The following is a 115343-nucleotide window of genomic DNA, read 5'->3' on the forward strand; positions in this document are numbered from 1 at the left end:
CACAATCAGCCCAACTTTTCCCGCTGTGGGGTGGACAAATTGTCCAGCGAAATCGATGCTCTCGATGCAAGGCTCATCTCCCTGCTGTACTCCGAGCCCCGCATCGGCGTCCTGGAGTCCTCCCGCCGCCTGGGCGTGGCGAGGGGCACCGTCCAGGCCCGCCTGGACCGCCTGGCCGCCCGCGGCGTCATCCGAGGCCACGGCCCCGACGTCGACCCGGCCGCCCTGGGCTACACGGTGACCGCCTTCGTCACCCTGGAGATCCGCCAGCGCTTCGGCCACGACCCGGTCTCGACCCACCTGAAGGCCATCCCCGAGGTCCTGGAGGTCCACACGATCACGGGCTCCGGCGACCTGATGTGCCGCATCGTGGCCCGCTCCAACGCCGACCTGCAACGCGTGATCGACCGCGTCATGAGCTTCGAGGGCATCGTCCGCTCCTCGACAATCATCGCCCTGGAGTCCCAGATCCCGTACCGGGTCCTACCCCTTGTGGCGGCCGCGGCAGCCGGCCCCGGAGACCGCTGACGGCCGCGGCAATTCGACTGGATGAGCACCGTACAAATGCCGTACAGTCGAGCCGGGAGGCGATAGACGTGAACCCCACCCCACCGCGGACGACCAAGTCGGAACGGATCGAGCTGCGCGCCACACCGGACGAAGCGACCAGGATCGCTCTCGCCGCGCAGCTGCAGCACCTGTCGATCTCGGCGTTCGTGCTGCAGGCGGCGGCGGCCGAGGCGGACCGAGTCACCGCCCGGTCCGAGTTCACCCTGATGCCGGCCGACCAGTTCGACGAACTGATGGCCTCGCTGGATCAACCCCCAGAGATTCCGGCCCTGGCCCGGGCGGCGGCGCGGCGGAGGGCGAAAGAGAGATGACCGCCGAGTGGCACCCCGAACCCCTGAGCGACGACCATGAGATCGGCTTGTTCGACTGCGGAGTGCCGGCGTTGAATCTGTGGCTCGCCACTCAGGCCCGGCGGGCTCAGGCGGCCGACACCGCCCGAACCTATGTCTGGGCCGACGACGAGCGCGATGTCGTCGCCTACTACTCGATCTGTCCCACGCAACTCATGCGCAACGAGCTGCCGAGCCGGAGCGTGAGCGGCGGATTCACCGTCGTGCCGGCGTATCTCCTGGCCCGGCTGGCCCTCGACACGCGACTCCGGGGCAGAGGTCACGGCGGAGACCTCCTCGTCGACGCCCTCACGACCATCGTCAACGCGTCCGAGACGGGCGCCGGCCGGGTGATCGTCGTCGACGCAATCGACGGCGCGGCCGTCGGGTTCTACGAGCACTACGGCTTCATCCGGGTCCGCGACCAGGACGCCGACCATCAGCGTCTTGTCATGACCGTCGCGACGGCCAGGCGGAATCTGGGCATCGGTTCGCTCCGCTTCACGGCCAATGCCGGAATTCGGCTCGGCTCGATCGTCCTGCGGGCGCCGGACGGGACGGAAATCCCGGCCGTCGTGACCATGACGGAGCTCGAAGCGGTCATGAGTCGTATCAACGAACTGGCGGTGAGCCAGAACATGCAGCCTGACCTGCAGATCAACCTGAGCGAGGTTTTCATCGAGGTGCTTGGCCGCGACCCGATCGGCAACATCGAGCCAGGCTGACGTCGTACCGCTTGCAATGGCGTGTGTTGAACGCGCGACGTGGTCTGGCATCGCCTGATTCGGCCGGAGCCGGCGAAGCATGCCGCCGACCGTGATCAACGGCGATCAAGAGCTCGGCACGCCGCCGCCGCCCGTGCTCCCAGCAGCCGGTTCGCGGCCAAGCTGGCCGAGGTGCGCTGCCGCCGAGCGGGCACTGCTGGTCACGGGGCCTGGGAGGTGGTCGTGTTGATGTCGTGGGCCAGGCCGAACAGCCCGGCGAAGCAGTTGAGCAGGCACAGCCCCAGCAGCACGATCGGCGCCACGGTCAGCCCGATCCACACCCACAGCGCCACCTTCCCCGCCCGGAACAGCCCCGCCCTCTCCCGCTCCACCGCACTGAGCGGCGGTGGCGGCGGTGGTGACCACGCGTACGGCGTGACAACCCGAGGCGGCGGCTGCGGGCCGTTCCACCGCGGTGGCCGTGGATGCGGCGTGTCGTTCGCACGGTCTACGCGAGCCATGCACCAAGCCTCAGCGACCCCGATCCGCGCCGGAAGACCCAACCCCGACCTGTGGATAACTCCCGGCAAGAACCACAAAGCGGACACCGCGGCCGCCGGAATTGCCACGGACGAGTGAATCCGGTCGACACGGGCAAAAGCGGTCATCCGGCGGATTATCATGCGGCGGCGTTACGCTCCGGCGCGTGGCTAGGGGAGCGGTCCGCAAGTTCGAGACGGCGCTCGGCGCGATCGGCGTGCTGGCGCTCATCATCACGGGCATCATCATCACCGGCTGGAATCCGCTGCCCAACGTCACCGACTGGTGGAACAAGGTCGCCGACAACGCCGGCAAGCTGTCCACCCCCGAGACCGGCTGGACCGACCGGGTCGGCGGGCAGCCGTCCTCCGCGGTCATCGCCGGCACCGCCACCGTCGTCTCCATGCGCGGCACCGTCGAGGCCCGCGCCCTCAGCGACGGGGCCGTCCTGTGGACGAAGGAGGCCGACTGGGCGGGCGTGGCCGGTGACGGCGGCAACGTCGTGGCGGTCGTCGGGCGCCGCGGTGTCGGGCTCCAGGCCCTGGACCCCGCGACCGGCACCGCCAAGTGGAAGGACAGCGAGGTCGTCGGCGCGTGGACGTACCGTGAAAGCGTCCTCACCCTCACCTGCGGCGCCCTCTCCGACTGCACCCTCGCCGCCCGGGCGCCCAAGGACGGTGCGCAGATCTGGAAGCTCACCCTGCCGGGCGTGGGCCGGGTGCTCAACGGCATCAACAGCGATCTTCTGGGTACCGAGGTCAAGGCCGACGCCTACCACGACGCCATCAACGCCATGCCCCGGGCCGTCCCCGCCATGCTCGGGTTCCCGATCGACCAGCGGGTGAAGGTCGTCGACACCGCGCGCGGCAAGCTGCTCCGCGAGGAGAACCCGTCGAGCACCACGAGGATCGTCGTCGCGGGCGGGCGCATCCTGGTGTCGACGGCGGCGCCGAAGGACGGCAACTGCCGCTACAGCCTCGAGGCGCGCGACGCGACGACCGGCAAGACGGTGTGGAAGAAGGACGGGTACGACCTGCACACGGCCTCCGGCGCCGGCTGCGAGCAGCGCCACGACCCGGCCGGCTCGGACACGGTCCTGATCGCGACCCGCGGCGACAACCGCGAGGTCTTCCTCTCCCCGCGCGACGGCCGGGAAATGTGGGCCGGTGCCGAGGGCGACCAGATCGTGGCGGCCGACAGCCAGTACGGCCTGGTCCGCTCCAACGGCGGCAAGACGCTTTCCGTCGTCGGCTTCGACAAGGGCGGCCGGCTCTGGCAGAAAGACGTCCCCGCCAAGTCCGACGTCGCCATTTCCCGCTACGCCGTGCTGGTCCGCGACGGCGCCGGCGGCACCCTTACCGCATACGCCCCCGACAACGGCCACACGCTCATCGAGGCGAAGTCGACATCGGACGTGCTCGGCATCGGCGAACAGGGCCTGATGCTCGGCCGGGGCCGAACGATCGGCTATCTCAAATACTCTTGAACGTGGTGGTGAGCCGGCCGCCGGCGTAGTTGTGGAATGCCAGGGCCGGGGGCGCGTCCAGATCGACGTCGCCGTCCGGGTCCTCCCACGGGAAAATCAGCGTCGACGTCACACCGGGCGCGATCACCAGCGGCACCCCGGCGAACGTCGTGACGGTCGGGGTGTGGAAGTGCCCGCACAGCACCGCCACCACGTTGGGGTGCCGGCGGATGACCGCCTCCAGCCGCTCCTCGCCGAACTGCCGCACACCGTCGGCGAACCGCTGGCCGACGGTCACCGGCGGCTGGTGGAAACAGACGAACGCGGGCGTGTCACCGTCGAGTGTCGCATCCAGCCACGCCAATACCGAGTCCTCGATGAACCCCTCGTCCTTGCCCGGAATCGTCGAGTCCACGAGCGCGAACAGCGCATCGCCGACGAGCTCGGCGCGGTTCAGTGGCCCGAGCCCGGCCGCGACGAACTCCTCGCGCCGGTCGTGATTTCCGGGCAGGTGCAGCAGTTGTACGTCCAGTCGCCCGAAAATCCCGCGAAGCCGCTCGTATTCGTCGGCGGTGCCGTGATCGGCGAGGTCACCGGTGAGCAGGACGGCGTCCACCCGGGTGTGCAGGCCGGCCAGGTAGTCGACGACCCGGGTCACGCGCTCGGCGCTGCGCGGTCCGTCGTCGAGGTGCGTATCGCTGACATGGGCGATGAGCGTCATGGTGCGACGCTAGGTAGCCGCCGCCGGCCGGACAACAGCCAATACCCGGTCCGCGGTCAGCGGTGCTCCATGACGAGCGCGAACGACGTGTGCGGGGTCAGGGCCTCGTACATGTGCGCGACGTCGCCGGCGAACGAGGCGTAGTCGTGCACGTCGAGGTCGACCGGGGTGTCCTCGGGCCCGACGCGGAGGCGTCCGCTGATCATCACCACGTGTTCGATGGTGCCGGGCAGGTGCGCGTCGGCTTTCCTCGCGCCTTCGGGTTCGACGCGCATCAGATAGATGTCGCGGCGAACTCCCGGTGGGCAGGTCGCCAGCAGCGTACCCACGAAATCGGCCTGTTCTGATTTGAGGGTGGGGCCGTCGCCGGCCCGAATCACGCGGGGCGCGGTGGGGGGCGGCTCCACCAGGCGGCTGAACGGCACGTTGAGCGCGACGGCCAGGGCCCAGAGCGTCTCGATGTTGGGGTTGCCGGCGCCGGACTCGAGCTGGCTCAGCGTCGACTTGGCGATCCCGGCGCGCTTCGCGACCTCGCTCAGTGACGCCTTTTCCCGCTCGCGCTCGCGGCGGAGCGCGGCGGCGATGAGGCCGATCGGGGGCTTGTTCGGGTCCATACAGGGTCCGTTCGGTACGTCGAACGATCTATTCGGCTTGACGAACAGTCGGGTCGAGGTCCAGCATACCGAACTATGCGTTCGATACTCCGAACAGATCCCATCGCCCGGGACGTGGCGGCGCTGTGCGCGGCGACAGCTGTGGTGGGGGCGTCGTTCGGCGCTATCGCCTCGGCCGCCGGAGTGCCGTTCGTGCAGGTCGTGGCCATGAACCTGGTCGTCTTTGCCGGCGGCTCGCAGTTCCTCGCCGTGGGCCTGGCCGGCGCCGGGGCCACCGCGGCCGCGATCATCGTGGCCGGGCTGCTGCTCAACGCCCGCCACCTACCGTTCGGTCTGGCGATCGGCAGCGAAACCCTCGGCCGGCACCGGTTCATCGGCAGTCACCTGATGACCGACGAGTCGGTCGCGTTCGCCATTGCCCAGGACGATCCGCAGCGCCGGCGCCGCGCCTATTGGCTCACCGGCATCAGCCTGTACATCACCTGGAATGTCGCATCCGCGGCCGGTGCGATAGCCGGATCCGTGCTCGGCGACCCGAGCGTGTACGGCATCGACGCCGCATTCCCGGCCGCGCTGCTCGCACTGACATTGCCGTCATTGAAAGACGCGGCATCGGTACGGGTAAGCCTCGCCGGAGCCGCGCTGGCCCTCATCGCCACGCCGTTCCTTCCCGCCGGCCTGCCGGTGCTCGTGGCGTTGCTCGGTCTCGTCCTGGCGGGGAAGCGCTCATGAGCTGGATCGCGATCATCGTGCTCGCCGTCGGCACCTACGCGTTCCGTCTCGCCGGCCCCGTGCTGCGCGATCGGATCACGGTCTCCGACTCGGTCAGACGGCTGCTCGGACTCGCCGCCATCGCCCTGCTCGCCGCCCTCATCGCCACGGCGGCACTGCTGGACGGCGGGCGGTTCGTCGGCATCGCCCGACCGGCCGGCGTCGTCGTCGGCGCGGTCCTGGCCTGGCGGAAGGCGCCGTTCGTCGTGGTCGTGGTCGCCGCCGCTCTGACCGCCGCCCTGCTCAGGGTCGCCGGCGTCGAGTAATACAGTCGAGGGCATGCCCGAATTCGCGTTCTCGCCGCTGCTGCCGCTCGGACCCGACACCACCGAATACCGCCTGGTCACCAGCGACGGCATCGGCCGCGACGGGCGGTTTCTGACGGTCGCGCCGGAGGCGCTCACCCGCCTCACCGACGAGGCCATGCACGACATCGCCCACTTCCTGCGCCCCGCCCACCTCGCCCAGCTACGGAAGATCATCGACGATCCGGAGGCGTCCCCGAACGACCGCTTCGTCGCCCTCGACCTGCTCCGCAACGCCAACATCGCCGCCGGCGGCGTCCTGCCCATGTGCCAGGACACCGGCACCGCCATCGTCATGGGCAAACGCGGCCGCTTCGTGCTCACCGACGGCAACGACGAGGAGGCCATCGCCCGCGGCGTGTTCGACGCCTACACCCGGCTCAACCTGCGCTACTCCCAGCTGGCCCCGCTGACCATGTGGGACGAGAAGAACACGGGCTCGAACCTGCCCGCCCAGATCGAGCTGTACGCCGAGGGCGACGACGCGTACAAATTCCTCTTCATGGCCAAGGGCGGCGGCTCGGCCAACAAGAGCTACCTCTACCAGGAGACGAAGGCGCTGCTGAACCCGTCCAGGATGATGCAGTTCCTGGAGGAGAAGCTCCGGCTCATCGGCACCGCAGCCTGCCCGCCGTACCACCTGGCGGTCGTCATCGGCGGCACGTCGGGCGAGCACGCCCTGAAGACCGCCAAGCTGGCCTCGGCCAAGTATCTGGACACGCTCCCGGTCGCGGGCACCCCGGTCGGCCACGGCTTCCGGGACCTCGAGCTCGAAGCGGAGGTCCTGCAGCTGACCCGCGAGTTCGGCATCGGCGCCCAGTTCGGCGGCCGCTACTTCTGCCACGACGTCCGCGTCGTGCGCCTGCCCCGCCACGGCGCCTCCTGCCCCGTGGCGATCGCCGTCTCCTGCTCGGCCGACCGCCAGGCCGTCGGCAAAATCAACGACCAGGGCATCTGGCTGGAGCAGCTCGAACGCGACCCGGCCCGCTTCCTCCCCGACGTCACCGACGAGCACCTGGACGACGACGTGGTGGCCGTCGACCTCAACCGCCCGATGTCCGAGATCCGCGCCCAGCTCTCCCAACTGCCGGTGAAGACCCGCCTCTCGCTCACCGGCCCCCTGGTCGTGGCCCGCGACATCGCCCACGCCAAGATCGCCGAACGCCTGGACGCCGGCGAGCCGATGCCGCAATACCTCCGCGACCACGCCGTCTACTACGCCGGCCCGGCCAAGACTCCCGACGGCTACGCATCGGGCTCCTTCGGCCCCACGACCGCCGGCCGCATGGACGCGTACGTGGAGAAGTTCCAGGCCGCCGGCGGCTCCCTCGTCATGCTGGCCAAGGGCAACCGCTCGAAGCAGGTGACCACCGCCTGCAACACCCACGGCGGCTTCTACCTGGGCTCGATCGGCGGCCCCGCGGCCCGCCTGGCCCAGGACTGCATCAAGCACGTCGAGGTGATCGAATACCCGGAGCTCGGCATGGAAGCAGTCTGGAAAATCGACGTCGTCGACTTCCCCGCCTTCATCGTCGTAGACGACAAGGGCAACGACTTCTTCGCCGAGGTCACCAAGCCAAAGATCTACCTTCAGGTCGGATCGAGGTAGATCGTCGGGCAGTCCTCCCGGTGCCACAGATCGGCCCCTAGCCAGCGCTCGAATCGCTGGCGGGGGCCTAGACCGGGAGGCACCCCGACCATGACGATCATTGTCCCCACTCCCGCCGAGGCGCGCGACCTCCGCACCGCCTTCACGCACAACGGCGTCGTCGACCGCGCCGAGCAGGCGCTCCGCACGGTCCGGTTCGTGACCGACGTCGCCACCGCCGCCGAGCTGCTGCCCACGTGGGCCTACGCCGATACCCTGACCGAGCGCGAGCGCCGCGCCGTCCTCGCCCGGTTCATGTGCCCCGAGCTCGTCGGCGACGGTGACGAGCAGCGCGTCTGCGGCGAGCAGGTCACCACGCGGGTGTCCCACGCCGCCACCGACACCCCGTGGCGTGACAGCTACGCGGCGTGCGACAGCTGCGCAGACCGCCTCACCGGCCCGGAGTTCGCGCTCCTCGGCCCCGAGCGCACGTCGCTGATTCTGTGGGGCGGGAAGTGACCGCCCGCCGCGCCCGGCTGTACCGCGGCGCGTTCGTCGTGGTCGAGCTGACGCGCTGGGCGTGCTTCGTCGCCGCCCTCGCCTGCACCGCCGCAGAGGTGAGCCGATGAGGGCGGCCCTGCGCGCCGTGGCCGAAGCGCGCCTCGCCGCCGCCCTCGCGGGCGTGCCGCTCGACGAGCCCGGACGCCGCTTCGTCGCGTGGGTCGAGCGCGGCGACGCCGATGCACTCGATGGGCTCGCCTCCCTCATCGAGGCCACGCGTGCGGCTCACCAGCCGCGGGGTGCACGATGAAGGCGCCCGAGGTGATCTTTCGGGAGCCGGGCGAGGACGGTCCACGTGGACGTGGACCGTCGACCGACGACGTCGAGCCGATCGTCGGTCAGACCGAGATCGACAGCATCGATCAGGCCGAGGCGGGCGGCGTCGAGCCTGGTGACGACGTTGAGCCACGTACTGCGGCGGCCACCGCTGCCCGCAGGCGCAAGCATGCCGAGAAGCTGGCCACCAGCCTCGGCCCGCGCATCGGCGACCTGCCCGACGCTCATCTGCGGGCGCTGACAGGCGTTCTGTTCGCCGCCTGTGCCGAACGCGGCTTGACGGTTCCCGACCTGCGATGACACGTCACACGATCGTCAGAGTCGCCGCCCGCTACGTCAGCGGGCGGCCGCTCGACGGGCGCTCCGTCCGGGAGTACCCGTATCTCTCCCGCGGCGCGGGGCGCTGGCCCGGCTGGCAGCGTCAGGCGGCGCGCCTCGGTGTCCCCGCGACCGCAGCCACCACGGCCTATGCCGCAACCGCCTACACGGACTACACGCGGGCTGCGGGCGTGACCCTCGCCGTCGTCGCCGCCCGAGCCGCTCGCCGGAGGTGGGCGCGGCGCCGTTTCCGCCGGGCCTACCTCTCCCCGACCCTCGCCGCCCTGTCCGTGCCGCTCGGTGGGGCGCGGGTGCGGCTGCACGTCGACCCCGGGCTCGGCACGCTCATGCCCCGGCTGGCCAAGCCGCTCTCGCCCGCCGAGGTCGCCGTCCGGCGCTGGTACGGGCAGCGGGTCGAGCCGGTGCTGCGCTGGCCCGTCGACCGCGCGATGCGGGCCTGGTGGACGCTGCAGCGAGCCTGCCGGCCCGCGACACAACGGCTCGCGGTGTTCCGCCGGCCGGGCGCCGAGGACACCGGTCCGCGCATCGACCTCACGATCGACACCCCGTATCTGACGGACGAGCAGCGCAAGCTCGTGTCCTCGATCGTCCGCAGCAAGATTCCCGCCGGTGAGCTGGTCGAATCATGGGACCAGGTGGGCGCGAGCGTGTCGGCCCGCTGGACCGTCCGGAGGCGGCCACCCTCCCGCGTGGGCCTGGCCGAACTGCTCGCCGCACTGCCGAAGCTGGCTGAGTGGGAGTTCTACCTCGGCGCCTCGGTCGGCGAGGTGCCGGTGATCCTGAGCCTGAAGGACGACTCGCCGCACATCGCCGTGTCGGCCGGCTCGGGCGCGGGCAAGAGCGTGCTCGCGCAGCTCGTCGCCGTGCAGGTGCTCGCCCGCGGCGGCCGGGTGGTCATCCTCGGCCGCAAGGGCTCCCACAGGTGGGCGCTCGGGCTGGCCGGCGTCGACTACTGCCATCGCCCGGAACAGATGCACCAGGCGCTGATCCGGGCCGCGAGGGTGGCCGACGAGCGCAACACCCTCGCCATGCACGAGGCCGACGACTGGGATCCCGGCCCGCGCACCCTCGTGATCTGCGAGGAGCTCAACGCCACGATCGGCCAGCTCACCACCTACTGGGCCGACACCCGGGGCAAGAGCGACCCGAAGCGCTCGCCCGCGGTCACCGCGCTCGGGGAGCTGCTGTTCATGGGCCGCTCAGCGAAGATCAACGTGCTCGCGATTGCCCAAATGCTGACCGCTCGGGCGATCGGCGGGCCCGAGGCCCGGGAAAACTTCGGCGTGCGCTGCCTCGCCCGCTACACGGCGAACGCGTGGAAGATGCTCGTCCCCGAGGCGGCGATGCCGCGGGCGTCGCGCACGCTCGGCCGCTGGCAAATCGTCATCGGCGGCGTGGCCACCGAGTGCCAGGTCGCATACCTCACCAGGACCGAGGCACGGGCCGTCGCCGCCCCTGTCCACATGTCCGCGAAAGACCCTGATGGCCCGCTGACCAGCGATGTCCACGTGGACGTGGACACGATCACCCTTCGCGAGGCAGCCGACCGGGGCGTCATCCCCTGGTCGGTCGGCGCCGCGCAGAAGCGCCTGCAGCGCGACCGCGAGCACGCCCCGACCCCCTGCGGCACCCGCGGCCGGGCCGACCTGTACCGCGTCACCGACCTGATCGAGTGGGTGTCGGGCACGCTGGCCCCGTATGCGGGAGATGCGTCATGAGCGCCGTCCTCGCGGCCGCGGCCCTGGGCGCGCTGGCCGGTCTCGTCGCCGGGGCGACGCTCGGCTACCGGGTGGCCGTCGCCTCGCGGACGTACCGCGACGCCCGGACGACCACACGTAATGCTCGCGGGCTGTGGCGGCAACTGCCGCGCGACTGGTCGAGGGTGGCCGGTGTGCTGGGCTGGCTGGCCGTCGTCGCGTTCCTCGTCGTGGCCTACCTGCCGGGCAGCCGGTGATGAGGCGGGTCTACCGGCACCCGGAATGGTGCGCCCGCGGCCATGCCTGCGGGCTCGGCGAGCACCGGTCGGCGCCGCACGTCATCGATGTGCCCGGCGCCGGCCGCATCGTCATGGTCAGGGTGCTGGCCGAGGACGGCTCGGAGCACGCCGAGGTGCGCGGTTCGGTTCGCCTCCCGCCGAACGAGGCTCACGCTCGGCGGCGGCTGTGGCGGCTGCTGCACGACGCTATTTCGGTGCTCGGCTAACCCTTGATCGCTTCCAAGTTCGAAGTAGCTTCCAGGGGTTCTTGCTATAAGCGTGAACTGCAATTAGCGGCAGAATTGCTGGGTATAGCAGCGCAAAGGCAATGCCTTCGAGGTCGACGGAGCCGGAATCACTGAGTTTACCGCTTAACATAATTGCGGCGAAGGAAACGACGAGCAGCGCAGCAAAGGTTTTGATGAAGATAGAGCCACTCCACACGAGTCGAGTGCCAGCAGCATAGACGTTGGAGAATCGACTAAGCCAGAAACGTGCGGCGGACACGGCGCCTCCGCCGAGAAAGCTCAGCGCCATCGCGAGCTTGAGAAGCTTGCCGGGCCGCTGGTGAATCACCGCGGACCAGTCCTCCGCCAGCACCTCTCGCCGGTCGGGATCACGCGTCCAGAGCCGCGCTGCGACCGGGATGATCCGGCTCGCGAGCCACGGCGACACGTCGCACATCTCGTTGACCGCCAGGCCGAGCACGACGCCGGTGATCACTTCGCCCGCGCTCACGCGTGAGCCTCCCCGCCCGGGAGCCAGCCCCATCGCGAGGCCGTCTGCGGGCGGCGCTCGGCGAGCAGCTGCCGCGCATGCGCAACGCCGGTCGGGGTGAGCTTGTAGAAGCGCCGACGGGGCACGCCGGGCTTGCGCTCGACCTCTTCCCAGCGCTCGGTGAGCATCCCTCCACCCGAGAGGCGCTCAAGAATCTTGTAGACGGTCGGGCCCGCCCGCTTCGTGGTCTTGATGATGTCCCACCCGTGCGTCTCGAAGCCCTCGGCGGCGAGCAGCGCCTCAAGGACGTCGAGCGTCGGTTGGGTCACGCGCTCGGTCATGGGCTAACTGTAGCAGGTGAAATATGGCTAGGTGAAATAAGAATTTTCGCAGGTAAACGTGAGTGATTGTACTCATAGCCATTCGGGTGATCGTCCGAACGGACCGGCCACGGGTGACCGATCGGCGGACATGGCACAGCCAGTTGGCGCGGCGTCACCCAAAGGAGACATTCGTGACGCCGCTCTCACCCGTGCGGGGCATGACTCCCCGAGGCGGCCGAAGCGAAAAAAGTTACACGAAGAGTAATCTTCAGTCACACCGCGTGTAGCAGACCTCTCATCCCTCCGGCCCGAATGCACATTGCTCAGTGCCGGAGCGGGACGCGCCTATGGTTGCATGGATTCCAAGCGCGGAGCCCGCATGCGTGATGACGCATCCCGAAGTACCAGGGGATAAGTCAAGCGGGCCGCCGGGGTGAAGACCCGACGACCCGCGTGCGCAAGTGCCCCCTGCAAGCCGCTAAAACCAACGAGGAGCGCCAACGCAATGCCCACAGTACAAGGGGACCGGGGTCCCCAGCGCAAGCCTGCGCCGAAACCCCCGGCCAGTGACCCGCTGACGTCCGCACTGATCGCCGTGATCGTCCTGTGCGTGCTGGCCGTCGTCGTCGTGATCGTCGTCGAGCTGGCGGCCGGCGGGTCGCCAAGGCTGACCGTCGGCGCTCTCGGGGCGTTCGCCGGGGTGCTCGCGGCGACGACGAAGCTCGTCCGGCACGTGCGGAGATAGCGCGTCGGCGGGCCGCAGGCATAGCGCACCGGCGGCCCGCCGTGCCAGGGTTCCGCGAACCCTAGACCGTTCGTACACCTGTACGATTATGATCACGGCCATGACCAGCGAAGATGTGTTCACCTGCAGCGCCACGAAGACCACAACCACCGCGACCGGCGACGTCGAGGTGCGCTGCACCAAGATCGCGAAGCACGTCGAGCAGGGCGAGCCGGTACACGAGGCGAAGCTCGGCGCCTTCCCGATTCGCTGGCGGTAGAGCTCGCCTCTCAGTGCAGCTCGGTGAGCTTCGGGATCGTCACGCCGTGGTTGCCACAGGCTCCCGCGAGGGTGGCCCACTTCTGCACGAGCTGTCCGGCGGCGACGAAGGCGAGCCCGGCGTCCCCATCGCTCGTGCTGTCCTTGCCGGAGTCCGAGAGCTGGAAGATCAGATCGAGTACCTCAGTGCCGGCTGTGCGCAGGTCGTCGTAGCGGGAGTCGGCGAACTGCTTGCGGAACGCCTGGTACGCCTTGAGCGACTCGGCGGCGGACTTCGTGGCTTTCGGTGACGGCTCGGGCGACGCCTTCGACGCCGCGGCCGAGTCGCGGATCTGCTCGCAGGCAGCCACGCCGGAGTCCTTGAAGACCGAGGCGGCCGGGCCCTTGCCCGTCACGCCACCGGCAACCACGGCGCCCCCGGCCAGGACCAGCAGGACGGCCACGCCGACGCCTATCCAGAGCCCGGCGCCCCGCCGCCGTTTCCGCCGGCTCGGGCCGACCTGGGGCGGCGGCATGACCGGCGGCGGCCACGGTGCGTTGCCCGGCGGGTGGGCGTAGGGCTGCTGGCCGAATTGTCCGGACTGGGGATCGCTCATGGCCCCGGATTCTGGCATCGACGGCGGGAAGATCACGCTCCGTCGTCCCGGTCGTTACCGCCGCCTGTCTGGATCGGCGAAACGATCCGATCGACGCCGGTTTCCGGCTACGGCTCCCCGGCTATCCGGGCTCGACGCCCGCGGCGCGCAGGATGCGGCGCACCTGCTCCCGCGAGTAGCCGGTCTGACGCGCGATCTCGGCCTGCGAGGTTCCCTCGTGCCAGGCGGTGACGATGCCCTCTGCCAGGGCCAGACGGGCAGCGGTGCGCGCCTCACGGGCGGCTCTGACCTTCGCTTCAGCGGCACGCTCGGCGACCGGGACGGCGTTCTCGGCGCGCCGGAACGCCCTGATCAGCTCGTCGAGGGTGGCCACATCTCGGGAGCCTAGGTATCCGCACGGTGCTGCCACGTCGTTGGGATCTTGTGCAACCACATTGCACCAAAGGCATGCATCCACATGACTACTTGCTCATGTGGCAGTCCTGGCCTACGTTGGGGTACTGACGGGCGGCGTCCGCCCTGGCTGCGGGCCGCGGGCGCTACCCGTCCCCACATCGGCAGAGAGGACACGGGCGTGAGCGACACCGAGATCGAGGCCGACGAGGCTCTGACCCTGTCTGCGCAGAATCTGCAGGCCGCGCCGGTGCTGATCGAGGGGGTCTGGCTGTTGCATCTGTCGGACGGTGAGCAGAGCGTCGAGATCACGCCGGAGATCGGCGACCCGAGCGCGGCCGCGATGGCGCTCGACGATCTCGCCATGGCGGCGGGCCAGGCGGCCGAGCAGATCCGCCGCGCCGCCGGGCGATGACCATGCGCCCCATGACCGCGCTCGCCCTCGCGTGGACCGCGCTAGTGCTGGCCGACCCGACGCCGCTGATGGTGGCCCTGGGCGCGGTCAGCGTCGTGGGTGGGTGGTCCGTGGCGTCGTGGCGGGAGTCGGCCAGCGGGCGGCTACACCGTGCCGACCCACCGCACCGAGAACGAGCTCTGGAAGCCCGTGGTGTCGGTGTTCAATGCGCCGCCGCTGTCCTGAAAGGCTTGGATCGTGAAGTAGTCGGTCGAGCCGTTGGCCGTCTCGGTGATGGTCTTCGCCGGGTAGGCCGTCGTCAGCGCGTTGCCGGAGTTGAACAGTGTCAGCGCGCCGGTGATCGCGCCGCCGTTGCGACACACGAACGCACCGCGGCGGCCGGTCGCGTTGCCGGTGAACCCCACGCCGCCTGAGATCTGGAAGCGGCCGGCCGTTTGCGGCGTGTAGCGGTCAGTGTTCGTCGATGTCGAGTGGCCGTTGTCGTTGTCGACGTCCTCGGTGTCGAAGGTGACGTTGGTGTTGGTGTTGTTCGGAATCGACTGGACAGCGGTCTGCCGACCCTCGAAGACCGGCACGCTGAGGAAGAAATTTCCGGCATCGCGCACATTCGTGTTCATGAATGCCGCCGTGACGATCTCCCCCGCGGTCCAAGTCCGGTATGCCGGGATGATCACGGTCAGGCTCCGATCGCGGTGAAGTTGGGCATGGGGCGGTAGCGGCGCTGCCAGTCCAGCGGCAGCCAGCCGGCGGCGCCGCGTAGGCGCGCCTCGCGGGACAGCACGGGGCCGAGGTGCTCGACCTTCAGGCGCAGCAGTGGCCACGGGTCGAGGCGCTGCTGCAGCACCGGCCGGCCGTCGAGCGTCAGCGGCTGGCCGAGAGGGTCGCGCTGCACGGTCCATAGGTTCGGGTCGTCGAGATCGTCGAACGGCTGCAGCCACAGCACCTCGGCCGGGACGACCAGGCCCCAATCGTGGTGGCGGTACAGCACCTCATCGCCGACCGCGGGCAGCTTCGTACGGTGCTGCGCGGGCCGCTGACGGGCCCACTCGACCTCGTGCGGCTCGTGCGGGACGAGCCGCGTGTGTTCCTCGCGCATCGCGCTTCCCTCCCCTCAGAAGCCGAGCACCGACGTGGTGCCGAGCGCCCCATATGTCGCGTCCTGCAAGATCCAGGGCTGCGCGCCGCTGGCGGGCGAGAGCAGCAGCGTGACCAGCCACGTGCCCCGCTCGAAGTTGATGTCGTGGTGCGTGACCTGCTCCACGAAGAAATCGCCGGACATCGTGATCCCGGCGCCGCCGTTGGCGGCCTTCGGCCGGCGCTTGACCGTCACCCGCGTGCCGATCTCGATCGTGAGCACCATCGGCCACAGGGTCCCGTCGCCGAACGGCACGCGGGTGGCCGCGGCGTCGAAGGTGATCGAGGCGAGCCGCTGGCGTGCCGTCGCACCGTTGAGCACCACCCACGTCGCGGCGTCAACGGTCTCGTTGTCCGAGGCGATGTTGATCGTGCGCGTGAACGGCTTCGGCCCGAAGCGCTTCCGGGACAGCCCACCGTCCGCCGGCTCGGCGTGCGCGATGATCCCGCCCGAGCGCGTGATGTCGGCCATGTTGAAGACCCTCGACGGGTCGAAGTCGTACGCGACGTCACCCTGGTATGGGTATTCACCCGCGGCGGTGTTCTCGCCGAAGGTGTACACCGCCGTCGTCTTCAGCGACCGGTCGAAGCGTGAGGCGAACGCGATGCCGTCCGCGCTCTCGAAGAGGTTGCCGAACTCGCTGTCGGCGACGCTCTGACACGCGGTCAGAGCAGCGGTGCCTTTGGTCAGGGTGCTCGCGGCCATGGCCGATGCGCCCGGCTGGATCGAGGTGGGCCCGGTGTACCCGGCGTAGCTCAGGTACCGCGTGATCCGAGCGCCGCTCAGCTCATTGGCGTACGCCGTGAGCCCGGCGGTAGCAAGGTCGGCAACCTCGCCGGCCGAGAGTGCGCGGTACCAGATGGCGGCGTGCGCGACTACGCCTGTCCACGCCTCGGTGAGGTAGTGGCCCATGTAGGCGATCGCGCCGCCGATGAAGAACTGATCAGCCGGGAGACCACTCGCCAGTCCGACCGTGGACGTGGCTGTCGTGGTCGCCTGCGCAAGCACGCCGTCGATGTAGAGCGCGAGGTTCGTGTTCGTCGCATCCTGGCTGGCGACGCACGCAAGGTGATGCCATACGCCCGCGGCCGGTGCGCTGGCGCTCGTCGCGAATGCCGCGCTGCCCGTGCTGCCCTGCAGCTTGAGCTCCAAGCGGCCCGTCCCGGCCAGCTGCGTGAGCACCATAGGGTTCCACAGGTTGTACTTCGCGTTGCTCCACATGATGATCATGTAGTCGGACGGGGTGGCGGGCCAGTACGCCCAGCACGCCCACGTCGCCGCCCACGCGGCCGGCGGCGACGGCGGCAGCGGCGAGAGCGACAGCGCCCCGGTCTGGCCGATCGCGAGCACCGTGGACGTCTGCAGCGCCGAGAACGCACCGTGAGCGCCGTCCGCGGTGAACTGCACGCCGGTGCCGCCCGAGTCGCCGAGGATGGCCGAATTCACCCCCGCGGTGATGCCCGCCCCCGCCCCAGTCTTCGGAGCGTAGGGCAGCAGGGCCGGGCCGTTGTTGCCGCTCGCCTCGGCGTAGCGCGTCGCACCCTTCGGCTCCTGCAGCGGCCAGTAGTACGTCGGCGCCTTGACCAGGATGGCGTTGCGAGCTTCGGTCCAGAGATCGGCATTGCTGAGGATGAAGAACGGGCCGACCGCGGGCGTGGAGCTGACGCCCCGGAAGCCGTTGTCCTCCCACGCGGTCGGCCAGCGCTCGACGTAGCCGCGCGTCCACACGTTGCGGATCAGGGGGCCGGTCGTCGTGAAGGCGCTCGCCGAGCCGCCGGGCTCGTGCTGCAGCGCGTCGACGTTGACCGTCGAATTGATCGACGTCGTGAACGAGGCGACCCAGAGTTGATGCGTGGGCTGCGTCGCGGTCCACGTCACGGTGAGCCGCACGTATGCGCCCGTCGTCGTAGTGCTCGTGCCGCCGGCGCCGCCGTTGATGAAGATCTGCGTCGTGTTGGCCCCGGTCTGGCGCACGTACAGGGTCGACGTGTACTGCCGGCCGGGGATGCACGGAACGGTGACGCCGACGCCCGAGATACCGCCGCCGTTGACGACGTTGTACGTCAGTGACTTCGTGCCCTGCTGCGGGTTGGTCGTCGTGATCGCCGCGCTCGCCTGCACGCCGGTGCCGCTGTACAGCACCCATGCCGGAGGGGCGCCGGCCGAGTAGCTCTCGAAGCTCGGGTCGGTGCCCACGCCGTTCTGGATGTTGTACGCGGCGTTGATCAGATTGCCGGTGCCGCCGTTCGGCCACATCACGCGGGGCATGATCTGCCGATACGGCTGCACGTTCGGCGAGTACGGCGAGCCGCCGTTGCCAGGGTTCAGCGCCTCGTCGATGTTGAGCCAGTCGACCGACATCGCACCGGTCTGGTTCTGATCAAGCTCGTATTGCCGCCCCCGGCTCGCGCTGCCGATCGAGATGGCGCGAGCGGCAAGGTCGGTCCAGGTCGGCGTGGCGGCCGAGTCGAAGGGCTCGGCATTCCACGCCACGCCGACGAAGACGTCCGGCAGATGCAGATCGGGCACGGCGGCTTACCTCCCGGCCCGGCCCTGCTTGAAGATCATGTCGGTGGGCTGCGCGCCGGTCGCCTTGCCGGCCGGACGGGCGCCCGTCCGGGTGCGGGCCGGAGCGACGGCGGGCCGTGGCCTCGCGTTCTCAGCGGCGATGCGCACTCGGGCGCGCTCGAAGTACTCCTCGGGCACGGTCGGGTTGTCGCGCTCCAATGCCGCCGCAGCGCCGTTCGCGCTGGTGCGCATCGTCGTGGCCGGCATAGCCAGGGCGGTCTTGCGCAGCTCGCTCACTCGGCGGGCGACCTCGGCCCGCGGCGGGGCGGCCAGCACGCGGGAGGCGAGCTCGCTGTACCCGCGGAACGTGGATGCGTCGGTGAGCGTGGCGGCGGTCTTCTCCAGGTGCTCGACGTAGAGCAGGCGGGCCAGCAGCTCGACCGGGCCGAGCCCGTCAAGGTGCTGCCGGGTGGCCGGTGCGAGCCGGCTCACCTTGCCCACGAACTCTGCGGGAAGGTTCGTCATGCCACACACTCCCCGAGCGCGGCGCCGAACGCCTCGGCGATGGCCGCCGCCGGCTGGCCGCTGGTGATCGCGCCGACGAGGCGGTGCAGCGCCGTCACGGGCGCGTTCGGCGTCGAGACACCAAGGCCCGGCATGATCACGGCGACCTGCGCGGCCTGGGGCGGATCGGCGACGAAGCGGCCACCGATCCAGGCGCCGCCGGTTGCGCTGGCGGTTGCCTCGGCGATCCCGAGCGCGTACCGCTGATTCTGGATCGACGCCGGGGCGTGCGTGACGCGCTCGGCGACAGCGGCGGCCTCGGCGCGGACGCCCATGATCTCGGTGAACGCTGCCTGCGCGATCTCCAGCGCCTCACCGATCTTGTCGCCGAGCAGCTGCGCGAGGTTTTCGGCGCGGCGCCGGTCGGCGGCGAGAGCGGCGACGGCGCGGTCGAGCTCGGCGAGCTGGCGGTCCCGCTCGATCTGCGCGACAGCCTCGCCGTGCCACTCGGCGAGCTGCTCGGCAGCCGAGTGGATGTCGGCGAGCGCGTTCTCCAGCTCGCGGCGGCGCTGCGCCTGCGCCTCGCCTGCCTGGCCGGCGTCGAGCGCGGCCCGCCACAGGGTGTTCGTCTCGACGAGCTCGGCCGCTAGGGCGGCGCGGCGGTCGGCGAGAGTGGCGAGCTGGGCGGCGAGCTGGTCGCGGCGCTCGGCCGCCGTTGGGGCCTGCGTCGTCTTCGTGTTCGTCATGACTCAGCCCGCCGAGGTGACGTTGGCGCCGACGTTCAGGACAGCGGCGACAGCGGTCGCGAGGGTGGCGGCCTGACCGGGCGCCACCGGCAGCACGCACTTGGTGCGGCTGATCGACAGAGCCAGACCGCCGGGAAGCGTGTTCGCGATGATGTCGGCGTTGCCCGCGCTCAGACCGGCCACGTACGACGCGGCAGCGGCCACCATCGCCACCAGCCCGGCGCGTGTGAGCGCCCCGGCGATGCCCTGGCTGGTCTGGATGATGAGCACCGACGGAACGACGCCGTCGAGCGCGCCGGCTACGGCACCGGCGCCCTGCGGCTGGTCCTGATAGATCGTCATGGCGTTCCCGCCCGGCGACTCGGGGCGGACGATGAGCGGCACTGTGACTCCTCGGGTCACGCGGCCCGCTGTGCGGCCCGCTGCTGGGCGAGAACGGCGACGCTGGCCGAGTCGATGGCCCACGTGCCTGCAGGCGTCCGGCGGGCGCTCAGCCTGCCGTCTTCGGCCATCCGGCGGACGGTGGAGACCGTGCAGCCGAGGTGCGCCGCGGCGTCCTGCGCGGTCAACTCTGCGGGCGGGGCGGCATCGGCTGCGCTCGCCTGCGCGCCGGTGGATCCCGAGCTGCGCAAATGCTGTGCGCGCCAATCGGCCGCAGCACGCAGAACGGCGGCGGCGACCTGCTCGACGCCAGCTGAGCCGCCGCCGTTGCGGGCCGCGAGCTGAGTCAGCCCGAGCCGCAACGCCCGGTCGATCAGCGCGCAATCCTGGGCAGTCAGCAGGATGGCTGCGCCAGGCACATCGATTGCCATAACTCATCGACCCCCGTCGAACTTGACATAATAGCTATTTATCAGCACCGATTTCCGGGGCATAACGGACATTGACTGAGCCTCGGTGACGGTGCATGGCGATCTCACGGAGCGTCATGACGCTTCGCCCCTTTTGTCTACTTCTTCGAGGTAGGTGCCTATGTCGGCGGCATGGCGCCCAACCTCGGCGCCGATGCCGCCGACGCCGCCCACACGGGGCATCCGCCCGAGCCAGCGATGGACCACGCTCACCGACCGCCCTACCGCGTCGGCGATCTGCCGATAGGTCGCGCCCGCCAAGCGCAGCTCAACGGCATACGCGGCGAGCCTGGCGCGATCGGCGTGGGCGCCGCCGTTTGCGCTGGCCCGGTTGCCGCGCCCTCCGGCCGAGCTGCGCCGGCCGAGCAGCGGCGGCCCGAGCGGCGGGCGCCGCCACGGTGCGTCGAGCCCTACGCCTGCCTCCTCGTAGGCAACGACCCTGCCGGCGGCGTCGTAGACCGCCCGGGAGATCCGGCGCCAATAGTCAGGCGTATACCCCCTTGGGGTATCTGTTCGCCGTTGAGTGTCGAGTCGCCTGCTCACGACGCCGCGGCCTTCGGCTCAGCGCCGCCGCGCCGCTTCCAGATGCGGAAGACGCCGCCCCACGTGCCCTCCTCGCCTTGGCCGGCCTCGTCGCACGCCGCGCGGACCGAGCAGCGCACGCAGAAGGCTCGCGCCTCGGCGAGGCGGCGACGGTCAAAGAACAGCTCGACGTCGGCGCCGCGGCAGGCGGCCAGCAGGCGCCAGTCTCCTGCGGCGAGCCGGTTGCCGAGCTCGCCGGTGATCGGTCTGAAGATCTTCACTGCGGCTCAACCCCCGTAACCTCGACCCACCGTTGGTTCTCGCCGGAGCCAATGCGGATCTTGTCGCCAACCTGGATTTCGGCGACACGAACCTCATCGATGTGACCGGCTCGGTTTCGCCAGCCAATGCCGCCGAACTCGTATGGGGCGCGATTGCCGCTCGGCTCGACTACGTGCACCCGAACGCGGGCGCCGACCTTAGGCCGTTCCGTCCGGCGTTTGTAGGCGTCGAGGCAGCCGTCTGCGTGGCACGCGTAGTGACGGACGGCGTTGCCATGCTTCATGAAGTCCTTGCCGCCGCACTGTCCGCAACGCTTCCGGCACATCGCGCAGAGATCTGGGCGGCGCTTGTCGGTGGTCTTGTACTTGCCGCTGCACCCGTCGTTGCCGCAGCGGAACCAGCCATCCGGCCCGGGTGCAGGGGCGGCGGCTGTACGACGCTCAGCGGCCTTCCTGACGGGCTGCGGCGCACTCTGCGTCTTCACCGCCGCCGCAGCGGTCTTCGCGCCTTCCTCTTCCAGCCGGTCAAGGCTCTTGCGCAGGTAAGCCTTCGGGTTCTTGACGTCGCGGCCGGCCAACCGTGCATCGATCCATCGCTGCGCCTGGTCGGTGGGCATCCCTCCCAGCCGCCGTGCGACCTCTTCGACGATCGTCTCGGTGTGTTCATGGGGGGAGGAAGGCGCACTTGCACTCGTCCCGGACGCGGGCGACCGCCCCGCAGCGTCAGCGGAGGGGTCGGGAGCGTGAGCGTCCGATCCATCGTCGTCAGAGGCTCCCTTATGGTCGCTCTGACTCTGATTTGAGTTATCGGCACGTGGTGCCGCTTCCTTATCGGCACCACGTGCCGCTTCCTTATCGGCACGTGGTGCCGGGGTGTCGTCCTTATCGGCACGTGGTGCCGCTTGCTTATCGGCATCTGGTGCCGTTAAGGGGTCGTCGCCCCACAGCAAGGTCAGCCCCCACCTGACGGTGCCGCGCTTGGTGGCGTGCCCACCGACGATGCCGAGCCGTTTGATCAATCCGGCGCTCTCCAGCTCGGTGAGCGCGTTGCGGACGGACCGCGGGCTGAGCTTCGCCCGACGGGCGATCGACTCCTGCTCCTTGAAGCACACCGGCTCGGCGTCGATGGCGCTGGCCCAGGTCGCCATGACCGTGAGCACGGTCATGGCGTTGTGGCTGACCTTGCGGGACTCGCACCGGATGATCGCCCGGGAGGCGTGCCGGTACCGCGCCGCCGGCAAGGGTGGCCTGCTGTCGCTCACGGCGCGCCCCCGGCCTTGAATGGGCTGCGGTAGGTGCCGATCAAGCCCCACGGCGCACGCTCGCCACCCAGTACGCAGTGATCGGAATGCGCGACGGTCGTCGCGCCGCCGCCCTGCCGGCGCTGCCTGCGGTTGGCGTGGATGAGCACCGGCTCGCATCCCGGCGTCGGGCAGCGAGGGGTGCGCCCCGAGCTCGGTGGCGTCATCGGTTGCCGGCCGAGCACAGGAGCGCGAGCAGGTCGGCCCGCTGCCCGGGGGTGAGCTCGGCACCACGAGCCAGCAGCACGCGCACTGCCTCATCGCGGCGCGCCTGCGGTGTCCAACGGGACGCCGCTGCCCGCAGCACGACCTCTCGCGGCCGAGCATTGGCGGGGATGCTGCGGCGCGGCTTGTGCTGCTCGACGGCGCGGCCGGTCGGCTGCGCAATGGCGGCGGTACGGCACGCCTCGGCGCCCGGGCAGGCGAGCTCGACAAGGCCGCACACGGCGGCGGAGGTCGCGCAGGGCGGCCGCTCGGCGGTACCCTGATCAGCGGCTGCAGTGATGATTCGGGGGGCCCCGCTCGCAACGGGGCCTTTTTCGTTGCTCATGGTCTACGCGCCCACCTTCGCGGCGGGGCGGGCGAGGACGGCGCGCAACTGCTCGCGCTGCTCGACGGTCAGTGGTGGCGCCTGCTCGACGAGCACGCGGATCGCCTCGCGGGTGCGGCTGTCGAGACTCCAGCGTTTGCGGGCGACGTCAGCGCGGACGGCAGACAGCCCAGGCTTGCTCGTGGACATGAAGATCCCTCGATCTCGATGTTCACGGGCTTCGCCAGCTGGTCGGCGGTACCGTTGCCCCAATCACTACCCGGTGGGCAGGCGGGACCGGCGACAAGCGCCGGCGCTGCGAGCTGCTGATTGCCGGGCCTTCCAGCCACCCGGCGCGCGCATCAGACTCTAGCTAAGCAAATCTAGCTGTTCAAGCGCTGCCCTCCTTACGCAGCAACGGTTATCACAACGTTGGGATACTTTGAATATCCACTATGGACGCTGCTGCCCAATGTTCGCCCCATGTCATCGGGTCGCCGACCCAGCGCGAGTCTGCGAGCCGCGCAATGTCGAAAACCGGCCCCCGGCGAGCTGCGCGAGTGACGACGAGCTCGGCGAGTACTCGCACAACGACACGCTTGCGCTGCGGCGAATAGCCCGGCCAGCCCTTCACGATGTCGGCCGGTTCTTCGCCCTCAAGCTCTGACGGCACAGCGAGGACCCGAGCGCGCCTCTCGGCCGCCTCGATCTGTGGCAGCAGGCGACCCTCCACCGCCGACAGGCCGCGGGCGGACAGGTCGCCCGCGGCGGCCTCGGCGTAGTGAGCGTCGAGGCGCTCACGCAGCACGCGCACCTCTTCGTCTGCCGTGCGCAGTTCTTCGCCGTCGCCTTGTGAGCGGAGCGCGTCAAGCGCATCGTCCTGCTGGAGGCGGCCGAGCAGAGCCTCTTCAATGACCGCTTCCAGCGTGCCAGCGGCGACGACCATGCCGCACTTCTCGCACTGGTAGGTGGCCCTGGGGCGCTTCGTGCCGCCCGTCCGGGCCCGGAGACGCTCCGTACGGCAGGTCCCGCAGGCGACTGCGCCGGTCAGCCAGTGCGTCAGCGTCGGCCCGCGGGAGGTCACCCGGCGTTCGGGCCGGGTGAGGAGGGCGCGAACGGCACGCCATTTCGCGACGTCCACGATCGGTTTCCAGCTCGCCGGGCCCACCTCCTCGCCTCGATCCACGCGGATACCCGCATAAGCCGGCCTTAGTACGGTCTGTCGGATGAACCGGCCGTGCCAGGGCGCGCCGCCGGGCATGGTCACCCCACGCCTGTTGAGGTCGCGGGCGATCGTGGCTAGCTGCTCGCCGGCGTGCAGGCGATCGACCATCTCGGCGACGATCGGCCCCTGCTCCGGGTGGGCGCGCTGCTCGACGAACTTGCCCTTCTCGTCGTAGACACGCGTGAAGCCGTACTGCAGGCGCCCGGCCGGCGTGCCGTTGCGGGCTGCGTCGCGCTTGCCAACGAGCACGCGGTCCGAGAGCTGGCGGGACTCGGCCTCTGCGTCCACACCGAGGTTGGCCAGCTCGCGCCAGTCGGCAGTGCGCCAGGGTCGATAGACACGGTCGTTGGCCTGGATCCAGATCGACACTCGATGCTTCGCGCACAGCTTGAGGAATGCAGCCCATTCTTCGAGCTCGCGGGAGCCTCGCGAGCCCTCCCAGAGCCCGAGCATCTCGCAGCCACCGGAGCGGATGTACTCGATGAGCGCCGCGTAGTCCGGACGATCTTTGGTCGCGAACGGCGACGCCGAAAGATCGGGATCAACGAACGTGCGCCCGACCGCGTACCCCTCTTCGGCCGCGCTCTCGGTGAGGTCCCGTTGCTGCCGGGTGACCGACCGGCGCTCGTCCTTCGATGACTTGCGCAGGTACAGGTCGACCGTTACCGTCATGGACGACAAGATAGCACCGGTAAAAACTTTTGACCGAGGTCACCAAACCAGTGCTGACGGTCGGCCGCCGCTGAGCACCCGAAGCTCAACGGCCCCTGCGCTCTGCGGAGCCGGGGGCCGTTGTGCGCGGCGATGTTGGGGCAGAGCCGGCCGGAGTCGAACCGGCGTTCCCCGCCCTGCAAAGGCGGTGCGTCTACCTCTGCGCTACAGCCCTGCCCGGTACCAGTTTATGAGCGACGCCTGCGGGTGCCAGGGCGGGATGGCCTGGCGGGTGAGGCCGTACTCGTGGTTCGGCCTGGCCCTGGCCTCCGGGTCGGCGCCGGCGCGGACCAGGGCGCGGATCAGCTCCGGCGAGCCGTGGTCGACGGCCACGTGCAGGGGTGTCCGGCCGTCGAGGTCGTACGCCTGCAGGTCCAGCCCCAGCGCCACGAGCCGGGGGAGCAGGTCCAGGTCCGGCAGCCAGGGCAGCAGGTGCAGCAGCGTGCGGCCCCGGGCGTCGCGGAAGCTCGGGTCCAGGCCGCGGTCCAGGGCGGCCTCCACGGCGGCGGTGTCGCCGTCGGTGAAGTAGCGGACGAAGGCGGCGCGGAGGGCGCGGATCGAGCCCGGCCGGCGCATCGACGGGTCGCGCCAGGCCTCGACCGCGGCCACGCACCCGTGGAGCCGGCCACCCAGCGCGGCCAGGGTCCGTTCCCGCTGGATCTCGTCGCCGGAGTGGGGGAGGACGAAGCCGTCGCGGACCTGGATCGCGTGGGTGGTGTAGCTGCAGCTGACCTCGATCGACTCGCGCAGCGGCACCGACGCCGACGGGGCCGGCGGGTGGGGGGCGGCGGCCGGGAACAGCGCGGCGTAGGCAAGTGGGTGCAGCTCGGCGGGGAGTACGTCACCGCGCAGGAGCGCGGCCAGCTCCGGTGGGCGGTTCGCCACGGCCACGGGCAGGCTCGGGATGCGGTGCAGGTCGTGCTCGTCGCCCGGCGTGACCAGGTGCGCCTCGCGGGCCGAGAGGATCAGTGTGCGGCCCCGGAGTTCGATGCGGGCCCGGCCGCAGCGCACGTCCACACTGGACAGCGGGTCGGGGACGCTGCGCGGCGCGCGGCCGGTGGCGATGGCGCGGCGTTCGCGGCGGTTCGGGGGCTGCGGCGGGGCGGCGTTGTCGCGGCGGGACGCTATGTATGCCAGGGCGCGGTCGACGGAGTCGTCGAGTGTCGCGTGGATCGGGCGGAAAGCCTTGAAGAAGCGGGACTTCGGCGCGCTCAGTGCATACCCGGCCGCGGCCCAGGCGGCGCTGTGGCGGCCGGCGTCGTCCAGCTGGACGGCCCGCTCGACGGCGCCCTCCGGACCGTGCGCGCCGAGCGCGTCCTCCGGCAGCCGGTCGCCGGCCGCGGTGAAGAACGGCAGGCGCGTCCGGCCTCCGGAGCGAGCCAGCTTTTCGGACGTACACCTGACATCCCAATGATCCCGGAGGAGCAGCATGACGTCGTCGCGGCGGCGCAGGTAGATCCGGTCCAGGCGGGCGAACTGCAGGAGCATGCGCTGCGGGAGATCGGGGCCGTCGGGCGTGCGGACGAGCAGGGCGTGGCCGCCGGGGTAGAGGGCCAGCGGGAAGCCCAGGCCGGGCCGCATCCGGCCCTCGGGGCCCCGGCGGACCAGGTGCCAGCGCAGCAGGTCCGGGGCGAGGTGGAGCAGGTCCTCCTCGACCCGGCCGGCGATGTCGGGGCCATGCACGCGCCCGATGGTCTTCAGGTCGACCTCGGCGCTGCCGCCGGCGGCGGTCCACGCGGCCGGCCAGTCACCGGCCTCGCGGCCCGCGGTGGCGCGCTCCACCATGCGCGGCGGCAGCGGACGCCACCGCATCAGAGCAGCCCGCGAATGTCGTGCAGCTCGGGGCGGCCGGTGAAGCCGGCCATGCTGGTGTACCCGCCGCGTTTCGTCTGCGCCTTCGGGTCCGCGCCCGCCTTGAGCAGGATGCGCACCATCTGCTCCGGGCCTTCGGCCACCGCCTCGTGCAGCGGCGTGCGCCCGGCGTCGTCGCGCGCGTTCGGGTCCAGGCCGGCCGCGAGCAGCCGCGGCAGCAGCAGCCGCTCGGAGCCGGGCAGCTGCGGCAGGAGGTGCAGCAGGGTGCGGCCCCACATGTCGCGCACGTGCGGGTCGAGACCCCGGTCGAGCGCCCGCACGATCGCGGCCGTGTCACCGTGCAGGACCAGCCGCATGAGGTCGAACTGGAGGCGGCGCATCGGGCGCGGCATCCGTACGTCCGGGTCGCGCCAGCCCTCCCGCGCGGCTACGCATCCCTGCACCTGGCCGCCGAGCGCGGCAAGTGCCAGTTCGCGGTCGATCTCGGCCTGGGTGTGCGGAACGACGAACGCGCCGTTGCGCATGGCGACCTCGTGGGTGGCGCTGTCGCAACGGACGCGAATTGTCGTGCGGAGTTCCGCGGCCTTCGGGGGTACCGGCGGTGCCGTCGACAGCACCCGATGTACAAGAGGATGCAGTTGTTCTGCCTGAAGCTCTTCCGGCCGGCGAGCCAACACCATCGGGATCCGCGCAATGCGCTCCAGCGTCGCCCCGAACTCGTCGATTTCCAGCAGGCGGCGCGCCTGATCGGTCTCGTTGTACGGCACGCGGCTCACCAGGCGGGCGCGGCTGCCGTCGAGCACGATACTGCGGCCCTTGACATCGATGCGGGTGAGCCCCAAATGGTCGTCGACATCGGGCCGCGGATTCGACGGAGCGTGTCCGGGGCGCGGCCAGGTTTCGGTATCGCGCAGTTCCCGGGCGTGCGCGAGCGTGTGCCGGGCCGCCGCGGCGAGCGCCGTGTGAATCGGGCGCAGCCACGCCAGGGACCGCTCGACGGCGACCCCGCGCGCGTGATTACGCACATCGGGGTCGATGGAGAATGCCGCCGGATCAATGCGCTCGCGGCCGAATCGGCGATCGAAGAGGAGCACGTGCATGTCGTACCCGGCCGCGGCCCACGCGGCGGCGTGCCGGCCCTCCTCCTCCAGCTTGAGGAGCCGGTCGGTGCGCGGGTCGTCGATGCCGCACAGGGCGCGGATATCGCCGGTACGGCGGTCGTCCCAGCGATACCGCAGGTGCAGAAACGACTCGTCGGCAAGGCCCGGCTGCTCGATGATGCGCTCGAACCGGATGTCGATTCGCTGCGCCCACCGCGCCGGATGCACGCCCAGCGCGTGGCCGTCGGGAAAGAGGGCGAGCGGATACCAGACGTTTTTCAACGGCAGCCCGTTGCGATCGCGGCGGATGTACCACCGCAGCAGATCCGGCACCAGGTGCCGCATTGTGTCCATGACGTGGTCGAGGACCTCGGTGCCGTACTGCCGCCGGATGTATTCGGTTTGGATATCGACGGTGATGCCCGCGGCCCGGCAGGCGCCGCCCCAGTCCCCGGCCAGCCGCCGCTCGTTCGCCTGCTCAATCATGCTCATCGGTACCGCGGAGGGGTGCAGCGGCCGCACAACGTCACCTCCCCCGGGTCGAGGGCAGGGCTGACCGGAATCGAACCGGCGTTCTTCGGATCCGAAGTCCGATGCGTCGACCTCTGCGCTACAGCCCTGCCGCCGCCAAGTCTAGGGATTGCCGCAATCGGCTCTCCTCAACGCGTCGGCGGCGCGCTCATCGCTGCCGCGAGGAATGTGACAGCCCAGCGGCGACCCTCGTCCCCCGTGGGCTCGATGCGGTCCACCACCGTCACGGCCAGCATGCCGCGGACCCGAAACCACAGCTCCTGCTCGGCGAGCCCGGGGAGCGCGCGCTGGAGCGCGGCCAGGTAACGGTCGCGGAACATGGCCTCGACCGGCCCCACCCAGCTGCGCATCTCCTCGGCCGGGTCGCCGAGGATCGTCATGAGCAGCCGGGACGTCCGGGCGCTGCGCACGTCGAACAGCGGCCCCACGAACGCCTCGACCAGATCCGCGACGGCCGGCTCCCCACCTGCGGCGAGCAGCCGATCGAGGTTCTCGCCCTGCGCGGCGTTGATCGGCTCGATCACCCGCCGGGCGACCGCCGCCGCAAGATCCGCTTTCGAGCCGAAGTAGTACCCGACCGCCGCGAGGTTCGCACCCGCCTCGTTCGTGATGGCCCGGATCGAGGTCCCGCTGTACCCCCGCTCGGCGAAGAGCCGCTCGGCCGCGTCGAGGAGTTGCGTGCGGGTGTCCACGGGTGCGTACTATACGTACGTTCGAGTCAAACGAACGTATGAATGAGGCACGCCTGTGAAGATCTTGGTGGTGGGGGCCGGGGTGCTCGGCAGCCTGCACGCCGTCCGCCTGCACGACGCCGGTCACGACGTGTCGCTGCTGGCCCGCGGCGCGCGCCTGGCCGCCCTGCGCCGCGACGGCGTACAACTGGCGGTGGGGGACAGCGCGACCGTGCGGCGGGTGCCGGTGCCGGTGGTCGACCGGCCCGCCGACGCGTACGACCTGGTCATCGTCTTCGTGCGCACGCACCAGGTGGACGATGTGCTCACGACACTCGCCGACGTGGGCGGCGACGTGCTGTTCGTGCTCAACTGGGCCGCCGGCCCGGCCCCGCTGGCCGCCGCACTCGGCGCGGACCGGGTGCTGCTCGGCACCGCGTCCAACGGCGGCGTGATGGACGGCGACGTGCTCCGGTACCGCCCACCCAGCCGCCTGACCCGCCTGGTCCCGATGTCGATAGGCGACGTACCGGGCCCGCGCGCCGACCGAATCCTGCAAGCCCTCACCGACGCGGGGATGCGCGCGAAGCTGGAGCCGCAGATAGACGCCTGGCTCAAGACCCACGCCGCGTTCGAGGTACCGCTGGGTCAGGCGGTGGACGCGGCCGGCGGCCGGGAAGCACTGGCGAGCGACTCAGCCGCACTGCGGGACATGATCCGTCAGATGCGTGAGCGCCTGGCTGCACTGCGAACACCAGTGGTACCCCGCGGCTTGAGGGCACTGCAAGTCATACCGGAGGGCCTGCTGGTGCCCGTGTTCCGGCGCTTCTTGCGAAGCCGGACGGTCGCCTACAGTGGCCTGGACAGCACCTCGCCGGCCACAGTGGGCGAGTACGCAAGGCTGGCCGAGCAGTTGGACGCTGCGTAGTCAAGAACTACGCAAGGTAGTCGGCAAACTCGTGAATTAGTTTCAGGTATTAAGCTTAGGTTGAAAAGACCGGGACCGCCCACGAGCCGCCGTCAGGATTACGCACGTCTGTGATCTCCACCCGCTTCCGTGACATCAAGGGCAGCCCGACCAGGTCATTTGATCTACGGCAGGCTGGCCAGATCGGAGGTCGGTACGGCGATCCACCCCTCAATCCTGGCCAGCGGCAGCTCGTCCGCATCCGGCCGCACAGTGAGCCCGAGCGCGGTGGCGCGCGCAGTCAACGCCGCCACCAGCGCGTCAAAGGCGTCACGGTTCGTAGCGATAAGCGGCGCGAACGCCCCGAGCTCCAGCCACCCCGAGGTGGTATCGGCCAACGCGGCCGCCAGCCCCTCATGGCGCCCCTTGTACCGCCGGGTAACCCCCCACCGGTGCAGCGACGCCGCCGGATGGGTCTCGACGATCGCGCCCGCGCCACTGCGATCGACGTCCTGCCCGGCCCGGGCCAGCATGGCCTGCAGCGCCGCGCACCGCAGCGCGGCGTGGCCCTGGCGGTCGGCGGAGACGCTGGGTGGGACGACGCCGGGTACGGTGGCGCGCACGGCCTCGTCGGTCGCGCGGTACATCATCGCCCGGCGCCAGTTCGCGCCGTTCTCCTTGCTCGGCAGCGACGCGGTGTGGCCGTCACGGTGCGCGTTGATGAGCGCGGCGAACGGCTCCGGCCAGCCGAGCGCGCAGTTGAGTCCGGTCTTGTCGGCGTTGCGGACGGCCGTGACAATGCGCGCGTCAGGGACCCCGACGGCCAGCTCGCGCAGCACGGCGCGGCCGCGCGACCACGCGATGGTGGCCAGGGCGGTCCGCTCGTCGGTGGGGGCGAGATCGACACCTGCTGTGAGCACGAGATAAAAGAGCGGCGCCGGGCCGTCAGGTGTTACACCCCGAGCATTACTGCTGGTCCTCGCCCTGATCGTCGCCGTCCTGGTCGCCCTGCCCGGCCGCGGGCGGCGGGCCCTGGCCGTTGCCCGCACCGCCGGAGGCGCCCTGACCATCCTGTCCGGGGCTGCGGTTCTTGGTGGCCGACGGGCGGGGCGAGCGTGACGACGGGGGCGCCGAGGATGGGGCGGCGGCGCCCAGGAGGCGGTCGCAGTAGGTGTCGATGGCCGGCTCGCCGCCTGCCAGGCTTTTGAGCTGGTCTTTCTCGGGGCCGGTGATCGGGCGGGCGCCTGTGGGGTCGGTGCGGTGGGCCACCCACGCGCGGCACGAATCGGTGGCCGGCGCGCTCGTGGCGGGAGTTGGCGGTGGAGACGCGTTGGGCTGGCCGGCGGATATGGTAGAAATGGGCGTTTTGTCAGGCTTTGCGCCGATATGCGAGTCGTACCAGGTTTGCGCGGGTGCGGGCAGGCGGCCGGTGTTCGCTGCGAACGCGGTCCCGCCGATACCGGCCGCGACAAGTGCCGTGGCCACCACCGCGAGCAGGCGGCGCTTGCGGCGGGGGGCTTTCACGGCGCGCGGCCGGTACTCCTGGCGGAAACCCGCGACCGCGTCCTCTTCGCCGCGCAGCTCCTTGCGCCGGCCCGGCGCGCTCGCGGCGGAAAGCAGCTCGCCCAGCCGGCTGTCGGGCAGTTTGTCACGCTTCATCGCGCCCGCCCTCCTCGCCGTGCCGAACCTGCATGCCGTCCTGCTGACCCCGGACGCTGTTGTGCCGAGCCTGGACGTCGTCGTGCCAAGCCTGCATACCGTCGTGTCGAGCCTGGACGTCGTCGCGCCGAGCCCCAACGCCGTCGTGCTGAGCCTGCATGCCGTCGTGCCGGGCCCGAACCCCGTCGAGCTCGGTCGGAACCCCGTCTTGCCGGGCCCGAACCGCGTCGTGCTGGGCCGGAACCCCGTGGTGCTGAGCAGGAACGCCGTCGTGCCGAGCCTCAAGACCGTCGGGCTGAGGCTGAGGCTGAGGCTGGGCCTGAGCTTGGGCCTGAGCTTGGGCCTGAGCTTGGGCCTGGGCTTCGCTGTGCTCAGCGCGAACGCCCTCGTGCTGCGCCTGCACCTCGGGATGCTCGGCCAGTTTCCGTAAGCCGCGCATCGTGGCAATCCGGACAGCGCCCGAGCGTTTGCCCAGCACTCGCGCGGTACCGGCCACGTCCAGCCCCGCCACCACGCGCAGCATGACGGCCTCGGCCTGGTCGCGGGGTAGTCCGGCGATCAGCCGAAGCGCCCGGTCGGTGTCGTCGAGCTCGACCACCTCAGTGGCCACGTCCGGAGCCGCGGCCGCCGATCGGAGCTGGTCGATGGCCTCGTGTGGCTCCTCGTGGCGCCGCCAGGCCCGCCGGTTCTCGTCGATCCCGCGATGGCGGGCAATGCGAAAAAGCCAAACCCGAAATGCTGCGGTCGTACCGTCAAATCCCGACAAATCGCGCGACGCCTGTAACCACGTCTCCGAAGCCACGTCCTCGGACGCGTCACCGCAGACCACGCGCAGGTACCGCAGCAGCGGCGGATGCAGCGTCCGCCACAGCACGGCGAACCCGGCCGCATCGCCGTCGATCGCGGCGGCGAGCGCGGACGCGAGGTCCTCGTCCCGGACCCGCTGCATCGACGCCGTCACCAGCACACGGTAGGCCAGGTCGGCTGGGATTTCTCGTCTCGGCCAACAGCAAAGAGCCGGTTTGGTACGGTCGCCCGTATTGCCGCTTTTGCGGTTTTATCCTTCGGGGGGATTGACCAATGCGCGCACGAGTGCTGATAGGCCTGACTCTGGCCGCGGCCGCGGTGCCCGGATTCGCCTTCGCGGCACCGAACGCGGACCCGACAGCCGACCCATCGGCGTCAGCGGCGGCCGTGTCGATATCAGCCGGCGCCTCGGACAGCCCCTCGGACAGCCCGAGCGCCTCGGACAGCCCGTCGGAGAGCCCCTCCGAAAGCCCGAGCCCGTCAGAGAGCCCGTCGGAGAGCCCCTCCGAGAGCCCGTCGGAGAGCCCTTCGACCGACGACGACTGGCCCGCCGGCGCCTGGCCGTACTGCACGGACCCGGCCCAGCAGTACTGCATCGACTCCTCGAGGGTCATCCCGAGCAACGGTGACCCGGAGCAAGAGGCCAACGGCCAGGTGTCCACCCTCGGCGGCTACGTGAAGTCGTTCAACTGGACGGTGACCGGCTACAGCGGCGACGGCCTCCTGCGGCTCACCGTCCGGACCGGCAAGTTCATGCCCCGCTACACCATGGCCCTGGCCGAAGCCCTGCACATCACGCGCCAGACAAGCACCGACACCGGCAACACCACGCTCGTCATCGAGGGCCGCAACACCCAGATCAACTGGGTGACGAGCCCAACCGACCTGTTCGCGGCCTGTGTCGCCGGCCAGAACTGCGGCGACGACACGACGAGGGCCGACGCGACGGGCACCGGGCTGCGGTTCATGGGCAACACGCAGGACCTGGCCACCTGGGACGCCGGCGGGCAGCAGGCCCTGGACGGCTTCTACCTGGCCTCCGACGCCCAGGCCCGCCCGACCACGATCGGGTACGGCACCTACCCCGAGCCCTACTGGTCGCTGCCCTACCTCGGCAATCCCCACCTGGACATGGACGGCGCACCCGTTCGCGGCTCCTTCAACGCCTTCCTGCCCGCCGCCTACTTCACCGCCACCGGCACAACCGCCCACGACGCGGCAAAGACGGGCTTCGACGTGCAGAGCACGAACCCGGACACCCAGGAGAAGACCAGCATCCCGGTCACCGTGACGGAACAGGACGGCGGCGTCATGCTCACCGTCCCGGACCTGGGCTACTCGATCCAGCAGATCACCGTCTACAACCACAAGAGCACCGCCGTCACGCCGAGCGAGTCGCCCACGCCGACCACGTCGCCGACCCCTGACACGTCCCCGACCCCTGACACGTCGCCGACACCCGGCACGTCCCCGACGCCCGGCACGTCGCCGACGCCGAGCCCGACGCTCACCCTGTCGCCGATCCCGACGAAGTCGACCCAGCTGACCGCCCCGACCGGAGTCTCGGCCAAGGGCGGCCCCGGCAAAATCTCGGTCTCCTGGCAGGGCGCAGGCACCGCCGCCACCGGCTACACGGCCACCGCAAACCCGGGCAACCACCAGTGCACCGCCACCGCCGACCAGTCCGCCTGCGACATCACCGGCCTGACCGACGGCACCGCGTACACGGTCACCGTCACCGCGGCCGGCCCCGGCGACACCACCGCCACCAGCACCGAGACCACCGCCACTCCCGCGACACCCCAGCTCCCGGCGACGGTCCCGACCGGCGACGGCACCCTGGACCGCGGCCCGGCCACCGGCCAGTCCCGCACCATCACCGTCAGCGGCGACGGCTTCGCGCCCAACTCCCCGGTCACCATCGCGATCTACTCAACCCCGGTCGCCCTGGCCACGGGCACAGCCGACGCGACCGGCCACGCCGAGCTGACGGTCGTGGTCCCCGCCGGCTACTCCGGCAACCACACCCTGGCCCTGGCCGGCATCGCCCCGGGCGGCGGCCCTCGCGTCCTGACCCTGGCCGTCAAGGTGGCCGCGGTGGGCGCAGCCCTCCCGGTCACCGGCACGCCGACAGTTCCCCTGATCACCTACGGCGTAGCACTGGTACTGCTGGGCCTGCTCCTGTCCGCCGCCGCTCCCTACATCCCACTCACCGCCGCCCGCCACCGCCGCCCCTGACCACACGAGGCCCGGTAACGGCGTGGGTTGGACGGGCGGGTGGTCGGGCTGGTCCCATAGGGGTGTGTTGACGGCCCTCGTCCGATCGGTGCTCGCCGTGCTGCTGTCCGCCGCTGTCGTGGTGGCCGTTGCGGCCGGGGCGGTCGGCTCCGGGGACGGGCGGCTGCAGCAGGTCGGGAAGTGGCCGTTCCTGGGTGCGTACACGGGTGCGGGGCAGGTGGGCGTCGATCGTCTGCCGGGGTGGGAGGCGTGGGCGGGAGTGCCAAGCCGGTTCGGGGCCGACTTCGCGCCCGCCGACTCCTGGAGCCTCATCGAGGGCGGCGACTGGCAGCTCCGGCCGTGGGCGGACAGCGGGCGCCGGCTGATCTTCTCCGTGCCGCTGTTTCCGAAGGGTCAGGGCAGTCTGGCCGGCTGCGCGGCCGGTGACTACGACGGGCACTGGAGCAGGCTCGGGCGCAATCTCGTCGAGTACCGCCTCGCGCACACGATCGTGCGGCCCGGCTGGGAGTTCAACGGGGACTGGTACCCGTGGGCGTCGGCCGGGCGCGAAGCGCAGTTCGCCGCCTGCTTCCGGCACGTCGTCGACGCCATGCGGGCGGTTGCGGGGCAGCGGTTCGAGTTCGTGTGGAATCCGGTGCTCGGGTCGGCGTACGCCGCGGCGGAGCCGGCGTACCCGGGGGATGCGTACGTCGACTACGTCGGCGTGGACGTGTACGACATGTCGTGGACGCCCGGTACGTATCCGCAGGCGGCGCACGAGGCCGTCTGGGGAACCACGCTCGAGGGCGGGCAGGGGCTGCGGCACTGGCTGGAGTTCGCGACCGCGCACGGCAAGCGGTTCGCCGTGCCCGAGTGGGGGCTGTCCCGGCGGGCGGACGGGCACGGCGGGGGCGACAACCCGTACTTCGTCGAGCGGATGCTGTCGTTCCTGGCCGGCCCCGGCGTCCGTCCGGCGTTCGCGATGTACTTCGACGTCGCCGTGCCGCTCGACGACGGCAGCGTGAACCAGCACCGGATCTCGGCCCAGCCGCCGGTGTTTCCGCAGGCCGCGGCCAGTTTCCGGGCGATCGTCGGCTGATTTAAGGTATCGATAAGAATTGACATATATGTCATCGGACTGTTAATAAAGCTGGCAGAGAGCGCTCTCACCATGGGTCCGCCGCGGTGGGCAAGCGCGAGAGAGGTCAGCTATGCGCAGGAAGCTTCAGGTGGCCCTGCTGGCCGCCATCGTCGCGGTACCGGCGTACTACGCCATCACCACCGTCACCGCCAACGCCACGGTCAACCCGCCCCCGGCCGGCTTCACGCTGACCTGGAGCGACGACTTCAACGGGGCCAACGGCACAGGCGTCGACACCAACGTCTGGAAGTACGACACGGGGCCCGGCTCGACCTTCGGGACCGGCGAGATCGAGACCATGACCAGCAGTACCGCCAACGTGCACTATGACGGCCAGGGCAATCTGCTGCTCACCGCGCTGCACAGCGGCTCGGACCCCCGCGCCGGCTGGACGTCGGGCCGGATCGAGACGCAGTCGGCCGGCTTCGGCGCGGCCCCGGGTGGCGTCATGCGCGTGGAGTCGCGCCTGCAGCAGCCGAACGTGAACACCGCCAACGGGGCCGGGTACTGGCCCGCGTTCTGGATGCTCGGCGCCCCGCTGCGGGCCGGCGTCTCGTGGCCGGGCTCCGGCGAGATCGACGTCATGGAGGACATCAACGGCCGCAGCTCGCTGTTCAGCACGCTGCACTGCGGTGTCAACCCGGGCGGGCCCTGCAACGAGAGCACCGGACTGGGCAGCGGCGAGCGCGCCTGCGGCGGCTGCCAGACCGGCTTCCACAACTACGCGGTCGAGGTCGACCGGTCGGTGTCGCCGGAGCAGATCCGCTTCTACTTCGACGGCGGCAACTTCTTCACCCTCAACGCCAACCAGGTCGACGCGACAACCTGGTCCAACGCCGTCGACCACCCGTTCTTCATCATCTACGACCTCGCCATCGGCGGCGGCTTCCCCGACGCGTTCGGCGGCGGCCCCTTCGCGTCGACGGTCTCCGGCGCCTCGATGGTCATCGACTCTGTCGCCGTCTACAACAAGGGCCCGGGCAGCACCGGCGGCGGCTCCATCGTGGGCAACACCATTCTCGGCCCGGGCGGCAAGTGCATCGACGTTTCCGGCGACGACACGGGTGGCAACGGTACCCCCGTGCAGCTCTGGGATTGTCAGACCGCGGCCCGGGATCAGCACTGGGTCCTGAAGAACAACGGCTCGATCCAGACGCTGGGCCGCTGCCTCGACGTCACCGGTGGCTCCACCGCCGGCGGCGCGCAGCTGGAGTTGTGGGACTGCAACGGCACCGGCGCGCAGCAGTGGCGCACCACGACGAGCGGCACGCTTGTGAATCCGGCCTCCGGCAAGTGCCTGGACTCCCCGTCCGGCGCCACCGGCAACGGCACGCGCCTGCAGATCTGGGACTGCAACGGCTCCGGGGCCCAGTCGTTCGTCTACAACGGCGGCGCCTCGAACATCGTCGGCCCCGGCAGCAAGTGCATCGACGTGGCCGGTGACGACAACGGCACCGACGGCGCGGTCGTCCAGCTCTGGGACTGCCAGGACACCTCGCGCGACCAGAACTGGAAGTGGTCGGGCTCGTCCCTGCAGTCGCTCGGCCGCTGCCTCGACATTGCCGGCGCGGGAACGGCCAACGGTACCGTGCTGCAGCTGCACGACTGCACGGGTAACGCGGCCCAGGTCTGGGTCGACGGCGGCAACGGCACCCTGCGCAACCCCCAGTCCGGTCGCTGCCTCGACTCCCCGAACGGCAGCACCGCCAACGGCACCCGCCTGCAGATCTGGGACTGCAACGGATCCGGCGCGCAGACCTTCCGCAAGTCCTGAGCCGCAAACCCAACAGAGAATTCGCCGCGGAACGGGGTGGAACGCAGGTCCTGGTGAACTTTGATCAGGACCTGGAGGACGAATGACACGCATTACCGCACGCCGGCGGCTCGCTGCCGCCGGCGTGCTGGGGACGGCCCTCGCGGCGACGCTCACCTTCGCCGCACCGGCCCGGGCCGACTCGACAGTCGACATGATTCTGTGGCAGAACTGCCAGCAGCAGTCGTCGGCCTCGCTGAGCTTCGATGCCACCCAGCTGAACTGGCTCGACGGCACGACGCTGCGCTGGAACGCCGGCATCGGCAAGGACTGCGGCACCAACGTGCAGGTGCAGATCAGGGAGAACACCCGGCAGTCCAACGACAACCCGCAGACCATCGGCCTGGGCTGGGGCGGCAACCGGACGATCGCCAGCAGCGCCGGCGTCATCCCGGTGCGCAGCCTCAGCTGGAGCGTCTGGCTGCTGCACCCGCTGGGCAGCAAGGCCATCGGCACCGCCGCGGTGAACATCCAGTATCCGCAGGGGCCGCTGCCCAACGGCCAGACCAGCTTCACCGCGAGCGACGGCGGGGTCGCCACCCGGCGGGCGTTCGTCCAGGCGGTCGAGACCCCCGGGGCCACCGTCAAGGTCGCCGCGAACGTGACGCTCAACCTGAGCGGCCTGGAGGACGTGCGGCTGGCGCCGAACGTGCAGATCATCGGTGACCGCACGGCCGCGAACCCGCTCGGGCCGCTGGTGTTCACCGACACCATCCCGAAGCAGCTGTTCCACGTCCCGGCCTACACGGACCCGTCGCAGGAGCGGATCACCGGCCTGCGGCTGCGCGGCGGGGCGAGCAGTGACCCGTTCGACAACATGGGCGACGAGGACTCCAACGGTGTCCTGATCGAGAAGCCGAACGTCGAGATCGGCTTCAACGAGATGTACCTGTGGCGCGGCACGGCCGTGCAGGTGCTGGACTGCGACGACTGCGACTCCAAGCGCAACCTCATCACCCGGGACAACGGCAACACGATCCGGGTCCACGACAACTACATCCACCACGACCAGCATCCGACGGGCGAGATCGGCGGCGGGCACGGCGCCGGTTACGGGGTGGCCGTCGACCACGGCGCCTACGTGCTCGTCGACCGCAACGTCTTCGACTACAACCGGCACTCGATGACCGCGGGCGGCCAGGACGGCACCGGATACCGGTTCTACCGCAACCTGATCCTGCCCAACGGCGGCGTCAACAGCCGCGTGTCGAGCACCCACGCCATCGACGTGCACGGCTCGAACAAGGACGACTCGTACCAGAGCGGCCAGGCCGGCGAGTACTTCGACGTCGAGTACAACACGGTGTGGAACATCCACGACAACGCCATCAAGCTCCGCGGCACGCCGACCGACAAGATGGAGGTGCACAACAACGTCTACGCCCACTGCGGACTGTTCACGACCTCGGCCGGGTGCTCCACGATCGCGGCCATCCACGTCAACGAGACGGGCATGAGCGAGTCCAACGACGTGCTCACCACATTCGGCGCGGACCCGGACGACGCCCGCACCACGTGCGACTTCGACGGCGACGGCGTGAACGACACGTTCCACGCCACCCGCATCACGTGGTGGTTCCAGTCCAGCCGTCTCGGCGGCCGCTACATCTACCTGAACCAGTCCACGGCGGCCGGCTCCGCGGTGACGCTCGGCGACAAGAACGGCGACGGCCTCTGCGACGTCACCGCGAACGGCCAGGTGTTCGCCAGTGACCCGAACGTGACGATCGGTCCGGGCCAGTGGACGTCGGTACCGTTCCTGGTCACCAACAGCGACGCGATCGCCCGCACCGCGCTGCAGCAGGCGGGCCTGAACCTCGGCACCGTCACGATCGTGCCGAGCACCGTGACGAAGGGCACCGTGCTCGATCAGAGCCAGCACTTCAACTACATCCGGCCCAAGGGCACGGCCGTGAACCTCACCGAATCCGGCGGCGGCGTCCTCGTCCCGGATGTCGTCGGCTCCTGGAAGGCCGACGCCCTGGCCGCCATCTCCGGCGCGGGCCTGACGAATGACACCCCGAGCGAGCAGAACACCTGCGTCGACCCGGGCCAGGTCTTCCAGCAGAGCCCGAAGGCCGGCACCCTGGTCCAGCCGGGCGCCACCGTGCACATCTCGGTCGCCACGTGCATCAAGCCGGGCGGCGGCGGAGGCACACCGAAGTGACGAACGCGGGTGGGTGGCGCGGCGTGCGCCACCCACCCGCGCATCCGGCTCTACTTCGGGTTGCCGTCCGGGCAGGTGGAGACGGTCAGGTTGACCGCCGTCCCGCCCGGCACGCCGACCCCGCCCTTCGGGTTCTGAATCTCGACGTCACCGGGGCTCGCGCAGTCCTTGTTCAGCGAGACCTTGCCCACCGTCAGCCCCGCCGCGGTGATGGCGGCGGCCGCGGCCGACTGCGAATACCCGAGCACGTTCGGCACCGTGAACACCACTGTCCACACCACTGTCCGAGTCGCGCGCGCACCGTTCGCATCGGTGACGGTGAACGTGACGGTGTTGCTCGTCGGGCTCGGCCGCACCGTCCCCGAGACCCGCCCCGAGGCGTCGGCACTGAGCCCGGCCGGCAGCCCCGTAACAGTCCACCTGTACGGCGTCGTGCCGCCCGTCGCGCCCGGAACCAGGCTGAAGGCGGACCCCACGCTCAAAGTGGAGTTGCCGATGGTACCGGCGAGAATCATCGGCACGTCACGAACGGTCCAGGAGAACGAGACGGCCGCCGTCTGCGCCTGGCTGTCCGTCACCCGAGCGGTGGCGCTCCACGTCCCGACCTGGCTCAAGGTGCCGCTGATCAGGCCCGCGGAGGTCCCGGTGAGCCCGGTCGGAAGACCATTGAACTTCCAGGTGTACGGCGGGGAGCCCCCGGAAGCGGCCAGCTGCAGGTTGACGCCCTGGCCGAAGAACCCCACCTGGTTGCCGGGCGAGCCGATGACCGGATCGGGCAGCAGCCCGTCGAGCGCCCCGACCGACACCGGATAGCTGGTCCGCGCCGCGGCCTGCGTGATGCCCGCCGAGTAGTCGATGTTCGACGGCAGCGGCTGCCCCACCCCGACGAAGATGGTCCCGGCGTCGCCCTGATCCCCGTTGTACGCGGTGCACACCAGCGCCACTTCCTGACGCCCGTTCACGACCTCACCGCCGACCCCGTGACAGTACGGCAGCAGCTGCACCAGGTTGCTCTGGTTCGCCTGCACCAGGGTCGTGCGCAATGCGGTGGTGCTGGCATCCTGCGCCCCGTACGCCTTGGACCGCGCCGCGAGCGCGATCGGCCCGACGATGTTGAGCGCAAACCCGATCTCGTCGATGGCCGGCTTGTCGTGCGCCTGCGGAATCTTCGCCCAGGCCTGCGACACGCAGTCGCTGCTGTCCGCCGCATACTGCTGCAGCCGATCCGGGTTCATCAGATTGATGTTGTTGAACTCGATGACCGCGGTGTTGGCGCACGCCTTGATGTCCGCCGCCGCCATCCCGTCGATCTCGGCGACAATCTTGTTCTGCGAGTCGGTGATCGCCGCCTTGATCTTGGTGATCGCGTCGTCGAGTGTGGTCTCGTTGCCGAACAGGGACTGGTAGACCGAGTAGGCCGTCTTGGCGTATCCGGCAATGTCACCGACCCCGACGGCCGAGGCCGCGAGCGGATCGACCGCCACGCCCCCGGCCGCCGCAAGGAACGCGGTGAGCATTGCCGTACTCCTGCGCAGTTTCATGACCTTTGCGCGTTCCACCACGTTCCACTGGGAGGGGTCACCGGTCGTCGGCGACGAACTTGCCGAGATTGAAGTACACCACTGTGCCGGGCTTCACGACGGTCCCGGCCGCCGGCGACTGCTTGAGCACCAGGTCGGCCTTCGTGGCGTCCGATGTGACCACCGGTGCTCCCTGGCTGAACGACAGGCCCGCACCCGTCGTGGCCCCGATGGCGGCGTTCAGCGTCATGTACAGCAGATTCGGCACCGCCGAGCCGCCCAGCGACACCACGAGGTTCTCGGCGGCGCCCTCGTTGACGACCGCACCCGGCGCGACCGGCGACTGGGCGATGACCGTGCCGGCCGCGGCCGGGTCGACCTGCCGCGTGAGGCTCCCGACGACCAGGTTGGCGGCGGCGAGCGCGCCGCGGGCCACGGACTCGCTCACGCCCAGGACATTGGGCATGACCACCTGGCCCGACGGGTTCGCGAGGCCGCTGAACCCGGGCACGTCGGGGCGCAGGGCGCCCGGCGCCCAGGACGACGCCCAGCCCGTCCACGCGTCGGTGTTCACGGCGGTCTGGGCCTGGGTCCACAGCTTGCCGGAGTTGTCGACGCCGAACAGCCGCAGCCGGCCGGTCGACGGCTCCAGCCGCGCCGCGACCTGGGTCATCCGGCCGCCGTCCACCTGCTTCCACGCGGCGAACTTCGCACTGCCCGCAGGGAAGTCGTAGTTGCGCCAGACCCGCCAGTCGTGGTCGACCGCGAAGAGCGCGACCCGGCCGTCGGGCTGGATCGTGGCCGCGACCTTGTTGAACCGCAGCTCGGCCCCGTGGTCGGACGGCACCGCGAAAAGCGTCCAGGCACCCCATGCCCCGCTCGCCTGCACGGCCCGGTGCATCAGCTGCCCGCGGCTCGTCGTCGCGAACAGCGCAACCCGCCCGTCGGCGTTGCGCACCGCGGCGACCTGCGTGACGAACTGCCCCGCCAGACCGAACCCGCCGGACCAGCCCGTGAAGACGGTGCCGCCCGGGCTCTGCTGGCCGCACTGCCACACATCCCCGCCGGCCGTGGCGATGAACAGCTGCATCCGGCCTGTCGCGTCCCGCACCGCGGTGATCGCGCGCGCGTTGACGTTGGCCAGGCCGACCTGCGACCAGACGCCGCCGGACTGCACGAGCCGGTAGACCCCGCCGTAGGTGGTGGCGTCGACCGCGTACAGCTCGAGGCCGCCGGCGGTGCTCGTCTCCGCGGCCAGCGCGCGTGCCTTGACGCCGGCGATCGCGGTGAACTGCTCCCAGGCGCCGCTGCCGGCCGCGTGCGCCCGGGCCATCGTGTCGTCGGTGCGGGTACCGAAGACATCAAGGGTTTGGCCGGTATTCGCGGTGAGCGCCACCGAGGAGCCCCACTCGTCGGGCACCGGCAGCGGGAACGGCGCCGGCAGGATCAGCTGGGCGTTGCGGTCGGCGGCGACGCCGCGCCGGCCCAGCTCGCCGTCCGGATTGGTGAGCGTGTTGCTGCCGCCGGGCCGCTCGGTGGGGTCGTTGGCGGCCAGCTCCCGGGCCAGCGCGGCCAGCGCCGTCGGCGAGCCGAGGTCGCCCTGGTGGTCGAGCGGCGCGGCGATGTCGACGATCGTGGTGTTGATGCCGATCGTGCCGCGGCCGGCTGTGATCTCGATCAGCCGGCTCTGGATCGGCCAGTCGATGTGCGATGCGGTGGCGATCTCGTAGAACCCGCCGGTGCCGGGGACGTTGTTGCCCAGCGGGCTGACCACGCCGCGCCGGTGCGCATGGACCTCGTTCTTGTGGGTGTGTCCGCAGACGTACAGGATCACGTTCGGGAACCGCAGCAGCATCTTCTCGATGCTGTCTCCGTACCAGAAATCGGCGTTGCCCAGGTCGATGAGGTTGTCGACGTCCTTGTTGTTGATGGACTTGAGCGTATGGTGCGCGAAGACGACGATGAGCCGGTCGGTCGCGCTGTCGTTCGTCACCGGCAGCAGATAGAGCGAGTCGAGGAAGACGCGGCTGTTCGCCTGCAGCTGGCGCTCGAGCCAGTCGTACTGATCGCGTTCGAGGCGGCCGTTGGCCCCACCGTCGTAGCAGACCGTGTCGAGACTGAGGTAGACGATCGGCGCGTCCGGCGACGTGCGCGAATAGTAGGTGTGCGCCGAGGTGCCGTCGCCGGTGAACCCGTGCCCGCGCGGTGTGCCGCTGGTGTTCCAGTGCCCCAGCGCGAACGCCTTGCGCCCGAGCACCCGCCGGCTCCTGTCGGCCGTCACCGGCTTGAACTGCAGGTTGTCCACGAACAGGTTGAGCGTGCCGACGTTGAGACCGTCGTGCAGGATGACCTGGCCGCTCGTGATGAGGCTGTCGTACGCCTTCTGTCCGGACTCGGCGAACCCGGAGATGTCGTGGAGGTTTCCGCCGACCGTTTCCACGACCGTCGGGTCGACCGGGTAGTTGCCCTGGATCTCCCCGTCGTGATTGCCCATCACCGCGTACCACGGCATGCCCAGCCCGGTCGACGTGAACGATCGGCGGGCCGCCTTGAGCAGGCCCGGCACGACCGGCAGGCCGTACCTGGACCGGTAGAAGTCGACGCCGCCGATGGTATCGCCCTCGGGTGACCAGTAGGCCTGCTCGTGGGCGAACCCGCCCCAGCTCGCCGACACCGACTCCTCACTGCCGGCCGCCCCGGACACCGGGGTGATCTGGTGGCCGCCGTCGAGCAGATCGATGTACCAGCGCGTCTCGTTCCACTGGCAGTTGTCCACCATGTCTCCGGTGGCCACCGCGAAACTGAACGGCCGCCCCGTCATCGGCCCGCGCCCGGCCCCGCGGATCCCCTGCACCATCGCCTCGACCAGCTGCGTCGACAGCATCTCGTGCGGCCGATACGCGGAGCTCGTCGACACGTCGGTGACGGTGCTGCCGAGGTCGGCCCACCTATCGGTCCACTCGACCCGCCCCGGCGACTTGTCGTCGACCACCTGCATGTCCGTGATGTGGACGAACGCCTCCAGCGCCCGGGTCTGGTGCGAGTACACGTCCGCGAGCTCGGCCCGCACGATGTGGTGCTCACCCGGCCCGGAGGAGAGCTTCACGTAGTCGGTCCAGGTCTGCACGTCCTGGCGGGCCGCCTGCTTCACCGTCCGGTCCAGGGTCGTGACCCCGCCGAACAGTCCCCGGCCGTCCCCGGGCGACACCTCGTCGGCGTAGGCCGCGAGCATCGGCCCGGCTATGGTCCCCGCCTCCACGGCCGCCGCCACCGCCGCCGCGGCGGCCAGCTTCAACACATCTCGTCGACTTGTCATGTGAGGTTCGCGTTCCACCTCGTTCCAACCCGAACGGTCTGAGCCATCGTCTCCACCCGATGCGTGCGTCTCCACCCACGGGTTGATGCCGTGGATCAATTCCTGCGCCGACGCGACCGGCCCGGGGCGGGCCATAGCGTATGGGCCATCGACGTTCCCGGTCGGAAGGAAGCCCGATGCACCACCTGTTTCTGATCCCGGTCCTGAGCCTCATGCTCGTAGCACCGTTCATCGCGGACTTCCTCCTGGACGACCGGCCGCTCGTCGGCTCCCGCACCCGGCTCGAGAAAGGTCCCCGTCGATGACGAACGTGCAGCTGCTCGCCGCGATCGGCCTCGGGGTGGCGTTCGCCGCCCTCGTGATCAGCCGGCAGGTCCGCCGGCGCGCGGTCACCCCGCGGGGCCTCATCATCCTGCCGGTCTGGTTCCTGATCCTGTCACTGCTCGCCGACCACCGGATGGTCTACCGCCTCGACTCCGCGCTCGCGATCGGCTTCTTCGCCGTCGGGGTCGCGTTCGCCGTGGCGATGGGGTTCGCCCGGGCGGCGACGCTGAGGGTGTGGGGTACGGACGCCGGGCCCATGTGTGAAGGCGACTGGCGCACCGGTGTGCTGTGGGTCGCCACGATCGCGGTGCGTGTGGGAGTGTTCCTCCTCGCGGCCAGGCTCGGCGCGCAGGAGGGGATGGGCGAGGCGATGGTGTTCGTGGCAGTGACGCTCGGGACGCAGAACGTGCTGCTCGCCCGGCGTGCGGGCCTGTTCAAGCCGGCCCCGGCCCTGACACCTGCCCCGACGCCGGCCCGCGTCCGGGAATCCGTCTGATGTCGCTGCTCCGACGGCTCCGCCCGACCGCGTCCGGTGTGGCGCTCGGGCGGGTCGTCGGCGCGCTCCTGTTCGTGGCCGCCGCCGTCCTCGTGGTGCCGGCTGATCTGCGCTGGCTGGCGCTGGCGTGCGCGGCGGTTGCGGTCACGGGGGCCGTCTTCAGCTGGCGCGCGCGGGCTGACCAGCCCATACGCAGAGTGATCGCGCTGGTGGTCATGGCGGCCGGCGGCCACGCCCTGTACATCGTGGACCCGGCGTCCCCCGGGTGGCTCCCCGCCGGCATCGCCATCTCCGTCGCGCTGGCGGCCCTGCCGCTTGTCCTCGCGGTACCGTTCGTCCTGGTCACCATCGCCACCGCCGCCGTGATCGCCGAGCTGCGCAACCCGACGGCCCTGGTCCCGATGATGGCCGGCTGCATCGGCTTCGCCGTCCTGGGCGTCGTGGTGGGCAGCTCCAGGCAGCGGGCCGACCAGGCCGAACGCCTCCTGGCCAGCGAAAAGGCAACACAGGAAGCAGAGGCCAGGGCTCAGGTGTACGCCGAGCGAGCCCGCCTGGCGCGCGAGATCCACGACATCCTGGCCCACACCCTGTCAGCGCAGATCGTCGGGCTGGAGAGCGCCCGCCTCCTGCTGCGCCGCAACGCGCCGGCGGAGGCCGTGCTGCAGCAGATCGACCAGGCCCAGAAACTGGCCCGCGAGGGCCTGGACGAGACCCGCCAGGCTGTCCACTCCCTGCGCGGCGACACCCGCCCGACCGCCGACACCGTGCGCGAACTGGCCGCGTCCGCCAACGCTCGGCTGACTGTCGAGGGCCCGGTCGAGCCGCTGTCTCCGGAGGCCGGGCTGGCCGTCGAGCGAACCGTCCGCGAGGCGCTCACGAACGTCCGCAAACACGCCCCGGGCGCGGCGGTGCGGGTCCGCCTGTCGTATGCGCCGTCGCAGGTCGAGGTCGAGGTGTGTGACAACGGTTCGGCATCGCGCTCGGAGCTGGACTTCACGGGCGGGGGATACGGGTTGGCGGGCCTGCGTGAGCGGGCCGAACTGCTGGGCGGCAAGCTTGACGCAGGTCCGGTGGACGAAGGGTTCCGGGTGTGGCTGACGATCCCGAGATGACGACCATCCGCGTGGTGATCGCCGACGACCAGCGGGTGATCCGCGACGGCATGAAGCTCATGCTCACGCTGATGGACAACATCGAAGTCGTAGGCGTGGCGAGCGACGGCGACGAGGCCGTCGCGCTCGTCGCCGAGCACGACCCCGACGTGGTGCTGATGGACCTGCGCATGCCCCGCTGCGACGGCGTCACGGCGACCCGCGCGATCCGCGCCGACCACCCGCGCACGCAGATCGTGGTCCTGACCACGTTTGCCGAGAACAACGAGATGCTCGCCGCGCTGCGCGCCGGGGCCCGCGGCTACCTGACCAAGGACGCGGACGCCGACCAGGTGGTCCAGGCCCTGCGCCGGGTGGCCTCCGGCCAGGCCGATCTGGCGCCCGAGGTGCAGAATCGGCTCCTGGACATGCTGCCCCCGGACCGCCCGCTGCGCGACGGCCCACCCCCGGACGGCCTGACCGACCGCGAACTGGAGGTCCTCCAACTGGTGGCCACCGGCATGTCCAACGCCGACATCGCCACCCAGCTGGTGGTGAGCGAGGCGACGGTCAAGACCCACATCAACCACCTGTTCGCGAAGACCGGCGCCCGCGACCGGGCCCAGGCCGTCGCCTACGCCTACCGCAACGGCCTGGCGCTCTGACGATCTCCCGTTTCGGCGGGCCCGGTCCGCGGGTATCAGCCGGCATGGATCGGCACTTCGTCAAGGCGCTGCTCTACGCCTGGGACCGCGATGAGTTCCGGGAGGGCCTGCAGCACCTGATCGACCTGGACGAGGTGACGACCCTGCTGGCCGCGCTGTCCGTCGAGGACCACGACCACGAGGTCGAGCGCAGAGTGCTTGACCTCGTCCGCTCAGGCCTGGACGCCGCCGAGATCCGCCGCGCCACCCTGCTGCTCATCGAGGACGACGACGTCCGGGAAAACCTCGCCGCCGGCATCACCGCAAGCCTCGCCGACCGCCCCGACCTGGCCCGCTCGATCCGCTCCGCGCTCGACGACCCCGAGGTGCGCACCGAACTGCGCGAAGCGCTCGAGTCCGCGCCGCTGCGGGCGGTGATCTGGCAGGTCGCCGAGAACCAGTTCGAGGGCCGCCGCTGGGCCCTGATCCGCACCGCCCTGGTCCTCGTCGTGCGCCACCGCCACGCCCGCCGCCTGACCTGGGCGCTGCGCCGGCACGGCCTGATCCGCGCCCTGCGCAGCGGAGACTGACTCGGCGATCAGTTCGGGTTGGCCATGCCGAGCAGGTCGAGGGCCTCGTCCAGCTGCTGCTCGGTGAGCGTCCCGCGCTCCACGTGCCCGCGGGCCAGGACGACCTCGCGGATGGTGCGGTCCTCCTTCAGGGCCTGCTTGGCGACGGCCGCCGCCTCCTCGTAGCCCAGGTACCGGTTCAGCGGCGTCACGATCGACGGGGAGCCGGCCGCGTACGCCTCCAGCACCGAGGCGTTGGCCGCCAGGTCCACGATGCACCGCTCCTCGAACAGCCGGGCGACGTTCGCCAGCAAGCGAATCGACTCGAGAAGGTTGCGCGAGATCACCGGCAGCATCACGTTGAGCTCGAAGTCGCCCTGCGACCCCGAGAACGCCACCGCCGCGTCGTTCCCGATCACCTGGGCCACGACCTGGCGGATCGCCTCGGGGATCACCGGGTTCACCTTCCCGGGCATGATCGACGACCCCGGCTGCAGGTCCGGGATCGCCAGCTCCCGCAGCCCGGCCCGCGGCCCCGAACCCATCCACCGGATGTCGTTGGCGATCTTGTACAGCCCCACCGCGACGGTCCGGATGACCCCTGACGCCTCGACGAGCGAGTCCCGCGCCCCCTGCGCCTCGAAGTGGTTGCGGGCCTCGGTCAGCGGCAGCGAAGTCGTCTCCGCCAGCAGCGCGATCACCCGCGGCGCAAACCCCGAAGGCGTGTTCAGCCCGGTCCCGACCGCCGTCCCGCCCAGGGGCAGCTCGGCGACCCGGGGCAGCACTGCCGCGATCCGCTCGACGCCGTAGCGGACCTGCGCCGCATATCCGGAGAACTCCTGCCCCAGGGTCACCGGGGTCGCGTCCATGAGATGCGTACGCCCGGCTTTGACCAACGGCGCGAACTCGTCGGCCTTGCGCTCGAGCGCCGACGCCAACGACGCCAGCGCGGGCGTCAACGTGTGCGCGAGCTCGGAGGCGACGGCGATGTGGATGGCCGAGGGGAAGACGTCGTTCGAGGACTGCGACGCGTTCACGTGGTCGTTCGGGTGCACCGGCGACGACAGTGCCCGCGAGGCGAGCGTCGCGATGACCTCGTTGACGTTCATGTTCGACGACGTCCCGGAGCCGGTCTGGAACACATCGATCGGGAACTGATCCGCGTGCTCGCCGTCCGCGACCGCGCGCGCCGCGTCGGCGATGGCCTCCGAAACGTCCGGCGGGAGTACCCCGAGCGAGCCGTTGACCGCTGCCGCCGCGGCCTTGACGGCGGCCAGAGCGCGGATCAGCGACCCTTCCAGCACCATCCCGGAGATGGGGAAGTTCTCGACGGCCCGCTGCGTCTGGGCCCGCCACAGGGCCGACGCGGGGACGCGGACCTCACCCATGGTGTCGTGCTCGATGCGGTACTCCATCAACCCATCATTCAGCGGGAAAGCGCCGTCAGGTCCTGTGCGCCGAGAGATGTGAACAGCGCAACAGCCTCGTCGGAGCGGTCCAGGCCGAACAGCGCGCGCGCCTGCTCGTAGCGGTCGCCGATGCGTGAAGCTTTCGCGAACGCCTCCTTGTTCAGCCAGTCCGCCTCCTGCGACCGGCCGAGCGCGCGCAATGTCAGCGCGAGGTCGTTCGCGGCCAGACACTGCCCGGAGACGTCGGCCACGCGCTCCATCTGGTCGCGGGCCGCGCGCTGGCACGTCTCGGCGTCGGCCAGCCGGCCGCGCAGGCGATACGCGGTGCCGAGCTTGCTCAGCGTCTCCGCCGCCCCGTACTGGTTCACCGAGTCCCGCTTCAGCACCAGCGCCCGCTGCAGCAGCGCCGTGGCCACCGAGAGGTGCCCGAGGTGCAGGTGCACCAGGCCCAGCTCGCCGAGGCTTATCGAGAAGGGCCGGATGCCCCCGATACGCCGGGCGACGGCCAGCGCCCGCCGGTTGGCCGCCAGCGCCTGGACGTAGTTGCCGGCCTGCGTGTGGACGAGCGCGACGGTGCTCTCCAGCTTGAACTCCAGGCTGGGCGGCATCTCCGGCAGCCGCACCCGCGCCGCCGCCTCCGCCGACGCGATCGCCTCCGGATACTGCCCGAGCCGGCTGTGCAGCATGGCCAGGTTCGTCAGCGCCGTGCCGACCAGCCGCGGCAGGTCCTCGCGCTCGGCGATCCGGATCACGGTTTGCAGCGTGGCGAGGGCGTCGGTGAGGCGGCCCATCCGGAAGTACACCGCGGCCAGGTAGTTGCGCGACTCCGCCTCCAGTTCCGCGTCCGGCAGCGCCTCGGCGGCCGCGATCGCGCGCTCGTAGAGGTCGAGCTGGTGCTCGCCGAACCCGAAACCGAACAGGAACGGCGACACGGCCCGAGTGAGCATGCAGGTGTGCCGGTGGTGACCGGTCTCGGCGGCCATCCGTGACACGCTGAGGACGTTCGGCAGCTCCCGCTCCAGCCACCGCCGAGCCTCGGGCGGCGCCGCGAAGTCGAGCGCCGTCGCCGGTGGGTCGTCGAGGCGCAGCAGCGACTTCGCGTCCGAGAGCTCCATGAACTTCGTCGCGCTGACCACGGAGTACAGGTAGTGATCGAGCAGCCGCCGCTGCGCGGGCGTGTCGTCCTGCGCCAGCTGCGCCGCATAGTCGCGCAGCAGGTCGTGCAGCCGATATCGCCCGGCCGCCGGCGCCTCGACCAGGTGCACGTCGACCAGGTCCTCCAGCAGCGCCTCGGCCTCCGGGACGGCCAGCCCACCGAGCGCGGCGGCCGCGGCCGGCTCGAAGTCACCCGACGGGTGCAGACCCAGAACCGCAAAAAGCCTCTGCAGGGGTACCGCCAACTGCTGGTAACTGAGCGTGAAGGCCGCCGCCACCGTGCGACCGTCGACGGCGAGCTCGGGCAGCCGCCGGTCCGCGGTCCGCAGCCGCAGCGCCAGGTCGGACACGCTCCAGCCGGGCCGATGCTGCAGCCGCGCCCCGGCCAGCCGAACCGCGAGCGGCAGCCGCCCGCACAGCTCGGCCACCTCCTCGGTGCAGGCCGGGTCCGCGTACGCCCGCTCACCCACGGTGCGGCGCAGCAGCTCGACCGCGTCCTCGAGCGGCAACACGTCGAGCGACACCGTCTGCGCACCGTCCAGCCCGGCCAGCCGGCGCCGACTCGTGATCACTACACCGGTGTGCGCGGTGCCGGGCAGCATCGGCAGCACCTGGGCCGTGTCCAGGGCGTTGTCGAGCAGGACGAGCACCTGCCGGTCGGCGAGCTCGGTGCGCCAGAGCACCGCCCGGTCGTCCAGCCCCGGCGGCACCCGCTCGGCCGGCACGCCCAGCTGCCGCAGCAGCGCGCCGAGCGCCTCGCCGGGGTCGAGCGGCGACCGGTCGCTGTGCCCGCGGAGATCGAGGTACAGCTGGCCGTCCGGATAGCGCTCACTCGCCGCGTGCGCGACCCGCACCGCGAGCGACGTCTTGCCGGTCCCGGCCATGCCGTCGATGGCGATCACCTCGGGCCGCTGCGACCGCAGCCCGCCGATCAGCCGCTGCACCAGCTCGGACCGCCCGGAGAAGTCGGCGACGTCGCGGGGCAGGCAGCGGGCGGCCCGGCGCCCGATGGTGCGCGGGGCCTGGGGGAGCAGCAGCGCGGCGTCGCCGTTGAGTATCCGCCGGTGCAGGTCGGCCAGCTCGGCGCCCGGCTCGATGCCGAGCTCCTCGGCGAGCAGCGCCCGGCCGCGGCGGAACACGGCGAGTGCGTCCGCGCGCCGGCCGGTGCGGGCCAGCGCCGTCATGAGGTGGCCGCGGAACTGCTCGTGGTGCGGGAAGCGCTCGACCAGGTCGGCGACCTCGGCCAGGATCTCCTCGGCCAGGTCCAGCTGCAGCTCGAGGTCCAGGCACAGCGCCATCGCCGCGGTCCACTGCTCGTCCAGGTGCGCGGCCGCCGCCCGGACCACATCCGAGTCGACGTCGGTGAGCGGCCGCCCCCGCCACAGCGCGAGCGCCTCCCGGAGATCGTCGCGCCCGCCGGCGAGGTCACCCTCCGCGGCCGCCGCCCGCCCCCGCTCGACAAGCGTCGCGAAGAGCGCGGCATCGAGATCCTCCGGCCCGACCTTGATCCGGTAGCCGGCCGGCTCCGTCACCACCAGATCCTCGGGCAGCCCGGCCCTGCGCAGCACCTGCCGCAGCCGCGAAACGCAGCTGTGCACCTGCGCGCGGGCGGTAAGTGGCGGGTTGGTGTCCCAGAGCGCGGAGATGACCTGCTGCACCGGCACCAGCTGCCCCTCCCGCAGGAGCAGCAGCGCCAGCAGGACCCGCTCTCGCGGGGCCGCGACCGTGATCTCCGCGTCCGGCGTGTGTATCTGCACCGGTCCGAGGATCGAAAAACGGGTCGTATCGCGCATCATCACCCTCTGTGCGCCAACCGCCGTCTCCCGCGTGACGCAAGCCAATATTTCTTTGATGGTAGTCAGATGAGAGCGACGAAAGAGTGGGGGCGGCGACCCTTTTTCACTGGAGCGCATGCGCGTGCCGGAATGCGCCCAGGACCGGCCTTACTCAGTCAAGGCCGGGAGCTCTGGGCGAACGGGGATATTCCGGGCCGAGCAGGCGAATCATTTGATGCGGGGCTGCGCCCAACGTTGTGTGTGGCCCCCAAATCACCACGTTAAGCGGGGTACTTCGCGCTGCCGACTTAACGGAATTGTCGCCCGACGGGGTATAGGCCAAGTTTGGGCGATTCAAGGGCTTTTCCCAGGCATCTGCGGCGTCGAGGGGGCGTCGCAGATGCCGTACGTTCGCAGCGTGCGCCCCATGCATCAGTCCGCCGTCCCGCCGAAAATGATCGAGCGCGCCACCGAGCGCCGCCTCGCCGGCGACTGGCGCGGAGCGTGCGCGGCCGCATACGTCACCCCGGCCGTGGACCTCGGCAAACTCCGCCAATTCCACGGCGCCGAATTCGCCGAATCCGTTGAGTCGGATTTACGTCACGTCATTCCCGACCTGCTTCGTTGGTACCTCCCCCGGGACCCGAGCACCGGCCGCCTGAACCCGCGCATGCGGTACCCGTTGTCACGCATCGGCGACAGTCACGCGCTGTATGCATACACGCCACCGCTGCATGAACCCCAGTGCGTGCAGCTACGCGTCGCACCGCTCGACAATCCCGGCCGCAACCGCGACGACACCCTGCTCCTGCTCCCCGAGCGCTGGGACTCGAGGCGCACGAAGGATCTCCTGACCCGCTGCGGCGGCCCCGACTTCCTGACCTCGCCGCCGCTGCTGCTGGATGAGTCCGGCCACCACGCCGAGGCCTGGTCGGCCGCGGGCTACGACCTCGAGGTCCAGCTGTTCCAGGACCGCTGGGGCCGCGACCGGGTCGACCCGGCCGCGTTCACCGACCCCGACCGCCGCCGCCAGGCCGTGGACAAGGCCCTCTCCTGGCTGCGCCCCGCCTACGCCTACCTCCCGACGGCCGCCCAGGGCCTGGCCGGCGACTCGGGCCTGGTCCGCATCGACATGCGCGGCCGCCGCCTGGTCCTGGACCTCGACAGCCGCCGGGTCCGCCTGCTCTCCCGGGTCCCGTACCACCGCGAAGACGACAAGCGCCGCCGGGCCGAGATCGAGGCGTTCGGCGTGGAGCTCTCCAAGGTCCCGCCACTACCCCTGATCCAGGCCCGCCGCCCGCCGGAGCTGACGGCACTCCTCCGCGGCGAGATCTCCCCGAACGACCTCCACCCGCTGATCCACCAGACCCTCTTCCCCGGCCGCCCAGGCCCGCACCACCCGCCGCGCAGCCCCCTCCGGACCACCATCAAGATCCGCTGCGGCACGGCAACGCACACCGTCGAGATGCGCGACAACCAGATCGTCATCCCCCACACGGCCGACGAGATCGCCCGCGAACGCACCCTGATCGCCCTGGGCGGCACCCACATCGGCTGCCTGGCCGCCGTCGACGGCTGGAGCAACCCCCGGGTCCCCATGCCAAGACCCATGCAACGCCTCCGCGACGAGATCACCCTCCTGGCGCAGCACGGCGACACCTGGACCTTGGACGCGGCCATCAACAACGGCCTCGACCCGAACCTCCGCAACTCCCGCGGCCAGACCCTGACCACCCTCCTCGAATGGACAAGCCAAACCAACCCCTCCTGACCCCGCCCCCAGCCCACCGCCGATGCAGGTCCCCCCAAGGACGCAAGCTCACCGCCACCGCCACTGCCACCACCCACACAGCGCCAGCCCAACACCGACACCGACACCAGCCGAGCGGGGGACACCAGCCGAGCGGGGGACACCAGCCGAGCGCGGACGTCAGCCCAGCGCCACCGCATCGCCGACCCAGCACGCACACCCGCTCAGCACCAGGACCAGCACCGACACAGCCCAGCGCTAACGCACCGCCAGCCCAGCACTCACACCAGCGCAGCGCGGACGTCAGCTCACCGCCGCCGCCCACGCAGCGCCAGCCCAACACCGACGCCAGCGCAGCGCGGACGTCAGCTCACCGCCGCCGCCCACGCATCGCCACCGCCGCCGCCCACGCAGCGCCAGCCCAGCACCACTGCCCACGCAGCGCCAGCCCAGCACCACTGCCCACGCAGCGCCAGCCCAGCACCACTGCCCACGCAGCGCCAGCCCATCGCCGATGCGGGCCGGCACAGGCTTGCATCCGTCGGGCATGAACCGCACCAGCCGCCGCTGACACGCTGGCGGAAGCGTTCGCGGGCGCCGACGCAACGATTCAGCCTGGTGTGAACCGCACCAGTCCCCGCCGACACGCCGGCGGCAAGCGGTGCCACGCCCCCGAGACCTGGGCAAGGACGGCTCGTTGCGGCATGGCGCGGGTCAGCGCGACGAGCATGCAACGCGTCGGCCGCCGCCGGGCATGCCGGCAGGAAGCGGTGCCGGCATGCCGCGGGGTGGTGGCCGAGTGCCGTTCGTCAAGCGCGGCGGGTCCGGCGGCTCTGGGCGCGGACGGTGGCCGGGGTGCCGTGTGAGATCGCGGCGCGCAGGATCAGCTGGAGCCGCCGAGGGGAGCGGATCGGTAATTCCTCCAATCGGGGGACACGGGCGAGCTCGGTCGGCAGCGCCGGCAATGCGTTGCCGACCAGTCGCGCGAACATCGCCCCGGCCCCGTTCGGCGCGTCGGCCGAGAGCCAGCGCAGCGTCCGCAGCGGCTCGCGAGTCCGGCGGCCGGCGCCCGCGGGCTCCTCGGCGTCGACAAGCAGCAGGCAGCGTTGGCCGGCCGGGATCAGCTCGCCGTCCAGCAGCACCGCCTGGGTCGTGGTCCGCAGCCAGCCGATCACCCCAGGTCCGTTGCGCAGCACCGATTCCACGAGCCGGGCCCGATCGGAGTCCGAGTCGGCGACCCGCGCCGGGCCGAAGCCGGCACCGGCGTCGGCAAGTGGCGAGCAGTCGAAACCCGCGCCCATGAACGGATCGTGGTCGCGCTCCAAATCCCCGAGCTGTGCTGGCTCAAGATCCATACCGCCAGGCCCCGTAAGTTCAGGACCCGTGCCGCCGGGCCGCGCAAGTTCAGGACCCGTGTCGCCGGGCCGCGCAAGATCAGGACCCCCGCGTCCGAGTTGGGTGCGGTCGAGATCGGCGTTCGCGTCCCGAGCGCGGGAGGGACCAGGGCCGCCGAGCCGAGTGCGATCGACATCCGCGTTCGCGCCGGGCGCGCGGGAGGGACCGGGGCCGATGAGCTGGGCGCGCTCGAGACCCGTGTTCGCGACCGGCACGCCGTCATGACCCGTGCCGCCGAGGTGGGTGTCGTCGAGGCCAGGGCTGTCGGTGGCCGTGAGGGCGGCGTCGAGCAGGGCGGGGAGCAGCATCGTGGTGGCGTCCCACACCGAGGCGGTCAGCGCGGTGACGAGGGCCGCTACCGCGTCGAGAGACACGCGGTCCTGGCCGAGGCCGCGCCAGAACAGCAGCTCGTCCAGCACGGTTTCCGGCCGGGCGGCGGGGCGCGAGCGGACCAGGGCGAGCAGCTGGGAGTACAGATGCTGCGTCGGCTCTTCGGGGTTGAGGGAGCGCAGCACGGCCGCGGGCAGGCCGATGATGTCGGCGATCACCTCGGGCACCAGCTCGTCGATCGGGTGTTGACGGGCGCGGGCGGCGATGCGGGCGCCCCACATCAGGCGGGCCTGTGCGGGTGTGCTCGGCCAGACCAGGCGGAGCAGTTCGCGCACGCGGGGGTCGAGGTCGGAGCCGGGTTGGCCGGCGAAGGTCAGCGGGTCGCAGAACGCCTGGCCCACCGCGGCGTCACCGGCGATGATGCGCAGGTCAGAGGTGCCGCTCACGTTCGCGACCGGGTTGAACAGCACTGGCGAAAACCTCCCGCGACGGTACGAGCCGACTCCCCAACCCTACCCGCTTTCGAACGCCTGTACGAACAAAAATCGGCACGGATTCATGCGTTCATGCATCTGTTCAGGTCTATGGACTGGGGTAACAAGCGTGTGACGCTGGGTGTTCGTGACTGGAACTGAAGGTCGGTGATGCAGTGTGGCTACCGGTCGTCACAACGACAGTTGCTCGAACGGGCAAAGACATGCCTGTCACTGCGGCAGCTGCGGCGGATCCTTGCACGGCTGGCGAGCGTGGCTCGATCTGGCCATCGGGCCGAACGCCGAGCGGACCCAGCGGTGGAACCGGCGGGACCGGGTGCTGGAGCGGGCGCCCGCGCGGCATGCCCTGCGCCGCAACCAGCGTAATCGCGAGATCGTCGGTGACCTCGCCCGCATCGACATCAGCGGCTGGCTCTCGGTCGAGGGCCGCCACACCCGCCAGGCCAACGTCGCCGAGCCCACGGTCGCCCAGCCGACCGTGACCGAGCAGGTGGAGGCCCTGGCCGAGGGCCTCGCGCGGGCGCCGTGGGAGCGGATCACGGCCGAGCTGGCGGACCCGGTCGCGATCGGGCGCGAGTTCGCCGATCACGGCTGGTGCGATCTGCTGGTGGGGCTGGTCCGCGGGGCCGAGGCGATGGGCCGCCTGGACAACGGTGTGGACAAGTGGATGCAGAGCGCGCTGATCAGCTCGTCGCGCGCGCAGCACCGCCCCAAGGTCGACCGGGCCGTCGCCGAGCTCGTGGCCGACCGCGTCTGGGAGGCTCTGGCGGCCGGGCTCCCGGGGACGTACCCGTGGCTGACCGGGCGCACCGGCGAACGCGAACTGCGCTCCCTGCGCGTGCTCGCGGTCTTCATGTGCCCCGCACCCGAGGCGCATGCCGAGGTCCGCGAGCACGCGCTGGGCCCGGCGATCGGCATGGTGACCGACCGGACCCGAGAGTTGCTCACCCAGGTGCTCGGCCTTTAGACCCCGATTTGGTACGCGCGCAGCACCGTCTGCCGCACGGAGTTCCCGTCCCCATCGGTGACCGTGGCGCGCAACGACGCGTAGCCGCGCGCCGGGTGCCTGACGATGACCAGCCACCCGGCGCCGGCGCGCGCGACGGTCGCGGCTCGCCACGTGCGGCCGTCGTCGAACTTGCACATTCGCGACGTCCACCTGCGCGCTCGTGGTGCCCGCCGGGGTGCTCGTTTCCGGGCGTTCGACGGACATCGGCAGCCCGAACGGGCCGCCGCCCGGTACGGTTGTGCCGGTCGGGGCGCGGATCGAAGCGGGCCGTGAGCAGGGGCGGCGGCCGGCCCTCGCCCGCTTCGCCCGAGCGGAACGTCCACTCGGCCCGCACGGATGTCGCAAGCGGCCAACAAGCGGCGTTGCGGTGGGCATCGGCGGACAGCCGATACCGCGCGGTTTGGCTCGGGACCGCGATCTGCGCGGCGCCGGGCGGCCAGCAGCACGAGGCACGCGACGGGAGGAAGAAGTCTTCGCATCTCTAGATGGCTGCGGATGCCCCGACCCGCGTTCGCGCCGCGACCGGAAGATGATCGCTCCCGGTGGCGCGAAGCGTCCACACGACAGTCACCGCGCCCCCGCGCACCATGACCTGATCGATCCGCCCGACCGGAAACGCCGCGGGAAAACTCCAGGCGAAGCCGGTGCGCGCGGTGGTCATCTGCCGCGTGATCGGTCGGAGCCCGCGATCGTCGACGGTCCCGTTGAGATCCCCGATCAGCAGCACCGGTGACCGCTCGCCGCCCAGCCGCGCACCCAGTTGCCGAGCGCTGTCATCCCGCCACGCCGTGTCGAACCCATTGAGCCGCATGCGCACGGACGGAAGGTGTACAACGTAGATCACTACTCCGCGTACAACCGCCCGCAACCCGCGCCGCCACTCCGCCTGGAGTCCGTGCGGCTTGATGTCGATGGGCTCGGCCTCGGTGATCGGATAGCGCGACCAGAGCCCGACGGTTCCGAAAACCGCCCGATACCGCAGCGGGAGGTGAATCTCCCGGGTGATTTCCTCCAGCCCGATGAGGTCCGGCTGCACCTCCATGAGCACCCGCACGGTGCCGGCCGGATCGGCGTTCTCGTCGCTGAAGTTGTGCTGCACGACCACGAGATCGGCCGGCCGGCCGTCCGCCGGGAGCAACGCCCCGCCAAAGGCGCTCATCCACATGGCGCCGCTCACGACAAAACCCAGAAACGCGGCTCTTGTACTCGTCCAGAGAGCGATCTCGAACATGACCACGACACCGAGAAAGCTCCACGGCAAGAAGTTCTGCACCAGGCTGACCACGGACCAACTGACGCGCGGCGGGGCGCGCCGGTTGTCAGGACAGAGCCCTCGCGATCGTGGCGGCGGCCGTCGTCACCTCGGGAGGTACCGATGCCGGATCCAATGCAGTGAGGGCGACCACCCCGACGCTTGCCTCCAGGCCCTCGACCTGGGGGATGGCCGCGGCGACCCCGTGGGCACCGGGCTGGAGCTCGCCGGTCGTGGTCACGGCGGCGTAGTCGCCGCGGCGGCCGGCCAGGATCGCCTTGCCGGCCGCGCCCTGCTCGAGCGGGTGGCGCGATCCGGTGCGATACGCCACGTGGAACTGCGTCCAGCTCGGCTCGACGACCGCGAGCGCGTACGCCTCACCGCCGTCCGCGATTGTCAGATGGGCCGTCGCGCCAACGGTTTCGGCCAGGCGGCGCAGTGCCGGAAGGGCGGCGTCGGCGACAAGCGGCTGGGCGCGGCGGGCCAGGTGCAGCAGGCCGGCGCCGAGGCGGAGCCGGCCCGCGCGGTCGCGGCGGACCATGCCGTGCTCGGTAAGCGTGGCGACCAGGCGATACACGACGGCGCGGCCCACGCCCAGCGCCTCCGCGGCCTCGGTCATCGTGAGGCCGGCGGGGGTGTCGGCGACCAGATGGAGGAGGCGGAGACCGCGGTCGAGCGTCTGCGCCGTCTCGGTTGCCACGGTCACAGGCTATAGGCCGCTCTCCGTTACTCTTGACCGCGTGACCCTACGCCTGTATGACACCGCCAGCCGATCGGTCCGGGACTTCGTCCCGTTGACGCCCGGGCAGGTCGGCGTCTACCTGTGTGGGCTCACCGTGCAGGCCGGACCGCACATCGGCCACCTTCGCTCCGGCGTCAACTATGACGTGCTGCGCCGCTGGCTGCTCAAGTCCGGCTATTCGGTGACGTTCATCCGCAATATCACCGACATCGACGACAAGGTGATCGCCAAGGCCACCGAGGCCGGGCAGCCGTTCTGGTCGATCGCCTACGCCAACGAGCGGCTGCTCGCCGCGACCTATCTCCGGCTCGGCGTGCTGCCGCCGACCTACGAGCCGCGGGCCACCGGGCACATTCCGGAGATGCACGAGCTGATCAAGCAGCTGATCGCCGACGGGCACGCGTACGAGGCGATCGACGGCAGCGGCGACGTGTATTTCGATGTCCGGTCCTACGCCGACTACGGCGCGCTTTCCGGCCAGCGGCCCGATGCCATGGAGGCCGCGGCCGACGGGCCGGCCCGGGCCAAGCGCGACCCGCTCGACTTCGCGCTCTGGAAAGGGCGCAAGGCCGACGAGCCGGCCGACGTCAACTGGCCCTCACCCTGGGGGCCGGGGCGCCCGGGCTGGCACATCGAGTGCTCGGCGATGTGCTGGCGCTATCTCGGGACCGAGTTCGACATTCACGGCGGTGGACTCGACCTGCAGTTCCCGCACCACGAGAACGAGATCGCGCAGTCGCGGGCGGCCGGGCACGGGTTCGCCCGATTCTGGGTGCACCACGCGCTGCTCAACCTGGGCGACAAGAAGATGTCCAAATCCCTCGGCAACGTGGTCTCGCTCGAGGCATTGGAGGATTTGGGTGTACGTCCGGTAGAAGTCCGGTACTACCTCCTCGCGCCCCATTACCGCTCGGTCATCGACTACACGCCCGAGGCGCTCGCGGAGTCGGCGGTCGCCTACCGGCGGCTCGAAAACTTCGTGCTCCGGGCCGCGGAGCAGTTCGGCGAGGGCGAGGTCGGGGAGATTCCGGCCGCGTTCGCCGAGGCGATGGACGACGACCTGAGCACCTCGCGGGCCCTCGCCGTCGTGCACGATGCGGTGCGCGACGCCAACGCGGCTCTGACGGCGGCCGACGAGGTGGCGGTGCGGGCGGCGCTGGCTGAGGTACGAGCGATGCTGGAAGTCCTTGGCATCGACCCTCTGCACCCGCAGTGGCGCTCGACCGACACCGGTGATTTGACGAAAGTCGTAGACTCACTGGTCGCACTCGCGCTGGAGCAGCGCACCGCGGCCCGCACACGCAAGGACTGGGCCGCCGCGGACGCCGTCCGCGACCAGCTCAAAACGGCCGGAGTCGTGGTGGAGGACACCGCGGCCGGTCCACGATGGACGTTGGAGCACTGAGACTCATGCCAGGTAACTCCGAGCGCCGCGGCAAGCGCGTCGTTTCCAAGAAGGGCGCTTCGAAGGGCTCCGGTGGTAAGAACCGCCAGTCCCTCGCCGGGCGCGGCCGCACCCTGCCCGCTGACGAACGGCCGTGGCACAAGGGGTATTCGGGGGACGAGCCCCTGCCCTCGAAGACCGCATGGAAGCAGGACAAGGAGCGGCGCGCGGCGGCCGTTGAGGGCCGAGCGCCGAAGATCGGCCAGCCGGGGACGAAGCGGACGGCCGGCAAGGGGCCGTTCGGCGCCAAGAAGACGTCGTCCATCGCCAAGACGCGAGTCTCCCCGGGACGCAAGTCGGCGCAGCCCAAGGACGGCCCGGAACTGCTCGTCGGCCGCAACCCGGTCGTCGAGGCCCTGCGTACGCACGTCCCGGCCACCGCGCTCTACGTCGCCATCGGCATCGACATGGACGAGCGCATCAAGGAGTCCGTGCGCACCGCGGCCGAGCGCGGCATCGCGATCCTGGAGATCACCCGCAACGAGCTCGACCGCATGACCGGCGGCGTCCTGCACCAGGGTCTCGGCCTGCAGGTGCCTCCGTACGCGTACGAGCCGTTCGACGACCTCGTCGCCGCCTCGCTGGAGTCGACGGCGCCGCTGCTCATCGCGCTGGACGGCGTCACCGACCCGCGCAACCTCGGCGCGATCATCCGCTCCGCGGCCGCGTTCGGCGCCCAGGGCGTCTTCCTGACCGAGCGCCGCTCGGCCGCGATCACGGCAACCGCCTGGCGCACCAGCGCAGGGGCGGCCGCCCGGGTCAAGGTCTCGCAGGTCACGAACCTGACCCGGTCGCTGAAGCGGTGCCAGGAGGAGGGCTTCGTCGTCGCCGGCCTGGACGCGGACGGTGCGACATCGCTCTATGACCTGGAGGCGGCGGCCGGCCCGCTCGTCGTGGTCGTCGGCTCCGAGGGCCGCGGGCTGTCCCGCCTGGTGGGCCAGACCTGCGACCTACGGGTGGGCATCCCCATGGTCTCCGACGTCGAGTCCCTGAACGCCTCAGTCGCCGCCGCCGTGACGTTGGCCGAAGTCAGCCGTCGTCGCCGACTGTAGATCTTTACCCACGCACCTAATATGAGCCGGTGACTCAGCCTCAGCAGGGCTTCGCCATCGGTGTCGACCTTGGCACGTCCAACACCGTCGCGGTGATCCGCCACCCTGACGGCCGTACGCGCCCGCTGCTCGTCGACGGCGCGCCGATCATGCCTTCCGGCGTGTACGTCGACGAGCACGGCCGCATCCACGTGGGCCGCGACGCGCAGCGGATGGCCGGGCTCGACCCGTCGCGCTTCGAGCCCAACCCGAAGCGGCGCATCGACGAGCCGGCGGTCCTGCTGGGCGACCGCGAGATCAACACCGTCGACCTGCTGGCGGCGATCCTGGCCGCCGTCGCCCGGGCCTCGGTCGAGGCGGTCGGGTTCCTGCCGCCGGCGATCCTCACGTACCCCGCGGCCTGGGGCAGCCGCCGCCGCGACACCCTGGCCGAGGCCGCTCGCCGGGCCGGCTGGCCGCCGGTGCGGCTGACCCCCGAGCCGGTCGCCGCGGCCCGGTACTTCGCCGACGTCCTGCGCCGCCCGGTCGCCGTCGGCTCGTCACTCGCCGTGTTCGACTTCGGCGGCGGCACGCTCGACATCGCGATCGTGCGCAACGACAACGGCCGGTTCTCCGTCATCGGCTCAGGCGGCCTCGAGGACCTGGGCGGCCTGGACGTGGACGCGGCGATCGTCGAGCACCTCGGCAACGTGATAGCGCAGACCGCCCAGGGCGCCTGGGCCGCGCTCCAGCACCCCACCACGACCACGCAGCGTCGCGATCGCCGGCTGTTCTGGGACGACATCCGCGGCGCGAAGGAGATGCTCTCGCGCTCCACGAATGCGCCGATCACGGTGCCGGGGCAGGACCAGGCGCTGCACCTCACGCGCGAGGAGCTGGAGCGGGTCACCGACCCGCTCATCCGGCGGGCCGTGTGGGAGACCGGGAAGGTCATCCACAGCGCCGGTCTGCGCCCCGATCAGCTCGCCGGACTGTTCCTGGTGGGCGGCTCGTCGCGACTCCCGCTGGCCGCGCGGCTGCTGCACGCCGAACTGGGGATTGCGCCGACGGTACTCGAGCAGCCCGAACTGCCGGTCGCGGAGGGCGCTCTGGCGGAGTTGGTACCCGCTGTCGCCTACCAGACCGAAAGCATTCCGGTTTCAGGTATGCCGATGGCTCCGCATTCGACACCACCTTCGGCACCGGCCTCGGCGCCTCCGGCCGCACCGATTTCTCCCGTCTCCGGCGGCTTCGGCGGCGCTCCAGTCTCCGTTGCGCCTATGGGCTACGGGCAGGGCGGTCCGCCGAGCGCGCAGTTTCCGGCCCCACCATCGCAGCGCATCCCGGTCGCCGCCCCGCCTCGGATGAATCGGACCGGCCTGCTGCTCGGGGCGGTCGCGGCGGTCGTCGTGCTCGCGTTGGTCGGGGCGGCCGGCTACTGGTTCTTCTTCCGCGACAGGGTGAACCCGGTCGACTTCAAGACGGTGTCCGCGGCCGGCTCGCTCGCCCTGGGCGACAAAATCAACTATCCGGTGACGGCGACGCTCGGTTCGCGGACCTATGCGCTGTACACCACCGACAAGAACCAGGTGCACCTGGTGGCGTACGACCTGGACGACAAGAAGAAGATCTGGCAGTACGACCTCGGCGACGACAACTACCGCTGGAACGTGTATCCGAACCCCAGCGGCGTCATGCTCATCGGCAGCGGCGGGACGGTCCCGGTGCTCGTGCTCGTCGGCGAGGACGGCAAGCAGAAGGCGAAGCAGGAGTACGGCACGAGCGACGCCGTGTACTTCCTCGCGGACGTGTGGATTCAGCACTCGGTGAAGACGAAGAAGACGAACGCCTACGACTGGGCGGGGAAGTACAAATGGACGCTTGACGATGACAAGAACAGCACTGACCTGCTCGGCCCGATCGTCACCGGGGATCAGACCGGACCGTCCGACCTCACCGGCGCCCCGACCAACCGCGATCTGAAGTCGCGCACACAGTTCATCACGATCGACGGCGACACAATCAATCTCCGGAACCAGAGCAGCAAGATTGTGCGCTCGTGGAGCAACACGGCCGGCAGCTCCGCGAAGTTCGCGATGTACGGCGAGCGCCTGTTCGTCTACGGCTCCAGCACGAAGTACACGGTCAAGGCCTATGACCTCAGTAAGGACGGCGAGCCCGAGCAGCTGTTCACGGCGCCTGACGACAAGCGTCAGATCGAGGACGTCGCCGCCTGCGGCACCGACCGGCTCTGCGTGCTCGACTCCGACTCGTCGGCCGGGAGCACCATCCTGCGCTCCATCTCCGTCACGGACAAGAAGCAGGTCTGGCAGGGCGACGCGAAGGGCACAAGCGCACTGATCCCCGTCGGCAAGTCGATCCTGGCCACGACGCCGACCGGCAGCACCCCATCGTCGCGGCTGTTCGGCGAGGACGGTTCGCAGGTGCTGAAGCCGGAGGACCAGGGCGCATTCGGCGCGCGGGTGACGAACGGCAGCCTGCTGTTCTTCGCGAAGGCGCCGGGCGCGTACGACGAGGACGTGACGCTCACCGGCGTGACGGTCTCCTCGGGCGACCGGATCGCGCTCGGCACGCTGCCGAAGGTCGCGGGGCAGAGCTGCTCGTGGAACGCCACGAAGATCGCCTGTGTCGGCGACGGGAAGCTGCAGATCTGGGCCTTCGCCTGATCGGCCCACGGAAAAGGGCGGCCCCGGTGTCGGGACCGCCCTTTTCTCTTGGCTACTTAGATGCGGCTCTCGTTGCTGCTCAGATGCGACTTTTTGCTGCTTAGATGCGGCGGCCGGTCGCGGCGTTGAACGCGTGGTGGGTGTTCGCGTGCGGGCGAACGTGCACGATCTCGGTCAGGCGCGGCGTGCGGCGCGGGTCGGCGCGGACCACGAACCGCTCGTCCTGGCCCTCGAGCGCCACGGTGCCGTGCACGTAGGCGTCCGAGCCGAGCTCCTCCACCAGGTCGACGGTGATCGGGATGCCACCGTCGTTCGGCCCGACCAGGTCCGTGTCCTCGGGCCGGAACCCGACGGTAACCCGCCCGTTGGCGCCGTCCGACTGCGCCGCCGCGATCTGCTCGCGGGACAGCGGCAGGATGACGTCGCCGAAGCGGCCGCCCTGGTCGGTAAGCGGCACGGTCTTGATGTTCATGGCCGGCGAGCCCATGAAGCCGGCGACGAAGACGTTGGCCGGCCGGTCGTACAGCGCCCGCGGCGAGTCGACCTGCTGCAGCACGCCGTCGAGCAGCACGGCGACCCGGTGGCCCATGGTCATGGCCTCGACCTGGTCGTGCGTGACGTACACGGTGGTGATGCCGAGCTTGGCCTGCAGCGTGGCGATCTGCGAACGGGTCTGCACACGCAGCTTCGCGTCGAGGTTCGACAGCGGCTCATCCATGAGGAAGACCTGCGGCTCACGCACGATGGCCCGGCCCATGGCGACACGCTGACGCTGACCACCGGAGAGCGCCTTCGGCTTACGCCCGAGGTAGTCCTCGAGCTGCAGCATCGCGGCCGCTTCCTTGACGCGCCGGTCGATCTCGGTCTTCGGCGTCTTCCGCAGCTTGAGCGCGAACGCCATGTTCTCGTACACCGTCATGTGCGGGTACAGCGCGTAGTTCTGGAACACCATGGCGATGTCCCGAGCCTTCGGCGGCAGATGCGTAACGTTACGATCGTTGATCAGAATGTCACCGGCGTCGACATCCTCGAGCCCCGCAAGCATGCGGAGCGAGGTCGACTTGCCACAACCGGACGGACCGACGAGCACCAGGAACTCGCCGTCCCCGATCTCGAGGTCAAGCTGGTCAACCGCGGGGCGAGGGGTGCCCGGGTAGATCCGCGACGCTTTCGCGTACGTGACCGTAGCCATAGGAGTAGCCACCTTCCACCGGCAGGAACGTGCCGGACGATCCGAGTAGAAGTTCTCTCCGCCCTGCAGCGTCGCAGAACACGGAGTGTTGCTCACCTTAGGCGCTGAACACCCCGCTGCCAAGGTCGACGTGGGGGTTGGTCCGGTTTTGACCGCCTTGGGCGGGCGGTATGTGGCGCGCGCGGCGCGGGGGCGACCAAGTAGGATCAGGGGCGTAGGCCGATGTGGCGCAATTGGTAGCGCACCCGACTTGTAATCGGAAGGTTGCGGGTTCAAGTCCCGCCGTCGGCTCTCCCGATCACGCCTCTGAGCTGCATCTCTTGCACAAGCTGCGGAGCCCGACCGGGTTCCCGTCGGCGTGCCGTGCTCATTCCGTGCTCGACGGATCGGTGCTACGAGCGAGGGTCCGACTTTGCTCGACCGAGCGCGATCACAGCCACATCTGCTGCCCAGCCAGGCTTGCCGCGCCCTGAGGCTTTTACCGCTGCAGCTCATGACGCGCGTTCCGCGTGCCGGCCTCGGGTCGAGTCACACTGCAACGGTTTCCTAATTCCGCTGGACCATAGTCTGGTTGCGGCGCGTCCTGCGTGTTTGTGACCATTGACCTCGGATTGTTGTCGCGCACGGCGCTTATGTGATCGATGACCATCGCGGTGCCGCCGTGGGTCAAGGCGTCCGAATACCGACGACCACGACGGGATGACTGCGGAACCCACCGCCAGGGTCGTGATGGGCGGACGCGAGCACCTCGAAAACCAGGATCAGGGGTCTCCGGTGGGGCGAGACCGTCCGCGGTGCAGCTGCGGACGGAACAATCTCGGCCAGAACACTGAACTCCGACACGCGAACACCAACGGGCGACGTCTGGCCGGTGCAAGAACGGAAGATCGTCCAGGCCACCGCGACCACGGCAACGTGGACGGGGATCGGTGTCACTGCCGGTCAGCATGCGCGTGACCGGTGTCGGGCTGGTATACGGCGCCTCGTCGGCATGATCGCGGAACGCAGCGGGTTGCTTCTCTAACCTGTCACAACGTCACCACCGTCAGGGGGCGCCCTGGTGGCTCCAGGGTCTACCGCGTCCGCAGCCTGCCGGACGGCGGCGATCCATAGATCATCGACCCACTCCAGATGGCGCGGTACGCGCATTGACGGCACAGAGGGCGCGCCGAGCCCCGCTCATGATGAACGTGTGCGGTGCCGGTGTTTTCGCGGTGCCTGTGGGCAGTGGCATAAACGCTGATGACACCCATAAACTGCAGCCTTCGGCTTGGCATCGATCTTGTAGTTTTCTACGTTCAACCCTGCTGCTGAGCGCCCGGATCTGCCAACCGCGGGGTGCCCACAGGAGCGAACGGGAGAACCCGGGTGGCTCACTGTGCGGTGTGGGCTCGATCTTGCGCCAACGGTTGGGTAGCATGCCGGACTGAAACTACATGGGTGTAGTTGTCCGGCGGTGCTGCAGTTTTACGAGCGGAAGGCCAGGCCATAGACATGACGCAGCGCAAGGCGGTTGTCCTACTCAGCGGCGGCTTGGACTCGGCAACCGTCTTGGCGATTGCCCGGCATGACGGCTTTGCCCTATATGCACTTAGCTTTCGGTACGGGCAGCGGCATACCGTCGAACTCCAGGCGGCGGAGCGGGTGGCTGCCGCGATGAGTGTCGAGCGCCACGTAGTGGCAAATATCGATCTTCGGGTTTTCGGTGGCTCCGCACTCACTGATGATGCGATTGCTGTGCCCCACCACGAGGACGTGGCGGAGTTGGGCAACGACGAAATTCCAGTGACGTACGTCCCGGCGCGCAACACGATCTTCCTGTCCTTCGCGCTGGCTTGGGCGGAGACTCTCGGCGCGTCTGATGTCTTCATCGGGGTGAACGCGTTGGACTACAGCGGCTACCCGGACTGCCGTCCGGAATACATCGAGGCGTACGAGCGGATGGCCAATCTGGCCACCAAGGCGGGGGTGGAAGGCAGTCAGCAGCTGAAGATCCATACGCCGTTGATCGAACTGACGAAGGCGGACACGATTCGCCGCGGGCTTGATCTAGGTGTCGACTATGCACTCACCCACAGTTGCTACGACCCGGTCGGTGAACGGGCTTGTGGGACTTGTGACTCGTGCCTGTTGCGCGGCCGAGGGTTCGCCGAGGTTGGCATGACCGACCCTGCCCTGATGTCGGCGCAGCACTGAGGGCAGCCGTGTATCGGATCAAGGAAATCTTCTACACCCTGCAGGGTGAGGGTAGCCATGCCGGGAGACCAGCGGTGTTCTGCCGGTTCACGTCCTGCAATCTGTGGACCGGTCGGAAGTCTGATCGACATCGTGCCGTCTGCCAGTTCTGCGACACCGATTTTGTCGGCACAGACGGTCCTGGTGGCGGCCGGTTCGAAACCGCTGTGGAACTGGCGATGGCGGTTGCCGAGGCCTGGCAGGGCCTTCCTCATGTGCGCAGTCGTCCCTATGTGGTGTGCACGGGAGGGGAGCCGCTGCTGCAACTGGACGCCCCCGCCGTCGCGGCGCTTCATGATGAGGGTTTCGAAGTTGCAGTGGAGACGAACGGTACGCTGCCAACTCCGGCCGGTCTCGATTGGATCTGCGTCAGTCCGAAGGCCAGCGCCGAGGTCGTCCTGACCGCAGGCGATGATCTCAAACTCGTCTACCCACAGCCCGGCGCACCTCCGGAGTGCTTTGAAGACATGGCTTTTACACATCTACGGTTGCAGCCTATGGATGGTCCCGACGTAGCGGCGAACACCCGCGCCGCCGTGGCGTACTGCCTCGCGCACCCTCAGTGGCAGTTGAGCTTGCAAACGCACAAGTACCTGGGGATCGCATGATGGAGATCTACCGGGAGTTCACATTTGAGGCGGCCCACCGACTGCCGCAAGTGCCTGAGGGGCACAAGTGCGCTCGGCTGCACGGACACTCATACCGGGTCCAGGTGCACGTGGTCGGCGCGGTCTATCCGACAAGCGGTTGGGTCATGGACTTCGGCGACATTAAGAAGGCGTTCCAGCCACTGCACGACCAACTGGACCACTACTACCTCAACGAGGTGCCCGGACTGGAGAACCCGACCAGCGAGAACCTGGCGCGGTGGGTCTGGCAACGGCTGATCGACCAGCTGCCGCTTTCGGCGATCACCGTACGCGAGACCTGCACCTCCGGCTGTGTGTATCGGGGTCAGGGGTGAGCGTCGGCAACGCCGCTGCGACGACACGGCCGGACGTGCCAGCGTCCCGCGCCGCGAGGGGGAATCGCCCGGAACGAGATCCATATAGCGGGTCGTCACAATGCTCTACTATCGACTGGACCCGTCTAGTGAATGACAACTCCGCGCAGCTGCAGGCCACCGCTGTCAGCACGACTCACACCGGGGCTCCGATCCATGTAGTCGTGACCTGCGCTAACCGTAAGACCGAGCAGGTGCCGGCGCGTCTGCGCCTGGCAGGACTGCGGGAGAGGCGTCCCGGCCACCGCTTTTCCGCGTGGACGTATCGCCTGGCGACAGCCGGCGCAGCGGCCCTACCGGCAACCAACCTCTATGCAGGTGAGCACTGGCAGATCGCGAAAACCCTTGCCCACCTGCTTCCGTCCCGCACGACCCACCTCTGGGTGTGCTCTGCGGGGTACGGCCTGATCCGCATCTCAGCAAACATCCAGCCGTACGCGGCGACCTTCGCGCTGGGCATGGCGGACTCGGTGGGTGAGGATCGCGCGAGCACCCGCGACTGGTGGAGGCGACTGACGGCATGGCCCGGGCCTGAACCCGGCCAACCGCGGTCGATCGCTGACCTCAGCCGGCGCGACCCCGACTCGACCATCATCGCGGTCCTGTCCGACGCCTATCAGCGAGCGTGCGCACCGGACATCGTCGACGCTGCCAACCACCTGCGGGACACTCAGCAGTTGAGCGTCCTCGGCCCGTCCAACGCCGACCTTGGTGATCTTGTAGTCCCAGTCTCCGCCCGGCTCCAGGCAACCTTCGGTGGCAGCCTGCTGTCACTCAACGTGCGCGCGGCGGCGTACCTGCTGCGGAGTTCCTCTCTCGGATCGGCTGGGCTGAACCGCAGCGAAATGCAGGACAGGCTGCAACACGCGACCGATGCCGTGTCCGCTGCCCCGTCGCGCCCTGCAGGACGACGACTTACCGATGAGCAGGTCCGCGCGTTCATCCGATCGCATTTGGCCGACGAGCTAGGCACCGCCACCGGACTGCTGCGGCGCCTCCGCAAAACAGGGCAATCCTGCGAGCAGGCCCGCTTCGGTCAACTCTTCGCGGAGGTTACGGCCAGCGTGGGGAGCGCCTGATGCCAGCAAAGACGTCTGTCGACTCTCTGACGCGTCGAGCTCTGTGCATCGCGCAGAGTTCCACCTACCCCCTGTACGTATTCACGCTACGGGCTGAGGAAGTCCTCCGCGTCGCGGACATCTCTCGAGTCAGCCGCGATCAGACCGGCAAGCTGATCGGTTACCAGCGTCCCGAGGTTCGTAAACACATCCAGGAGATCGTCGACTACCTCAACGCCGACGGAGCCGTCTTCCCTAACCCGATTATCATGGCCCTGTCCTCCAGGGTGCACTTCAAGAAGATTCGCGGGGATCGGCTGCCTGGCGACGAACTCGGCATCACCGGAACCCTCACGATTCCGCTGCCCCGAGCCGGACAGGCGAAGCCGGCGTGGATCGTCGACGGCCAGCAACGCGCGCTCGCCTTGTCGCGCATGCGCCAGAAGGATTTTCCCGTCCCGGTGACAGGCTTCGTTGCCGACGCGGTGAAGGTGCAACGTGATCAGTTTCTGCGGATCAACAACACCAAGCCACTGCCACGCGGACTGGTGACGGAACTCCTTCCGGAGGTTGACAGCCCGCTACCACCGAGACTGGCGATCCGCAGGGCACCGTCCGAGTTGTGCGACTTGCTTAACACGGACGAGCGTTCACCGCTGCGCGGCATGATCCGGCGGGCGTCCACCGCCAAGGCACACGCCGCCCATGCCGTCATCACTGACACCGGCATCGTTGAAATGATCAAGGAAAGTTTGACGTCCTCAGGCTGTCTGTTTCCCTACCGTGACGTCGGGCGCAACGAGACCGACTTCGACGGGATCTTGCATGCGCTCTACGCCTATTGGGCTGCTGTACGCGACACCTTCCCGGATGCCTGGGGCAAACCCGCCGACAAGAGCCGACTCATGCACGGCGCCGGCGTGCGTGCGATGGGCCGGCTCATGGACCGCATCCTGGGCATCGTCGATCCACGCGGAGAGGACGCACCGCAATTGATCCGCGAGCAACTCGCGCTGGTCGCTCCGTGCTGCCATTGGACGTCCGGAACATGGGAAGGCCTCAACATGCGCTGGAACGAGGTTGAGAACACCACCCGGGACGCAAATGCGTTGTCGAACTATCTCATCAGGGTGCATCGCAACGCCCAAGCGGGGCTGCGATGAAGTTCTTCTTCCCCGACAGCCAGGATCAGGTCGACCCGAGTTTTGACTTCGTGTCCGAGGAGCGCGATCCCTTCAGGGTTCGACAGCGCGACGACCTGTATGCCCACGAGGCGCTGACCCAGGCGCCGTTCGACGGTCTGCTGGTCTCGAAGTCCATCGTGGACGGACAGGCTGGCGGTGGAACCGGCAAATACACCGCTGCGCAGCGCCATCGGCTCTACCGGGAGGGAGCAGCCCGCTTCTTCCGGCTTGATCGGGGCCACACGCCGTTGGAGATCATCGGTGACTGCGGCGCCTTCTCGTATGTCGCTGAGGAGTTTCCGCCATACACCGTCGACGAGGTGATCGACTTCTACGACGGGTGCGGCTTCAACTACGGCATTGCGGTCGATCACATCATTCTCCAGTACGACCCGATCGCGACCCGAACCGATGACCGAGCCGCCGAATGGCTACGCCGTCAGGACATCACACTCGAACTGGCCCAGGACTTTTGGACACGCTGCATCGACCGGAAGGTCCGTTTCGCGCCGGTCGGTGTCGCCCAGGGCTGGAGTCCGGCCTCGTACGCCGACGCCGTCGTCGTCCTGCAGCGCATCGGCTATCGGCGTATCGCGCTAGGGGGGATGGTCCCGCTGAAAACCGTGGAAATCCTCGCCTGCCTGCGGGCGATCGACGACGTCCGCGACCCGAGCACACAACTGCATCTGCTCGGTGTCAGCCGATGCGACGACGTCCCCACCTTCGCGAGTCACGGCGTGACCAGTTTCGACAGCACATCGCCGTTCCGGCAGGCATTCAAGGACGATCGCGACAACTACTACACCGCTAGCCGAACCTACGTCGCGCTGCGCGTACCGCAGGTCGACGGCAACACCAAACTCAAAACTCGTATCCGGTCCGGCGAAATCAGCCAGGGCCAAGCGATGGCTCTTGAGCGGACAGCGTTGAGCCGCCTCCGTCAGTTCGATGCGAACGAGATCGATGTTGACCCCGTCGTCGACGCACTCCTTGAGTACAGCGCTCTGTGGGACGGCAAGACCGACCGTGGTGCCCAGTATCGCGCCACACTGTCAGACCGGCCGTGGCGAGACTGTCCGTGTGACCTCTGCACATCAGTCGGTATCGAGATCGTAATTTTTCGTGGCTCCGAACGAAATAAGCGGCGCGGCTTTCACAATTTATACGTCTTTGAACAACGGCTTCGCGAACAACGAGGAAGGAACACGGAGTGTCCACAACTAGGCGTTCTTCCCGCTCCAGCATCGCGGCAGGAGAACTCCGTCTTCCCGCCCTCGAAATCCAGCAAGGACATGGACGCCGTCTCTACACCTTCGCCATGGACGGCAAGTTAGTCCCGCAGATCGCCACAGTGTCCCGTGTCCGCCGTGACGTCGAGACGCAACTGCACGGATACCAGCGGCCAGAAGCCCTCGCGCACGTCGCGGCCATCCGCCGCTACATTGAGACGGACACCAGCCCGCTGCTGCCGAACTCGATCGTCATCGCCTTCGACGAACGTGTCCGCTTCGAGCCCGGACCAGGGGATGCGGGCAGCCCGACCTATGTCCGTAGCGGCACGCTCGTCATCCCAGTCGTCGATGGCCCGGAGCGCGACCGGCCCGGATTCATCGTCGACGGGCAGCAACGATGCGCCGCCATCCGGGATGCAAACGTGGACGCTTTTCCGGTCAGTATCAGCGCTTTCATCACCAGCGAGACATCGGACCAGCGCAGTCAGTTCATTCTGGTGAACTCGACAAAGGCGCTGCCCAAGGGCCTCATTCATGAGTTGCTGCCCGGCGCGTCTGGATCGTTACCTGTCCCACTCCGCGTGCGACAACTGCCGGCCACATTGCTCGAACGTTTGAACTTTGATAGCCGCTCACCACTGCATCACATGATCCAAACCCCGACGAATCCGAAAGGTGTGATCAAGGACAACTCCATCCTGCGCATGCTCGAAACCAGTCTGACGGATGGCGCCCTCTACAAGCTTCGCAACGACGAGGCACTGCCGAACAACGGGTTTATGCTGACTGTGCTCTTCAACTTCTGGACTGCAGTCCAGAAGGTATTTCCCGACGCCTGGGGCCTCCCGCCGCGCAAATCCCGACTCATGCACGGTGCCGGTATCATCAGCCTCGGCTATCTGATGGACGAGATCAGCCACAACCGCGACCGTGGTGACGGAATCGTCGAAGCCGACGACTTCGCCGTCCATCTCAAAGCCATCGCCGACGATTGTCACTGGACCTCGGGAGACTGGCATTTTGCGGACGGCGTCGTCCGCAAGTGGAACGACATCCAGAACACCCCCCGCGACATCCAACGGATCTCCAACTTTCTTCAGAACCGTTACCGCGCCGCGCGGTTGGCTCAAGCTGCCTAGGAAGTAGCCGCCTAGCCTGTGGAACCTACGCGACGACCACCCCTAGCCGTCGCGTAGGAACCGCATCAGCCGTCCGGGCAACCCGAAACCACCACATGCGGCGTGCTACACCAGATCGGCGCATACATTAACGTCGCGGTTGATGACTGTCGTCGCAGGTTGTCGGTACTCTGCCTGGGTGCGTCAAGCTCCTCCCTCGATCACGATGCCCATCGGCCAGTTTGTAGTCCATCCGAACGTGCCTGGCGTTGGAAGAGTCGGTGCCGATCGCGGCGAGGACCTGCGAGTCGACGCCTTCGATTCCATCGCGACGCCGATCGCACAGTCCTGGTGGGTTCCAACTCGTGAATGTCGAGCAGTGCTGTTGCTGCCGCAGACGAGGGTCTACTGGCAAGATCCCGACACGGGGCGATGGAGGGCTGGCCGCATCCTCGGGGGCGGCCCCGACGTGTACTTCGTGCGTCTTCCAAACAAGGACATCGACTACCAGGTCCCGCGTGAACACCTCCGGGTACGGTGGGACAAACCGATCACCTCTCCCGTTGAGGTGCTCGCCGCCGGCGTTAACGAATCGCCATACTTCCGCGACGCCCGGCTGCCCATGCTCGGAAGCCTGATCGAACAACGCGCCACTTGCGCCAACCTGCCTGCGCTGCTGTCGGCGGCGATCGAAATCTATCCGCATCAGGTGCAGGCCGCCCTGACCGTGCTCAGCGACCCGGTCCAGCGATATTTGCTGGCCGATGAGGTGGGCCTCGGGAAGACCATCGAAGCGGGACTCGTCATCCGTCAGCGCATGCTCGACCAGCCCGACTGTCGAGTCGTCGTACTCGCCCCGGACATGCTGCGCCACCAATGGGACCGCGAACTACGCGGCAAGTTCTTCATCGACGACTTCCCGTCTGCGACGCTGAAGATCACGCGCCACGAGACACCGGGGCGGTGGACTGAATACCACGGGTTCGACCTGGTCGTGGTCGACGAGGCACATCGGTTGACCGACGCCGCCGAGCCGAGCCTGTCGCCATATCGGGAACTTGCCCAACTGGCACACTCGACGCCACGGCTGCTGCTTCTGTCGGCAACGCCGTCCACATCCAGACCGCAAGCGCATCTGGGCTTGCTGCACCTGCTGGATCCCGTCCTCTACCGCTGGGACGACTACCCGCAATTCGTCCAGCGGTTCGGTACGCGACGGGTCCTTGCCAATGCCGTCTTCGGACTGGACGCTGACTTCGAGCCGCTGCTGCCCGGCGCCGTTGCAGAAATCTCGGATCTCATTCCTGGCGACACTGCATTCCACGCGCTTTCCGCAGAGGTTCTGGACCTCTTGACGCCCGATGGCGACTTAGTACAAGAGGATCAGCGAGAGCGCCTACGCACGAGGGTCGACGCCCTTCGCGCGCACATCAGTGAGACGTACCGCTTGCACCGACGCATGATCCGCCATCGACGACACAACGTCCTGGCAGCAGCGGACGACGACCATGCTGACGCGTTGCCGTTCGAGGTTACCGGCCGGCAACGTCCCTCGATGCTGAATATCCGAGTTGGCGAGGTGGAGCGGGCAGGAGAACTGCTCCTGGCCTGGCAACAGGACGTCGCGCGCTGGCTGCTTGACCACGAGGCCGACGAACGCGCCGGGGCCTACGGACTTGCCCTTGCGGTCCTGGCCTCGCGCAGCGATGGCCTCTCCGAGGACATGCGCGATGCCATGCGATGGCGCGTCCACCACGACGACATGGCTGCGCAGCGTGCTGGCTTAACCGACCAGGAACGCAACCTCCTCACCGCCCCTGACCTCCTGCCGGCGGATGAGTCCGCCCTGCGGAAGCTCAGCGAGGACCCCGGCGGCCGCGACTTCGACGCCCGCTTCCTCGCTCGCGCACTCGCCCAGCACAAACGAGTCGTGGTGTTCTGCGGTGCCGGGAGCCTTGCTTTCCTACTGTCCGACGCTCTGGCGTCTCTCGGGCGAGTGAGCGTCGTAGAGCATACGCACAGTCAGGGAGCGGCCGCGAGCGCGGTCGCCGTGGAACGCTGGCTCGCCGACGGCGGTGTGCTCATCGCCGACGACAGTGCCGAAGACGGCGTGAATCTCCAAGAGGCTGACGCTGTCATCCACATGCGGTTGCCATGGTCGCCGAACCGTTGCGAGCAACGACTAGGTCGCGCCGACCGGTTCGCCGGCGCGTTCGGCGGCGGCGCCCGAGCCGCCACGCAGTACGTCATCGCCGCCGGGCACGTCGAAAATTCCTTCGCCGCTGCATGGGCGTCCCTACTCACGGATGCGGTTAGGATCTTCGACGAGTCGGTGTCTGCGTTGCAGGACATCCTCGACCGGTTGACGACCGACATCTGGGAAGTCGCCCTGCGTGAAGGACCGGAGGCGATGCTCGCCTCCAGTAACGCGGTTACTGGAGCGCTTCAGCAGGAGCGCCGCGAAATCGACGGGATGGACACCCTGGAGGCTGTGCACGAAGGGACGCTCGGCCGGGTCGTCGCTGAGGCGATCACCGCGACAGAGATGCGCTGGGGCGCACACGAACGGGCGATGCGCTCGTACGCAGGTAGTGAGGCGGGCGGACTTCGTTTCGCCGTTCACCCCGACGGAGCGACCCGGCACATCATGCGGTTCGAGCGAGCCCGAGCCGATCCTCTAGTATCGCCACGGCTGCTCGCCCTGTCCGGCCGCACGGTCTCACCCAGTGCGATGCGCGGGACCTTCAACCGCAACACAGCACTGCGCGTATCCGGAACGCCGCTGTTTCGGCTCGGGAACCCGTTCGTCGATCTGCTTGCGACCGTGATCGCAGTCGACGACCGCGGGCAAGCTTGTGTGCTCTGGCGACCTGGTATGCGCAGGCGTGACCTCGTTGCATACTTCGGCTTCGACTTCCTTGTGGAGGCTGGCATTGACGCAGCGCTTGATCTCGTCGGTGACGAACTTGACGCCCGGCAGGCGTTGAGACGTCAGGCTGACACAATCCTCCCGCCACTGATCCACCGGCTTTGGCTGCCCGCGGAAACCGACCGGGCCGTCGAGGACCTCCAACTGCTGCGATGGCTGGAGGCACCGTACTCGCCTGTTCGTGGCGACCTCAACCTCAATGACGAGCGCATATCCCGCCTCTGGAGCCATTTCGGCGACACGGAGGGCCTGGGCGCAGCCGCCCGGCGCGCTGAGCGCAGCGCCCGTGACGAGTTGATCCGCTCAGCGCAACTGGTGCAGCGAGCGGAACGCGCTCAGCAGGAGGCCGGCCGCGCGCTCTCCATTCGCAGGGCACAGGCACAGGCACGACAGCACGCCGGGCAGTTGCTATCCGACACGCAGAGCTACCTGAATGACGTTCAGGTCGAGGCCGCTCTGATCGATGCCCTGAGCCGACCGGACATCCGGCTGATGGCGGTGACCTGTGTGGTGGGCGGCGAACTTGGGGCGGCATCGGGTGGAAGCTGACGGCTGGGCCGAGGCTCAGGAACTGTGGAAGACCTGGCCCGACGTGCCCGCGGATTTACCCGTCTCCGGTATCTGCGGCCGCCTCCGGGACGCACTCGTTGGCCTGAACGGCAAGACAGCGGGCTGGCGCGATGTGGCGGCACTCACCCGCCAGGTGCTGCTCGAGAACGAGGCGCGTCACGGCGGCAGTTGGCCCCTCGCCGTCCCCGACGGCAGAGGGCTGCCGAGCCGCAGGCAATGGGAACAACTGGGCTGCGAAGCGCTGTCCACCGCTGACGGTTTCTCGGTCACGGCACGGGTCTGGTATCCGCCTACGGGAGCCGTCGCGTCGGATGATGCCGCCGCAACGGAGGTGCAGGAGGTGTACGCCGGCCGCTCGGATCGCACGATGACGCACCTCGCCGATCCGTTCTGGAGTCGTGGACTGGGCAAGGACTTCCGGCAGTACACGTCGCTCGGGCAGCGGCAGGCCGCTCGCACTGTGGTCACCGCCCCGCCTGGCAGCACGACGATCGTGTGCCTGCCTACCGGCCAGGGTAAGACGGAGGTGGCCTGGGCTGCTGTGCTACCAGCGACCCGGCAACGCGGAGTGGCTGTTGTCGTGGTGCCAACGGTTGTCCTGGCGATGGACATGGAACGCCGGCTACGTGGCCTGGTCACGTCGCTCGGCGAGTCGCAGAGCCCCAGCGGGTGCTACTCCTACACCAGCGGAACCCCTGAGGATGTCAAGCAGGCCATCCGACGCGACATCCGAGACGGCCGGCAACGCGTCGTCATCGCCGCTCCAGAAGCGGTGCTAACCGGCCTCAGCCAGGCGCTTGACGACGCTGCGCGCCAGGGCTACTTGACGCATCTGATTATCGATGAGGCCCATCTGGTCGAGCAGTGGGGCAACGAGTTCCGTCCAGAGTTCCAAGCGATGAGCGGCCAGCGCCGATCTTGGCTTGCTCTTGCGCCGACGAGCCGCCAGCCCGTCACGGTGGCCATGAGCGCCACCCTCACAGAACAGCAGATCCAGACGCTGAAGGAACTGTTCGGGCAGCCCGGCCGGACCGAGTTGGTCTGGGCATCGCAGACCCGCCGCGAGCCGTCGTATTTTGTGGACCGCTTCACGACGGCACAGGATCGCAACGCCGCGGTGTTGCATGCGGTGAGCAACCTCCCAAGGCCGTTGGTCCTATACACGTCGTTGAAGGCTGATGCACGCCGGTGGGCCCGACAGCTCCGGGAAGCGGGCCTCCTTCGCGTAGCAGAGGTCACCGGCGATCTGAACGATGTCCAGCGTCGCGCAGCCGTGATGGGCTGGCGCGGTGAGGATCGTGATGGCCGACCGGTTCCTACTGAGCACGACGTGGTCGTCGGCACCTCAGCATTCGGTCTCGGCCTGGACATGTCCAACGTCCGCAGCGTCGTCCACGCGTGCTTGCCCGAGACGATCGACCGCTACTACCAGGAGGTCGGGCGCAGCGGACGCGACGGTCGTCCCTCGGTGGTGTACCTGACAATCGCCCCGGGCGACGACGCCACGGCCGTAAAGCTCAACCGCGACATCGTTATCAGCGTCAAGAAGGGTTGGGACCGATGGCGAACCATGTATCGATCCGCCCGCGATCTCGGTGATGGCAGGTACGAGACAAGTCTGGATACGTTCCCGTCGCACCTGCTCGATGAGTCGGAGCAGAATCGTCAGTGGAACGTCCGCACGTTGAACCTGATGGCGCGCGCACGTTTGATCACTCGCGAGGAACCACAGCCGCCGACCCGGCGGGCAGATGAGTCGGAACCTGAATGGCAGACGCATCTCGATCAGTACTTCGCGGCCCTCGACGCTCGCGTTGTCTTCAAGCTGCGAGACGGCGAGGCGAACGACGAGTCGTATTGGGGCCAAGCGTTCGAGGCGCAACGAACGTTGGTTGGCAGGCAGCAGACCGCCGCCCTCGACCAACTTCGAGCATTGGTCCGAGGTGACCGGTGCGTTGGGGACATCCTCGGCGACTACTACCGGACGCCGTGGCGGGGCGGCGTTCTGTCCACGGCGGTGAACTGCCGTGGTTGTCCGCAATGCCGGCAGCATCCTGACGACCGCAGCGGCACGGCCCTCTATCGAGACGGCGGTGAACCACATCCTGCGGTCGCTCAGTGGCACGAATCGGGTGATCCGCTCGCGGTTGCACGTGGCGCCCGCCAGTGGGTGAGCATCTGGTGGCGTGACCCGGTTTCTCGGGACGACCTTCTTCCCGAACTGCTGTCGCAGTATGCCCGTCGAGGCTTAGGCGTGCTTGCCGGCCCAGGAGTGACCGCTGCACTGGCGAGCCGGGTGCAGCGCGACGCCTGGCCGAAGCCCGTGATCGTAGACCACGATGACGACCTCACCGATTCCTTCTCAGGACCGCTCGTCTGGGTCGCCGATGATTCTGCCGCGCTGCCATCCGTCATCCGTGCACGTCTGCAGGATCGGGTGCCAACCTATCTGATCCATCCCCGCGATCTCGCTGATCCTGAACGACCCCACGTCGTCTTGCGGCATACCTGCGATGCCTCGCTGTCGCTTGAGACCGCCCTAGGAGCGCTGTGACATGGCACTGCTGAACGAGCCGGCTTCATTCCCGACTGCCATGTGGGTGGTGGCCAGGTACCTGGCGACGTCGCCGGGTCGACGACAGGCCCGCGACACTGCCCAAGCCGTGTTGCGGCCGGCCAGCCTGCTGCCGGCAGGCAAGGCCGAAGGCGACAAAACGTTCGACAACGCTGTCCGCACACTTCAGGATCTGGGTGTTGTCGCGGTCGACGGCGACGACCTCGTCCTGTGCGATGATAATCGGCTGCAGTCCGGCGATGACTACGCTGGCTTCACCGACCTGATACGGATCGGGGTGCTGGAGTCGCACCGCAACGATGGCATCGCCGAGCCAGGCGATTCGGGGCCGAGAGACCTTGTTAGGGCTCTGGCGTGTTTCCTGACACTCGATGCCTACAGTGCATATGACGAGGATGTGCTTGAGGATCTGCTCCGCAGGACACTGCCGCCGCACATCGGGGATCCGAACTTCAACGACGTGCGACGCAACCGGTTCGGTTACTGGTCTCGGGCGCTGGGTTTCGCCGCTGGCCCGCTGCTGCAGACACCCAGCAAGTTGACGCTGCAGCCCGACTGCACCACTGCGGTACAGCGAACTGCTCGCACCCTGTGGCCCAACGGAGCCCGGCTGGCGGCGCGGGACGCGATCGCGAGTCTGACAGAGGCGTTGCCGGTGCTGCCTGGCGGACGTTACAGCGCTGCCTTGCAACTCAAGAAGACAACACCTGACGTCTCGTCGACATTGTCGTTCGCGCTGTTCTGCGGCGAGCAGCAGGGCTGGCTGAGGTTCGATAGCCGCTCCGACGCCGACGACGAGGTGCTGCTGGTCGACCCGGACAGGGCTACGAGCACGTATCGCATCACCCACCTCGTCATCCTGGAGCCGCTCAATGGCTGAGTTCCGTCAATACGTCTGCTGGTCACCGGTCACCGCCGCGACGACTATCAGCACCGAGGCCGTCAGCCCTTCACCGTCTGTCTTCTTCGCCACGCACGTGCCGCTGCGAATCCGGCGACGACACCCGGAAGCGAAGGCGGAAGGTCTCGGCACGGCCGTCACGGAGGAGCAGGTCAGGCGCGACTTCTTGGGCCGGCCGACAGCCAACGGAGTGCTGCTGATGCCCGTCACCGGCGAATCGGGAACCGGAAAATCGCACCTGGTGCGCTGGGTGCAGGAAAAGACACCGTCGACCGACAAACGCCTGGTCATTCACCTGCCGAAGACCAGCACAAGCCTTCGTGCCGTCGTTCGGACGCTGCTGGACCAGCCCGGCGCGGACACGGCAGAACTGGCGCAACTGCGCGCCGACGTCGACCGGATGAGCTCGGAGCTGGACGTCGACAGTCTCCAACGCCGTCTCATCAACGAGCTTTCCGAAGCGGTCACCGTCGCCGACGCGAAGCCAGGCGCGGCCCGGGTACTTGCAGGACCGGACAAGCTGGCGTTACTTCTGCTGGATCCCCACGTGCGGGACCACCTGCTGCAGCCGGGCAAGCTCATTCCTCGGCTCGCCGCAAGTCTGCTGTCGGACCGCCGCGATCGCGAGGGCGACCGGCCAGCAACATTTTCACTCACCGACCTCCCCCTGGACATCGCCGATGTCAACAAGGCATCCGACAAGGCCAAGCGGCTGCTCAGCCTCATCACCAGCCGGCCCGAACTACAGACCGCAGCGGTCGAGATCCTCACCGACCAACTGCCGGTCGCAGTCACCGCGGCCTGGAACATGGGCGGGGGCCGACTGCAGCAGGCGATGCTCGAAATCCGTCGTCAACTCGCCCAGCAGGACAAAGAGATCGTGCTGCTGATCGAAGACTTCGTGGTCCTGCAAGGCGTGCAGCGTGATCTCCTCGACGCCTTGATCGAGGCCGGTGTGCGCGGCGGCAAAACTGAACTCGCGCCGGTCCGCACCCTCATGGCAGTAACCAGCGGCTACTGGGAACGGCTGGAGGAGACAGTCCTAACCCGGGCGAAGGCCGCCACGCCATACCTTTACAACCTCGACGCCGCCCTCGACATCGACGAGCAAGGCCAGGAGGACATCAGCATCTTCGTCGGCCGTTACCTCAACGCGGCACGCGTAGGCCAGGAGGCGCTGGACAACGCCAACGTCGCAGCCGGCGCAGAAGTGCCCAATCGATGCAAGACCTGCGATTTCCAAGAGACGTGCCACTCTGCTTTTGGCGCCTCAGCAGAAGGCTACGGGCTGTATCCGTTCAACTGGCCAGCACTACGCCGAGCCATCCGCGCGCGGCCCGCGCACGACAGCCCCGACACGTTCAACCCACGCGCGGTCATCGGTGAGGTCATCCGACCCGTCCTCGTCGACCATGCTCAGGCACTCAACGGCGGCACGTTCCCAGATCAGCGTTTTCGCGAGGACTACCCCACCGCCGAGGACGAAGAGTTCTTGCTCGGCGCCGTACAACGTGAGATCGAAGAACGAGACTCGGGTGACGCCAGCCGCCGCAAAACGTTCCTCGAGTTCTGGGGCGATGCTCCTAGGAACCTCACCAACCTCGAACCGGAAATTCACCACGCGTTCGGTGTCAGCCTCCTGGCGCTCGACGATGTGGTCGGCAATGCGAGCCAGAGTGCGACACGCAAGCCTGACGAACCGGCTTCCGCTCGGCGGACAGGAGTACGTACCGCCACTGGCGAACTCCCGCGAGCCATAGCGGTGATGATCGAGCACGTCGAAGAATGGCAGGGCCGCCAAAGCCAACTCCCGCAAGGCACCGCAGCCTATCTACGCAACATTATTCGGCAAGCGGTAATCAACCGATGTTTATGGACCGATCCCGTCATGGCCGAGCCGTTGATAACCGAGCTGGACCGCGCGTGGCCATTGAACTCAACGGTGGTATCCATTGAAGATGCCGGCGGTGAGCGGCTACCTGGAACCGCGGACGCCCCGATCCGGTTCAATCGGAATTCAGGCAACGCCACGTTCTTCCGTCAGTTGCTCCTAGCCGGCACTGACGTTGCCGGCAATGCGGCAGCCGTCCGACGTCTGCGTGAGATCACGGAACTTCACCAGAAGAACTTGCAGCAGGCGGCACAGCGCTATCGTCAGGTCACGGACAAGGATCTCGTTCTGGGCATCAGGGCCTCCCTTCTGGGTGCTGCACTTGCCGGCAGAGCATGGCCGGGGATGAAAGACGTCGACCTGCTAGACGCGAGTTTCGCTGATGGTATTGGATGGAAACGGGCGGACTCCTCCAGTCGCACCCCGCAGTGGAACAGCCTCCAAGGGATGCACCAAAATGGTCGTGGAATTCTCACTGAACGACTCAAGGTCGGCGTGGGCTTCACCCGAGGCAAGACCGGCGGCGTGCGCATAATTGACGGCACCCGTGCGCTGCCGTTGGTGCGGCAGGCGGCGCAGGAATGGACATGGCGCAAACCAGAGAGTCCGCTTCCTCCGTGGGTCGATAAGGCCGTATCCGGGTTTCATCAGTTCACCGCGGTCATAGATGCACAATGCGCCCTGCTTCAGCAGAATATTGTGACGATTCGCACATTCCTGCCATCTGGGGTCAGTGGTAGCGAAACGGTGGCGGCCGTCGACCAGGCTTACCGCGCCGCCGTCGGTGAGGGCCTGGGTCCCGAAGATTTGACCGCCTTCCAGGCGTTACTAGCAGATGCCCGGCAGGCGGACTGGCGATGCATCGAGCGAGCTGAGCGGGACCTGGCGCGCGCCGCGGCCGCGGAGGACGACGAAAGTAGGTCACGAGCGACTCTCGCCGCGTGCGCCGTCGACCGGGGCGAAGACCTTGCCGTGATCGAACGGTTCTTGGTAGCGAGCGACTCGTGGTTGACGAAGCGGCTTCAACAGGCCAGGTTGCGGGGTGGGGGATCCGGCGAGTCCGCCGTGCTCCGAGTACAGGAGTTGCTGCGGCAATGGATGGAGGTTGATGGATGACGACGGCATCCGTTCTGGACCGTGCACGAGCGCTCACCGCCGAGGCCAACCGAGTCCGCGAAGGTGCTGCGGCGGAAGACAACGCTAAACGCGTCTTGACCCAAGCCGAGAGCCTCAGCAGCGCATTGGAGCAGCTCCGTCGACTGGTGGAGGCGGCTCGCGCTTTACACGAGTTGGGCGGCGATGTCGATGCCGGCCGGGTCGACGACGGACGAGAGAAGTTCTCCAAGCTCGCCGCCGATGGCCTGCCGTCGGTCCAAGCCATCACCGCCGCGCGCCGGAACGTGGAAACGGTGCTGCAGCGAGTTCAATCCGCACTTACGCAGGCGTGGTCACAATGGACCCGTGAGCGGATCGCCGAACTGCCGGTGCAGCGGCTCTCCGTGCTGTCCGCCGCCGACCAGCGCACCGAACGGACGACACTCAATGACCTCAAGAAATTGGCCAAGATCGAGTCGCCGCACGCGCGGGAGATCGCGTCCTTCGCCACGGGCCACGCTGGCCTACGGACGGCCCTGGAGGACTTGCGGGAACCCGACCCGGAACTTGAGCGGCTACTGTCACGACTGAGCCAACGCGTGACCTTAGATGTATTGTCTGATGCCGATATTGCGCTGCTGCGGGAGTACGGCCTCGCCGACCAGATAGAACTCCATAGGAGGGGTTTGTGACACAGGGACTCGACGGACGCTTCATGTCGGGCGTCCTCGACGATCTGGAGGATCTGGAACTCCCTTTGCTGGCGTGGGGCGTCACCACCGGCACCCTCGCACACGACGAGGTCATCCACGCGATCAGCGAGAGGCTCACCGTCGCCGACACTCCGGTCGATATCACCGCTGACGACGTCTTGTCAGCGCTGCTAGACGCCGCGCTGTTGTTCCGCATCCCGATCCCGGTCGTTTCCCCGCCGCGGTACCGCACCCGGATGGCAGAGACCATCCGCCTCGCGACGCGGCTGCGTCAACTATTCGGCCCGCGCGACCTCACATCACCCCCAGCGCGGTGGTGGGAACAAGGCCGTACCCTGGTCGCCGACTATCGCCTGCACACCACTCGGCGTCGCTATCCGAAGCGCGACATCACCGTCGAGGAGGCGCTCTTGGAACTCGCCAGCATGGATGCCTGGACCGCAGAGCACACGCTGGCCGCCCGCGCCCAACTGAGCCATCCCACCGTCGCGCGATTCCAACTGGACGCCACCCGAACGGTCATCAACGCCATCGCTGCGCGTCAGAGTGCAGGTGTCATAGTCGGCGCAGGTACGGGTAGCGGCAAGACACTCGGCTTCTACCTCCCTGCGTTCGCGGCGATGGCCGAGCACGCCCGCACGGGCGCAACAGGCGTCCACACACTGGCCCTCTACCCCCGCACCGAACTGCTGCGCGACCAGTTGCGTGAAGCAGTCTCCACCGTCCTGCGGGTCAACGGCGACTCGGCAACAACGACCGGCCGGCGGCTGCGGATCGGTGTCCTATACGGCGACACGCCCCACAACGCGCAACGCCTGCGGGCCCAGAACTCGCACGTCGCCCGAGCGTGGCCCAGCCGGGGCGGCGACGCTCTATGCCCCTACCTAGCATGCCCCCGCTGCCGGCAGGACCTTGTCTGGTCCCGGCAAGACCAAACCGACAACCGAGACCGGCTGCGGTGCACACACGCCTCGTGCGGACTCATCATCGACGATGTCACGCTGACCCGCGACTCGCTGCGCAGCAACCCGCCGGATCTGCTCTTCACGACCACGGAGATGCTCAACCGCAATGCCACCGATCCGGGACTCGGACCACTCCTCGGTTGGCGCGGGCCACGCCGACCGTCGCTGGTACTCCTGGACGAAGCCCACACCTACACCGGCATGCACGGTGCACAGGTCGGCCTGCTGCTGCGGCGGTGGCGGCATGCTGTACGCGGTCCAGTCACTTTCGTCGGTCTCAGCGCCACCCTGCGGGACGCTGCAGCGTTCTTCGCGCAGCTCACCGGTCTTCCGGAGGCGTCAGTCGACTACGTCACACCACAGCCACTTGACCTCGAGGAGGAGGGCCGCGAGTACGCGATCGCCTTGCGGGCGGACCCGGTCTCCGGCGCGAGCCAACTGTCAGTGTCAATTCAAACGGCAATGCTCTACGGCCGGGTGCTCGACCTCCGCGACCGCGAGATGCTCTACGGATCTCGCGGTTTTCTGTTCACCGATGACCTTGACGTCACCAACCGGTTCTTCGATGACCTGCGGGACGCGGAAGGAGGACGCACGTCCCGTGGTCCGCGTCGCGCGGGCCGCGTGCTGGCCGGCCTGCGTTCACCCGAGGCCGCATTCCGGGCGGAGCGCTTCACCGACGGCCAGTCCTGGGACCTGGTGCGGCAGATCGGCCGCGACCTGGACCCGAACGCCATCGTCGGAGACCTGCGGGTAGGACGTACCTCGTCACAGGACGTTGGGGTGGACAACGACGCCGATCTCGTTGTCGCCACCGCCTCGCTCGAAGTCGGGTACGACGACGACCGGGTTGGCCTCGTCTTGCAGCACAAGGCCCCCCATGACGCTGCCGCGTTCATCCAGCGACGTGGCCGCGCCGGGCGCAGTCGGGGAACCCGCCCGTGGACGGTCATCACGCTGTCGGACTACGGCCGGGACAGGCTCGCCTACCAGGCATACGACACCCTGTTCTCACCCGAACTCACCGCGCGCCGCCTGCCGGTCCGTAACCGTTTCGTTCTCAAGATCCAAGGCGCCCAGGCCATGCTGGACTGGCTCGCCGTAACGCTGCGGGACGCCCGCATCGATCCGCGCCGACTTCTGACCGCCCCGCGCTCTGACGCCCGCGCAGCGTCGCCGGATCAGCAGCAGACCCTTGCCGACCTTCTGGAACGGCTCATCACCGATCCCACCGTACAGGACAGCCTCATCGTCCATCTGCGCCGATCTCTGGACATCAGCACCGACGAAGCCCAAGCGATTCTGTGGGAGCAGCCGCGCGCTCTGCTGCTCGGCGTGGCACCCACCGCCTTGCGGCGGCTGCGGTGTAACTGGCGGCCTGTGGACCCAGACCCGAACGCCCACCCGGGTAGTCTGCTCCCCGAGTTCCTCACCACGGCCCTGTATGAGCCGCTCAATGTACCCGAGGTCAACTTTCGGCTGCCGTTCACCGACGAGTGGGAAGCTCTTCCCATCGAACGCGCGCTTCGTGAAGCAGTGCCGGGAAGGGTCAGTCGACGCTACGGTCACCGACGCAGCAACGACCGAACGTGGCTGCCGATCCCGCCACCGCAAGCCAACGGCGTACTTGAGCTCACCAGTTTCGTCGAGACCTACACTCCGCAGGGCACGTGGACACCGCCAGGTCATCTACCGGTGCAGGTGCTCCGTCCGCACGTCATGGGACTGCAGCAGCCGCCCGATGAGGTCGCCGACCGGTCCCAAGGTATCCCGGTCTGGGCCTCGGAGATCATCGCACCCGTCAGCGGTCTCTACGCGGCGGACATCCCGAAGCCGTCTAGTTGGGTCGACCGCATCACTGCGGTCGGATTCGCTACAAGCGCCGCCGGCAACCCGGCCGAGGTCCGCCGGATGACCCTCGGAGCCGAATGCGAAACGACCTATGAACGCGGCGCCGCCCGCACCGTCACCAGCAGTGTCCGCTATCGGCTTGAAGACCAGGCCGCCGCCTTGGGCTTCCGCCTGAACGTCGACGCAGTACGGTTCAGCCTCACGCCGCTCGATATCACCCGGCAGGCCGTCGTCGAGCACCTCAGATCGCCGCAGTGGCGGTTGCTGGCATTCACCACCGCAGTCGCACACGATCCGACGCTGGACGAGGTGGCGAATTCGTTCCAGCGGACCTGGCTCACCACGGTGTACACGGCCGCGTACGCGCTGGTCGCCACCGACGCCGACAGCACAGATTGGTCGGGTGAGCGCATCCATGCGTCGCTGCGCGGAGGCGCATGGCGTAGCAACGTCCAACAGATCCTGCGAGCGCTGTATCGTGATGCCGGACCGGTAGCGGCTGCGGCGCCCGACCGCCTCGTGGCTGGGCTGACCGATCTCAGCACCGACTCTAGACTGACGGACTGCCTCGACCGCCATGCACGGCTGCTCTGGACCGAGGACGTTGTCGAGCTCACCAAGGACCTGGCCCAAGAGGTATATCGCGGCACCGTCGCCGCAGCAATCCTCGCCGCCACGCAGCGTGCATGCCCCGACGCGCAAGACCGAGACCTGATTGTGGATGTCGTACCGCCAGCCCAGCCAAACGGTGCGGCCACCATCTGGCTCAGCGAGACGTCGCTCGGCGGGATAGGGGTCGTTGAGCAGTTGACGCACTACTACGCCGAGAACCCGCGCCGATTCTGGGGGCTCGTCGACACCGCTTTGGGGCCGAGCGACCACGAGTACGTCCACACCACCGTCGTACAACTGCTCGACCATGTCGTGTCCCAACCGTCAGGTCCCGCCGCGCAGGCAATGGCAGCCCTGCGCGATGCTGGTTCAGCACATGCTGGTGACAACGCGCTGCAGCAGTTGCGGTCAGCATGGTCGGTTCTCGCCGGGCACCCTCGTCATCAGGCGATCGCGGCGCTATCCACCCGGCTGCTGAGGCCCGGCACAACCAGCGGCACGGACACCACCGCACTCGGGCTGATCCGGGCCTGGGACGGCCTCCAGCAACGCCTGGGCTTCGAAGTAGAAGCGGCGGTCTTCGCCTACCTCGTCGGCACTGGCCGGCTGAGCGTGCCTGGCTTGGGTGACGTGAGCCTGACCCCGGACCAGGTATTCAGCCTGCTCTGGCCCAGGGGTAACAAAGCACGAGTCCAACACCTGCAGCACTACCAGCCCTATGCCGGAACTCCGATGCTGGATCGGCTCCTCGCGCAGGCCGTCCACGACGAACGGCTTCCTGTCGTCACCATCGACGACCCGAACTGGGTTGATGCCTACAAGACGGCCATCCGGGAACGCGGCGCCGTGGTGCTCATTGCCATGGTCCATGAGATGCGGGCCTTCAGCACCGCCTTGAAGACCGTGCCGGCGGTCGCGATCGACCGCGATGTGCTGCGGGTATACGGAGACGTCCGCGCGATCACGCGCGACGGCGGGCACCTCAAGGCCAATGTCGAGGTTCGCGAGGTGGCACAGTGATATTCGAGCGGGTGGTTCGCACTGGCCGTGCTATCGGTCTTCGTATCGATGCGGTGCTCGCGACGGTCCTCGCCGCTGAACTCGTGGCACCGAGCAGCCATCTGTGGCTCGTGTCACCATGGATCAGTGACGTGCCCGTCCTGGACAACACTAGCGGCAGTTTTGACAGCGTGTTTGTCGACCCATCGAACCGGATGTACACGTTGTCGGAGGTCCTCGCGCTGCTCACTAACAACGACGCTCGACTGAGCGTTGTTGCGCGGCCCGACCCGCACAACAACCCGTTCTTGGAACGTCTCCGTCGTAGCGCGAACGGCGCAAACCTTCAGATCCAAGAACACGGGGACGTGCACGAGAAGACACTTTGCGGCGACGAATGGCTCCTCACCGGTTCCATGAACATGACACTCCGCGGCATGCAGATTAACGATGAGGCGATGACGTACAAGGTCAGCACGGAAGCCGCAGCGGCCGCTCGCCTCGACTTCCGGCACCGATTCGGAGGATTTGCATGACGGGGCGCCCCGCCCAGCATGGCTACGCCGCTCGGGCCGACGAGTTCATCGAGATATTCTTCGGGCCGAGCAACCCGGTGTGGCCTGACCGGGACCCGGACTCGCCCGTCGGACGCCGACTCCTACCCTATCTGCAGGTTCTCCACGAGGCATCGGACGTCCCCATAGTCCTACCTCGCCAAGACCTGGAGACCCGACAGTGGGTGGCCTACGTGATCCCTCTGGACGGCCGTCATGCGACCGCCGTGGGCGAACTACTCCAGGCGTTCATCGGAACGAGCTTCGCTCGATTCCACGGTCTACCGGCCGTCCTCAACGCGGACGATCCAGTCGACCAGGCTGTTCTCAGGTTCGCCGGACACCCATCTATCTTTGTTGTCACCAGCCCCCGCTCGGCCGAACGGCATATGTGGGATGCCATCCGACTGCTGCAGCATGCAGTGCGAAATCGTCCACGACGGTCCTGGCACGCACCCGCTCCCATCGGACGATTGCTCAGCCAGTTCGACGTCGCAATGGCAGCCGGCGACAATGCCGCCTCCGCATCAGTCCTGGAGCAACTCTCGGCCACCGGCGGCCTGAGCGCGGCGAATGTTGCTCACCTGCGAATCAAACGCCTGTCCCGGCTCGGCCGGAACAGCGAACTCCTGCGGATGGCGGAACTGCCGGACGTCGTCATCACCCGTCCGCCGACCCCGATCCGCGACGCTGTCCTAGCCGCCGTCTTCGCCACCGCACTTGCTGAACCCCTGGCGGCCGGTGATCTGGCCGCAGCACGCACACGTCTGATCGAGGCCGGAACGCTCGTGCCCGCGCTCATGGACGGCTCGTTGACCCAACTCAGCGCCGAGGCGCTGGCCGTGCTCGCACTTGCCGCACTCGTGGTGAACAGCACACCCATTTCCGATCTCCTACGCAGCGAGCCACGTTTCCTCACGCTGGTCGAGCAGTTGGCTCCCGGCCTGGCCGCCGCGTACCGCACCCCGCGCCTCGATGCGCCTCAAGAACTCGAAAGCCAGGAGCCCGACGACCATCCGTCCCGCACCGACCTCCCGTCCTCTTGGGTCGAGTTGGCACGAGCGGTCGCATTCGACCTAGACGTCGGCGACGTGATCACCAACGAGTCGTGGAGGCATTGGCCGCAAGCAGCGGACGCAGACGACCAGATCGCGGACGTGATGAGCCAAGTCGACGACGTAGCGGCCGACAGGATATGGACACTCGTTGGCCCGTTCGTCGACTCTGACCGATACCTGCGCCCGGCTGTGCGATCCGCGCATGAGTTCCTCACCAATGCCTTGACTCATGATCGCTTCAGCCCAGGAGACCTGGCCGGCATCGTTGCCCTCACCGAGATCGTGCTTCGGTCGGCTCCTGATGCGAGCACGTATGCACAGCTATTGGACGACCTGACGGCCGACGCTCCGCGATGGGTCGGACCCGATCGCGCCCCGGTCGTTCTGGATCTCGTTGACCTTCTCGCACGATCCGCTTGCCCAGATCCGGCTGCTCGCCTCCAAGTCGGCTACCGCCTTCTGCGACCGCTCAGTGACCACAGCACTAGACTCGACCATGACCAAGCGACGTTCGCCGTCCAACTCAGCACAGAGATCGACGTAAACCTTCCCTGGGCAAGGCCCGTCGACGAAACGGCAGGCGAGGTCTGGAACAGCCTGCCGGCGCAGCACGTCCTGCTGTACTCGCTTGACGAAAAGGTCCTCGACCGCGTAGCTGCGGCACTCGGCGACGTCGCACCGCAGATTACCGTGATCACAAGCCATGATCACGTCGGAAGCCGCCAACTGAAGCAGTGGGTACGGCGTGCCGACGTCATTGTCATGGCCACGCGATGCGCGACTCACGCCGCGACCGGTTTTATCCGTGCAAACTGCACACCGAGCACAGTCGTCCGTGAAGCCGATGGCAGCGGCTCGGCGTCGCTGCTTCGTGCCGCGACGGCAGCGTTGACCCATCCGGCGTCATCGAGCAGGTGACGCCAACGCGGGGCGACCTTCCACAGACCACAAACCGCCGTTCAGGAGCCGTCAGAACCCGCCCTCGAATGCTCGAATAGCCGTCCCGCTCAGCCCGCCACCTGTCGATGACGAGCCGGGACTTGCTACCGGGCGTTCCAGTACCTACCGAGCAGACCTGGGCCTGACCCGATTCGACGGACAAGGTCGAAGTGTTGATCCTCAAGCTACCCTGAGGGCGGTCAGTGGCCGGATGGTGGCGCCGGTCTCGTAGGCGGCTGGGCTTTGGTCGCCGAGGCTGGAATGCCGTCGGCGGGTGTTGTACCAGCCCTCGATGTACTCGAATATCGCCTGCTTGGCGGCGGCTCGGGTGGGCCAGGCCCGCCGGTGGATGAGTTCGGTTTTGATGGTGGCGAAGAACGACTCGGCGACCGCGTTGTCCCAGCATTGCCCGCGCCGGCCGACCGACAGCCGCACCCCGTGCCGGCGGGCGTGCTGGGCGCTGACGTATTGACAGCCGCGATCGGAATGGAACACGAGCCCGTCAGCGGGCCGGCGGCGGCGCAGCGCCTCTTCGAGGGCAGCGTCGACCAGGTCGGTCCTCAGATGGTCGGCGACGGCCCAGCCCACGACCCGGCGGGAGGCCAGGTCAATGACGGTGGCCAGATACAGCCAGCCTTCCCATGTGTTGATGTAGGTGATATCGCGCGCACCAGCGCGTATCGATCGCCGTCGCGTCGACGGCGAAGTCCCGCCGGATCAGGTCCGGCCGCTTCGCCGCGTGAGGTCCGGGATCGTGGTGACCTGCCACCGGCGCGGGCTCTTGCCGGCGATGCCGGCAGCCCGCATCCGCCGGGCAATGCGTTTGCGGCCGTGCCGATGGCCTGCGTCGGCGAGTTCGGCGTGGATGCGCGGCGCCCCGTAGGTGCCGTTCGGCGCCGCGTGGATCTGCAGGATCTTCGCGGTGAGTTGCTCGTCGACGCGCTCACGGGCACTCCTGATGTTGCGGGTGTAGTAGGCGGACCGGGAGACCTGCAGCAGCTCGCACGTGCGTTTGACGCTGTGCTTGCCGGCCTGCTCCGCCTCGATGAACGGATACACGTTCACCGGATCTCCCTCGCGAAGAATGCCGTCGCCCGCTTCAAAATCTCGTTGTCCTGCTGCAGCCGGCGGTTCTCCTGCCGCAACCGGGCCAGTTCCGCCCGCTCGTCGCTGGTCAACCCGTCCGTACGGCTGCCGGCGTCGAGTTCGGCCCGCTTGACCCACTGCCGTACCGCGGTCTCGGTCAGATCAAAATCCCTCGCGATCTGACCGATCGTGCGGTCACCGCGCTGACACAACTCCACGATCTCGGCCTTGAACTCAGCCGTGAACGCCCGCCGCGGCCTCGATCGCTTCTTCCCCATACTTTCCATGATGCTGGACATCGGGACTGTCAAGAAAACGGCTCTGGCGCAGAAACGGTGGTGCCGGTCGGTCTCATGCGAGCAGGATTCGTTGGCGTAGCAGGGCGAAGCCGGCTCGGCCGTACATCTGGCGTTTCAAGAGCTTGACCTTGGTGTTGGCGCCTTCGATCGGGCCGTTGCTGTAGGGCAGGGTCAGACCGGCAACGACGGCGGGCAGGTCCATGCGCAGACCGTGGGCGAAGCTGTGCAGGGCTGGCAGGTCGTCGGCGTTGACGGTGGTCATCCAGGCGTCGAGGTCTTGGCCTCGGCGTTCGGTGAGCAGGCCGGCGAACTGCTCGACCCGCTCGGCGAGGGCAGTGAGGTGCGCGCAGGCGGTGAGCAGGTCGTGCCGGTGATCTCGGTGCTGGGTGGGGAGTTCGGTGGGTTTGGTCATCAGCCAGGCGACCAGTCGGCGTGGTGACGGCGGCTTTCTCGCCGCATCGGCGCGGCCCTGGTCGAGGTACCGGACGAGGAGGTTGGCGCTGCCCGTGTAGCCCAGCTCGCGGATCTCGGCCAGCAGCAGCGTGACCGGGACGCCGGGGTCTTCGGCGCGGCGGCGGCGCAGATGGTCCCGGAACGGGTCGACGAGGGTGCCGCGGTAGCGCGGCGGGCGTTGCAGCTGCTCGGCTGTGGCCGCGCGGGCGTAGCGTTTCACCGTGTTCAGCGCCCAGCCGAGCCGTCGGGCGCACTCGAGGAGGCCGTGACCTTGGTCGAGGAGGGCGTGCACGGCCCGGTGCTGCTCAAGGGTGCGTCCGTCCAATGGCGGCGGAGGCCGGGCCGGGCCGTCACGCCAGCAGCCACTGTGAGCGATCACCGTCTTCTCCACGGCCCTGGCCAGGTTTGCCCACAGATGCCACCGGTCGCTGACCTGCACCGCGTGCGGTGCTCCGACGCGGATCGCCTCGGCGTACGCCGCGGCCCCGTCACGGCAGACGACCCGCACCCCGGGATGCGCGCGCAGCCACGCGGCCAGGGTGTCCGCCTTGCGATCGGGCAGGACGTCGACCCGCCGGTGGGTGACCGCGTCGATGAGCAACGTCGCGTATCGGCGGCCACGACGCAGCGCGAAGTCATCAACGCTCAGCACCGCCGGGACCGGCCCCTCGGGCACCGGCAGACCGAGCAGGACCCGCAGCACGGTGCACCGCGAGATCCGCACGCCGAGGCGGTGCAGCACCGCCGCGCCGGCCCGCCCAGCCACGACGACGGCGAGGTCACCGACCAGCACGGTCAGCTGCCGGGTCCGCCGCGCCCACCGGGTGGTCAGTTCGGGCACCTGCTCGCGGAACGTCTGCTGCGGGCAGTCCGCGGTCAGGCACCGCAACCTTCGGACCCGCATTTCCACCACGACACCACGCCCAGCAACCGGCAGCGCAGCAAGCCGCCGACGGTGATACGCATGCACCCGCCCGGTCGGCGCACCACACGCCGGGCACCCCACCGGCGTCCGCTGCGTCCTCGCCGACACCGTCACCACCCGACCCTGCTCGATCAGCTCATCGATGAGCAGCGAAGACAGCTCCGGCAGCAGCGCTCTGACCCAAGCAAGATCGCACCACCGTCAGTGTTCCTCCCAGCCATCGACCTCGATCGACCGGCACCACCGTTTCTGCGCCAGAGCCAAGAAAACGGTGTAACTCGATCTTGTTGAAGGGTTAGTTCCGGCCCGTGGTGAGGCGGCCCTCGAAGGCGAGGTCGAAGGCGTTGAGGGCGGGTTTCCAGCGGATGGTCCAGCGGCGTTGGCCAGCTCCGGTCGGGTCCAGGGCCATCACGGCGAGGTAGACGCACTTCAGGGCGGCCTGCTCGTTCGGGAAGTGCCCACGGGCCCGCACGGCTCGGAGGATGCGGGCATTGATGCTTTCGATGGCGTTGGTGGAGCAGACGACCTTGCGGATCTCGGCGTCGAACGCGAGGAACGGCACGAACTCGGCCCAGGCGTTTTCCCAGAGCCGGATGATGGCCGGATACTGCTCGCCCCAGGCCTCGGTGAACTCGAGGAAGCGTTGCTCGGCGGCGGCCTCGGTCGCCGCGGTGTAGACCGGCTTGAGCGCCTTGGCGATGGCGTCGTAGTGCTGGCGGCCGGCGTACTTGAAGGAGTTGTGCAGCAGGTGCACCACGCAGGTCTGGACCACGGTCTTGGGCCAGACGGTGTTGATCGCGTCGGGCAGGCCGGTCAGACCGTCACAGACGGCCATCAGCACGTCCTCGACGCCGCGGTTCTTCAGCTCGGTGCACACGCTGAACCAGAACTTGGCGACCTCACCACCGTCGCCGGCCCACAGGCCGAGAATGTCGCGGGTGCCCTCAACGGTCACCGCGAGGGCCGCATAGATCGGGCGGTTCGCGACCTTCCCGTCCCGGATTTTGGTTCTGTCGCTGATCTTGTGATGGATGTTGACTCATCTGCTCAGGAGGATGCGTTTGCGAAGCAGGTCAAGGCCGGCCCGGCCGAACATCTGCCGTTTCAGCATCTTGATCCGGTTGACCGTGCCTTCGACCGCTCCGGAACTGCATGGGAGTGAAAGTCCATTGTGGACGGCGTCGTAGTCTCGGCGGAGACCACGGGCGAACGATGCAAGCGGCGCCAAGGTGTCGCGTTCCACGGCATTGATCCACTCCTCAAGCCGATTGCCGTGCCGACCGGTCATCATCACCGCGAACGCCCGCACATGGCCGACAAGCCGACGCAGCGCGGCATCATGAACGCGAATCCCTTGCAGCGCAGCTCTTTCGGCATCGTTCAGACGGTCAGGACGGGTCATGAACCACGAGGTCACCTTTCGGACCGACGGCGGTTTCGGGCCGATCTGCGCTGCGTGACCGCGGCCATGCCGAAACCGTCGCAGATACCGCTGGACCGCTAGCTCCCCGCCGGGATAGCCGAGCTGCCTGATCTCCCTGAACAACGCGGTCGCGTTGCGTTCACCCTCATGCCAGCGCCGGTGCAAATAGCCGGTGTAGTCATCGACGAGATGCGTCCGCTGCTCGGTGATCGCCGTAAGGTCATCCACCGACCGGGCCCGGACGATCTTCCGGACCGTCGCCGGGTGCAGCCCGAGCTCACGACCGATCGCCGCCTTCGACAATCCCGTCGCGACGAGCGCATGCACCGCAGCGTGCTGTTCCCGGAACCGGGCAACAATCTTCAACTCCGGCAACTGCTGGATCGCCGGCGGCGCATCGGCCACCGCAACCTGCAGCGTCGGCTCACCTAGATGAGCGCGATGCTCGTTCACCGTCTTCTCCACCGCCTGACCAAGGTTCTGCCACAGATGGAACCGGTCAGCAACCTGCACCGCCTGCGGCGCACCCTGACTGGCGCCCTCCGCATAACCACCGGCACGGTCCCGGCAGACGACTTCGGTTTCCGGATGCCGCCGCAACCACACCGCCAGGTCATCACCATCCCGGCCCTCGAACAGATCCAGCGGCCGACGCGTGTCCATGTCGATCAGCACCGTGTCGTATCGGCGGCCTCGACGGAACGCGAAATCGTCCACGCCGACCGCCCGGACCGGTCCCATCACCGGATCCGGCAAGGCCCGCACCAGCCGCAGCAACGTGTCCCTGCTGACACCCAACCCGGCCGCAGCCGCCAACCGCACCCCCGCCCGACCCGCCAACGCCAGCCCGATCTGCGTCAACAGCCCACACAGCAACGGCGTGAACCGATCATGCGGCCTCGTGAGACCTGGCACCTGCTCAGCGAACGTCATCGCCGAGCAGTCCGCGTTATCACACCGGAACCGGCGCACCCGCAACCGCACCTTGACGTCCAACCCGCCAGCCGCAACATCCCGAAGCTCGCGTAGATAGCCGCCATGAATCCGCCGGGACGCCACACCACACCGACCACACACCCCAGTCGCAGACCGCATCCGAGCCTCGAGCAACACCACCCCGGACCCACGCTCAACCCGATCAATAACCAGGTCAGCCAGGTGCGGCAGCAACTCTTCCACAACAGAACACGCCGCACATGATCGTCAATATCGTTGCCAACCCGTTGAACATGTCCACATCACAAGATCAGCGACAGAACCCGGATTTTGACGTTGATCGCGTCCAGGAACACCACCGGATACACGCGGTCCAGGGGCCGGTGCTGCCACTCGGCCATACCGTCCATGACCTTGTCCGTGATGGTGGAGATCGTCTGCCGCGACACATCAGCGCCATACACCTCGGCCAAATGGGCGCTGATCTCACCGTTCGTGAGCCCTTTCGCCGACAGTGACAGCACCATGTCCTCGACCCCGGACAGCCGCCGTTGCCGCTTGCGCACGAGCTGCGGCTCGAACGAGCCGTCCCGGTCCCGCGGCACGGTGATCTGCACCGGCCCGACGTCGGTGAGCACGGTCTTGGCCCGGGTGCCGTTGCGGGAGTTCCCGCCGTCTTTGCCGGCCGGGTCGTGTTTGGCATACCCGAGGTGATCGGTGATCTCCCCGTCCAGCGCGGCCTCGATCACCCGCTTGGTCAGCTGCTGCAGCAGACCGCCTTCACCGGTCAGCTGCAGGCCCGCTGCGCGGGCCTGCTCCACCAGCCGGCCGACCAGCTCGGCATCAACACCCTCCGGCGTCACCACTGGAGTCGTCTTCTTCACCACCGCAGCAGTATCCCCGGCGGCCTCGATCGTCACGGTCATCAGGTGTCTCCTTGATCGGGAGTTACACCGTTCGTTTTACAGTCCCTGGACATCCTCCCGGAGACCCCAGGTCCCCTGATCTCGGATGTCCGTCAGAACGGGGCAGGCCCAGCGCCCGGTGCGCCGCCATTCGGCGACGCGCTGGTCGGTCCAGATGAGCGGCTTGGCCGACCTTACCGGTGGCAGTTCGACGTGGGTGGCCGCGTTGTAGGTGATCATCTGTCGGCGCATGGCGGCGTTGAGTGCAGCCCGCAGGGCGGCTTGGATGCGGCGTTGCGCGGCGGGTCCGGCGGGTTTCATGGTGCGGCGGTCGCCGTCGAAGCGCTGGCCTAGGTTGAGGTCGGGGTCGGCGAGGTGGGCCTGGAAGGCTTCGTTGTGGGCGTTGATCGCGTCGAACATCGCGGCGACGTGTTTGCCGGTGAGCCGGACCAGTTTGATGTGGCCGAGGTGTGGCTTGAGGTACTTGCGGATGTTGTCGGCGTAGTTGCGGCGGGTCGTTTCGCGCAGTGAGCGGCGGCCGGCGAGCCAGGCGTCGAGCCATTCGCCGACGGTGACGTCGTCGTGTTCGCCGTCGCTGTGCAGCAGTCGGCGGCCGGCGGTCTGGTCGGGGAGGGGCTCGCGGCGGCTGATGGCGCCGGCGATGAGGTTGCCGATGCGGGTGGCGTCCTCGGGCTCGTCGGCCAGGGCGAGCAGCGTACGGATGCGGTCGAGTTCGGTGTCGGCGTCGGCTTTGGTGGCGAAGCCGCCGCGGCGCAGTGGGCGGCGTTTGCCGGCTGCGGTTGGCGGGAGTTCGCATTGGTACTGCCAGATGCCGTGCGTCGGGTGCCACGAGCCGCCGGGGCGGCGCAGTTTCGGGCACGCGCGGCCGTAAGGGCGGCCGGTGGCGGGGTTGGTGCAGCTGCACCGTTTGTAGGTGGTGCCGTTCAACCGTGCCTCCTAACGGGCGGTCGGTGCGGGTCGCGGGTCGTGTCGATCGACGCTTCGCTTCGGGCGGTGGTCAAGTCGCCGGTACCGGTGGGGTCGGCGATGGCGAGCAGATGGGCGACGGCGACGCGGTAGCGGCGGCCGATCCGCAGGACCGGGACGGGGAATTCGCCGGTGGCGGCGAGGGCGTAGGCGGTGGAGCGGCCGATGCCGAGTACGGCGGCGGCGGTGGGCAGGTCGGTGACAGCGCCGAGGGCGCGGATGTCGTCGACGGTCCAGATGCGCGGTTGCGTGGTGGACACGGTGCTTCCTCTTTCGTCTGGTTGCTGAGCTTGCTGCATGGTTGCGGCGAGGGCCTGGGCCGGCGGTGCGGACGCCGGCAGGTTGGGCGGGGATCAGGCGGTGAACTGTGCGAGTGCGCTGAGGCGGTGGCGGTACCAGCCGGTGTGGGCCACGGCCCAGACCTCCCCGGCGGGTAACGGTGTGCCGGCGCGGTGGCCGGTGGCGACGGGGACGGCTACCGGCTGGTCGGTCAGGAGGTGTTGGAGGTTGCGTTCGCGAGCGGGGCTGTGCAGCCAGAACAGGACGGGCCAGACCCGGCCGAGGGCGCGGGCGAGGTCGGTGTACCCGTCGAGCTTGTTCACGAGCGTGTACAGCGGTTCGGTGCCGGTGTCGTACTCGAGGAAGAACGGCACCGTGACGTTGTCTTCGCGCCATTCGCCGTACCCGTCGGGCCGTACCCGCGGCTGGTAGGCGTGCAGCAGGGCCGGGTCGCCCGGGCGGACGAACGCGCCGGGGCGGCGGCAGGTCGACTCCGACCACCAGGCCGCCAGTTCGGTGCGGGGATGGGTGCGGGCGTGGGCGGCGAGGCCGGTGAAGAACTGGTTGACGCCGAGGCGGTGGGCGAGGAGGTGCCCGGCAGTCCAGCGCCGGTGTTCGGTGCGGGCGTGTTCGCGTCGGGGCGGGCGTTCGCCGCGGGCGGCGGCGATGGTTTCGGCGCCGAGTTGGGCGATGACGTAGTGGTACGGGTAGGAGCCGCCGTCGGGGCGGTGTGGCCGGAACCGCTGGATCAGGCGGAGGCCGGTCAGGGTGCGCAGGCGGCGCTGGCAGAAGTCCAGTGACGGGAACAGGGCGGCCGAGATCTGGAACGAAGTGAGGACACCGTGGTCGTAGAGCCAGCCGAGCAAGGTGCGGTCGCGGTCGGTGAGCCGGAACTGGACGCGCAGGACGGGATCATCCATGACGGTTCCCACCCCGCCGGAGACCCCGAAGGAGAGGGTCTGTCGCAGTACTGCCGCCGGTCGGCGACAGCGGCTGCGGGCTGCGGTGTGAGCGGGTTGGCGGGGTCGGTTTCGGGGTCAGGGTGAAGACCGACCCCATTGGTGACGGCAAGCGGGACGGTCGGGCTGACGGCAAGCCGAGACCGGCGGCTGGGCAGTGGCAGGGCATGGTGGTGGCCAAGCGGGCGCTCCATTCTGATCATGGATTGAGCGAGTGCTGTCGGGACTTGTCATGTGGGCGGTCGTGTGCCCTGTGCCGGCGTGGCCGGCGGCGGGACCGTTCCCGTTGTGACGACCGCCTGGTATGGCCGGGAGACGCGCCAGCCGTGGTGGCGCCTTCAGCTGCGGCGTGTCTGGCGGTGCGCCACGACCCTTGCGGCGATCTGTCACCTCTCAAACCGGCGCTTGTGAGCTGTGGCGAACACCTGGCCATCTCACAGAGGTCTGACACCGCCGCCGGTCGCGCGTCAGTACTGCGGATTCGTACGTCTCACAGCCGTGGCGGTCGCTGTGAGACGCACGATCTCGCGTCGTCTGCGTGCCGGAGGCGAGCGCCTGCCTCGCTGTGCCTGCACGGCTGGCAACCAGCCTGCCGCCGCGCCGGCTTCCGGATCGGGACGGACGGTCCGGCGGCCTCCTCGCGCCGCCGGACCGTACACCCCCTATCCGGGTTTGTGAGCGCTGGCGAACGCCCCCGCGGCTCACAGCCGCTCACAGACCGCACACAACGTCATTGGCCACCCGCCGCTCACACACACGGGCGGCCGTGTGAGCGGCTGTGAGTCCGTTGTGAGCAGATGGCATCCGCTGCTGTGAGTGTCATGCGCTATGGGCGCCGCGCTGTCCAGCGGGAACCGTGTCACAGTGTCAGGTCATCGCCGCTGACGGACACCGTTGTCACGGTTCGATGTGCCGTGTCAAACCGCAGATCAGGCGACTTTTACATCGATCGATGTCGTTGGCATTGACATGTCGGGCCGGGATGTCAACGCCATGTGACAAGCGCTGTGACGGCACCGGAGTGGTGTCACGGTGTCCGCGTCGCGGTCCTGCCGCGCCGCTCCAGGGTGGCGGTGACGGCCGCGGCGAGCACGGCGGCCGGTACGCCGAGCGACTCGGCCAGCACGTCCACCATGGCGCCGCCGGGCAGCCGCACGCCGCGTTCGTACCGTGACAGCTCATGCCGCGTGATCGTCGTCCGCCCGGACACCTGGCAGATCCGGTCGGCCAGCTCCCGCTGACTCAGCCCGAGCGCCCGCCGGCGGTCCGCGACGAGCGCACCGAGGGTGGTACTGACGGAGGCGGTGTCCATCGACGCTCCCAACAGGACGGTGGACGTCGATCAATGCTCACCTTCACGGGAAGCTCAAGTCGTCAGCCAGGACACCTGACTGGTGACGCGATAGGCGTCATGAGTCGTGCCGCCGGCGCGAGAAGGTGCTGGTGTGTGATGCGCCGTCGAGTTCGGCGGGCGATCACGACTCAGCTGAACCGGCGCTATTGACCCACACCGGACCTGCAAGGAGCGGAGTCCGGTCACCCTTCTTGGCCTGGTTGCTTGACGGTCGGCCCTGCAGATTCGGCATGGGCTTCCGGCCGGTGGTCGTCGCCCGTCACAGGCTTGGTATCGCCATCCGCCCATTCGGTTCCGACGGACGACTTGCTGTATTGCCTTAGGGCCATATATTGATTCGACATGGAGATTTTCGAGACCTACTACTGCGGGTACGCCATGGTCGCGGCGGCATTGCGGCGGGAAATCCTCGACGGCCAACTCGCGCCAGGCGCGTCGCTGCCGTCGGAGAAAGAGCTCACCGTCCGGTTCGAGTGCAGCCGCGACATGGTGCGCGACGCATTGCAGGTCCTGCGCCGCGAGCTGCTGATCGTGTCGCTGCGGGGCAGAGCGCACCGGGTCGCGCCGGTCCCGGACCGGCAGCGGCTGGCCCTGGCCGCCGGCGCATCGGTCATCGGCCGGATGCCCTACGAGTTCGAACTCGGCGCACTGGACTGCAGCCCCGAGACGCCACTGCTGCAGGTCACCACCCACGACGGCAACGTGCAGGCTTTCCCGGCCGACCGGTTCCTGCTCGCGAACCCGTGAACGGCTGGTCACCGACGTCGAACGAATATCGCCGCGGCGATCTACTCACGCAGCGCCGTCAGGCCGGGCGGCCAGCCGCAGCTCTTTTTCGACTTCAGCGACACGCTCTGCCGCTCCTTCGGCGGCCAGGACCCGCCGCTCCCAATCCTTCAGACTCATCGCCGCCCCTTCTTGGCATCCCCGACCTTGCGCTACGTGCCGTCGCCGATCAGCTTCTTGGTACTTCAAGTGTCTGAGGCCGCCGGTACTTCCTTGGTCGTCAGCGGTCCGATATAACCATGTGATGCCGGGCGACGATGTCGAGACACGTATTCGCCTCGCGATGTTCCGGCATCTGGACCAGGTGAGCGCGAAGCACCCGGACGGCGTCCCCTCGGACGTCATCAACTCGTTCACGTTCGACGGTGCGCCGATGCGGCTGGTCGTGCAGCCCGGTATTCGCAAGCCGGCGATCTTGTCGGCAGCCTTGACCATTCGCACCACGTATACGCGGCCGGGTTTCGACGCTCCTTACGAGGACCAGTTCGGTGGGGACGGCAGTTTGCGGTACAAGTGGCGGGGCACTGATCCTGCTCACCCCGACAATCGTGCCTTGCGTGAGGCGATGGTCCGGCGCCTGCCGCTGGCATATTTCGCTCCCGTGACCCGCGGCGTCTACGAAGCTATCTACCCCGTATATCTGGTCGAGGAAGATGCGGGGTCGCACGAGTTTGCCGTGGACCTCAGCGAATATTCACACTGGGCCGGGGACGGCGATGAGGTGTTGCTGGAGCGCCGTTACACTCGTCGGCTCACCAAGCAGCGGCTGCACCAGGTGATGTTCCGGCCGAGAGTGCTCCGCGCCTATGAATCCCGGTGCGCGCTTTGCCGCCTCGCTCACGCTCCGCTGCTCGACGCCGCGCACATCCTGCCCGATCACCATGAGCACGGCGACCCCGTTGTGCCGAACGGGCTGGCTATGTGCAAAATCCATCACGCTGCCTACGACGCGAACATCCTCGGCGTCCGGCCCGACCGTGTGGTCGAGATCCGGGAGGACATTCTTGCCGAGATCGACGGCCCGATGCTCAAGCACGGCCTGCAGGAGATGCACGGTTCGGTGATTTTCCTGCCACGTTCCCGGCGCGATCATCCGGACCGCGACCGGCTCGAGCAGCGGTACGAGCAATTCCGTTCAGCTGCCTGAGTCAGCGCAACGGTTCATCATCTGGCCGGCAAGCAAATCCCGCTTGATGCCTCACCCGGCAACAGGCTGGGCTGCGCGATCAGTACGTGGACGTTCGCGGTTCGTGTTGGTGGTCGAGCCGGGTCTGCGCTGTCTCGATCTCTCTGTCGGTGAACAGCGGTGCGAATTGCGGGCGGACGACGGCTGCCTCGACGGAGAGGTCCAGCCGTCCGCGTTCCCACAGCGCCGTGAACCCGTCCGACACCGTCGACGCGGCCAACAATTGGCGGGCCGTAGCCAGGCCGCCCTTGTCGGCCACCATTGAGCGGAAGAGCGTGGCGTTGTAGCCGGCCTCGTCGCGGGCCTGCTCGTAGACCCGAACCATGGTCTGGTGGAAGTCGGCCTCGAGCGCGCGCAGGGCGTTCCCGTCGTCTGGTGGGCGAACCATCGCGGTTGCACTGGAGCTGATGCGCAGCAGGCGGGTGACACTGCGGAACCGTTGGGCGGTCGGACTGGTCGCTGGAAAGTACTGCACCAACCCGACAATGTTGGAGCGGGCATCGAGGACCGGGGCGTCCTGGCGTTGTTTGGCCGCGAACAGGACTGCCTTTGCCTCGTGTTGCCGGAGCCAGCAGACGAATCTGGCACCGTTCGTGTGCGCGCGCTCCACCATCACATTAGCTCGGTACTTGCGCGCCTCCTCGGACGTGGGCGGGTAGTACCTGGCCCATCCGGTCATTTTGCCGTCGTGGCGGATTGGTGTGTCGGATCGTTCCTGGTATGCCTGGGCGACCGCGAGTGCCTCGTGCGGCCGGATCCAGGCAATGCTGCGGTAACCGGCCGGGACAGCGGCGAATGGGTCTGTCTCAGCCGGTTCGACGTCGGTGTTGACCGCTGGCGCGGACGGGCGCTCGGCGGGTCGGGGACGTGGGATGACCGGCACGTCGATGGTTTCGACGGCTGTCGGCTCGGCCGGCGGGTCAGGCTGAGGAGTGACCATTTCGCGGACCGTTCCGTCCGGTCCGATCGTGACCATCTTGCCCAGCGCGATGAGCCGTGCGATCTCCCGCTGCTGCTCGATGCCGAACGGCAGAACGCCTTCGGTGAGCTCGGCGCGTTCTTCTGCCGGTTCAGGGGTCGACGCGTCGGATTCAGGAGTCGGCGCGACGGAACCGTCGTCGGGTTCGGTTGCGAAGGGCGTAATGCGGAGCTCGCTGATGCGCTCCCAGACCGGCTGCATCGCGGCGTCAGGGTCGCGGCTGAAGACGCTGCCGCGAATCCGCACGAACACGCAGTTGCCGACTCGCTCAAGCACCGTCTGCCGACGGATGTCGCGCTCCCACTCGTCCGGCCCGTGATAGGCATCGCCGTCGCATTCGATGGCGAGGCGGCGTCCGTCGGGCGCAGCGAGCACGAAGTCGATGCGGTAGCTGCCGATCCGGAACTGTGGCAGCGGGCGGTACCCCTCCAGCAGGATCCGTTTGAGTACCGCTCGTTCGAAATCGCTGTCGCAGCGGCGTTCCAGATTGTCGTATGCCTCGTCGGCGCCGGTGACGTTCTGGCAGTACCGCAGCAGTTTGCCGCGGGCGTCTTCGGGGTTGAGCTCGTCGGGCTGGACGGAATGGAACACCCAGAGCTGGTCGCGCGCTCGGGAGGCGGCGACGTTGACGCGGCGGTGCGAGTCACGCCGGGTGAAAGCGGCGATGGCTCCCTTGTGCGGGGAGACGACCAGGGTTACGAGGACAACGTCGCGTTCATCGCCTTGGAAGGTGTATGAGTCACCGACTCGCAGGCGGCGGCGGCTGATTTCGTCTTCGCCGATGACGAGCCGCAGTTGGTTGAGGATGTAGAGCGCCTGATCGCTGGTGCTGAGCAGGCTCACGACGCCGATGGTTTTCCCTCGGTACGCCGGGTCGTCGACGATGGCCTTCACCTGGGCGACGAGAGCGTCGGCCTCCGCGACGTTGACGTCACCGAATGCGCCGACCGATTGCCGGATGCCTTCCGGTACGTACACGGTCCGGACAGGGTCGCCGATTCCTTGGGGCCGGTCGGTCCGCAGCGGCTCGATGGCATTGTCGTAGTACTCGCGGCTGGAGAACTCGATGATTGCCGGCACACAGCGGAAGTGTTCGGTGAGCCGGATGCGCTGCGGTGAGCGGCGCACGGCGTGGTCATAGAGGCTGCCTTCGGTGTCGAAGTGCTCGGCTGACGGCACCTCGCCCAGCAGATGGGCGTTGACGAGGCTCGTGACATCGCCAACAAAGTTGAGTTGGGGGCCGATCTGCTGGTCGTCACCGACGACGACGGCCCTCTGCGCAAGCGTCAGCACTGGCAACGCGAAAAGGTCGGCCTGGGATGCCTCGTCGACGATGACCACGTCGAACTTGGCGCCGCCGGAGAACTGTTCGATGGCCCGGTCCAGCGGCATGACCCAGACCGGGACTGCGTCCACTGCCTCGGTCATGGCCTGCTGGGCGTACGCCTGCCATTTCGCGGCGTTCTTGCCGGTGCCTTTGCCGTACTTGCGCAGAGCGGTGGCCCAGTCGGCGAGCGCGGCCCGGCGGCGGTCGTCGAGCCCGCGGGATACCTCGAGCCACGCCGAGCGCACGACCAGATCGCTGGTGAGCCGGCGGATGCGATCGCGAGCATGTTCCACCCGGCGGCCCAGGGCATTGGCGTCGACGCTGCCGACAACGCTGTCGAACCAGGTCTGAGCCTGACGCCACTGCCAGCGCAGGAGGCATTCCATGCCGGTGCCCTGCAGCGCCGGCGCCGTACCATCGTCGATTGCTGCGGCCCATTTAGGGGCCGCAACCGCAAGCCTCGCGCGAAGGCGCTCGTAGGTTGCTGCGTCGGGATACAGGGCGGCGAGACTGCGGATCTCGGTGAGGATGCCGTCCCAGCTGCTCAGCTCCAGGCTCTGCAGGTCATGGTCGAGCAGCCGCCACAAGTCGCTGGCGTTCGCGGTCGCCATGCCCTGCTGCAACGTCGCGGTAAGCGCTCGATCCTGCTCGACCAACCGGTCATGCTCGAAGACGGCGCTGGCGCGACCCAATCGAGTGATCAGCTCGTCCAACGCATGAGCGTTGACGGTCGGCGCGAAACGGGGGAGCAGTACGCTGACCGCCCGGTACAACTCGGGCCAGCGACGGCGGTCCCAATCGAGCGATCCGTCGGCCTCCGCCATGAACCGCCCGGCCCACAGCTCCGGTTCGGCGTGGTCGGTGGGGAGTGGGAACCCGAGTCGCTGCGCCCATTCAGCCCAGCGGACGCCGAGCTCCTGACGAATCCGGATGCGGTTGATGAAGGCCGTCACGACGTCGACATCGCTCGTGGTGCGCAGCGGCTCACCATCTACCCGGCACTCGATCGACAGCTTCGCGAGGCTGCCGGTGAAGATTTTGCTTACGGTCTTGCCGCTGGCGTACCGCTGCCGCAACTCACCGAGCTCGGTGAGAAGCCCTCGAGGCTGGCCCATCCGGACCGGAGGAATCTCGACGCGGTGACCGCCGACGGTGCGCGACAGAGCCGTCAGCTGCGCGAGCAGGTCCTGGGTGACTTTGACGTGGTCCTGCCACGCTGTGTTCAGATGTGGGTCGGCGATCAGGTGGCCGAGCCGATCGGTCCACGAGCCTTCGCGGTTGTGAAGGTAGGTGGCCGCTTCGCGAAGTTGGGCGAGCAGCTCGGCCAGCTGAAGCTCGCCGTAGGCCCGGACCGCGTGCATGTCGACGGCGTGGTTCGTCAGATCGTCGATCTCGGCAGCGGTTGCCCTGATCCGGGATCGGCGTTGATGGAGAGCCGCTGCTGACGGCAGTTCAGCGACCGACGGTAAGTGCCGCAGGGCCTGCCGCCGGTCCTGGATGGGAATGCGCCGGGCCAGGTCGAGCAGCACGCCGAACTCGTCCGTCGTCAGCGGGGCCGGCCCGGGCTCCCACAGCGGATCCGGGATATCACCGTACTGATCCGCGCGGGCCAGCAGCCAAGCGCCGACCTCGGCCGACGTCAGCGCGACGTCGTCGATCTTGTACGTTGCCGCGTCGCCCTCGGCGATCGTGCGAAGGTTGGCGAGTGCTTGGCCGAGATCGCGCTCGGCCTTCTCGAGCTCCGTGGTCAGCGAGGCGACAGCGCGCTGCTCGGCCCGATGGTCAAGCGTCGCGGCCCGATCGGAGAGCTCACGTGCGGCGAGCTGCAGCTGGGTGAGCTGATCGGTCGACCTTCCCAGGACGGCCAGACAAAGGGGCTGCACCTCCGCCGGTAGCCCGTTACGCAGTACGCGGAGCGGATCCTCCTTCTGCGCCACGACAAGCACGCGCTTACCGTGCGCGATGAGGTGACAGATGAGATTGCGGATGGTGTGGGTCTTGCCGGTGCCGGGCGGTCCCTGGACGGCGACATTGCGGTGCTGTGCGAGACGGTAGGCGATGGACTCCTGCGCCTCGTTCGTCGGCATCGGCATGAGCAGACGCTGGCCAACCTGGCGCCACCGTTCCGGTTGATCACCAGGCATGGTGAGGTTGCTCGGCTCATGCGCGAGCACCGCGGCGAGCGAGCCGATGGTGTCCGTGTCGCCGACCTCGAGCCGCTTGCGCAGCTCGTCCAGGAACCGGCGGATCATGCGCTGCTTGGGGCGGACCAACAGCACTCCCGTGTCGTGGATGTGCGCGTCATCAGGGGCGGACCCGTGCGCCGGCCTGACAGCCGGCTCCATGCCGAGGCGGCGCATGGCCCGCTCGAACAACTCAATCCGCTCGTAGTCCTCCCACAGGTTCACCGACACCTGGCCACCGTGCTGGCTCAGCTCGAGCAGCTGGCGCAGGTACCGTTCCGGCAGTCCGGTGAGAGGATCGGTCTGAAGCCTGGGCGCACCGTGCGGGGCGACCGTGATCAGCGAACGGTCGGGGTCATAGTCGACCGTGACGGGCGTGGTGACCAACGGGTAGCGGACCCGGTGACCATCAACGACCATATTGACGATCCCATGGCCCCAGACCAGCTCGTTGGTCGCCGAATTCATGTCGAGGCTGTGCTTGAGCTCGAAGAGCCGATCGTGCAGTCGTCGTACCTCATTGACGACGCGGACGGACTGCGCCCACGGGTGCCACACCTCATCGCGCCAACGCTCGAACCGGGCGCGGGTCTCTGCATCATCGGTGTTCGCCGCCGGCTCCCGATCGGCGGACACCGGGTGCAGGAGCACGCGCAGCACATCTCCTGGCGTGCTCGGCGGCCGTGGCACCACCGGAAGCCCGACCCGCAGCCAGGTCGCCTCATCACCGGCCATGCCGACCGCGCATGCGGCGTGCTCCGGAAGTTGATGCTGCCAGAACGCGTCTGCCGTCGGTACGGTCCGGGACGGCTTCTCCATCTGGGCGCGGACGGCCAGCAGGTAATGGGTCAGCGCAAGCGCTCGGTCGCGGATCGTCGATGGCGCGTCGTCGACTGCGTCGGTGAAACTCATACCTCACCGCCCTGGTGGTAACCGAAATTGGCGGTAGTCACTCCTCCGCGGAGGAGCGCGTGCTCAGTCATGGTGATGTCCACGTCGAGGTCGCAGCCGATCTTTCGCGCTCCAGCACATGCGAACTCAGGTGCTGACGTACCGAAAACGATACAAAGCAGTCGCGCAGAACGGGTCATTCCATCGTGTAGTGAAGCTGCCGAACGTCGCGCCAGCGGTCCGCTGAACGGTCTGCCCTTCCGGTCTGACCGGCCGGTACCGCTGTTCCCCCCGTGCTCCAAGTCGGCGATCGTTCGAGACTGGGGCTGTGACGAAACCTGACGGCTACCCTGTGCCAGATCGGCTGACGGAAATCCGTGCGCGCGGAGCGTCCACCACGCAGCAGGCCACACGGTGGAATCTTCGGACTTGGCAAGCGATGCTGCCCGAGCACTCGGAACTGCTGGAGCAGCTGCCCAATCCCATCGACCGGGAGGCCGTTCGAGCTCAAGCGTCAAGTCTTAAAGATGAGGCCGACGCGATCCGATTGTTCATAACGGCCATGGTGTGGGGATACGGGCCGATCGGGTACGGTCCGTTTAGAACGGCTCGAGTGTTGGCGGAAAATTCCGCCGCTGCGGCCACGCTGTTGAGCGTCGGGCAGTGCGTTCGCACCGCCGGCGGGCCGGCGGCGTTTGGTTTGCTCAAGAAGAACCGGTTGCGGTGGCTGGGCGTCTCGTTTGCGACGAAGTACATGTACTTCTGCAACGAACCTTCCAGGAACCCGGCGTTGATTCTGGACTCGCTTGTGCAGCGATGGCTCTCTGTCAACGCCGACATCCGCCTGCGCACGGACTGGCGCGTTGACCACTACGAGCGGTACGTCAGGACGGTGGTCCACTGGGCGGCTCAGCTGAGCCTTGAGCTCGGCGAAGTCGAGTTCCTGATGTTTGATGATGAATTGCACCGTGGCAATGACAACACAACGCGCCGCGCTGATCTGCGAGGTTTCACCATCGAGCCGTCGACCGGAGCCGAGTGTCAGGCCGTGCTCGATGCGCTGGACGAAGCGGTCGATGCATTCGCGGCGATGATGGACGGCGCAGAAGGCCATGACCATGAGGACTTTGACCGAGGCATACGTCAACTACGCCGAATTGTGGTTGCTCGGGCCGCGCAGGCCGGAAGTCCGTGCTGAGTGCCAGCGGGTGGCGGTCGACCCGCAACCCGCTGCCGGCTGCCAGGGAGAGGGATCGGGGAGGGGACCTTCGCTGGTCCGGACAGTGTTTCCAGTACCAGTTGGCAGGCTCTCCAGATAGCAGCAGACGAATTGAACCGCCAGCGGATGGGGAGCTCCTCGCGTAAGGACCGTAGCGTTTTTAGCGTTTAGAGCTATCATGGTTCCGTGGGTTCTACACCGTCCGAACTGCTGACGACGACGGAGGTTGCTGCGTTGCTGCACTGCTCGCGGCAGCATGTCGTCAACCTGTGCGATAACGGGACGCTGTCGTTCGTGCGGGCCGGGTCGCATAGGCGGATTCGGCGGGACGATGTGGAGCGGCTCCTGCGGCCGCCGTTCCGGCGTGAGGTGGAGAAGTCGCTGTGGCTGCATCGTGCGGTGGCTGGCAAGCTCGTTGCCGACCCGCAGCGGGGAATGGCGCTGGCGTACCGCAATCTGGCCCACCGGCGGGAGGTCCACTCGGACGGCAGCGCCGAGGTCTGGTTCGACGCCTGGGAGCGGCTGCTCGATAAGGGCGTGGACGCGGTGGTCGACATGATCACGGCGCGGACCGAGGTGGCCGCGGAGTTGCGCCAGAACACGCCGTTCGCCGGATTGTTGACCGAGCGGGAGCGGCTGAAGGTCCTGGCGGCGTTCGACGCCACCCATCCCCGGGCGGCCAGGTCTGCGTGAGACGCGCGCAGCTCGAACACGTGCTACGCGCCGTGTCTGCGATCGTCGACGACCCCGACGTCCTGGTCATCGGCAGCCAGTCGATCCTCGGCGCGATACCGGAACATCTTCTGCCATCCGTCGTCACCCGCTCGTCTGAGGTCGACATCGCGTTCTTCAACGACCCGGACGGGCGCAAGGCCGACCTCGTCGACGGCGGCATCGGCGAGATGTCCCCGTTCGACAGCACCTACGGCTACTACGCCCAGGGCGTCGACACTCCACGGCGATCCTGCCCGACGGCTGGCGGGACAGGCTCGTCCTGGTCGCCAACGCCAATACCGGTACCGCGCAGGCCCGCTGCCTCGAGCCCCACGACTGCGCGGCGTCCAAGCTCGCGGCCGGCCGGGAGAAGACCTGATCTTCGTCTCGGCACTGCTTGAGGCGCACCTGATCGACGCCGACACCCTCACTGACCGCATCAAAGCGATGGACATCTCCACACTCCTGCGTCAGCGGATGTTGAGCTGGGTAGCCTCGGCAAGGTAGTGGAAGTGGAGGTACCGATCGTGTCGCCAGGCATCGTGGGTGTCGGGTACGAAGGCCAGACGCTCGAAGAGTTCGTCGAGCGTCTCGTCATGGCGGGTGTTCCGCGGCTCGTGGATTTCCGGATGACGCCGATCTCCAGGAAGCGCGGGCTAAGTAAGACAGCGCTTGGCGCCGCGTTGGCCGAGGCCGGCATCCGGTACGAGCATCGCCGGGAGCTGGGCAATCCGAAGTCGAACCGGGCGGGGTTCGGTGGGTCGCCCGAGGAGCGTCGGGAGGCTAAGGCGGTGTTCGCCGGCCTGCTAGAGTTTTCGGACGCCGCCGATGCGCTCGACGCGCTGGCGGAGGCTAGCCGGCGGGAGCGGGTCGCCGTGCTGTGTTTCGAGGCCGATCAGAGCCGGTGCCACCGCGACGTGGTGCTCCGCGAGGTGGAGCGCCGGAGGTCTACCGCTTCGGGTAGTACACGCCCAGCACGCTGAAGACCTGGACGCGTTTGGCCTGGTTGCCGACGTAGAACGCCACCTCGCGCTCGGCCGCACACATCTGGCCGAAGAACTTGTCCTCCAGCGCCCGGCGGGCTTCGTCATCGCTCACGTCGCCCAGGTTGCGCTGCAGGGCGACGAACTCCCAGTCCAGCAGGCCTTGGTTGTGTCCCCGGCATCGCGGGTCGTGGCAGCGGTACCGATAGCGGCCCTTGAAGCGCGGCGCCTCGAGCGGCGTGCGGTTCCTGCTGTCGAGAAGATCGAGCTGGTTGACGTACGCGTCGATTTTCTGCTGTTCTTCCGCAGTCTAGCCGGGATGCGGCTCCACCTTGAAACCGCTGACGTCCTTGGGTCGCACGAGCGCGAGCGACTGGGCGTCGGCGTGGTCGCGGGTGTTGCGGAACAGGGCGCACATCGAATCCTCGATCTGCGGGTCCAGGTGTGGCCGCCGTGGTTGCCACGCTCGAAGATTCCCGTGCTTGGTGATCGTCTCCGGGTAGGGCTTCCAGCTTTCGCGGCGCTGGTCCTGGCGGGCCGGCCGCGCCTCGACGGTGATGATGTCGTACTTGCGGAACCGGTCGTTGTAGTCGAGGTCGCGAAAGTTGATCGGGTACAGCCTGATCCACCGTCGTGGACTCAGGTCGACGCTAAGCCCGGCGATGCAGACCGTCTCGCCGTACTTCTCGGACGGATGCGGCGCCGCCTTCACGGTGATCAGCACTCGAAGCCGCACCCGGTCGTCCGAGCTCGGCTTCGGTTCCGGTTCGCCATCGCCGGGCCAGAAGAGCGACGGTTGTAGCATCAGCCCAACTCATGGCTCACTGTATCTAATTGGCTACCCAGTGTTTTATAGATTGACATGAATGGAAGCGATCGGGAAGGTGCGGCGTATCGTCAACTCTCGTGCTATATCGGCGCCCGTTTACGCCCGTCGGCGTCGACATCGAGCCTGAGCTCGCAAGCTGGGACAAGAGCGGCTCCCCCGGACAGCACCGCCTCGCCACATGGCTGCAGGAAGTCGACAGGATCGCGGCGCGGGTACCTCCGGTGCCTGGTCCTGTAGCGGTGGCACTCGACGTTGCCTTGCCTCCGGCGACTCCGCTCGGCAGCGGCGGCCGTGACCTCGACAACTTTCTGTTGCCAGTCGTCCAGCGGCTCGGCGCGCGAACGGTAACCGCCGCCTTCGCCACGAAACGCTATCGGCCGACCTTCGCCCTGGCGATCGAACCGGCGAGCGCCGCGACTGAGCCAGTCGGCAGCATGCACCTCGCCCTTCTCCGCGGCTCGTCGGAGAGCAGTGCATGGAAGCACCGGCTTCGCCAGAGCCTCATCGACGCCGAAGTCGCGGAGGTTCCGGCCGGCCCGGTCTGGCTCACCGCGGCGATCGCCACCTGGCCCGGTCGTGTCTGGACGAACCTCTGGAAGCCGCTGATCGACTCGCTCGGCCCGATCCTCGGTGAGCGCGCAGCCAATCCGTTCAACGCCTTCAACGACCGAATCGTTGACCTCGGCCTTCACCACCAGCTCGACACAAGCCTCGAACACGACGTGCGGTTGCAGCTTTGGTGGGGTCCCATGCCGCCCGCCTGACCAGCGGGTTGTAACCCACCTAGAAAATATCTAGGTGGGTTACAACGCGTCGGTAACTATTCGGTGCGACCATCGTGATGGGGCATCGGGCGTTGGGACGCCATGGCGAGTAGCCATAGGTCAGGGCACGATGGATGTTACGAGGTGTGTTCGATAGCCCAGGTTGTCGGCCGAACGCCCGGAATCGGGCTGCGTCGGGTGAGCCGACTATCTACACACCTTCGGCCCAGAATCGGTTGAGGCGTTGGACGGCCTCTTCCTTCGACATCCGCGCGACCTCCGCTTCATCGACGCCCACTCTGGTGATGAGGAGGTGGACCAGCTCGGTGGGCAGCGGCTCGGCGGCCGGCTGTTCAGGCTGGCTCCGTGCCGGTTTGACGCCGTGCTGGACACAGTGCCAGAAGTCGTCTTCGACGACGTCGAGTTGATCACGCAGGATGTGGCTCCACAGACTGGGGCCGTACGTGCTGCGATCGACCGGGTGAGAGATCCGGGTGCGCAGGATTCGGCCGTCCGGTAGAGGAAGCTCGTAGGTCACGTGATGCGTACCGGTGCGGCCCCGTGCTGTTCGGACGGGCTCCCAGCCCTCGACCTCGCAGAACTTGTTGTGGTCCTGCCGTGTCGCCGGCGGTCGGCTCATCGTGCGGAACCGGTCAGCCAGTCGCGGAGTTGTTCGTCGCTGCTGAGCGCTACTACCTGTACCAGGGCCCAGTTGTTGCGGTGGTTCGGCGCGTCCAGCAGGCGCTCCTGCCAGTCGTCGGCGTACTCGCGCAGCGCCATGATGAGTTCGTCGACGGCTTCGTCGAACGCGGTGCCGTCGGCCGCGATAGGTACACCGGGCAGCATGATCGACCATCCGCCGTCCTCCGCGACGGCCTGTGGCGCGGGCAGCGTGGCCATCAGGCTGACACGCAGCCGGTCGGCGTCGACGACCGCGGCGCGACCGGTCTCTCGCTGCACGGTGGCGACGCGGCCCCGGCGCGCGGCATCGAGCAGCTCTTTGAAGTGAGCGCGAGCGCTCGTGTAGCTGTCAAAGTGCGCGGCGATCGACATCGGGGCCTCCTGAAGGTTCGCTTCCAGCATCCGCCCGAAGACCAAGTACGTCAAGTACGTGACGTACTTGGAAATCCGCCGACCAATCGTGGCGGCTCACCTAGTGCTGCGCCGCCTACTACTGGATCCAAGGAACGCGGCCAACTGACGAATACATCAGGCTGTGACAGATGCGGCCGAGACCCGTCACGCGGCTGTCGCGCCCTGCCGGGACGAAATCGTGCATAGGTCGTCTGAGCTGCCTCGGAGACCTTGGGAGCCGATTGTGTAACAGGCGCTGACATTGCTGTCGCGCGTAATGCCGACGCGCCCGAGATGCGTTACTTGGAAGGCGGCACGATACGGGCCGGGATGCCGTACTCCTTGCAGATTGCGAGGAGGCCGCTTCCGTCGATCAGCTGGAGTGGCTTGCCGTTGGCGAACTCATAGCTACTCGGGCCGTAACCGCTGGTAGTGATCAGGATGCCGCTCTTCGCGCCTTCGTGCTGCATCGTGCCGTAGAGATCCCGCACCGCGGCCGGCGGCACGGTCTTGTTGTAAAGCTTGGCCTGGATGACGTACTTGCCGCCCCGGATCGGCGTGGGATCGTAGGCCACGCAGTCCACACCGCCATCGCCGCTGGCTGCGACGACCTTCGTGTCGAAGCCCATCCGCGTGAACAGGTTATGGACGAAATACTCGAACTCCTTAGCGGTGAGCTCCAGCAGGTTGGGGCGCTTGTCGATACGACTGATGACGTCCACGGGATCGATGATGCGCGGATCTGCCATCTTGAACTCCATGACCGGTGTCACCGCCTGTAGCTCCTCAGGATGAGGCGAGACGTCGGCCCCGAAGTACTTGCGCACACACGCCACCGGATCGACGTTCGCGAGCTTCAGGCCGCTGAACTGCTCACGATTTGCCCGCAGCATGATCAGGCAGGGCGTGATGGACTGACCGGTCACTGGGTCGATCGCCTCGACGTAACCGTTGAAGACGACGGTGTTGACGAGCGAGAAGCGATCGATGGAGAAAACTGTGTGCACCGCGCGAAGCGCGAGCTGGGCTACCAGTTTCTGATATGCCTGCCGAATGTCGACGGCGGGCCGGCTCGTTCCAACCAGCTCGTCCCGGGTCTTCACCCACTTGAATGCTCGCTGAGCGGGGACGACATCGATCGCCGGGAGCTGCCACTCGAGCGCCAGCAAAGTCGATTCCGGCACGTAGCCCGCCAAGCGCTGCCGGCGGAACCTCGGGGGATCGGGGACTCGATCGATCGCCATCTGAGCGTAGCGACTGACTGCGTGTCGATCGCCGCCTCGCACGGCCGCCGCGAAGCGGTCGATCTTTGCATTGTGCGTATCGGCCTCCGCGCGAGCCGCCGCCTGACGCCCAGCGTGCACCCGGCGCGCCTCGGCCACGCGTCGCTGCCGATTGACCTCATATGTTCTGTAGGCGTCAACAGCCGCCGCAAAATCCAGCTCTGCCTGTGCCCTCTCCCGTGCATAGCGAGCCTCGCCACCGAGTAGGCGGCCCAGCGAACTCGGCCGCGCCGGCTCGAAATCTTGCCATACCGGGGCTGCCATCGGTTGAGCCTCGGTTCCCAGGTCCAACGATATCTCGGCCGGGCGCCGCTTCAAGGCGTTGAAATCCACTCCACGAGGTGGATCTGCAAGGGACTTCGCCAGAATGTTGTCGAGGTCGACCAGCTGTTGCTCGGCAGCTTTTGTCAGCTCGACGGCCTCCGCGATTCGGTCTTGCTCGTATCGCTTGAGCGCGTCCTTGCGTGCCTGTTCGGCTGCGCGTGCTTCCTGCCTCGCCTCGAGCTCCTTGGCTCGGCGCTGCGCCGCGATCTGGCGCTGGAAGTCAGATGATCCAGAATCCGCCGCCATTACTCCTCCCCCGCTCATATCGCAGAGTAACCGAACGGACACGCTGCTGAATAGACCCACCTCGCTGGCCTGGGTTTGCGCGATGCCGTAAGCGTTAGGTCAACGACCGTAGGCGAGCGGTCGATACCGCGATCCCGGAGCCGGCGACACAATTTCCATTGTGGATTCGTCTACGCTCGGTGCGTGCTCCGGCGTTTCTGGACCCGGTCCGCTCGTCCTGGACCCACCCCATCACACCGGACCCGAAACCGGACAGAGACTCATCAGTCGGCACAAAAAAATACTCGCGAAACGGATATAACCCGCCTAAAAATCGGAAGGTTCGGGTCCAATCCCCGCAGTTTCGTTAGCGGGTGAGCCGTCTGGCCAGTGTTCGTACTCTTTCGTGCTCGCCGCTCTGCGGCCTGCATGCCCTGCGCTCTAAGCGGCATGGCTACGCGGACTTGCATGCCCGGTCGGCGACGTCGAGGGCCTTGCCCTCGGTGTTGGACCCGCGACG

Annotated in this window: 103 protein-coding genes, 3 tRNA genes and 2 pseudogenes; 54 read left to right on the forward strand and 54 right to left on the reverse strand. The window is 68.4% G+C overall.

Going from position 1 to position 115343, the window contains the following annotated elements:
* The first annotated feature begins 30 nt into the window (after positions 1 to 30).
* From Dvina_RS01355 to Dvina_RS01365, 3 genes are all read left to right on the forward strand, one after another.
* On the forward strand, positions 31 to 528 hold the full coding sequence (locus tag Dvina_RS01355; protein WP_246655953.1) for an Lrp/AsnC family transcriptional regulator: 498 nt from the start codon (positions 31 to 33) through the stop codon (positions 526 to 528).
* Positions 529 to 596: 68 nt separating this feature from the next.
* Positions 597 to 881: a type II toxin-antitoxin system TacA family antitoxin gene (locus tag Dvina_RS01360; protein WP_223100554.1), complete on the forward strand. Its 285-nt coding sequence runs from the start codon at positions 597 to 599 to the stop codon at positions 879 to 881.
* On the forward strand, positions 878 to 1624 hold the full coding sequence (locus Dvina_RS01365) for an N-acetyltransferase (protein WP_223100555.1): 747 nt from the start codon (positions 878 to 880) through the stop codon (positions 1622 to 1624). Before Dvina_RS01360 ends, Dvina_RS01365 begins: the two co-directional genes overlap by 4 nt.
* A 200-nt stretch (positions 1625 to 1824) precedes the next feature.
* On the opposite strand, the gene Dvina_RS01370 is transcribed toward Dvina_RS01365, so the two are convergent.
* On the reverse strand, positions 1825 to 1995 hold the full coding sequence (locus Dvina_RS01370) for a hypothetical protein (protein ID WP_223100556.1): 171 nt from the start codon (positions 1993 to 1995) through the stop codon (positions 1825 to 1827).
* 314 nt (positions 1996 to 2309) lie between these two features.
* Here Dvina_RS01370 and Dvina_RS01375 point away from each other — a divergent pair, with 314 nt between their 5' ends.
* Positions 2310 to 3629 carry an outer membrane protein assembly factor BamB family protein gene (locus Dvina_RS01375; RefSeq protein ID WP_223100557.1) on the forward strand — a complete coding sequence of 440 codons (1320 nt, stop codon included), beginning with the start codon at positions 2310 to 2312 and terminating at the stop codon, positions 3627 to 3629.
* On the opposite strand, the gene Dvina_RS01380 is transcribed toward Dvina_RS01375, so the two are convergent.
* Both Dvina_RS01380 and Dvina_RS01385 read right to left on the reverse strand, forming a co-directional pair.
* Positions 3616 to 4329 carry a metallophosphoesterase gene (locus tag Dvina_RS01380; RefSeq protein WP_223100558.1) on the reverse strand — a complete coding sequence of 238 codons (714 nt, stop codon included), beginning with the start codon at positions 4327 to 4329 and terminating at the stop codon, positions 3616 to 3618. The two genes, Dvina_RS01375 and Dvina_RS01380, sit on opposite strands and share 14 nt — an antisense overlap.
* 56 nt (positions 4330 to 4385) lie before the next feature.
* Positions 4386 to 4943, reverse strand: a complete 558-nt coding sequence (locus tag Dvina_RS01385) for a helix-turn-helix domain-containing protein (RefSeq protein ID WP_223100559.1) — start codon at positions 4941 to 4943, stop codon at positions 4386 to 4388.
* A 75-nt stretch (positions 4944 to 5018) separates the two neighbouring features.
* On the opposite strand from Dvina_RS01385, the gene Dvina_RS01390 reads away from it, so the two are divergent.
* From Dvina_RS01390 to Dvina_RS01430, 9 genes are all read left to right on the forward strand, one after another.
* The gene (locus Dvina_RS01390; protein WP_223100560.1) at positions 5019 to 5675 is read left to right on the forward strand and encodes an AzlC family ABC transporter permease; all 657 of its coding nucleotides are present in this window, start codon (positions 5019 to 5021) and stop codon (positions 5673 to 5675) included.
* The gene (locus Dvina_RS01395) at positions 5672 to 5980 is read left to right on the forward strand and encodes an AzlD domain-containing protein (protein ID WP_223100561.1); all 309 of its coding nucleotides are present in this window, start codon (positions 5672 to 5674) and stop codon (positions 5978 to 5980) included. The genes Dvina_RS01390 and Dvina_RS01395 overlap by 4 nt, the downstream gene beginning before the upstream one ends.
* A gap of 13 nt (positions 5981 to 5993) precedes the next feature.
* Positions 5994 to 7628 (forward strand): fumarate hydratase, encoded by a 1635-nt coding sequence (locus Dvina_RS01400; protein ID WP_223100562.1) that lies wholly within the window; start codon positions 5994 to 5996, stop codon positions 7626 to 7628.
* 90 nt (positions 7629 to 7718) lie between these two features.
* Entirely contained in the window at positions 7719 to 8126 is a 408-nt protein-coding gene (locus tag Dvina_RS01405) for a hypothetical protein (protein ID WP_223100563.1), read from the forward strand.
* 106 nt (positions 8127 to 8232) lie between these two features.
* Positions 8233 to 8418: a hypothetical protein gene (locus tag Dvina_RS01410; RefSeq protein WP_223100564.1), complete on the forward strand. Its 186-nt coding sequence runs from the start codon at positions 8233 to 8235 to the stop codon at positions 8416 to 8418.
* Positions 8415 to 8744, forward strand: a complete 330-nt coding sequence (locus Dvina_RS01415; RefSeq protein ID WP_223100565.1) for a hypothetical protein — start codon at positions 8415 to 8417, stop codon at positions 8742 to 8744. Before Dvina_RS01410 ends, Dvina_RS01415 begins: the two co-directional genes overlap by 4 nt.
* The gene (locus Dvina_RS01420; protein WP_223100566.1) at positions 8741 to 10501 is read left to right on the forward strand and encodes a helicase HerA domain-containing protein; all 1761 of its coding nucleotides are present in this window, start codon (positions 8741 to 8743) and stop codon (positions 10499 to 10501) included. The genes Dvina_RS01415 and Dvina_RS01420 overlap by 4 nt, the downstream gene beginning before the upstream one ends.
* Positions 10498 to 10737, forward strand: a complete 240-nt coding sequence (locus tag Dvina_RS01425) for a hypothetical protein (RefSeq protein ID WP_223100567.1) — start codon at positions 10498 to 10500, stop codon at positions 10735 to 10737. Before Dvina_RS01420 ends, Dvina_RS01425 begins: the two co-directional genes overlap by 4 nt.
* Positions 10737 to 10985, forward strand: a complete 249-nt coding sequence (locus Dvina_RS01430) for a hypothetical protein (RefSeq protein WP_223100568.1) — start codon at positions 10737 to 10739, stop codon at positions 10983 to 10985. The genes Dvina_RS01425 and Dvina_RS01430 overlap by 1 nt, the downstream gene beginning before the upstream one ends.
* Here the strand turns inward: Dvina_RS01430 and Dvina_RS01435 are convergent.
* Together Dvina_RS01435 and Dvina_RS01440 are read right to left on the reverse strand one after the other, a co-directional pair.
* Entirely contained in the window at positions 10966 to 11496 is a 531-nt protein-coding gene (locus tag Dvina_RS01435; RefSeq protein ID WP_223100569.1) for a hypothetical protein, read from the reverse strand. The genes Dvina_RS01430 and Dvina_RS01435 overlap by 20 nt on opposite strands.
* Positions 11493 to 11816: a PadR family transcriptional regulator gene (locus Dvina_RS01440; protein ID WP_223100570.1), complete on the reverse strand. Its 324-nt coding sequence runs from the start codon at positions 11814 to 11816 to the stop codon at positions 11493 to 11495. Before Dvina_RS01440 ends, Dvina_RS01435 begins: the two co-directional genes overlap by 4 nt.
* A 487-nt stretch (positions 11817 to 12303) precedes the next feature.
* Here Dvina_RS01440 and Dvina_RS01445 point away from each other — a divergent pair, with 487 nt between their 5' ends.
* Complete coding sequence (locus Dvina_RS01445; protein WP_223100571.1) at positions 12304 to 12543, forward strand: hypothetical protein; 240 nt, start codon at positions 12304 to 12306, stop codon at positions 12541 to 12543.
* Positions 12544 to 12643: 100 nt separating this feature from the next.
* Entirely contained in the window at positions 12644 to 12802 is a 159-nt protein-coding gene (locus tag Dvina_RS01450) for a hypothetical protein (protein ID WP_223100572.1), read from the forward strand.
* A 10-nt stretch (positions 12803 to 12812) separates the two neighbouring features.
* Here Dvina_RS01450 and Dvina_RS01455 read toward each other — a convergent pair whose 3' ends face one another.
* Positions 12813 to 13397, reverse strand: a complete 585-nt coding sequence (locus tag Dvina_RS01455) for a hypothetical protein (protein WP_223100573.1) — start codon at positions 13395 to 13397, stop codon at positions 12813 to 12815.
* Between the two features lie 121 nt (positions 13398 to 13518).
* Positions 13519 to 13770: a helix-turn-helix domain-containing protein gene (locus Dvina_RS01460; RefSeq protein ID WP_223100574.1), complete on the reverse strand. Its 252-nt coding sequence runs from the start codon at positions 13768 to 13770 to the stop codon at positions 13519 to 13521.
* A gap of 201 nt (positions 13771 to 13971) precedes the next feature.
* Between Dvina_RS01460 and Dvina_RS01465 the strand changes: the two genes are divergently transcribed.
* Positions 13972 to 14205: a hypothetical protein gene (locus Dvina_RS01465; protein ID WP_223100575.1), complete on the forward strand. Its 234-nt coding sequence runs from the start codon at positions 13972 to 13974 to the stop codon at positions 14203 to 14205.
* A 143-nt stretch (positions 14206 to 14348) separates the two neighbouring features.
* Here Dvina_RS01465 and Dvina_RS01470 read toward each other — a convergent pair whose 3' ends face one another.
* From Dvina_RS01470 to Dvina_RS55060, 18 genes are all read right to left on the reverse strand, one after another.
* Complete coding sequence (locus Dvina_RS01470; protein WP_223100576.1) at positions 14349 to 14822, reverse strand: hypothetical protein; 474 nt, start codon at positions 14820 to 14822, stop codon at positions 14349 to 14351.
* A gap of 59 nt (positions 14823 to 14881) precedes the next feature.
* Entirely contained in the window at positions 14882 to 15301 is a 420-nt protein-coding gene (locus tag Dvina_RS01475; RefSeq protein WP_223100577.1) for a hypothetical protein, read from the reverse strand.
* Between the two features lie 15 nt (positions 15302 to 15316).
* The gene (locus Dvina_RS01480) at positions 15317 to 17869 is read right to left on the reverse strand and encodes a LamG domain-containing protein (protein WP_223100578.1); all 2553 of its coding nucleotides are present in this window, start codon (positions 17867 to 17869) and stop codon (positions 15317 to 15319) included.
* Positions 17870 to 17875: 6 nt separating this feature from the next.
* Complete coding sequence (locus Dvina_RS01485) at positions 17876 to 18373, reverse strand: hypothetical protein (RefSeq protein WP_223100579.1); 498 nt, start codon at positions 18371 to 18373, stop codon at positions 17876 to 17878.
* The gene (locus Dvina_RS01490; protein ID WP_223100580.1) at positions 18370 to 19098 is read right to left on the reverse strand and encodes a hypothetical protein; all 729 of its coding nucleotides are present in this window, start codon (positions 19096 to 19098) and stop codon (positions 18370 to 18372) included. Before Dvina_RS01490 ends, Dvina_RS01485 begins: the two co-directional genes overlap by 4 nt.
* Positions 19099 to 19101: 3 nt before the next feature.
* Positions 19102 to 19482 (reverse strand): hypothetical protein, encoded by a 381-nt coding sequence (locus Dvina_RS01495; protein ID WP_223100581.1) that lies wholly within the window; start codon positions 19480 to 19482, stop codon positions 19102 to 19104.
* Between the two features lie 14 nt (positions 19483 to 19496).
* Entirely contained in the window at positions 19497 to 19910 is a 414-nt protein-coding gene (locus Dvina_RS01500) for a helix-turn-helix domain-containing protein (protein WP_223100582.1), read from the reverse strand.
* A 114-nt stretch (positions 19911 to 20024) separates the two neighbouring features.
* Positions 20025 to 20492 (reverse strand): helix-turn-helix domain-containing protein, encoded by a 468-nt coding sequence (locus Dvina_RS01505; RefSeq protein WP_223100583.1) that lies wholly within the window; start codon positions 20490 to 20492, stop codon positions 20025 to 20027.
* A complete protein-coding gene (locus tag Dvina_RS01510) occupies positions 20489 to 20752 on the reverse strand; it encodes a WhiB family transcriptional regulator (RefSeq protein WP_223100584.1) in 264 nt (87 codons plus the stop codon). Before Dvina_RS01510 ends, Dvina_RS01505 begins: the two co-directional genes overlap by 4 nt.
* On the reverse strand, positions 20749 to 21918 hold the full coding sequence (locus Dvina_RS01515) for a hypothetical protein (RefSeq protein WP_223100585.1): 1170 nt from the start codon (positions 21916 to 21918) through the stop codon (positions 20749 to 20751). Before Dvina_RS01515 ends, Dvina_RS01510 begins: the two co-directional genes overlap by 4 nt.
* Positions 21919 to 22010: 92 nt before the next feature.
* Positions 22011 to 22163: a hypothetical protein gene (locus Dvina_RS01520; RefSeq protein ID WP_223100586.1), complete on the reverse strand. Its 153-nt coding sequence runs from the start codon at positions 22161 to 22163 to the stop codon at positions 22011 to 22013.
* A 443-nt stretch (positions 22164 to 22606) separates the two neighbouring features.
* Positions 22607 to 22792, reverse strand: coding sequence for a hypothetical protein (locus Dvina_RS01525; protein ID WP_223100587.1), 186 nt, complete (start codon positions 22790 to 22792; stop codon positions 22607 to 22609).
* 214 nt (positions 22793 to 23006) lie between these two features.
* Positions 23007 to 24479, reverse strand: a complete 1473-nt coding sequence (locus Dvina_RS01530; protein ID WP_223100588.1) for a recombinase family protein — start codon at positions 24477 to 24479, stop codon at positions 23007 to 23009.
* A gap of 141 nt (positions 24480 to 24620) precedes the next feature.
* Positions 24621 to 24693: transfer RNA gene (locus Dvina_RS01535), tRNA-Ala, on the reverse strand.
* Complete coding sequence (locus tag Dvina_RS01540; RefSeq protein ID WP_223100589.1) at positions 24684 to 26330, reverse strand: ankyrin repeat domain-containing protein; 1647 nt, start codon at positions 26328 to 26330, stop codon at positions 24684 to 24686. The genes Dvina_RS01535 and Dvina_RS01540 overlap by 10 nt, the downstream gene beginning before the upstream one ends.
* On the reverse strand, positions 26330 to 27952 hold the full coding sequence (locus Dvina_RS01545) for an ankyrin repeat domain-containing protein (protein ID WP_223100590.1): 1623 nt from the start codon (positions 27950 to 27952) through the stop codon (positions 26330 to 26332). Before Dvina_RS01545 ends, Dvina_RS01540 begins: the two co-directional genes overlap by 1 nt.
* Positions 27953 to 27977: 25 nt before the next feature.
* Positions 27978 to 28050 (reverse strand) — tRNA-Arg (locus tag Dvina_RS01550).
* A gap of 39 nt (positions 28051 to 28089) precedes the next feature.
* A complete protein-coding gene (locus Dvina_RS55060) occupies positions 28090 to 28653 on the reverse strand; it encodes a TetR/AcrR family transcriptional regulator (protein WP_223100591.1) in 564 nt (187 codons plus the stop codon).
* Between the two features lie 55 nt (positions 28654 to 28708).
* Between Dvina_RS55060 and Dvina_RS01560 the strand changes: the two genes are divergently transcribed.
* A complete protein-coding gene (locus Dvina_RS01560; protein ID WP_223100592.1) occupies positions 28709 to 29560 on the forward strand; it encodes a ketopantoate reductase family protein in 852 nt (283 codons plus the stop codon).
* A gap of 164 nt (positions 29561 to 29724) precedes the next feature.
* Here the strand turns inward: Dvina_RS01560 and Dvina_RS01565 are convergent, their stop codons facing one another.
* Genes Dvina_RS01565 through Dvina_RS01575 form a run of 3 tightly spaced genes read right to left on the reverse strand, consistent with a single transcriptional unit; the run spans position 29725 to position 32159 of the window.
* On the reverse strand, positions 29725 to 30459 hold the full coding sequence (locus Dvina_RS01565) for a DUF429 domain-containing protein (protein WP_223100593.1): 735 nt from the start codon (positions 30457 to 30459) through the stop codon (positions 29725 to 29727).
* 46 nt (positions 30460 to 30505) lie between these two features.
* Positions 30506 to 31198, reverse strand: coding sequence for a hypothetical protein (locus Dvina_RS01570; protein ID WP_223100594.1), 693 nt, complete (start codon positions 31196 to 31198; stop codon positions 30506 to 30508).
* On the reverse strand, positions 31188 to 32159 hold the full coding sequence (locus tag Dvina_RS01575; protein WP_246655954.1) for an RNA polymerase sigma factor: 972 nt from the start codon (positions 32157 to 32159) through the stop codon (positions 31188 to 31190). Before Dvina_RS01575 ends, Dvina_RS01570 begins: the two co-directional genes overlap by 11 nt.
* 233 nt (positions 32160 to 32392) lie before the next feature.
* On the opposite strand from Dvina_RS01575, the gene Dvina_RS01580 reads away from it, so the two are divergent.
* The 4 genes from Dvina_RS01580 (at position 32393) to Dvina_RS01595 (ending at position 39343) form a co-directional block, all read left to right on the forward strand.
* Positions 32393 to 34243: a fibronectin type III domain-containing protein gene (locus tag Dvina_RS01580; protein WP_223100595.1), complete on the forward strand. Its 1851-nt coding sequence runs from the start codon at positions 32393 to 32395 to the stop codon at positions 34241 to 34243.
* 64 nt (positions 34244 to 34307) lie between these two features.
* A complete protein-coding gene (locus tag Dvina_RS01585; RefSeq protein WP_223100596.1) occupies positions 34308 to 35321 on the forward strand; it encodes a glycoside hydrolase family 26 protein in 1014 nt (337 codons plus the stop codon).
* 112 nt (positions 35322 to 35433) lie between these two features.
* On the forward strand, positions 35434 to 37137 hold the full coding sequence (locus tag Dvina_RS01590) for a ricin-type beta-trefoil lectin domain protein (RefSeq protein ID WP_223100597.1): 1704 nt from the start codon (positions 35434 to 35436) through the stop codon (positions 37135 to 37137).
* Positions 37138 to 37219: 82 nt separating this feature from the next.
* Positions 37220 to 39343, forward strand: a complete 2124-nt coding sequence (locus Dvina_RS01595) for a PASTA domain-containing protein (protein WP_223100598.1) — start codon at positions 37220 to 37222, stop codon at positions 39341 to 39343.
* A gap of 50 nt (positions 39344 to 39393) precedes the next feature.
* Here Dvina_RS01595 and Dvina_RS01600 read toward each other — a convergent pair whose 3' ends face one another.
* Together Dvina_RS01600 and Dvina_RS01605 are read right to left on the reverse strand one after the other, a co-directional pair.
* Positions 39394 to 40860, reverse strand: a complete 1467-nt coding sequence (locus Dvina_RS01600) for an Ig domain-containing protein (RefSeq protein WP_223100599.1) — start codon at positions 40858 to 40860, stop codon at positions 39394 to 39396.
* Positions 40861 to 40921: 61 nt separating this feature from the next.
* Positions 40922 to 44158, reverse strand: a complete 3237-nt coding sequence (locus Dvina_RS01605; protein ID WP_223100600.1) for a TIGR03767 family metallophosphoesterase — start codon at positions 44156 to 44158, stop codon at positions 40922 to 40924.
* Positions 44159 to 44355: 197 nt separating this feature from the next.
* On the opposite strand from Dvina_RS01605, the gene Dvina_RS55065 reads away from it, so the two are divergent.
* The 5 genes from Dvina_RS55065 to Dvina_RS01625 are packed head-to-tail and all read left to right on the forward strand — an operon-like array spanning position 44356 to position 47324.
* Positions 44356 to 44484: a hypothetical protein gene (locus Dvina_RS55065; RefSeq protein ID WP_281428351.1), complete on the forward strand. Its 129-nt coding sequence runs from the start codon at positions 44356 to 44358 to the stop codon at positions 44482 to 44484.
* Positions 44481 to 44999, forward strand: coding sequence for a hypothetical protein (locus Dvina_RS01610; protein WP_223100601.1), 519 nt, complete (start codon positions 44481 to 44483; stop codon positions 44997 to 44999). Before Dvina_RS55065 ends, Dvina_RS01610 begins: the two co-directional genes overlap by 4 nt.
* Positions 44999 to 46111 (forward strand): sensor histidine kinase, encoded by a 1113-nt coding sequence (locus Dvina_RS01615; protein WP_223100602.1) that lies wholly within the window; start codon positions 44999 to 45001, stop codon positions 46109 to 46111. Before Dvina_RS01610 ends, Dvina_RS01615 begins: the two co-directional genes overlap by 1 nt.
* The gene (locus tag Dvina_RS01620) at positions 46108 to 46755 is read left to right on the forward strand and encodes a response regulator transcription factor (protein WP_223100603.1); all 648 of its coding nucleotides are present in this window, start codon (positions 46108 to 46110) and stop codon (positions 46753 to 46755) included. Before Dvina_RS01615 ends, Dvina_RS01620 begins: the two co-directional genes overlap by 4 nt.
* Positions 46756 to 46799: 44 nt before the next feature.
* Positions 46800 to 47324 carry a hypothetical protein gene (locus Dvina_RS01625; RefSeq protein WP_223100604.1) on the forward strand — a complete coding sequence of 175 codons (525 nt, stop codon included), beginning with the start codon at positions 46800 to 46802 and terminating at the stop codon, positions 47322 to 47324.
* An 8-nt stretch (positions 47325 to 47332) separates the two neighbouring features.
* Here the strand turns inward: Dvina_RS01625 and Dvina_RS01630 are convergent, their stop codons facing one another.
* Both Dvina_RS01630 and Dvina_RS01635 read right to left on the reverse strand, forming a co-directional pair.
* Positions 47333 to 48718, reverse strand: a complete 1386-nt coding sequence (locus Dvina_RS01630; RefSeq protein ID WP_223100605.1) for a class II fumarate hydratase — start codon at positions 48716 to 48718, stop codon at positions 47333 to 47335.
* An 11-nt stretch (positions 48719 to 48729) separates the two neighbouring features.
* A complete protein-coding gene (locus tag Dvina_RS01635; RefSeq protein WP_223100606.1) occupies positions 48730 to 51624 on the reverse strand; it encodes an AfsR/SARP family transcriptional regulator in 2895 nt (964 codons plus the stop codon).
* A 436-nt stretch (positions 51625 to 52060) separates the two neighbouring features.
* Between Dvina_RS01635 and Dvina_RS01640 the strand changes: the two genes are divergently transcribed.
* Complete coding sequence (locus Dvina_RS01640; protein WP_223100607.1) at positions 52061 to 53413, forward strand: hypothetical protein; 1353 nt, start codon at positions 52061 to 52063, stop codon at positions 53411 to 53413.
* A gap of 788 nt (positions 53414 to 54201) precedes the next feature.
* Here Dvina_RS01640 and Dvina_RS01645 read toward each other — a convergent pair.
* Positions 54202 to 55587, reverse strand: a complete 1386-nt coding sequence (locus Dvina_RS01645) for a cytochrome P450 (RefSeq protein WP_223100608.1) — start codon at positions 55585 to 55587, stop codon at positions 54202 to 54204.
* Between the two features lie 259 nt (positions 55588 to 55846).
* Between Dvina_RS01645 and Dvina_RS01650 the strand changes: the two genes are divergently transcribed.
* Complete coding sequence (locus Dvina_RS01650; protein ID WP_223100609.1) at positions 55847 to 56578, forward strand: hypothetical protein; 732 nt, start codon at positions 55847 to 55849, stop codon at positions 56576 to 56578.
* Here the strand turns inward: Dvina_RS01650 and Dvina_RS01655 are convergent.
* The 3 genes from Dvina_RS01655 to Dvina_RS01665 all read right to left on the reverse strand — a co-directional run bounded on the left by Dvina_RS01655 (position 56575) and on the right by Dvina_RS01665 (position 58578).
* Positions 56575 to 56757 carry a hypothetical protein gene (locus Dvina_RS01655; RefSeq protein ID WP_223100610.1) on the reverse strand — a complete coding sequence of 61 codons (183 nt, stop codon included), beginning with the start codon at positions 56755 to 56757 and terminating at the stop codon, positions 56575 to 56577. The two genes, Dvina_RS01650 and Dvina_RS01655, sit on opposite strands and share 4 nt — an antisense overlap.
* Before the next feature lie 344 nt (positions 56758 to 57101).
* Positions 57102 to 57905 carry an endonuclease/exonuclease/phosphatase family protein gene (locus Dvina_RS01660; protein WP_223100611.1) on the reverse strand — a complete coding sequence of 268 codons (804 nt, stop codon included), beginning with the start codon at positions 57903 to 57905 and terminating at the stop codon, positions 57102 to 57104.
* 34 nt (positions 57906 to 57939) lie between these two features.
* Positions 57940 to 58578: an IclR family transcriptional regulator gene (locus Dvina_RS01665; RefSeq protein WP_380030782.1), complete on the reverse strand. Its 639-nt coding sequence runs from the start codon at positions 58576 to 58578 to the stop codon at positions 57940 to 57942.
* A gap of 34 nt (positions 58579 to 58612) precedes the next feature.
* Between Dvina_RS01665 and cysS the strand changes: the two genes are divergently transcribed.
* From cysS to Dvina_RS01680, 3 genes are read left to right on the forward strand one after another with little or no spacing between them, the layout of a single operon-like run.
* A complete protein-coding gene (gene cysS / locus Dvina_RS01670) occupies positions 58613 to 60019 on the forward strand; it encodes a cysteine--tRNA ligase (protein ID WP_223100613.1) in 1407 nt (468 codons plus the stop codon).
* Positions 60020 to 60024: 5 nt separating this feature from the next.
* Positions 60025 to 61110, forward strand: coding sequence for a 23S rRNA (guanosine(2251)-2'-O)-methyltransferase RlmB (rlmB, locus tag Dvina_RS01675; protein ID WP_223100614.1), 1086 nt, complete (start codon positions 60025 to 60027; stop codon positions 61108 to 61110).
* A gap of 29 nt (positions 61111 to 61139) precedes the next feature.
* A complete protein-coding gene (locus tag Dvina_RS01680) occupies positions 61140 to 63776 on the forward strand; it encodes an Hsp70 family protein (protein WP_223100615.1) in 2637 nt (878 codons plus the stop codon).
* 100 nt (positions 63777 to 63876) lie between these two features.
* Here Dvina_RS01680 and Dvina_RS01685 read toward each other — a convergent pair whose 3' ends face one another.
* The gene (locus tag Dvina_RS01685) at positions 63877 to 64968 is read right to left on the reverse strand and encodes an ABC transporter ATP-binding protein (protein WP_223100616.1); all 1092 of its coding nucleotides are present in this window, start codon (positions 64966 to 64968) and stop codon (positions 63877 to 63879) included.
* Between the two features lie 218 nt (positions 64969 to 65186).
* On the opposite strand from Dvina_RS01685, the gene Dvina_RS01690 reads away from it, so the two are divergent.
* From Dvina_RS01690 to dpdD, 16 genes are all read left to right on the forward strand, one after another.
* Positions 65187 to 65259 (forward strand) — tRNA-Thr (locus Dvina_RS01690).
* Between the two features lie 1203 nt (positions 65260 to 66462).
* On the forward strand, positions 66463 to 67164 hold the full coding sequence (gene queC, locus Dvina_RS01695; protein ID WP_223100617.1) for a 7-cyano-7-deazaguanine synthase QueC: 702 nt from the start codon (positions 66463 to 66465) through the stop codon (positions 67162 to 67164).
* A gap of 8 nt (positions 67165 to 67172) precedes the next feature.
* Entirely contained in the window at positions 67173 to 67811 is a 639-nt protein-coding gene (gene queE / locus Dvina_RS01700) for a 7-carboxy-7-deazaguanine synthase (protein ID WP_246655955.1), read from the forward strand.
* Positions 67808 to 68167 carry a 6-carboxytetrahydropterin synthase QueD gene (queD, locus tag Dvina_RS01705; RefSeq protein WP_223100618.1) on the forward strand — a complete coding sequence of 120 codons (360 nt, stop codon included), beginning with the start codon at positions 67808 to 67810 and terminating at the stop codon, positions 68165 to 68167. The genes queE and queD overlap by 4 nt, the downstream gene beginning before the upstream one ends.
* Before the next feature lie 128 nt (positions 68168 to 68295).
* Positions 68296 to 69285, forward strand: coding sequence for a hypothetical protein (locus Dvina_RS01710; RefSeq protein WP_246655956.1), 990 nt, complete (start codon positions 68296 to 68298; stop codon positions 69283 to 69285).
* On the forward strand, positions 69285 to 70427 hold the full coding sequence (gene dbpB / locus Dvina_RS01715) for a DGQHR domain-containing protein DpdB (protein ID WP_246655957.1): 1143 nt from the start codon (positions 69285 to 69287) through the stop codon (positions 70425 to 70427). The genes Dvina_RS01710 and dbpB (Dvina_RS01715) overlap by 1 nt, the downstream gene beginning before the upstream one ends.
* Positions 70424 to 71782, forward strand: coding sequence for a tRNA-guanine transglycosylase DpdA (gene dpdA, locus Dvina_RS01720; protein ID WP_246655958.1), 1359 nt, complete (start codon positions 70424 to 70426; stop codon positions 71780 to 71782). The genes dbpB (Dvina_RS01715) and dpdA overlap by 4 nt, the downstream gene beginning before the upstream one ends.
* Complete coding sequence (gene dbpB, locus Dvina_RS01725; protein WP_246655959.1) at positions 71767 to 72819, forward strand: DGQHR domain-containing protein DpdB; 1053 nt, start codon at positions 71767 to 71769, stop codon at positions 72817 to 72819. The genes dpdA and dbpB (Dvina_RS01725) overlap by 16 nt, the downstream gene beginning before the upstream one ends.
* Positions 72820 to 72997: 178 nt before the next feature.
* Positions 72998 to 76276: a protein DpdE gene (gene dpdE / locus Dvina_RS01730; protein ID WP_246655960.1), complete on the forward strand. Its 3279-nt coding sequence runs from the start codon at positions 72998 to 73000 to the stop codon at positions 76274 to 76276.
* The gene (dpdF, locus tag Dvina_RS01735) at positions 76266 to 78851 is read left to right on the forward strand and encodes a protein DpdF (protein WP_223100620.1); all 2586 of its coding nucleotides are present in this window, start codon (positions 76266 to 76268) and stop codon (positions 78849 to 78851) included. The genes dpdE and dpdF overlap by 11 nt, the downstream gene beginning before the upstream one ends.
* Before the next feature lies 1 nt (position 78852).
* Entirely contained in the window at positions 78853 to 79752 is a 900-nt protein-coding gene (dpdG, locus tag Dvina_RS01740) for a protein DpdG (protein WP_223100621.1), read from the forward strand.
* Entirely contained in the window at positions 79745 to 82780 is a 3036-nt protein-coding gene (gene dpdH, locus Dvina_RS01745) for a protein DpdH (protein WP_223100622.1), read from the forward strand. The genes dpdG and dpdH overlap by 8 nt, the downstream gene beginning before the upstream one ends.
* A complete protein-coding gene (locus tag Dvina_RS01750; protein ID WP_223100623.1) occupies positions 82777 to 83451 on the forward strand; it encodes a hypothetical protein in 675 nt (224 codons plus the stop codon). Before dpdH ends, Dvina_RS01750 begins: the two co-directional genes overlap by 4 nt.
* A complete protein-coding gene (dpdJ, locus tag Dvina_RS01755; RefSeq protein WP_246655961.1) occupies positions 83448 to 87920 on the forward strand; it encodes a protein DpdJ in 4473 nt (1490 codons plus the stop codon). The genes Dvina_RS01750 and dpdJ overlap by 4 nt, the downstream gene beginning before the upstream one ends.
* Positions 87917 to 88435 (forward strand): phospholipase D-like domain-containing protein DpdK, encoded by a 519-nt coding sequence (gene dpdK / locus Dvina_RS01760; protein ID WP_246655962.1) that lies wholly within the window; start codon positions 87917 to 87919, stop codon positions 88433 to 88435. Before dpdJ ends, dpdK begins: the two co-directional genes overlap by 4 nt.
* Positions 88436 to 88647: 212 nt before the next feature.
* Complete coding sequence (gene dpdD, locus Dvina_RS01765; protein ID WP_223100624.1) at positions 88648 to 90429, forward strand: protein DpdD; 1782 nt, start codon at positions 88648 to 88650, stop codon at positions 90427 to 90429.
* A gap of 201 nt (positions 90430 to 90630) precedes the next feature.
* On the opposite strand, the gene Dvina_RS01770 is transcribed toward dpdD, so the two are convergent.
* The 11 genes and pseudogenes from Dvina_RS01770 to Dvina_RS01820 all read right to left on the reverse strand — a co-directional run bounded on the left by Dvina_RS01770 (position 90631) and on the right by Dvina_RS01820 (position 100014).
* Positions 90631 to 91131 carry an IS3 family transposase gene (locus Dvina_RS01770; RefSeq protein WP_223105260.1) on the reverse strand — a complete coding sequence of 167 codons (501 nt, stop codon included), beginning with the start codon at positions 91129 to 91131 and terminating at the stop codon, positions 90631 to 90633.
* 36 nt (positions 91132 to 91167) lie between these two features.
* Positions 91168 to 91515: an IS3 family transposase gene (locus tag Dvina_RS01775; protein WP_223100625.1), complete on the reverse strand. Its 348-nt coding sequence runs from the start codon at positions 91513 to 91515 to the stop codon at positions 91168 to 91170.
* Entirely contained in the window at positions 91512 to 91814 is a 303-nt protein-coding gene (locus Dvina_RS01780) for a transposase (RefSeq protein WP_223100626.1), read from the reverse strand. The genes Dvina_RS01775 and Dvina_RS01780 overlap by 4 nt, the downstream gene beginning before the upstream one ends.
* A 73-nt stretch (positions 91815 to 91887) precedes the next feature.
* Positions 91888 to 93384, reverse strand: a complete 1497-nt coding sequence (locus Dvina_RS01785; RefSeq protein ID WP_223105261.1) for an ISL3 family transposase — start codon at positions 93382 to 93384, stop codon at positions 91888 to 91890.
* A gap of 124 nt (positions 93385 to 93508) precedes the next feature.
* Positions 93509 to 94219, reverse strand: a pseudogene (locus Dvina_RS01790) (IS256 family transposase); the annotation flags it as partial.
* 33 nt (positions 94220 to 94252) lie between these two features.
* Positions 94253 to 95731 carry an ISL3 family transposase gene (locus Dvina_RS01795; protein WP_246656477.1) on the reverse strand — a complete coding sequence of 493 codons (1479 nt, stop codon included), beginning with the start codon at positions 95729 to 95731 and terminating at the stop codon, positions 94253 to 94255.
* A 164-nt stretch (positions 95732 to 95895) separates the two neighbouring features.
* Positions 95896 to 96498: pseudogene (locus tag Dvina_RS01800) on the reverse strand (transposase); the annotation flags it as partial.
* A 36-nt stretch (positions 96499 to 96534) separates the two neighbouring features.
* Positions 96535 to 97425 (reverse strand): tyrosine-type recombinase/integrase, encoded by an 891-nt coding sequence (locus Dvina_RS01805; RefSeq protein WP_223100628.1) that lies wholly within the window; start codon positions 97423 to 97425, stop codon positions 96535 to 96537.
* Positions 97422 to 97724: a helix-turn-helix transcriptional regulator gene (locus tag Dvina_RS01810; RefSeq protein WP_246655963.1), complete on the reverse strand. Its 303-nt coding sequence runs from the start codon at positions 97722 to 97724 to the stop codon at positions 97422 to 97424. The genes Dvina_RS01805 and Dvina_RS01810 overlap by 4 nt, the downstream gene beginning before the upstream one ends.
* A gap of 93 nt (positions 97725 to 97817) precedes the next feature.
* Positions 97818 to 98663, reverse strand: coding sequence for a replication-relaxation family protein (locus tag Dvina_RS01815; protein ID WP_223100630.1), 846 nt, complete (start codon positions 98661 to 98663; stop codon positions 97818 to 97820).
* 1066 nt (positions 98664 to 99729) lie between these two features.
* Positions 99730 to 100014: a helix-turn-helix domain-containing protein gene (locus Dvina_RS01820; protein WP_223100631.1), complete on the reverse strand. Its 285-nt coding sequence runs from the start codon at positions 100012 to 100014 to the stop codon at positions 99730 to 99732.
* A gap of 384 nt (positions 100015 to 100398) precedes the next feature.
* On the opposite strand from Dvina_RS01820, the gene Dvina_RS01825 reads away from it, so the two are divergent.
* Together Dvina_RS01825 and Dvina_RS01830 are read left to right on the forward strand one after the other, a co-directional pair.
* Positions 100399 to 100803 (forward strand): winged helix-turn-helix domain-containing protein, encoded by a 405-nt coding sequence (locus Dvina_RS01825; protein ID WP_223100632.1) that lies wholly within the window; start codon positions 100399 to 100401, stop codon positions 100801 to 100803.
* A gap of 283 nt (positions 100804 to 101086) precedes the next feature.
* Positions 101087 to 101989, forward strand: a complete 903-nt coding sequence (locus tag Dvina_RS01830) for an HNH endonuclease (protein ID WP_223100633.1) — start codon at positions 101087 to 101089, stop codon at positions 101987 to 101989.
* 79 nt (positions 101990 to 102068) lie between these two features.
* On the opposite strand, the gene Dvina_RS01835 is transcribed toward Dvina_RS01830, so the two are convergent.
* Positions 102069 to 107429: an AAA domain-containing protein gene (locus Dvina_RS01835; protein ID WP_223100634.1), complete on the reverse strand. Its 5361-nt coding sequence runs from the start codon at positions 107427 to 107429 to the stop codon at positions 102069 to 102071.
* Positions 107430 to 107736: 307 nt separating this feature from the next.
* Here Dvina_RS01835 and Dvina_RS01840 point away from each other — a divergent pair, with 307 nt between their 5' ends.
* The 4 genes from Dvina_RS01840 (at position 107737) to Dvina_RS01855 (ending at position 110324) form a co-directional block, all read left to right on the forward strand.
* Positions 107737 to 108606 carry an 8-oxoguanine DNA glycosylase OGG fold protein gene (locus Dvina_RS01840; protein WP_223100635.1) on the forward strand — a complete coding sequence of 290 codons (870 nt, stop codon included), beginning with the start codon at positions 107737 to 107739 and terminating at the stop codon, positions 108604 to 108606.
* Between the two features lie 207 nt (positions 108607 to 108813).
* Entirely contained in the window at positions 108814 to 109320 is a 507-nt protein-coding gene (locus tag Dvina_RS01845; RefSeq protein ID WP_223100636.1) for a helix-turn-helix domain-containing protein, read from the forward strand.
* 32 nt (positions 109321 to 109352) lie between these two features.
* Positions 109353 to 109742 carry a hypothetical protein gene (locus Dvina_RS01850; RefSeq protein ID WP_246655964.1) on the forward strand — a complete coding sequence of 130 codons (390 nt, stop codon included), beginning with the start codon at positions 109353 to 109355 and terminating at the stop codon, positions 109740 to 109742.
* 111 nt (positions 109743 to 109853) lie between these two features.
* Complete coding sequence (locus Dvina_RS01855) at positions 109854 to 110324, forward strand: DUF488 domain-containing protein (RefSeq protein WP_246655965.1); 471 nt, start codon at positions 109854 to 109856, stop codon at positions 110322 to 110324.
* Here the strand turns inward: Dvina_RS01855 and Dvina_RS53970 are convergent.
* Together Dvina_RS53970 and Dvina_RS53975 are read right to left on the reverse strand one after the other, a co-directional pair.
* Positions 110290 to 110439 carry a hypothetical protein gene (locus Dvina_RS53970; protein WP_246655966.1) on the reverse strand — a complete coding sequence of 50 codons (150 nt, stop codon included), beginning with the start codon at positions 110437 to 110439 and terminating at the stop codon, positions 110290 to 110292. The two genes, Dvina_RS01855 and Dvina_RS53970, sit on opposite strands and share 35 nt — an antisense overlap.
* A 195-nt stretch (positions 110440 to 110634) precedes the next feature.
* Entirely contained in the window at positions 110635 to 111048 is a 414-nt protein-coding gene (locus Dvina_RS53975) for a hypothetical protein (protein WP_246655967.1), read from the reverse strand.
* 182 nt (positions 111049 to 111230) lie between these two features.
* Between Dvina_RS53975 and Dvina_RS01865 the strand changes: the two genes are divergently transcribed.
* Positions 111231 to 111917 carry a hypothetical protein gene (locus Dvina_RS01865; RefSeq protein ID WP_223100637.1) on the forward strand — a complete coding sequence of 229 codons (687 nt, stop codon included), beginning with the start codon at positions 111231 to 111233 and terminating at the stop codon, positions 111915 to 111917.
* Between the two features lie 211 nt (positions 111918 to 112128).
* Here Dvina_RS01865 and Dvina_RS01870 read toward each other — a convergent pair whose 3' ends face one another.
* The 3 genes from Dvina_RS01870 to Dvina_RS01880 all read right to left on the reverse strand — a co-directional run bounded on the left by Dvina_RS01870 (position 112129) and on the right by Dvina_RS01880 (position 114844).
* A complete protein-coding gene (locus Dvina_RS01870) occupies positions 112129 to 112455 on the reverse strand; it encodes a hypothetical protein (RefSeq protein ID WP_223100638.1) in 327 nt (108 codons plus the stop codon).
* Between the two features lie 98 nt (positions 112456 to 112553).
* Entirely contained in the window at positions 112554 to 113024 is a 471-nt protein-coding gene (locus Dvina_RS01875; protein WP_223100639.1) for a hypothetical protein, read from the reverse strand.
* A 266-nt stretch (positions 113025 to 113290) separates the two neighbouring features.
* The gene (locus Dvina_RS01880) at positions 113291 to 114844 is read right to left on the reverse strand and encodes a restriction endonuclease (protein ID WP_223100640.1); all 1554 of its coding nucleotides are present in this window, start codon (positions 114842 to 114844) and stop codon (positions 113291 to 113293) included.
* Positions 114845 to 115343: the final 499 nt, after the last annotated feature.

The sequence above is a fragment of the Dactylosporangium vinaceum genome (assembly GCF_019904175.1).
Lineage (GTDB): Bacteria > Actinomycetota > Actinomycetes > Mycobacteriales > Micromonosporaceae > Dactylosporangium > Dactylosporangium vinaceum.

Coding starts and splice junctions, on each gene's coding strand:
- Dvina_RS01365 (WP_223100555.1), top strand. CDS start 878: ATGACCGCCGAGTGGCACCCCGAACCCCTGAGCGACGACCATGAGATC.
- Dvina_RS01380 (WP_223100558.1), bottom strand. CDS start 4,329: ATGACGCTCATCGCCCATGTCAGCGATACGCACCTCGACGACGGACCG.
- Dvina_RS01385 (WP_223100559.1), bottom strand. CDS start 4,943: ATGGACCCGAACAAGCCCCCGATCGGCCTCATCGCCGCCGCGCTCCGC.
- Dvina_RS01390 (WP_223100560.1), top strand. CDS start 5,019: ATGCGTTCGATACTCCGAACAGATCCCATCGCCCGGGACGTGGCGGCG.
- Dvina_RS01395 (WP_223100561.1), top strand. CDS start 5,672: ATGAGCTGGATCGCGATCATCGTGCTCGCCGTCGGCACCTACGCGTTC.
- Dvina_RS01400 (WP_223100562.1), top strand. CDS start 5,994: ATGCCCGAATTCGCGTTCTCGCCGCTGCTGCCGCTCGGACCCGACACC.
- Dvina_RS01405 (WP_223100563.1), top strand. CDS start 7,719: ATGACGATCATTGTCCCCACTCCCGCCGAGGCGCGCGACCTCCGCACC.
- Dvina_RS01410 (WP_223100564.1), top strand. CDS start 8,233: ATGAGGGCGGCCCTGCGCGCCGTGGCCGAAGCGCGCCTCGCCGCCGCC.
- Dvina_RS01415 (WP_223100565.1), top strand. CDS start 8,415: ATGAAGGCGCCCGAGGTGATCTTTCGGGAGCCGGGCGAGGACGGTCCA.
- Dvina_RS01420 (WP_223100566.1), top strand. CDS start 8,741: ATGACACGTCACACGATCGTCAGAGTCGCCGCCCGCTACGTCAGCGGG.
- Dvina_RS01425 (WP_223100567.1), top strand. CDS start 10,498: ATGAGCGCCGTCCTCGCGGCCGCGGCCCTGGGCGCGCTGGCCGGTCTC.
- Dvina_RS01430 (WP_223100568.1), top strand. CDS start 10,737: ATGAGGCGGGTCTACCGGCACCCGGAATGGTGCGCCCGCGGCCATGCC.
- Dvina_RS01440 (WP_223100570.1), bottom strand. CDS start 11,816: ATGACCGAGCGCGTGACCCAACCGACGCTCGACGTCCTTGAGGCGCTG.
- Dvina_RS01445 (WP_223100571.1), top strand. CDS start 12,304: ATGCCCACAGTACAAGGGGACCGGGGTCCCCAGCGCAAGCCTGCGCCG.
- Dvina_RS01450 (WP_223100572.1), top strand. CDS start 12,644: ATGACCAGCGAAGATGTGTTCACCTGCAGCGCCACGAAGACCACAACC.
- Dvina_RS01455 (WP_223100573.1), bottom strand. CDS start 13,397: ATGAGCGATCCCCAGTCCGGACAATTCGGCCAGCAGCCCTACGCCCAC.
- Dvina_RS01470 (WP_223100576.1), bottom strand. CDS start 14,822: ATGAACACGAATGTGCGCGATGCCGGAAATTTCTTCCTCAGCGTGCCG.
- Dvina_RS01475 (WP_223100577.1), bottom strand. CDS start 15,301: ATGCGCGAGGAACACACGCGGCTCGTCCCGCACGAGCCGCACGAGGTC.
- Dvina_RS01485 (WP_223100579.1), bottom strand. CDS start 18,373: ATGACGAACCTTCCCGCAGAGTTCGTGGGCAAGGTGAGCCGGCTCGCA.
- Dvina_RS01490 (WP_223100580.1), bottom strand. CDS start 19,098: ATGACGAACACGAAGACGACGCAGGCCCCAACGGCGGCCGAGCGCCGC.
- Dvina_RS01500 (WP_223100582.1), bottom strand. CDS start 19,910: ATGGCAATCGATGTGCCTGGCGCAGCCATCCTGCTGACTGCCCAGGAT.
- Dvina_RS01515 (WP_223100585.1), bottom strand. CDS start 21,918: ATGACCGTGCTCACGGTCATGGCGACCTGGGCCAGCGCCATCGACGCC.
- Dvina_RS01525 (WP_223100587.1), bottom strand. CDS start 22,792: ATGTCCACGAGCAAGCCTGGGCTGTCTGCCGTCCGCGCTGACGTCGCC.
- Dvina_RS01530 (WP_223100588.1), bottom strand. CDS start 24,479: ATGACGGTAACGGTCGACCTGTACCTGCGCAAGTCATCGAAGGACGAG.
- Dvina_RS01540 (WP_223100589.1), bottom strand. CDS start 26,330: ATGCGGTGGCGTCCGCTGCCGCCGCGCATGGTGGAGCGCGCCACCGCG.
- Dvina_RS01570 (WP_223100594.1), bottom strand. CDS start 31,198: ATGAAGCGTGACAAACTGCCCGACAGCCGGCTGGGCGAGCTGCTTTCC.
- Dvina_RS01590 (WP_223100597.1), top strand. CDS start 35,434: ATGCGCAGGAAGCTTCAGGTGGCCCTGCTGGCCGCCATCGTCGCGGTA.
- Dvina_RS01595 (WP_223100598.1), top strand. CDS start 37,220: ATGACACGCATTACCGCACGCCGGCGGCTCGCTGCCGCCGGCGTGCTG.
- Dvina_RS01600 (WP_223100599.1), bottom strand. CDS start 40,860: ATGCTCACCGCGTTCCTTGCGGCGGCCGGGGGCGTGGCGGTCGATCCG.
- Dvina_RS55065 (WP_281428351.1), top strand. CDS start 44,356: ATGCACCACCTGTTTCTGATCCCGGTCCTGAGCCTCATGCTCGTAGCA.
- Dvina_RS01610 (WP_223100601.1), top strand. CDS start 44,481: ATGACGAACGTGCAGCTGCTCGCCGCGATCGGCCTCGGGGTGGCGTTC.
- Dvina_RS01615 (WP_223100602.1), top strand. CDS start 44,999: ATGTCGCTGCTCCGACGGCTCCGCCCGACCGCGTCCGGTGTGGCGCTC.
- Dvina_RS01620 (WP_223100603.1), top strand. CDS start 46,108: ATGACGACCATCCGCGTGGTGATCGCCGACGACCAGCGGGTGATCCGC.
- Dvina_RS01625 (WP_223100604.1), top strand. CDS start 46,800: ATGGATCGGCACTTCGTCAAGGCGCTGCTCTACGCCTGGGACCGCGAT.
- Dvina_RS01630 (WP_223100605.1), bottom strand. CDS start 48,718: ATGGAGTACCGCATCGAGCACGACACCATGGGTGAGGTCCGCGTCCCC.
- Dvina_RS01655 (WP_223100610.1), bottom strand. CDS start 56,757: ATGTGCAAGTTCGACGACGGCCGCACGTGGCGAGCCGCGACCGTCGCG.
- rlmB (WP_223100614.1), top strand. CDS start 60,025: ATGCCAGGTAACTCCGAGCGCCGCGGCAAGCGCGTCGTTTCCAAGAAG.
- Dvina_RS01685 (WP_223100616.1), bottom strand. CDS start 64,968: ATGGCTACGGTCACGTACGCGAAAGCGTCGCGGATCTACCCGGGCACC.
- queC (WP_223100617.1), top strand. CDS start 66,463: ATGACGCAGCGCAAGGCGGTTGTCCTACTCAGCGGCGGCTTGGACTCG.
- queD (WP_223100618.1), top strand. CDS start 67,808: ATGATGGAGATCTACCGGGAGTTCACATTTGAGGCGGCCCACCGACTG.
- dbpB (WP_246655957.1), top strand. CDS start 69,285: ATGCCAGCAAAGACGTCTGTCGACTCTCTGACGCGTCGAGCTCTGTGC.
- dpdA (WP_246655958.1), top strand. CDS start 70,424: ATGAAGTTCTTCTTCCCCGACAGCCAGGATCAGGTCGACCCGAGTTTT.
- dbpB (WP_246655959.1), top strand. CDS start 71,767: ATGGACGGCAAGTTAGTCCCGCAGATCGCCACAGTGTCCCGTGTCCGC.
- dpdG (WP_223100621.1), top strand. CDS start 78,853: ATGGCACTGCTGAACGAGCCGGCTTCATTCCCGACTGCCATGTGGGTG.
- dpdH (WP_223100622.1), top strand. CDS start 79,745: ATGGCTGAGTTCCGTCAATACGTCTGCTGGTCACCGGTCACCGCCGCG.
- Dvina_RS01750 (WP_223100623.1), top strand. CDS start 82,777: ATGACGACGGCATCCGTTCTGGACCGTGCACGAGCGCTCACCGCCGAG.
- Dvina_RS01780 (WP_223100626.1), bottom strand. CDS start 91,814: ATGGGGAAGAAGCGATCGAGGCCGCGGCGGGCGTTCACGGCTGAGTTC.
- Dvina_RS01795 (WP_246656477.1), bottom strand. CDS start 95,731: ATGCGGTCTGCGACTGGGGTGTGTGGTCGGTGTGGTGTGGCGTCCCGG.
- Dvina_RS01815 (WP_223100630.1), bottom strand. CDS start 98,663: ATGGATGATCCCGTCCTGCGCGTCCAGTTCCGGCTCACCGACCGCGAC.
- Dvina_RS01820 (WP_223100631.1), bottom strand. CDS start 100,014: ATGGACACCGCCTCCGTCAGTACCACCCTCGGTGCGCTCGTCGCGGAC.
- Dvina_RS01825 (WP_223100632.1), top strand. CDS start 100,399: ATGGAGATTTTCGAGACCTACTACTGCGGGTACGCCATGGTCGCGGCG.
- Dvina_RS01830 (WP_223100633.1), top strand. CDS start 101,087: ATGCCGGGCGACGATGTCGAGACACGTATTCGCCTCGCGATGTTCCGG.
- Dvina_RS01835 (WP_223100634.1), bottom strand. CDS start 107,429: ATGAGTTTCACCGACGCAGTCGACGACGCGCCATCGACGATCCGCGAC.
- Dvina_RS01880 (WP_223100640.1), bottom strand. CDS start 114,844: ATGGCGGCGGATTCTGGATCATCTGACTTCCAGCGCCAGATCGCGGCG.